A 115,343-nucleotide genomic window follows, 5' to 3' on the forward strand; every position below is an offset into this window, starting at 1 on the left:
TGAAAAAAATCGATCGTTCAATTAATGATATCGACATGCTTTTTGTTTCACATGAACATTCTGATCATGCGAAGGGGGTCGGGGTCCTAGCCAGACGTTGCCCGAAGCTGAAAGTTTTTGCTAACCAAGAGACTTGGGATGCCTTCCCAAATTCAATAGGTGTAATTGCAGAAAAACAACGGGTCGTTTTTCCAGTGGGCACGATTCAAGAATTCGATGATGTTAAAGTGCAAAGTTTTGGGGTTTCCCATGATGCAGCACTGGAACAATGTTATATGTTTCAAAGTGGGACTAAGAAATTTGTTCTAATTACTGATACTGGATATATTTCAGAAACGATTCAGAAATACATTAATGATTCGAGTGCATTCGCATTAGAATGTAATTACGATGTTGAGATGTTAATGAACGGATCTTATCCTTGGCCTTTGAAGCAACGGATTATAAATGATACTGGACATATGTCTAATGAAGATGAGGCTGTTGTTTTGGCGAACGTAATTGGCGATGATACCAAGGCGATTTTTATTACCCATCGAAGCCATCATAACAACACTAAACTAGTTGCTCATCAAACAGTCGCTGATATATTGACGGCCAAGGGGTTCGATGTTGAGAATGATTTTTCAATTTATGATACAGATGTATGTGAACCGACAAAATTAATTAATTTATAAAATGGTAAAAATAAGTTAAAACATTACCATTTCTAATTTAAAATTAGGTATGATATGTTAAAAGAAATAAGGGAGGAAGCGTTTTATTAACGCGCTGTCTATGAAATCAAAATCGCTACTTTTTAAGGTCGGATTGACTTCTCTTGTTACGGGGCTCCTTGGTGGAGGGATTGCATATGGTGGCATTTCCTATCTCCAAAACGATAATCCAATTACTGGAGAAGTAGCTGTTCCTAATGGATCCAATTCTGGCGGAACTGCTCAAAATAGTAATTTAAAAGTAAATGTTCAAACTCAGGCTGAATCGGTTTATAAAAACGTCAAAAATTCAGTTGTATCAGTTATTAATCTCCAAAAGGTTAGCTCATCTAGCGACTCCTTTGCATCATTATTCGGTAATTCTTCTAAGTCATCTGGTTCTACTTTGCAAACCACTAGTGAAGGTTCTGGGGTGATTTATAAAACGAGTGGTGATAGTGCTTATATTGTTACTAATAACCATGTGGTTGCTGGTTCTTCAGCTTTGCAGGTTATTTTGAGCAATGGGCAAAAAATGCAAGCTAAAATTGTGGGGAAGGATTCAGTTACTGACCTAGCAGTTATTAAAATTAGCTCTAGCAAGGTGACTCAAGTCGCTTCATTTGGTGATTCCGATAATATTAAGGTCGGTGAAACTGCGCTTGCAATTGGTTCTCCATTGGGAACGAATTACGCTTCATCTCTTACCCAAGGGATCGTTTCGGCTAAGAATCGTCAGGTGCCACTTACGACAGAAAGTGGGCAAGCCACCGGTAACTACGCTTCTGTAATTCAAACCGATGCCGCCATCAATCCTGGTAATTCAGGTGGCCCATTGATTAACCTAGCTGGCCAAGTGATTGGAATCAATTCGATGAAGTTATCCTCTGATACCTCTGGGACTAGTGTTGAAGGAATTGGATTTGCAATTCCAAGTAACGAAGTTATTAAGATCATTAACCAGTTGATCAAGAGTGGAAAGATCGTGCGTCCTGCACTGGGGATTGAATATGTTGACCTATCGAATGTTTCAAGTAGCGATCGAAAGTCCATCTTAAAACTTCCTGATGATGTTACTTCTGGAGCTGCAGTTATGACTGTTACTGCAAATTCACCAGCAGCTAATGCTGGATTGAAGAAGTACGATGTAATTACCGAATTGGGTGGCAAGAAGATTACTAATCAAGATCAAATTAGAAATATCCTTTACTCCTATAAATTAGGCGATACTGTTTCATTGACTTACTACCGTGATGGTGAAAAGAAAACTACTAATGTTAAACTAACTGAGGAATCTTCTCAATTAAAGGTTAATAATAGCAGCAGTAGTAGTAGTTCTCAAAAATAAAATGTTTCACGTGAAACATATAAATAAGCGGCTTTCCAATTAATTGGGAAGCCGCTTATTTTTTACCATTGTGGTTGATCTGAATTATCAGAGATTTTTTTGATGTATTGCTTATTTTGATTTGACCTAAAGGCCTTAACAATTTTTTTATAGACCTTTTTATTTCGATCATTTTTATTCACTACGATTACATTTACATCAGCATTATTTATTAGTCGCTGTGGTTCTAAATAAAGTGCCTGTTTAGTAGTTAAATGGTTTGCCATTGCAAAGTTATTATTTACGACCGCAATTGTAGAATCACTCATATCACGGACGGTTTGGGATGCATCAACTGTGAAAAATCTAAATTTATGCCGATTTTTGGTTACATCGCTAACTTGGGGTGTTGGATCGTGATTGAGCTTTAATACCCCTGCATCCTGTAATAGGCGCAGTGCACGTGCTTTATTAGCATCATCACTTGGCAATGCAATCGTATCTCCACGCTTAAGCTCCGATAATTTTTTGATGGAGCGCGAATAAATCCCCATTGGTGACGTATAAGTTTTACCAATTGCCGTTAAGTTAGCCTTATTTTCATGATTCCAATCCTTTAGGTAGGCATTAGTTTGAAAGGCATTGATATCAATCTCATTGTGGAACAAAGAGCCATTGGGTTGATCATACGAACTGAACTGGGTTAGGACTAGGTCGATGCCCTGCTTTTTGAGTTTATCAACTGTTGGTTGCCATATTTTAACGTCAGTATCAATAATGCCGATTTTTACTCGCGTTGCTTTTTTACCACAACCCGCAAGGCTAATTGTTAAAAATAGGATTGCAATAATTGCACTCAATCCCTTAATTGATTTGTTCAAGTTGAATTCCCCTCAATGCTCATATTATTATTAACCGTATTTTAACATAAATTAAGCCACTAATATTGACAAATATTTTATTCCTTGTATACTTAATGTAACGTTTTATAACATATGGTTAATTTAAGGAGATGCATTTTGATGCGGATTGAAAAAGATTGTGTTGGCGAAATGAAAGTTCCAGACGATGCTTTATATGGGATTCATGCTTTGCGGGCAGCTGGTAACTTCCCAATAACAAAGGAAAAGAACGACCCCTTGTTAATTCAAAGTTACATTGAAATTAAAAAAGCAGCGGCTCAAATCAATGCTAATGCAGAAACTCTAGATCGAAAAAAAGCAAGTGCAATTGTGGATGCATGTGATAAGTTATTACATGAAAAGGACTTTTCAGCTTTTATCGTTCCATCAATTCAAGGTGGGGCTGGGACTTCTACTAATATGAATACGAATGAAGTTGTTGCCAACGTCGCAATGAAATTGCATCCAGATGTTAAAATTCATCCTAATGATGACGTTAACCAAAGTCAATCAACTAATGATACCTACCCAACTGCTGGTAAAATGGCAATGCTAAAGCTACTGCCACCTTTACGTGCACAGGTAAAACGATTGGTTGATCAATTTAAAAATTTAAGCAATCGCTATAGTGAAACCATTAAAGTAGGGCGGACTCAGTTACAGGATGCTGTTCCCACTACATATGGAAAGAGTTTTAATGCTTATGCAACTCTGTTTACACGCGATCTAAAACGAATCAGTGCGGCAACAAATGAATTAAAGACCGTCAGCCTTGGCGGAACTGCAATCGGAACGGGGATTAATGCGACTGATTATTACCAGAAACATGTAGTAGAAGCTTTGAACGTTGTTTCAGGACTAGAATTAGCGACTGATGAAGATTTAATTGACGCAATTCAAAACAGCGACCATTTTGTTACGTTTTCTGGGGTGTTAAAGACATTGGCACTTGACCTTTCAAAGGTAAGTAACGATTTGAGATTGTTAGCAAGTGGTCCTAAGGCAGGATTGAACGAATTGGCCCTGCCTAAGCGCCAGGCGGGTTCATCTATTATGCCAGATAAAATTAACCCGGTAATTCCTGAAGTAGTTAATCAAGTGGCGTTTGAGGTCGCTGGTTTTGATACGACAGTTTCGATGGCTGCAGAGGCTGGTCAACTAGAATTGAATGCCTTTGAACCAATCATGTTTAAGAGCATTTTGACTGCTGAAGAGCATTTAACAGGGGCGATTAAAACTTTGGTAGATAACTGTTTGAATGATCTTAAAGTAAATGAAGAACAGTGTGCTGCTGATGTTGATAATTCCGCAGTTACTGCAACCGTTCTAAGTCCTAAGATTGGTTATGAAAAAACAACTCGCCTAATTAAAAAGGGCTTAGCAGAAAATCGATCCGTTAAAAATGTTGCGATCGAAGAGAAGTTATTACCAATTGATGAAATTGAACATCTTTTTTCACCAGCTGTACTAACGAATGAAGAAAAATAATTATGTGAGACCTTGATTGATGATCAAGGTCTTTTTTATTCTTAAATATTCATTTTGGGAAACAAGCTGAATTGATTGTGAAAAATAATTTTTAAAATGTTAAAATATTCTAGTGTTTATAAGGAAGTTAATTTAGCATTTTGTGAAATATCAAAATAAACAACGTGAAACAATTGCGCTTCACGTTGTTTTAATAGTAATTATTCATTATTAGACTGTTATTGGATTAATCACTTATCAAAAATCAATATATGGGTAAAAAAATTGTCCCAAACACAAAATACAGGGGTAGTTATCCACAAGTTATCCACAGGTTTATGAAAAACTGTGGATAACTAATAAGGAGATGTATAAAAATGAACATAAAACTGGTAGTGGTTGGCAAATTAAAGGAGAAGTATTTTAAAGCGGGGATCCAAGAATATGCTAAACGCCTCTCGCGATTCTGCAAATTTAAAATCGTAGAAGTCCCCGATGAGCAAGCTCCCGAGTCCCTAAGTCAAGCCCAAATGAATGATGTGATCGAAAAAGAGGGGGCCCGAATTTTAGCAAAAGTTAGTGATCGGGAGTATGTATATGCACTTGCTATTTTAGGGAAGGAACGCTCTTCCGAAGAATTTGCTAAGGAAATCGATCAACTGGCGACTTATGGTCATTCCGACATTACGTTCGTGATTGGTGGATCGCTAGGACTATCAGAAGCGGTATTAAAACGTGCCGATACCCAGATTTCATTCGGGCGGTTTACGCTTCCCCACCAATTGATGCGTTTAGTCTTAACTGAACAAATTTACCGTGCATTTATGATCAATGCTGGATCACCATATCATAAGTAGTCAAATTGGATTATAATTAACCCAATTAGATGATAAAGGAGCTGAATTTATGGCTAGAAAAATTGGAATTATTGGATTGGGACACGTTGGTTCAACGGTAGCCCATCAAATTATCGTTGCTGGATTAGTTGATGACTTAGTATTGATTGATCCAAACGAAGAAAAGTTACAAGCGGATAGTTTGGACTACTTACAAGCAATGCCAAATCTAGCAACCAAAACGAATATTATAACGAATGATTACGATGCGTTACAAGATGCAGATATTGTGATTTCAGCACTAGGTAACATTGGCATTGAAGAAGATGGCAATCGCTTTGGTGAAATGGTGTTCAATATCCAACAGGCTAAGCAGGTTAGTGCAAAGCTCAAGGCAATTAATTATCAAGGGGTTTTAATTGTCATTACCAATCCATGTGATGTGATTACCCAAGTTTATCAACAGTTTACTGGTTTTGATAAAAAGCGGGTGTTTGGGAGTGGAACGATGCTCGACTCAGCACGGATGAAGACGATTGTCGGCAAACAGTTTAACGTTGACCCCCGTTCAGTTAATGGCTTTAACTTGGGTGAACATGGTAATTCACAGTTTACAGCATGGTCAACAGTTTCAGTTCGTGGTCATTCTATGGCTGAGTTGAATCAAGATGGCCACTTGGATCTAGATGCATTATCACAACAATCAATTAGCGATGGTGATAAGGTCTTTTTCGGTAAAAAGTATACTAATTATGCCATTGCAGCAGCTGTTACTAGGTTAGCAACGATTGTGTTAAATGATGGGAAGACCGAAGTGGTGGTCTCCAATTACCGTCCTGATTTCAATAACTACATGTCATATCCAGTCATTGTTGGACGGCATGGAATCATTGAAGATGTGCCAATTAATTTAACTGATGACGAAAAAGAGAAGTTAGCTAAGTCCGCTCAATTTATTACCGATAATTTTAATCAATATAAGGATGAATAATAACAAAGCCACCAGGGGAAATCCCCATGGTGGCTATTTTAGTTTGATTTAATTGATTAATTTGCTGGTCAAAATGGTTTATTCGTTATGCCGCCAAAGCCAATACCCATAGATTGAGTTGATTAACTTCATAATTTGCAACGCTAGCATGGTTGTGGATGCTGGACTAAGCGCTTGAAACTGGTTGAACCAAATGACAAGACTAATAACGTTTAAAATGATCCAGGCAACCCACTGCGAGCTATATCCGTAGGTCATTAATATCTGGCCTACGATACCAAGCGGGAGTAAGGCGGCATCGAGGTAGATCTGTGTGCCGTTTAACGCCTTGCTGAAATGTAACACGACTAAGTAACTAATGATACATACAATTGTCCAACAAAGGCCCTGTAAGAGTGTCATCTTCCGAGCATTCAATTCGCGGTGGTCAGCTTGGCGATTGATTTCTGCATTCCAAACCGATAGGCCCACGAATTGCATGACCCAGTAAAATAACTGGGAAGCGATATCACCAATGAGGCGATTCTCGGCTGCGATAATTAACCACACACTGACGCTGATCAAGCCCCAAAAGTAGTTGGTAATTCGTCCTTGGTCAACCAAGATGAGGTTGAAGACGGTTGAAATCGTGGTAGCTAACCCAATCCAACCGAGCCAGGAAAAATCCTTAGCAAATATGAATACGATAATGTTTGTAATGGTCATTAACACCATTAAGATCATTGTAAATGGTTTTAATGAAATTAACTCATTTACGATTCGCTTCGGATTAAAAATAACTCTTAAATCATTAGGGATGCGGATTAGGCTGTTCCAAAATGATGTGATACTAATTGTTTTCATTTAAAAATCTCCTTGTTGTTTTTAGCCAGCCGTGTTCGGAAGCAACGCTGGTTGTGTAATTTAAAATTACAGCAAATTAATCATTTTTAATTATACATGATTATGGTAATAAAAAAAGTCGCTCAATGAGCGGCTTTTTTAAAACTAATCTACGTATGCATGGGCAAAATCCCAAATTGGACCGTTAGGGAAGTACTTAATCCCCTTGATATTGGACTTAATTACTTCAGGCATACTCTTTTGGTAAAGTGGAATTACCCCTTGATCTTTCATTAAGATCTTTTCAGCAGATACTAAATCATCCCACCGTTTTGCTGGATCATTGGCATCTTGATCCTTTGAACGTGCAACTAGTTCGTCGTATTGTTTGTTCGACCACTTAGAAGTGTTAATCGCGTTACCGGTCACCTTAGTTTGAAGTGGTGAAACGGGGTCTGTGATGGATGGGTTCCAACCAGAAACACTGATTTGGTAATCAGACTTAAGTGTCTTACCTGTAACTGTGGTGTGTGGTAATAATTCGTTCGTAACCTTTAAGCCAGGTAGTTTCTGGAATTGGCTTTGAACAAATTCATTTACCTGTTTACTTGAATCATCATCACTATTTAGGATTGATACATTAAGGCTCTTGATACCAACTTCGCTTAGGCCTTGCTTCCATAGTTGTTTAGCCTTTGTTAGGTTGTAGCTAGAAGAATCTGGGACGTAAGCGGCATCAGCGAAGTCCTGCCCATTTCTAGAGGCGAGCTTCTCCTGAACAAATCCTTTAGCAGCAAGCGATCCATCACCTAAGATATCATTTACTAATTGGTTTCGGTTGATCGAAAGTGAAAGGGCCCGTCTAATTTTCCAATTCTTGAATGCGGGAACTGTCGTTTGGTTAACAGAAAGGTAAACCATTGAAAGGGTGTTTCGGTTAACTAATTGCTTGCTATTTTTAAAGTTTTTAACTTGTTCTTTTCCAGAAAGTTGTAATTCATCCAATTTACCAGTTTGGTATTGGTTTAAACCAGTTTGTGGATCTTTAATAACGTGGTAGTTAATATTATTTAGCTTAGTGGCGCTAGCATTCCAGTAGTAAGGATTTTTCTTAAGCGACCATTTATCATTGCTACCAGTCCATTTGGTAACCGTGAATGGTCCATTGGAAACGATCTTTTGGCTGGTGGTTCCGTAACTGGATCCATATTGCTTAACCACGGCTTCGCTTTGGGCGTAGAAGATTGGCAGCGTAACTAACGTCTTGAAGTAAGTTTGTGGTTTTACCAAATTAAAGACGAGCTTGTATTTACCCTCTGCCTTAACCCCTAGGGTCGTTGGCTTTGCCTTGCCACTTTGAATTGCATCGTATCCAGTAATGTTACCAAGGTAATAGGCCATTTGAGAAGCGGTCTTAGGATTGGCACTTCTTTGGATCCCATATACGAAATCTTGGGCAGTCAACGGTTTACCATTACTCCATTTAGAGTGACGTAGGTTGAAAGTATATGTTTTACCATCCTTAGATACTGAATAACTTTTAGCGATTCCAGGCGAAACCTTATTTTCACCTGCAAGGACCAATAATCCCTGGTTACTATTATAAAGGGTCTGATCACTAATTTGATCAACGGCTTTGGATGGATCTAGAGTGGCAATTGATGCAGGACTCATCCATTCCAAAGTCTTCTTGGAACTAGCATTAGAATCTGAAGAATTCTTGGTGTTGCTACACCCAGCTAACACCAATACTGCTAGTGCAGCTGTTAATCCAAATTGACTTAATTTTTTAAAACGGGTTGCCATAAAACTTCACTCCAATATATATAAATTAATTTTAACAAACAAAAAAGCCCCGTTAGGTGTCGACTAGCGACATCTAACGAGGCTTTTCTAAATTTTTCATGCTATTAATTAAGTGTGTTCAATTAATCTACTTATCTAGCACAAAAAGATTCTAGAAACATTGCAATCGTCAATGTCGACTAAAATTGAACACATACAAAATTCAGTTTTTGGGTCTACAAATAACATAGCAATATTTCCTCCGTTCGTTTTAAATTAATATTAATATATCATTAAGAAAATATTAAAGCAAGTGTAAATTTTAATTAGATTAAATTTTTCCAACCTTCATGCATGATCGAAGGGAATAGTGGCGCCAGTTGTTCCCTTTGTTCACGGTTGAGCTTCAGTGCGATTGCTGGTAAAACTCCATTAATGAAATCTTCGGCCTCTTCACTTACTTCAGTAGCACCAACTAGATGGTCATCATGATCAAAAATTAATGCTTGATCAGCAATCTGATCTTGAGTAATTTGTCGGAACCATGCTCCCGTAACGTCGCTTTCAACTAATTTGTATTGTTCGGGATGGGCCTTTGCTTCCTTAACTGATACCCCAGCTTCAGCGATGCGAGGTGATGTAAATGTCACGGTCGGAACCACGTAGGGCTGCATGTCCTTGTCAGTATCGCCCATGATAAAGTGGGCGATGTAATTAGAATGATGAGTTGCGGTCGGGGTCAACTTAGGTTGGTCGGTATCAGCAACATCACCTGCGGCAAAGATATTCGCAATGTTGGTCTGCATCTTACCATTAACCTGAATCCCATGGTCACTATAATTAATTCCTAGTTCATCTAGTCCATAACCAGTAAGGTTGGGATTCCGTCCGGTAGCATCTAAAATCCAATCGGTAGCTAATTTTTGGCCATCTCGATATTCAACAACGAGTTGGTCATTCTCCTGAGTAATACCAGTTACGTTTGCGTTGGGGATGAATTTAACGCCACGCTTAGTGAGGTCATCGACTACCTTTTGAACGTATGGTTCATGAAATTTACGTAACGCGCGGTTACCGTGCATCATGATGGTGACTTCGCTACCGAATGCATTGGCAATCGTTGCAAATTCCATGCTGATGTAGCCAGAGCCGATGATCGTCATTCGTTTGGGGAGCGGTTCAAGGTCTAAGAAATCCTTACTATCATGAGTCAATTCAATTCCTGGTACGTTTAATTTATTTGGGTGCAGCCCAGTTGCAATTACGAATTGATCCGAAGTGAATTTGTGCCCATCAATGTCGACAGTATGGGAATCCAATAACTTAGCCCAGCCCCGAATGACATCGATGCCCGCATTGACGAATCGTTTTTCCATATTCTTATCTAGCGGTCTAATCACTTGATGCTTATGTGCCATGTTAGCATCCCAGCTCATTTTTAAATCGCCCCGTGCGATCTTAGCCAATCGTTCCTGGGTTCTAGCTAGTTCAACGGCACCATCTAAAACGACCTTAGCGTTACAAGCCCAGTTCGCACAGGTGCCACCGACGCGTTCAGCTTCGATTTTAGCAACTTTGTAGCCATTTCGAACTAGTAGTGACGCCCCGTCCGAAGCATGCCCTGCGCCAATGAACATTACATCGTAATCGTATTGTGGATTCTTCATGCTGCTTCCTCCTTAATATATCTACCTACAAAAAAGGAGCGTTATAATAGCGCTTCTTTTTGGTTATTCGCTGAATCATTTCAACTGAATAATATTGGGGGTTAATAAATATCAATTAACATCTTTCATGATATCACAAAATAGATTGTGTACAAGGTATTTGTTTGCTTTCGTCCCATTAACCTACGATACCATTCCACTAAACATTTAGATAATTAACTTTGCACACTTACTAGTCTTATAATAAAATTATATTAAGTTAAATTATATATGGGAGTGGTTGTTTATGGGTGATAAGCCAAGATTTGGCACTTATTCTGATAATGATGATGATCAAAATAAATCGCGATTACATAGAAAAGTTAATAATAGTTCTAGGCTTAACAATCGGAACAAAAATGGTCATATAGCAGTCCTTGAATGGATAATCAATGTTTTTAAAATGCAACCACTAAGCTTTTGGTTGGTTCAATATGGTTTCGGAATCATTGGTTTTATTATTTATGGCTGGTTTTTTATTAATTCAGGAATATATAATTTATTGAATTTGGTATTATATCCATTTACAGTTACGATTTTAAGAGAAATTGGCAGCAAAGTTGGTGATAGTAGCACTTTTAGCCAAATGTTTTTTGCATCATCGCTCTCGTTATCAGTTAATGGTCTGGGCTCCCGTGCCGTTATTATCTGGATTTTGATAAAACTATTTATCTTTATGTTGAGATATGCCTTTAGTTTTTTGACGGGGCTATTTGGATTAATTTATATCGTTGTGCAAGCAAGGAGATTTTATAAGTAATTGGGGGGAGTGATATTAATGAAACATGTAATTTTAGTGGGTGATGGTTTTGGGAAGTGCCATAACCTTAAGGATGCAATTAATCAAGCTAAAAGTGGTGACCGCATTATTTTAGATCCAGGTGAATACAAGATTGATAACTTGGAGATTCCGCATAAAGGTTATGTTGAACTTTGTGGTAATGGTAATTCTCCAGATGATGTTATTTTGCATACGCACTTGATTATCAATGGTGGTGGTACAGCAAAGCTGGAAAAAATAAGCTTAATTAACGAAGGCGCACAATATAATCTATGTAATATTAAAAATGATAGTAAGCTAATCGCAGATAATGTTGCCTTTGAAAGCAACGCTGATAGTAACTATCCGCTGCTTTGGCTTGAGAACAGCAGCTGCATTCTAACTTCCTGTAATGTAAAACATAAAAATAATGGTAATGGAATTTGTGCCATCAATGATAGTTATGCGTTAATCTCTAATTGTGATATTACTAAACCACACGTTGCTAGTTCTAAATTGGAAATACAATCTAGTAAAGTTCATGGAAGAATTAATGTTAAAGATAATGGATTATTAGAATCGGACCACTTGTATTTAGGCGACGGTCCTAAGGAAAGTGAAGGTTCTGAAAATAATGATATAATTTTAATCAAGAATCACTCAGTTGTTAATATTAAGACATTGGAGCTATTTGATGATTTTTCAGAAGGATTGATTTTTGACAGTGATTTAAATATTAATGTTACTAAGCCTGAGAATTCCTTTGGCACTATTAGTAATAATAACTGTAATGTTAATGTTCCAGGATCAATTAATTTAAAATTAAATCAACCGACCCCCCTAAATGATGAAAAAATTAATGTTCCTGAAGATAATCTAGACGAACTAGATGCCACTGATGAACCAGCAATTGATCAATTACATCAAATGATTGGATTGCCAAATCTGAAAAAGCAAGTTGATGCATTTATAAAAGTTACCAAGTTCAATCAAAAAAGAGCAGCTCAAGGGGCGAAAACGACTAATCAATCTTTACATTCAGTATTCCTTGGTAACCCTGGAACTGGTAAGACCACCGTTGCTAGGTTAGTAGCGAAGGTAATGTTTGAAGAGGGTGTATTGCCAAAAGCAAACTACGTTGAAGTAAGTCGTCAGGATTTAGTGGGCCAAACGGTAGGTTCAACTGCTCCTAAGACCCAAGCAGTATTAGAAAAAGCCAACGGGGGCGTATTATTTGTTGATGAAGCCTATACCCTTTTTAAAAGTGGGGGGAGTGATTTTGGGCAAGAAGCGGTTGATACGATCCTTAAGTACATGGAAGACCATCGTGATACGATTATGATTATTTTTGCCGGGTACATGAAAGAAATGAATGATTTCTTGAACATGAACCCTGGCTTATCTTCTCGGATACCAAATAAATTTTATTTTGATGATTATAAGCCAGATGAAATTGCCAAAATTGGAATCTTATATCTTCATGACAATGATTTTAATGTTGATGAAGAATACTATGCCAATGCAATTAAGGAAGCATTCAAATCTAATAATGATAATAGTAACGGAAGATGGGTTCGTAATTTTAATGAAAAATTGATTTCAACCTTTATTTCTAATCAAACCAATGATGAATCTGAAGATGTTCCGACAATTAAAAATTCCGATATTGATGAATTGACAGGTGGTAATAAACAACAGAAGGGGCAAGAAGTAGACGCCTTGTTGGATGAATTGAACTCAATGATCGGATTACAAAAGGTTAAGGATTTTGTGAACAATTTAGTCAATCAAGTTAAATTGGAGCAAAAACTAAAGGGTAAAATCCCCGAAGATAATGCTACTTATCACATGATTTTTTCTGGGGCACCTGGAACTGGAAAGACCACCGTTGCTAGAATAATTGCTAAGTTATTCTACAATTTAGGGATTTTACCTAAGGATACCGTGACCGAAGTATCACGTCCTGATTTGGTTGGAGGATATATTGGACAAACCGAGTTAAAGACTAAAAAGGTAATTAGAGATGCAATGGGTGGAGTTTTGTTCGTTGATGAAGCTTATCAATTAACGAATAGTGGTTACTCTAGTGACTACGGGAAGGAAGCCATAGAAACGTTTATTACTGAATTAGAAAATAATCGTGATAAATTCATTGCAATTTTTGCCGGCTATACTGACGATATGAACAAATTTCTCGATGCTAATGAGGGACTCCGTTCTAGAATTCCATTAACGTTGGAATTTGATGACTACACACCTGAAGAAGTGGCGCAGATCGTTAAAGCCATTATTGATAAAGACTGGCAAGTAAACGATAAATTATTAACATCGATCGTTGCTAATAGGTATGAACAGCTGCCCCAAAACGAACGTTCAAACGGTCGTTGGGCCCGTAACTTTGCGCAAAAATTGGTCAAAGAGCAAAAGGTTTGGTTGGGTGAGCACCTAGATGAAGTTGGGGATGACTATCTCCATATTCAAGATAGCCTGTTAATTGAAAGTATTAGGTGGTAATATTCATTGTCTCATGTTATATGGAAATAAATTGAAACTGATCTGGAGGGAATTATAATGAAAAAATGTCCTAGATGTGGCGATTTAGTAAGTGAAGATACGCGCTTTTGTCCCAATTGCGGTTATCAATTTAACGAATCAGCAACAAGCAGTGCGGAACATCATATTTATGATTCTGCTGAGCAAAATGATAACCTTGCCGAAGGGGCTAGAAACGTGAACGTTTCCAATGGCGAAGAACAAAAGCAACCAAAAAGCAAAGCGAATAAATTGGTGATTACATTAATCACAGTGATCGTCATCTTGGTCCTGATTGGAATTGGTGCTGCTTACATCTTCATATTTAGTCCAGGTAACAATAATTCAGCAACACAAAATAGTGCTAGTTCCAGTAGTTCATCTAGTAGCGCTTCTGCTAGCAGTAGTTCTTCAGTTAGTACCAGTTCTGCTGATAATAGCCAATCGAACAGTACCTCTAACGTTACGATCTCTGCTGATGATGCCAATGACGTTTTAGGGAACTTATTTAGTTCAGTTAGTGAAGATGTTTCTGACAGTGGGAATGCAAGTGATATTGCCGATAGCTTTGTTGATGGAACTGCCAATAGTAGCTACCAAGATATGAATAGTTGGGTCAAATTACAAAGTGGAAACTCTAACGTAGCCTCCGTTAATATTGAAGTGCAGAATTTAACTACTCGTGGCAACGTGGCAAGTTTCCAGGCTAAGTATGATTTTGAACAAACTGGTGGTCAGCCAGACCATATTCAAATCTATGATTTTACTGCCAAGATGATTGATAATGGTGGTGAATTAAAGATTCAAACCTTAGCGGGAGCCTCTAAACCAACATCCGATTATGATGAAAACAACTAATGAAAAAAGCTGCTTACGGTTAAATACCGATGCAGCTTTTTTATTTGTGGTAATTTTGAACGGATTTGGCATCTCATGTGATGAAGCATTTAACATCTTAAATTATAATCGTTATTTTTAAATAAAAATTTGATATAATTATAAGGATAGTGAAAAACAAGGAGATGTTTAATATCGAGGCTTCAATCGAACAATGTACCGTAAATGATGTTCGCCAACTACAATCAATTAGTCGCAATACCTTTGCTGACACTTTTGGCGCAGATAATACCCCGAAGGACATGGCTAGATATTTAGAAGCAGCATATAATATCGACAAGTTAACGAAAGAAATTCAAAATCCTGATTCATTCTTTTACTTTATTAGGGTGGATCAAGAAGTTGCCGGATACCTGAAATTAAATATGGGCCCTGCCCAAACCGAAGCAATGGGGCCTGATACCTTAGAAATCGAACGAATCTACGTTGAATCCGCATATAAGCACCAAGGACTGGGGAGTCAATTGTTTACTAAGGCGCTCTCGGAAGCAAAACAACACCATAAGACTGAAATTTGGTTGGGCGTTTGGGAACATAATGAAAATGCGAAGGGTTTTTATGCGCACAAGGGCTTTGTGCCATTTGGTGACCATGTCTTTATGGTCGGATCTGATAAGCAACGTGATATTTTAATGAAAAAGACACTTTAAACGAAGCCTTTTTATTTGCTCTATAGTTAACTATAAGGTTTATGATATTGATAAATATAAAGGAGGTTATTGAATATGACTTTAAAAGATAAGGTAATTGTAATCACGGGAGCTAGTTCTGGAATGGGTGCTGCAACGACCAAGTTAGCCGTTGATCAGGGAGCCAAGCTAGTAATTGGTGCACGAAACGCTGACAAGTTAAACGCTTTAAAGCAAAGTACTAGTCATCCAGAAAATGTGATTGCTAAGGTAACCGATGTTTATCAATTAGACCAAGTTGAGGCATTAGTCAAAACTGCTGTTGATGAATTTGGTAAATTAGATATTATTTACAACAATGCTGGGATTATGCCCCAAGATACAATTGCCGATAGTGACCCTAAGAGCTGGCAACAAATGGTTGATACCAATATCATTGGGGTCTTGAATGGAATCAAGGCCAGTCTTCCCCAAATGCATAAGCAGGGACATGGGTTAATTATGGCCACTGATTCAGTTGCTGGACATGTGTTATACCCAGGTTCTGCAACTTATAATGGGACTAAGTTCGCTGTTCGTGCAATTATGGAAGGCCTGCGCCAAGAAGAACATGGCAATGGTATCAAGACGGGGATCATCTCACCAGGGGCCGTGAACACGAATCTGTTCGATAGTGTGGGGAACGAAAAAATCGCAGCGAACTTAAGAAAAATGGTTGCGAATAAGAACATGGCATTAAGTCCTGAAGACGTTGCAAATGCAGCAATTTTCATGATGAGTCAACCAGACACGGTAGATGTTAATGAAATCCTTGTTAGACCAACTGGACAAAGCGTTTAATGCGAATCAATCAAGTTGCTAAGCAATTTAACGTGTCACCACAAACCCTTCGATATTGGGAACGCATCGGGTTATTAACCGATGTCAATAAGGATCGGAGTGGCTATCGTGATTATAATAAGGTTAACTTAGAACAATTAAATTTTGTAATTTGCATGCGTGGCACGGGGATGCCAATTGTAATGCTTCAAGAATATTTAAGGTTGTTTCAGCAGGGACAATCAACAATTGATGATCGAAAAGCCATTTTAACCGCACAATTGAAAAATATTGATCACCAGATGGTATCTTTGCGTAAGGCTAAGCAACTCCTAAAATATAAAATTGAACATTACGATGAACTATTTAAAAAATAAAAAGATAACGATTAATTTAATCGTTATCTTTTCTTATTTATAGGGTTCATTTCTTAAATAGTTGTAGTGGGTATGCTTGTTTAGCAAATCGTAAAATTGAATTCCACAGATTTCTTTGAACAGTAACTGGAAATTTTGATAGTACATTGGAATTTCACTGTCTAACCAAACGGTAAGGATATCAATAATGTTGCTAACAACCAATTTTAACTGATAATGATTAACGTTTGGCATTAGTGTTGTCACTAAATAAATTGCCCGTTCCCTAACGAATGATAGCCAAATTTCTTTCGCATCGCAGGTCTGGAGAATCTTTAAGCGATCACGTTCCTCATAAATAATTGGAATTACTATTTCCACAAAAATGTCTAAGAGATTGCGCGGGGTGATTTTCTGAATCCCCATTGAATTAATTTTATGATAGTAATTTTTAACAATAAGGTTTAAAAAATCTTTTTCAAACCTTTTGAGAATGTCAATTTTATTATTAAAATGTTTATAAAACGTACTTCGCGAAACATTAGCAGTATAAATAATTTCACTATCTGTAATTTCAGTCAATGACTTTTGATTGATTAAAATTAAGAAAGCATCAATGATTTTGCCCTCGTTACCTTGCATTTAAAAATTCAGCTCCTTCCACAATTCCATTAATTGAAGAGTTAATTAATTTATTTAACTTTAAATTGATCGTGTCATAATCTGAGGCGGATTTTTCTTGAATCCAGATTTCAATTGCAGAAGTGGTAAACATTGTAACCAGTTGCATAATTAAATTACTTACTTGGTGTTTGATCATGGTCGTAAGCAACGCGTCGTACAACTCCTTTTGTAGCGGATCCTTCCAGAGGTAATTTAATTTAGATCGATCGAGGTCATAAAGTAATTCCAGATTTTCATTGAAGACGGGTAATAAAATTTCAAGCAACAGTTTAGTATATTGATTAACATTCTCAATTTTATCAAAAACACTATCCTCAATTTTCTGGTTGATAGGGATGATCATTTTAGTTTCAATTGTTTTACTGATTGCATTGATTATATCTTCACGATAGGTAAAGTAATTATAGAAGGTTCTTTTTGAAATTTTAGCTTTTTTAATAATATCATCGTTGCTAATTTCAAAAATGGACTTTTCTTGAATTAAATCAAAAAAAGATTTGATAATTTTAGTTTTGGTTTCCAATTTAACAAACGCTCCCTAAATAATATTGTTAATATTATAATCTCAATTAGATAGTGGTCAACTAAAATTATAAAATAAAAAAATTACAAAAAAAAGAAGCGATTCAATTACTAACAACAAATTTAACATTTGACTGTGCTAGTGATTGAGCGCTTCTTTTTATTATACTTCCCAGCTGCCACCAAAAAGATATTCTTTTAAGTCCTCTGCAGATGGATTATCTTCAAACCCACGGAATGGCTTTAGTGCTTGGAGGGCACCATCTTGGTATTCACGGCCGAGCTTAACAGCATATTCAACTAATGAATTATCCTTGATCTTTTCTTGAAGTTGACCACTAGGGGTAAGGCGTGGATATTTAACCCGTAGTTCCATATCTTGAATAATTTCTTGATATTCAGGGCCAGCTTGAATTGAATTAACAAAAAATTTTAATTGCCGAATCAATGATGCAGCATGTAATTTATACGTACATTCATCTGGCTTTTCTAGTGCCACATTATCATTCATTTCATTAGCTCGGTCAAGCGTTTTAACAACTTCGCTCGGCTTTAGTGATGGACTCATGATAAAGTAAGTGGCCATTAATCTTAGGAATCGGATGGTACCCGTTCTGATACCGACTGAGCTACTTGGATCCAAATCTAACATTCTGAGTTCGATATATTGAATCCCAGACTTTTTCATCTTATCCAAATCATTATCACCACGGAGTCTTACGGGTCCTTGACCTTCTGCGGTGGTTAATAAAGTCTTATTTTTAACGGCTTCATTCATTGAATCAACATAGGTATCTAAGTTAGTGTAGTCAGCAAAGAACTTAGCCCCAAATCCGAAACTGGTGCTTTGCCGTAAACTACGGACGGGATGTTTAGGACGATTATCACTGTCAAAGTAGTTTTCTTCAGCGATTGGACTAGCACCGAATAGATATGTAATTAACCACCGATATCTAATGAATCCTTGCGCCATCGTCATGTACAAGTAGTTCTTAACTTCTTGTTCAGACTTAAACCGATTTGGAAAGTTCTTATAGATAATGCTAATAATGTGTGGACGAATACTTAAATTAATGTGGGTACCACAAGGAGCCCCTTCAGAAATACTGTGTTTTTTTAACCATGTTTCGAAGTATTTTTGTTTCTTAGGAGTGGTGTGGGCAATGAGGGTCTTATCCTTAACCTTAGGCATGATTGGTGGCATCGATAATGGCCATAAAATTTCACCAGGAGAAAGGGCAGTCCGTAATGAAGTATTGATCCCGTATAAGTAGTGAACCGCATCAATGGCGTTTTTAGCAGGAGGGGTAACGACCTCAGACATTGCCTCTAGAAAATCGTTAGTTATCCATGGGTTGGTGGTTTCATCACCAATGGTGTTTGGATATGGTTCTGTACTTAGGTGGCCAGTTTCATCGGCACGATCCATTTCAACTTCCAGACCCATTTTAAAGTCTGATGTTTTTGAAACGGCTTCGTTTTCAAATATAACTTGTCCAATTTTACTAAACATAATAATTCCTCCCTTGACTGACTATAGTTATGGATAATGATATTACTAAAATAATTATAAGTAAAATTAATTTTTATGATTGTTAGATTAAATTAAGTAATTTGATTAAAAGAACACTGATATATCAATTTTATTATGAACTATAATTTAATCATTAGTTTTTTTAATGTATCTTTACTGTAAATTAGATTGACTTATTAATGATTGGTAGATAGAATATTAGACATTATTAAGATAATAAAGATGTAAATTAATTATATGGATTCAGTTATTAGTTCTACTCAGCGAGCACTGTTGGATGGAAGGGTGTTAGAGCTAATGACTTAAAGATTGATTATTATTGTTTATTTTACGAGATGAACTGGTGGTGCCCATTATCGCACGACAGAATTTACTGTTTCTGTATGAGATGGCATCTGTGAAGATGACTTAAAATTGGGTGGTAACGCGTTCGAACGTCCCTTAGCTAAATGCTAAGGGGCGTTTTTGATTCGAAGGGAGTTTGGATAAATGAGTAAGATAGGATTTAAGAATGCAAACATTTTTGATGGGGTGAATAATAAGATTCAAAGGGCAGCTTGGATGGTCGTTGATGATCAAAGTGGGCGAATCGAACAAATTGGTTCGGGGACGATGCCAACGACTGATCAAGTAATTGATGTGGGCGCCAAGTACATAATGCCTGGAATGATCAATGCCCATACTCATATTACGGATGACCCATCAGAGAGTGACGGTGGGGTGAAAAACATTACTGAGACGATCGTTGATGCAATTCATTTCATGCATCAGTTTTTAAAGTCTGGTTGTACTTATATTCGGCAGTGCGGGAGTACTTATGGAGTCGATATTCAAATTAACGACTTAATTAAAAAGGGAAAAATCAAACACGTTCCCAATATGATGGCTTCTGGTCGAGCATTTACCATGACTGGTGGTCATGGTGATTATCCGCATGGTGGCTACATTGTTGACTCTGAAGATGAAATGCGCAAAAAGGTACGGGAAAATTTCAAATTAGGTGCTGACAGCATTAAAGTTATGGCTAGTGGTGGTGTAATGTCACCGTGGGATGCGATGGATGAAGCTCAATTGACCGTTGATGAAATTAAAGTGGCCGTTTATGAGGCTCATAACAAACATGCGATCATTGCTGCACATGCAGAAGGGACTTCATCGATTCAAAATGTAATTGATGCGGGTGTTGATTCGATTGAGCATGGCTTTTATGTAACTGAAAAGCAAGTTGAAGAAATCAAGCAACGAGGCATCTACATCGTCCCAACGATTACTGCCGCTTGGTCAGTGGTTACGTATGGTGCAGATGAATTACCGAAGTGGGAACATAAGAAGATGAATGATGCAATTGAAGATGTTTATTCTAATATTCGGATGGCATATGAACATGGTGCCAAGATTGCATTGGGAACTGATGCTGGGACGCCATATAATGATTTTACAATTACGACACCAAAGGAATTAGAGTTATTAGTTGAAAAGGAAGGCTTCACGAACTTTGATGCTTTGTATACTTCCTATCGTGCCGCTGAATTGATGAAAATCGATAAGGACTATGGCTCGATTGAAATCGGTAAGGTTGCTGATTTTCTAATTATTGATAACGATCCACTTACTGATATAAAGGCGGTTCAACAAGTTGATAAGGCCGTCTATAAAAATGGAATTAGGGAATTTTAGGGTTAAAAGCTTTTAAATTATAACTTTGCCAATGCAGAAAAAAGGCATCCATTTCTGGATGCCTTTTAATTTTGCAATGTGAATAATTTATTCGCTATATGAGTCTGATTCTGAATAATAAGCACGTTTGGCTAATGAAAGATTTCCAATAATCGATAACTTCCGATTCGAATTGGAAGGAGCGACGATGTAATCATCGATCGAACCAACGTCAACGTAGTTATTTAACACCTTAGCGAATTGTTTTTTGATTTTTTCGAGCTCAACTTCGTTAACGATGTCGCCGCCGATAATAATTTTTTGTGGACGGACCATTAACGTTGCTTGGACCGCCGATTGTGCAATGTAATAAGCACAAATATCCCAAATTGGGTTGAACATCGAAATTTCCCGATAACTTTTTCCAAAGCGGGCTTCAAATGCTGGCTCAGAGACTAAGCCCTCTAAGCAATCGCCCTGGTAGGGACATGTTCCTGGAAAGGTTTGATCATCTGGATGGCGTTCTGGATAAATATGGCCAATTTCAGGACTACCTTGATAGCCAATTAATTCGCCATCGTTCACGATTCCAGCACCAACCCCCTTACTAATGGTAATATATACTAGTGATAAGACGGGGTCGTTTTTTAAAATTGAAATAATGTATTCACCATAGGCAGTACTATTTACATCGGTGGTGAATGACATTGGTAACTTGAGATACTGTTTGAGGGTTCCTAATAGGTTCACATTGGACCAGTTCTTGCGCGATGAGTCCATAATGTAGCCATACTTGGAAGAATAATTTCTTAATTCGAGGGGGCCAAATGATGAAACCCCGATTGCTTTAATTTGATCGAAGCCCTGAAAATAGTTCACGACTTTTCTCAACGTCTCTTTGGGATCTAATAGTGGAAAATCAACTTTGTCTTTGATGTCGACATGTCCATCACCAACGGCACAGGTTACTTCATTATCGCGAAATTCAATACTGCCTAATAGCATGAGACGATTCCTCTTTTCACAGGTTAATTTAAAACATTTGATAGTTTAAAAATAGCACATTAAGAAAGCGCTTTCAATTATTTTGCCCTAAAAAAAGAAAAAATAAAAAAAGAAGGTGCTTTTTATTGAAAACGCTTTCAAGTAATGCTATCTTTTACTTGTAGAAAAGAAAAATTCTATTGATTGAAATAAAAATAAGTAAAATAATTTGAACCAATTAGAGGTGGTTACAATGTTATTTGGAAGTATTGAAGCCGGTGGAACTAAGTTCGTTTGTGCAGTCGGCAATGAAGATTTTGAAATTAAAGATAGCATCCATATTCCTACAACGACCCCATCAGAAACGATCGGTCAATGTGTTGAATATTTTAAAAAATTTCCAGAAATTAAGGCGATTGGGATTGCATCATTTGGCCCAATCGAAGTGCGGGTAGATAACCCAAAGTATGGCTATATTACTGATACGCCTAAAAAGCACTGGTCAAATACCAACTTTTTAGGAACCATGAAGAAGTACTTTGACGTCCCAATGTATTGGACGACTGATGTTAACGGTTCTGCATACGGTGAATACATCACCTCGATTAAAAATCATAATCCAGTGCATTCATTAGTTTACTACACCATTGGGACTGGAGTTGGGGCTGGGATTGTTAATAACGGTCACTTCTTAGGCTACATTGGGCACCCCGAAGCTGGGCACGTTAAAATGAAGCGTGCAGAAGGTGACAAGGACTTCAAGGGAATTTGTCCTTACCATGGTGATTGTTTGGAAGGGCTTGCCGCAGGGCCTACTTTCGAAGCACGGACTGGTAAGAAGGGCCAATTCGTACCATTGACTGATCCTGCCTGGGATTACGTTGCTTACTACGTTGCTCAAGCTGCAGTTCAAGCAACGCTGTTCATCCGTCCTGAACGCATCATCTTTGGTGGGGGAGTCGTAAGTGAAGAGTTCTTGGATATGGTACGGGTTCACTTCAAGAACATCTTTAACGACTATGTTGCCGTGGGTGACTTGAATGAATACATTCAAATGCCTAAGGTAGCCCACAATGGTTCGGCCACCGTTGGGAACTTTTCGTTAGCACTCAAGCAATACTACAAGGAAAATATCGTTAAAATTTAATATAATCTGTATGAGGTGATTGTAATGACAAATGTATCATTTGATGAATCAGCATTAACAAACTTTGTAGCACCAAACGAACTTAAAGAAATTAAGCCAATGTTAGACACTGCTCGTGATGAATTAGTCAACGGGACGGGAGTGGAAAGCCAAATGCGTGAATGGCTTACCCTTCCAAAGGACTATGATAAGGAAGAATTTGCGCGGATTCAAAAGGCTGCTAAACAAATTCAATCCGACTCAAAGGTCCTCGTCGTAATTGGAATTGGTGGTTCATACCTTGGTGCAAAGATGGCATTAGATTTCCTTCACGATAATTTCTATGAAGCAACTCCTGATGACCAACGTGAATTTCCACAAGTGATTTTTGCAGGGAACTCAATTAGTGGCTCATACGTTAACGACCTTGTGAAGTTGATCGGCGACCGTGATTTTTCAGTGAACGTCATTTCAAAGTCTGGGACCACCACTGAACCTGCAATCGCATTTCGGGTGTTTAGAAAGTTATTAGTTGAAAAGTATGGTGAAGCTGCTGCTAAGCAACGGATCTACGTTACCACTGATGCTAAGAACGGTGCGTTGAGACAAGAAGTTAAGGCCAACGGTTACGAATCATTCATTATTCCAGATGGAATTGGTGGTCGTTACTCAGTCCTTTGTCCAGTTGGTTTATTACCAATCGCAGCTTCTGGTGTGGATATTAAAGAATTAATGCAAGGGGCTGCTGATGCACAAGACTACTACAATGCTAAGCCACTTGCTGAAAACGGGGCACTCCAATACGCTGCATACCGTAACATTCTTTATCGGAAGGGTTACACTAACGAAATCTTGGAAAACTATGAACCAAACCTACGTTACCTTTCAGAATGGTGGAAGCAACTTGCTGGTGAAACAGAAGGAAAGGACAATAAGGGGATCTACCCAAGTTCTGCTAACTTCTCTACTGACCTGCATTCATTAGGTCAATACATTCAACAAGGGGTTAGAAACCTAATGGAAACCGTTGTGATGGTCGACCAACCAGCTTCTGACGTTGACGTGCCAAAGACTGGTGATAACGGTGATGGAATCGAATACCTTGAAGGAAGAACGATGAACTACGTTAACAAGAAGGCCTTTGAAAGTGTGATTCTAGCCCACACTAACGGTGGCGTACCTAACATGGTCGTATCCGTTAAGGACCAAAGTGCTTATAGCTTAGGTGAATTGATCTACTTCTTTGAATTCGCGATTGCTGTTTCAGCTTACTTGAACGGCATTAACCCATTCAATCAACCAGGAGTGGAAGACTACAAGCAAAACATGTTTGCATTGCTCGGCAAGCCTGGTTACGAAGATTTGAAGCACCAAATTGAAATTAATGCGGCTGCTAAGAACCAAAAGCAAGCCATTAATAGTCAAGAATCAAAAGACGCTGCTAAGTAGTGTGATTAGAATTAAAAAAGCCCAGCTAATGTTAGCTGGGCTTTTTGTATGCAATGGTAGTTGAACAGCGCTATAATATTAATAATTATTTTAAAGGGAGGGTTGGTCAATGCATTCAAATCTTTTGAAGTTATTGCTACTTGCTAAAAAAATGAAAATTATTGTGATTGTAATTGACCGCCTTCGAGCGGTGTTAAAACCGATTTCTGTTGAATTTGGAATCGAATAAGATAGAAAGAGGTTTTAACGATGAAATGGATTTGTAAACGTTTTGATGAATTAACGAACCACCAGATTTGGGAAATGTACCACATTCGTGCTGAAACGTTCTGTGTGGAACAAAACCGCACGACCGTTGATGCAGATGAACAAGACCTGACTGCCTATCACGTGATGGGATTTGATGATCAAGGCAAGTTGGTTGCGTATGCCCGCTTTTATGAAGTCGATGGTGTACTAGACTTTGGAAGGGTATTGACCGTGCCCAGCGTTCGTGGAACGGGAATGGGCAAGCAACTCATGGATTACTTGCTAACTCAAATTGAGCGGGTTTACCCTGGTCATCGTAAAATTGTGATTACCGCCCAGGCGGACAAACAGGGCTTCTATGAAAAATTTGGATTTAAGACCCAGGGGGATGTCTTTATTCATGCCCAGACCCCTCACATTACAATGGTTAAAGAAGCACGGGAGGAATAATGAATGGCTGATGTTTATATTCGGAAGGGCACACTAGCTGACTTGCCAGCAATTATGCAGGTCATTAATGATGCTAAGCAGTTATTAAAGGAAAGTGGGAGCACCCAGTGGCAAGCTGGCTATCCATACGAATCGACTTTACAAGCAGATATTGAAAATGGGATTAACTACGTCTTAATTGATGCTGGAGAGATTGCGGGAACGGCATCGTTACTATTTGATGTTGAACCCACTTACCATGATATTGACGGAGCTTGGCAAAAGCCGACCGATCGCTATTCAACGATTCATCGGATTGCAATTGCCAGTAATTTTCGTGGTCAGCACCTTAGTTCCTACTTTTTATCCAACTTAATTACGGTGACTGCCATTAATGGGATTCAAAATGTTCGTTTTGATACCCATCGACTGAATAAGGCAATGCAAGCTGCTGGAGAGCGTTTTGATTTTAAATACCGCGGGATTGTTGAAGTTAATAATACTGATGATCCAAAGCGCTTAGCTTACGAATTGAATCTATAAGATTTAATAATTGGTTGAACATAATTAATAAGAAAATCAAGATAACTTTATGATTCAATGTTTCACGTGTAACAATAAAATCTAGTTAATCAATCAAGTTGCTTTGCAATTCTATTACTTTCCGTGGCCAACCCCACGCATAACATGATCAGAATGTTCAACTGCTTCATTAATAATGTCAAAAATATGCGGATCATCAACTTTGTATTCTTTGGACTTGCCGACTTGCTTGACGCTGACCAGTTGGAAGTCACGCAAAATTTTTAATTGATGCGAAACGGCTGATTGCTCAAGTCCTAGGGCAACCACCAATTGGTTCACCGTTTTAGCCTCGTTATCTAATAGGTATAAGATTTTTAAACGGTTAACGTTACTAAGCATTTTAAAGATAGATTGAACTTCTAATAAATGTTGTTCGTCAATTTTAAATTTCGAGTTCAAATGAATCACCCCTCATATTAATAATATATTATCAAAAGTTGCAATTACAAAACAACTTCTTAAAGAATGTTAAAAGAAATTTACATTGCCTTAATTCCTTTCGTTTATGGCAAAAATATAGTATCATTATTGATATACCAGTATGTTAATACAGGACAATATTAATTCATGGTATATCTAAGGTCGATTCTCCATCAGGGAATTAGGCCTTTTTTCGTGCCTTCAAATATTCCAAACTATTTTCATCCTTGATCTAGCACACTGGATCTAACTTTGATAAAATTTATTTAGATAGAATGAATACAGTTGATCCAAAAAAATATATACATATGGGGTGTAAGAATGGATTTTAGAGAAAAGTTTAATCCAAGTGTGCAGAGTATTTCCGATGTTTTTAGTATGAATCGTTATCGGATTCCTAGTTATCAACGGGGTTATTCATGGGAAGATGACCAAGTTTTAGATCTGTGGGAAGATTTGATGGAAGTCGTAGATGGGGCTCGTGATTCTCACTTCTTTGGTCAGTTAGTAACTTTTGATACGGAAGATAGTCGTCAAGAGATTATAGATGGACAACAAAGAATCACTACCAGCCAATTATTACTTGCCGTGATCAGTAAGCATGCCAATCAAATTCAAAACGAATTATTTGATAATAATAATGATACAAATCGAAACTTGATTGGTTTAATTACTACCATTACATCAGCTTTGAATAATGCTTTAGATAGTGGGAACCGATTAACGATTAGTAAGTCTAGCGATGAAAGCGGCGTCCAGGATGCTTTCAATAATTTGTTGCGCAATGGACTTGTTATTAATAATCCTTCATCTAATAAGGCCATTAATAACATGAAGAATACCTATCAAAAATTTGATACTAAAATTAGTGGCGAATTGAAAAAGATGAACTTAATGGAGCAAGCTAAACGCTTGAGTGCCATTTATGATGCATTTTACAATCGCTTTTACGTTGTGAAGGTCCTAGCACCCAATAGACAGGATGCGTTTACGATTTTCCAAACTTTAAATAGTCGCGGAGCTGACTTAACTGCGTCTGATATTATCAAGAGTCACATTATTTCCCTAATGAGTGTTAATAATGGCGAACCCAACCAATCAAGTGGCTCTGAATCGGCAAGTTCCGAATGGAATATTGTTGATAGAACCCTGGGCAGTGATAGTAAAAAAATCAATAATTTTATTCGCTCCTATTGGGGAGCAAAGGTTGCCCATGTAACTGAAAATAAATTGTATCGGAAGGTCATTAAAGCAATAAACACGCAAGCGGATGCGCAAGAATTTCTAAAAGAAACCTCTGACTTAGTACATCTATACAAGTTGTTGAAGGACTATGGCAATCGGAAGGAATATAAAAATCCGCGAATTAATTACATCTTAAGTATTTTAAGTAAGGCTAATTTTACCCTTTACTATCCAATCATGCTCTCACTAGCACATAATAAATTTTCTGAAGATACGATCCTGAGGGTGCTATATAAGATAATTTCGATATTTGTAAGGTATCGTTTAATTTGCAACAAGACGACGAATTCATTGGAAAATGGCTTTTCAAATGTAGCAATTAAAATCTGGAACGGTGAGTTGAATAATTCGGATGCAATCGTAGCAGATTTGAATCGATATAACGTTAGCGACAATGAAGTTAATTCTTCATTTACTAACTGTCATAAGGAGGGTTCTTCAACTGGTCAAAAACGTTGGGTTTTAGATTATTTGTTGGCTAGTATTTATGAATTCACTTTTGAAGATGTTTTTAAATCAGACATTGAAATGTATGATACTGTTTTTGCCAAAAATGATTATGTTCCAATGCATATTAATGAAGAAATTGAACCTGAGGATCTGAGAAACTATCTGGGGAATTGGGTAATTATAGAAAATACGATTTATTCTAATCCATCTAAAAAATATAATATTCAAGAAACGGTGGCAATGCTTGAAAAATCTAGTTTGAAATCTAATAAAAGACTAGCTGATCAAATTAAGAACAATGATTACCAATGGAACTTATCAGATATTGAAAATATGCAAAAAGAATTAGGTAAAAATGTAACCAGTATCTGGTATTAAAGTGGGGAGATATTAAATGAGTAATTATGATTATAAAAACTTATCTTATTCTAAGGACTTAAGAGATATTCAAATTCCCAAGTTTCAACGTTCATTAGTTTGGAAAAAGCATCAAAAAATTGATTTATTGACTACTTTGCATCGTGATTTTCCATTCGGCTCTCTGCTTATTACCCCGATTCAGGGAAGTGATAAGAAGTATAATTTGCTCGATGGTCAACAACGCCTATCTACAATTAAGGATTATGATAATAATAAAATCAAGTATTGGAAGGAACTGGATAAGCAACATTATTTAGACTTATTTAATCGATTCAACCAAATTCTAAAGGAAACTGATGTTAAACCGCTTAAGCAAAAGGACTTTGACTCATTAATTGATAATGAATCAGAGGTTAGTCATTGGCGGAAAGACATGATTGAAAAGGTTAAACTAGAAGATAATGACGAAAAGCGGATTAAACTTTATGAGGCGTTCGATGAAACCATTTTGCCCTTTATTAATCTGGTAAGTAATGAAGTGAGGGACTATATTGACTTAGACCATTTAGATATTCCAGTCCTAGAATTTACTGGCGATGAGGTTGACCTACCAGAAGTATATGAGAATCTAAATAAGGGTGGGGTCCCATTAAACAAGTATGAAATATTGAGTGCTTCTTGGTTTGATGAAAAGATTGTTATTCCTAAAAATAGTTTACATGGAAATGAAATATTGAACTTAGTCAAAAATTACTATAATGAATTAATTCAAGATGGTACTTTTGCAATTTCTGATTTTTCGGAAGATGATATCACAAGGACTCGGGAGATAAACCTAGCTGAATTCGCCAAGGCGTTGGGGGCGTTGGTCGTAAACAACTTGCCAGCACTGATTAAATCCACTTCTTCGGTGATTGATGAAATTGGCTTTGGCTTAATGGGCATTATTACAAATGTTGATAATAAGCGGATCGCAATCATTCATAATAAAAAGGGCTTCATTCAAAAAAACATTAATCCCATTGTTGATAAAGCGTATGTATTTGCAAAGCGAATTAATGCGATGTTCGAGAGAATCCTAAATAAAAATATTTTTTACTCCGATGATGGGCATGCTAAAAAAGATGAGTATGCATATGGTTTATCATCAACATTTAAAGTTCTTTCCTATTTTGCTAGTATGTGGGATTTAGATGAAAGCGATGTTAAGAAAACGCTAGACAATATTCCGGCGTATTATGTATATGATAGTATTGCTAAGGTATGGAACGGGCATGGTGATACGCGGTTATTTGATTATTATAGTAGTAATATGCGTAGGAACTACCTTGAGCCGATTGATACCGAAACATTTCAGACTGCATTTAAAGCATGGATTATAGACAATCCCAATGTTCATGTTAAATTTAACGATGAAGTGAGAGCGCTAATTACGATTCACGCTAACTTAACGTACCTTAAATCTGGGGTGCCAACATCTGAAGACTACGAATTTGAGCACGTAATTCCAAGGGCACGGATTCTTAAATATGATGCAAAGCCAAATTTTACGCATATTGCTAGTTTAGGGAATGGGATGTTTTTACCCAAAAAATTAAATAATAAAAAAAGTTCTAATACGCTATATGAATATAATATTAAAAATCCAGACTTTGACTACAGTTCTTTAATTAAGGAATCTGATTACTTTTCAAAGAATCAATTTAATAAAATTTTTCTGGAACTTGAGAATAAACAGTTTAATCAAGTTAACGAATTAATTGACAAGCGTTCTGAAGAAATGGCGAAAAGCATTATTGAGGGATTGGATGCACGGAATAATGTATTTCATCGGACTGCTCCTAAACAGGATTCTAACAAGTTAAGCCGCTATTAGGATTGAAAAAATTTATAAGTGTAATTCCCGACATTTTGCCTGAACTCGTGTATAATAAAAAACAGTCGCGCTTCTAAGGATTTTGTGAAGGAGAATGATTATATATGGCAAACTTATCAGATTCCCAGATTTTACAGTCACTTTTGCATTTAAGCGATCAGCAGGTTGAAACTGCATTTAAGCATAATCCGAACCTGCTGCAGCTAATTGCCACAAAACATTTAGACCGTTCATATTTAAATGATGAACAGCTTGAACAGTGGAAACTGATCCGTCAGCTATATTACCGTTGTAATGACGAATCACTTAACTTTGGTCGAAAACTAATTGACATTGATGACTTCACTGATCGATTAAAGCAATATTATCACGGGAAACGTTATGAAGAAGCCATTGTATACGGCATTCAGGGTGATGGTAAATTAGTCGATTATGTATCCGTTGGAAACGGGAGAGGTGAAAAGGCGGTCATTAACGTCCAAGCAATTGTTGAATTTGCTGCTGAATCACGTTCTGATGCGATTATTTTTGTTCACAATCACCCATCACCAGTAGATAGCGCTGAGCCTTCTAAAGAGGATATTGAGACCATGAAACTTATAAAGCAACTCCTTGATATCTGTGGCGTTCCATTAATTGATAGTATTATCTTTTCTGGGAATGATAGCTACTCCTTTGCGCTTGAAACTGACCTTCTTGGTAAGAACTTTAAGGGACATTCAAGACATTCAAAGGGGGACGCCTAGTTTGCTCACGCACCTAAAAAATGTATTTGGCAGACCGGTTATTATCATCTATGCATTAATGGCTGGAATCATTCACTTTATTTTATTACAAATTCCGTTTAACTTCGGTGGCAAACTAATGCCTAGTAATATGATGTTGATGGTTAATATGATTTGCTTTCCATTCTGTTATATGGATCTTAAAGTAATCCCAAATTTAAAGCTTGAAGAAATGTGGCATGATTTCAGATTATGTTTGAAAGATCCCGATAAATATGGGACATTTTTTAAGTGGTACCTGATATGCATACTATCAATTCCAGTTTATCTGTGTTCATTCTTCTTAGGACCACTAGTAGTCATCCTAGAGATTATTAATTACTTAATTATACGTCGAGAATCTAATCAAGGTAAGTAAGGGAGCGGACTATATTGAGAAAAAATGACAATATCTATATTTTGGTTGTAACTGATGATGATGGATCAATTTCGATGCCAATGGAACTTACCGTTGGAGCTGATGGGGTTAACATCCCACCCTACGTTGTATCTGCATTTGCAGTTAAAGCTAAAGACGGCATAATTAGAATTCCATTGAGCGAAGTTGGTGAAATCAAGACTGCTGAATTGAACGAAGATGCTATGATTAAGCGCCGACTTGATGGATATCGGCCATTTTTTGCAAGTACATCCACTGAAGTTGCCCGCTTCTTTTTGAGTAAGGACAGATTAGATCACCGTAAGTTAAACTATTTGGTATACCTTGCCTTTGTTGAATATCTAATGGTCCATAATCACAGCAAGGACAATATTAAAAAACTTTTGTTCAGCCGCAGCATTTCAGTTGAAGGGTATGGCCCTAATTGCCTGCGTCAATTGTCTGTCTCCAAAGATATTCATGGAAATTATCGGCAGCTTGATCCAAATCATGCTGATGATGGGCTAGATAGCGACATCATTAACATATTGAATCGGGTTTGGCATCGGTATCAAAATGCCAGCGCCGATAAGTTGGAGAAGTTGATTGCGGGGACCTATGCAATGACATTTGCATGGTTTAGCCAGGGTGAATTAGATATTAATACCATGAATCCGAATGACATCTACCAATGTTATGAAGAAGATAAACGATAATTTACTGTTTGGCTATATCCATATATAATATAGATAAATGGGGGGAGATTTTTAATGCTATACGCAATTATAATTATTTTAGCAATTCTCTTCGGAATTTATATTTGGAGAGCTAGTAAGCATCAACAACGGCAAGCTGAAAAGGTTCAGCACCGAGTTGATGTGATTCAAGATAGTGATGACAATGACGTTCAGTTAAAGCACTTGAAGCAACTGCTTGATTCGGGTGCAATTGATCGTGAAGACTATCAACAATCAAAACAAAAAATCTTAAAAAATAAAATTTAATAATTAGAAGATCGGCTGATGAGTATTGCTCGTCAGTCGATTTTTATTTACGGATATAGTTGTAAAAAAATCATTTTGCAATTTAATACATTACTTTTACAATCTATTTACTTTAAATTTAAAATGGTTGGCTATAATGAAGACATCATAAACTTAGGAGTGAAAGAGAAAATGATAAAGCCATTCAAAAAATTTGTGTTTGTTTCTGCAACCTCGTTGACCTTATTCGCCAGTGTTACTCCCTCACTAATTAACGCCGTTACCACTACTGCTAATGCTAGTTCAATTAGCACCCTTAAAAAGCAAGCTGGAAAGCAAATTAAGCTTTCTGGAGCTGTTAACGTTCGTGATCTTGGTGGTTACACTAATAGTAAGGGTCAAACCATCAAGGCCAAGAAGTTGATTAGAAGTGCCCAATTGAACAACTTAACTAAGGGCGATATTAAGAAGTTAACAGATACATACCATGTTGGCGTCGATGTCGACTTTAGAACTCCCAAGGAAGTTGCTAAAGCCAAAGATCCTAAAATCAAGGGCGTTAAGTACGTTAAGGCCCCAGTAGTTTCCGACAAGGAAAACGAAGAAGACATCAAGGTTTATAATAAGGATGGGGAAAAGGGAATGATTCTCTACTACACCTACTTTATTAATAAAACTGGACGGACTGAATATCGAAAATTATTTGATGAATTATTAAGTGCTCCTGATAATAAAGCCGTTCTTTACCACTGTAGTTACGGAAAGGATCGGACTGGTTTCGCTACTGCATTAATTTTAACTGCATTAGGTTTTGATAAGAAGACCATCTACAAGGACTACCTTCTTTCCAACAAGTACCGTGCAGCTGCTACTAAGGCTGATTTAGCTGAAATGAAGAAGAACGGTTCATCCGCTAAGGATATTAAGAATGAATACTACAACGATATCGTTGAAAAGCCATATCTTGATAAGGCTTATTCACTTGCTGAAAAGAAATATGGTTCAATGATGGGCTACTTGAAGAAGGGGCTCGGTCTTACGAACGCTGATATTCAAAAGCTACAAAGCAAATATTTAACTAAGTAATTATTAACTAATCCATTTAAAAAAGCATTGCAGGATTTTATTCCTTGCAATGCTTTTTATTATCCAATTGCTTTTTTAATTTTCGCAACTGCATCTGCTAATGCAGCTTCGTCAATAATTAATGGTGGTAATAATCTTAACGTGTTGCCCCGTGCAGAGAGGGTTAATACTCCATCATCTTGGAGTTTCTTGATTACATCGCCGACCTTAACATCATCAGTCAAATGAATTCCGATCATTAAACCAGTGCCAGAAATACTTTTAACGTGGTCGAGTGGTTTGATTTCATTATTTAGCATTTCAGCTAATTTAGCACCCTTAGCTTGAACCGTTGCTAAAAAGTCTGGAGTTAGTTGGTCTAAAACAGCGTTGGCTGATGCCATAACGACCTTGTTACCACCAAATGTATTTCCGTGGTCACCAGGTTGAAAGGCCTTTGCAACGGATTCCTTAGCCAACATTGCACCAACGGGGAGCCCATTGGCAAGTCCCTTAGCAACCGTAATGATGTCTGGTTGTAAGTCGAATTGTTCGAATGCGAATTTGTATCCAGTCCGTCCCATCCCTGATTGCACTTCATCAATGATCAAGAGGGTGTTGGTTTCATGACACTTAGCTTGAACGGCTTGTAGCCATTTTTTATTACCAACGTTAACGCCACCTTCACCTTGAACGACTTCTAAGATGACTGCGGCAGTTTCTTCAGTAATCGCTGCTAATGAAGCATCGTCATTGTATTCTTCGAACTTAATGTCTGGAACCAATGCAGCGAAGCCATCCTTAATGTGAGGGTAGCCAGTCATGGAAAGTGATCCGTAGGTCCGACCATGGAATCCAAAGTTGAAGGCAACGATTTGGGATTTGCCAGTGGCTTTCCGTGCTAACTTCATTGCAGCTTCGTTGGCTTCGGTCCCAGAGTTACAGAAGAATGCTTGATAACCTTTTGGACAAAGCTTTTCAGCTACTTGTTCGGCCTTGCTATTGACATATAGATTAGAGATATGCCAAATGTGGTCAACTTGTTTTTTAACGGCATCCTTAACCTGTTGGTTACTGTAACCGAGGTTACAGACCCCGATTCCAGAAGTTAAATCAATGTATTCCTTGCCGTTTTGATCGATTAAATGGTAGTCATGACCATCAACTGGTTCGATCGGAAATTGTGCGTATGTGTTAATTAAACTTGTCATTAAATATTTCCTCCTAATTTACGATTGCGGTGCCGACTTTACTTAAGTCGTTCGTGATTGAGACGTGCTTGATGCCATTATCAACGGCCTTGAATGCAGCATTGACCTTTGGAATCATTCCGTTGACTAACTTTTGGCTTTCAACGAGTTTAACTGCGGTTTGGTGGTCGAGTTGACTTAACACCTCGTCATCTAGCATTACCCCAGGAACGTCAGTTAATAGGATCAATTGGTCGGCGTTGACCATGCTAGCAATTGCTTCGGCAGCCATGTCGGCGTTCACATTGAGCTTTTGGCCTTCCGGACCAATGGCGATGGATGAGCAAAGACCAACTGATTGGTATGTCATCACATCGATGTAGTTCGCCTTGACCTGATTGATTGCACCAACTTCACCATAGGTAGCCTTATCAATGTAGTCACCCAATAAAAATGGGTAGTTATCAGAATTCATCATGGTACTTTTAATGCCGTGGGCGCTAAACTGTTTGTGGAGTTCTGGTTGAATGATGCGGTTTAAAACGTTGCTCGTAATGTCCATCATCTGTTCATTAGTGACCCGAATCCCGTTGATTTTATGGGCTGGTTGACCGATGAATTTACCACATTCAGAAATGAGGTTACCCCCACCGTGAACGATTAAGACCTGTTCGCCTTGTTCTTGAAGGGTCTTAATTGAGTTGAAAAAGTCTGTGGTTAAGTTCTTAACCATGTTACCACCAATTTTAATTACGATCATAATCATTACTCCTCGTATGCTGCGTTGATTTCAACGTATTTATAAGTTAAATCACAGCCCCATGCAACGCCACTGTAATTACCAGCAGCTAGATCTACTGTGATGTTGATTTCATCATTTGCAAGTTGTTTTCTAAGTGCATCCATGTCGATATCTTGAAGTTGACTGTTCTTAACGACTTCAGTGCCTTCAATGCTAATTGCTAATTGGTCCAGGCTGATCTTAGCTTCGGTCTGGCCGAGGGCTTGAACAATTCTTCCCCAGTTAGCATCTTCACCGAAAATCATCGCCTTGATTAAGTTGGAGCCAACGATTGCTCTTGCAACGTGGTTGGCATCTAATTGACTAGCAGCATGGTTAACGTCTGCTTCGATTAGTTTGGATGATCCTTCACCGTCACGGGCAACTAACTTTGCGAGACCAGTGAGGACGTAGTTGAATGCGTTCACGAATTCATGGAATTCTGGATGGGTAGCATTGAGGGGGTGATTACCCGCTTCACCATTAGCAAGGGCGATTACCATGTCATTGGTGGACATACAACCGTCAACTGTAATTTGGTTGAATGAATTTACGATCTTAGCACTGAGGATCGATTGGAGGACTGATCCTTCAATGTTTGCATCGGTCGAAATAAAGCTAAGGGTGGTTCCCATGTTCGGATGGATCATCCCAGACCCCTTGGCAAACCCAGTGACGGTTACGGTTTGACCATCAATTTCAGTTTCGACACAAATCTTCTTGGAAGTGGTATCTGTGGTAATGATTGCTTCTGGAGCGTCCGTGCTATCAGAGAGGGTGAGATGATTTAAGCCATTTTCGATAACGTCCATTTGCAGTTGCTTGCCAATGATTCCAGTGGAGGCAATTCCGATTTCATCTGGTTTTACGTTGAGCTTATCTGCAACCCACTTGGCTTCGGTGTTCACGTTTTGAATTCCCTGTTCGCCAGTAAATGAGTTTGCGTTCCCACTGTTGACCACGACGGCCTTTAGCTGATGCTTAGCATTAATGTGTTGCTTAGTTACTTGAACGGGGGCTGCTTGAAATTGATTCTTGGTGTAGACCCCAGCTGCAGCACATGGTTGATCAGAAACGAGCCAACACATGTCTAATTTCTGATCAGCTTTAAAACCAGCGTGAACGGCACCAGATTGGAAGCCCTTAGGCCATTTAAATGCGATGATTTTCATATTGGATCCTCCTATGGTAATACTGGGGTTAATTTAAGCCCGTAGTCAGCGTCAAATGCAAAGAGTTGATTGAAGTTTTGGATGGCTTGGCCCGCAGCACCTTTGATCATGTTATCGATCACACTGTCGACCAATAGGTACTTAGTAACGGGGTTGTAACTAAGTCCGATGTGGCATTCATTGGTACCAACGACACTCTTAACGGTTGGTAATTCGGTTGTAGAAACCTTTACGAATGGATGATCTTTGTACAACTTAGCAAATTGTTCTTGAATCGTTTCTTCGCTTATTCCATCTTTAATCTTTACATAGATCGAACTCATAATCCCGCGGTTGAACGGTGCTAGGGTGGTCATGAATTGGATGTGGTCAATCTTTGGATTCCATTGCTTGAGCATTGCCATAATTTCTGGGATGTGCTTATGTTCATTTGGCTTGTAAATTTGCAGGTTATCATGGGCTTGTACGAAGTGGCTTGATTCAGTCAATTTCTTACCAGCTCCCGATAAGCCAGATTTTGCATCGATGACGATGTTATCAAGATCGGCGATATCCGCCTTGATCAGTGGAGCGAGCCCTAATAGCACTGAAGTAGCGTAACAACCTGGGTTAGCGACGTAATTCTTACCAGGGTTGTTAGTAATATCTGCGAGACCATAATAAGCGTTGTCTAATTCGGTTTGTGGAGCAGCTGGTTTTTGGTACCACTTTTCGTATTCCTTTGGATCCTTTAGCCGAAAGTCGCCTGATAGATCAATTACTGGAAAGTCGGCAGCAAAGAATGGTTCAGCTAGCTTAGAAGTAATGCCAGCTGGTGTTGCAAAGAAAACGGCATCGTTTTCAGTGATGATTTGCTTCGCATCATATGGTTTAACCGCTTTAGTGTAGTAAGCGTATTGTGGGGCTAGTGTTTTCAATGGAACGGATTCCTTAAGATCATGTTGATAAATATTGATTTTAATGATGCCGGGATGCTTTTGAAGGAGTCCGAACAATACCATTCCTGCATAACCTGTGATTCCAATAATTGCAACGTTCATTTTAAAACAACCTTTCGATTTCTAAATTTTGGGAATATACATATTACCGAGCGTAGCGGCGATGATGGCCTTGATTCCATGTTTTCTGTTTTCTGCTTCGTCGAATTGGCGAGCGTATTTACTGTTGAAGACTTCATCGGTAATTTCTAATTCACTGAGGTGGTATTTTTCGAAGACTTCTTGGCCCACTTCAGTATTTAAGTCGTGGAATGCTGGGAGACAGTGCATTACGATTAATTTTTCATTATATCCATATATGTTACCGGTCTTTTTGAGGGCACTCATGTTAACTTGGTATGGTTTTAACAGATTGATTCGTTCTTGCCAGTTATCTTCACCCATTGATACCCAAACGTCAGTAGTTACTACGTTGGCACCCTTTAAACCACTGTCAAGATCAGCAGTGATTTCAATCTTAGCACCACTTTCATCGGCATACTTCTGTGCGATTTTGATTACATCGTAGGCAGGGGTTAATTCTTTAGGGCTAACGATGGCAACGTCAATACCGACCATTGCACAACCAACGAGGAGGCTGTGGGCAACGTTGTTACGACCATCACCGAGGTAGGCGAGCTTCACACCCTTGAACGAACCGAAGTTTTCCTTGATCGTGATCAAATCAGGAATCGTTTGGGTAGGGTGCCATTCATCAGTTAGACCGTTCCAAACAGGAACGCCCGAATACTTAGCCAGTGTTTCAACGTCTGATTGCTTGTAACCACGGAATTCAATTCCGTCATACATACTACCCAATACCTTAGCAGTATCGGCAACTGATTCTTTGTGTGAAAGGTGGATATCATCCTTCCCCAAGAAAACGGGGTTAGCACCAAGCTCAAATGCAGCAGTGGTGAATGCAGATCTAGTTCGTGTTGAATTCTTTTCAAAGATGAGGGCGAGGTTCTTACCTTCAAGGTACTTAGTGTAGTTATTTTGCTTTGCTTCTGCTTTTAAGTGGAGCCCGAAGTCAACTAAGTAGTTCATTTCGCTTGGGGTAAGGTCAGTTTCAGCAAGAATGCTTCTGCCATGGAATTGATTTGAAAAGAAATTGAATTGATTTTGCATAATGATTCCTCCGTTAAATTTAATATACAAGCTATATGTATATAATGTGCTTATTTAGAATTTATATTCATTATATTATCACTAATCATAACATTATTCAACTTTTTTGTGTATTTTTATGCCGTTTTATTTTAATTAATTGTATATATATACTAATAATATTCATTTTAACGGCTAAAAAGCCTTTATTATGCATACATCTTTATTCATTCAAATCAATTGTGTTGATTTTTGAATGGGCGTAAGTTAGGTGATGAGGTGAATAATAATGAATATTTTAGTTGCAATTGCAAATGATAATTTTAAAATCGATCAAATTAAGCAGTTGTTTGATAAGGATCAAGCTTTTGCTAATGACCATCTTTACTATGATTTTGAAAACCCATCTGTTGATCTAGATCAAATTAACGTTATGATCGGCTATGGTCATGATGAATTGAATTACATGTTGGAAAGTGCCAACTCGCACTTAAAGTGGGTTCAAGCCCTTTCCGCCGGGGTTGATTACTACCCACTAAAGAAGATGCAGGCTAAGGGGGTGATTTTGACCACGGTCAATGGTATCCATGCTGAACCAATTGCCGAATCAGCAATTGGCATGATCTTAGGTCAATATCGCTTCCTATTAGAATCAGCTCGCAAGCAGGGATGGCTAAAGCCGACCCATAGTTTGAAGATGATTCATGGTAAGCATGCTGTCATCTTCGGCACGGGCCACATTGGACAACGGATTGCAGAATTACTGGATGCCTTTGGGGCGCAGGTGACGGGGGTGAACCACGATGGTCATTCCGTCGCTGGATTCGCCAACACCGTTAGTAATACTAACTTGCAAAATCCCTCCATTACCGCGGCTGACATCATTGTAAACGCGCTGCCACTAACCAGTGCAACTGAGGGAATATATAATGAAGCGTTTTTCAATTCTTTAACGAATCAACCGATCTTCATCACCATTGGACGCGGGCCTAGCACCAATACCGATGATTTATTGGCGGCGATCGATAATCGTCAATTAGGGGCGGCGGGACTAGATGTGACCGATCCAGAACCACTGCCTGCTGATCATCCGCTCTGGCAACGGGAGAATGTTTTGATCACTTCGCATATCTCAGGAATCCATGCTGAATATTTAGAAGAATCATTGCAGATTTTGAACCAAAACCTGGCGCAGTTTAAGCAGGATGGGACAGTGGCAGTTAATGAAGTAAATTATAATAAGGGGTATTAAAAACCATAAAAAATAAGCTCCATCAGGAATTTCCTGATGGAGCTTATTTTAATTTAGCGAATCGCTAATTATGATCGACTACTTAGTAGAAGCGCTGTTCAATTGAAGGTTACTCCAGAAGTAGTTGTTAGCAGGGGAAGTAGTGTAGTTCACAACCCGCTTGTTAACTGGTGACCATGAAAGTGAGAATGCGTTAGGAGCGTAAGCTGTTTGATCATTCATGAATTCTTGCCAATCCTTGAATTGTTTTACTCTGTAACTTTCGTTCCAAGCCTTGTCATTGTTCATGTTAGCCAAGAGTTGGTCGTTTTGCTTGTTTGCAAAGTGTCCCATGTTAAATGCTGCTGAGGTACCGAAGATTCCAGTAGGGGTTGGTTCACTATTAGTAGTGAAGGCACCGGTATAGAAATCAATCTTGTTTTGTTGTGGCTTTTGTAGGATTGCGTAGAAGCTGTTCATTTCCATTGGCTTACCACCAGCGAATTGAACGTTCAAGCCTAGCTTGTGCCATTGTTGCAATTCGTATTGTTGAATTGCAAGGGTAGTGCTAGTTCCTTGCATTGCACCGTAGTAGATCGTAAGTGGTTTCCCATTTGGTTGGGTTCTCCACTTGCCCTTCTTCTTGTAACCAGCTTCATCAAGGAGCTTTTCAGCCTTCTTGAAGTCGTATGGGAATCCGGCAGCTTTACTGTCGTAGTACTTCTTAAATGCTGGAGGAAGGAGCGTGTTAGCGTGCCAGCTAAGTCCGTAACCGAACTTTTTGTAAACTTGATCAAGGTTAAGTGAGTACATCAATGCTTGACGAAGGTTCTTGTTACCCATCTTAGCGTTCTTGTCGGTAACACTAACGCCTTCCTTGTTCGCATGACCAAGGACGAAACCGAAGTAACTAAATGAAAGGGCAGGGGAACCAACGGCAGTGTAATCACTCAACTTCTTGACTTGAGGATATTGACTACTTACACCACCAAATGCGAAGTCGTACTTCTTAGCCTTAAATGCAGCGGCGAAGTTACTTTGTGAAACAACTTGGATCGTGATGTTCTTGATCTTAGGAGTTGGGCCGAAGTAGTACTTGTTAGGAACCCAAGTAGTTGATTCACCTTGTACTTGTTTAGAAAGTTTGTAAGGACCAACGAAGATTGGGTTCTTCCGAACTTGAGCACTGGAAGCAAGCTTGTCAATTGGAACGTTCTTAAAGTATTCGTATGGTTCAGCAGCTTGCCACATCGTAGAATTACCTAAGTACTTCAACGAAGGTGGGAAACTATTGAACTTAATCTTAAGGACATTGCCGTTTTGGCCATCTGGGTATGTAAATCCGGAAATTGTCTTAGCCTTACCAGCGTGATATTCAGCTAACCCATCAATCTTGTTCATATCAGCTGAGTATTGTTGGGAAGTCGTCTTAGGGTTCGCAATGATTTCGTAGGCGTATTCAACGTCCTTTGCGGTAACCTTCATCCCGTTTGACCACTTAGCATCTTTACGAACGGTAACGGTCGCGGTCTTGGTAGCCTTATCAAGCTTCAAGTTAGCTAAACCACCATCAACAATCTTATAGTTCGCATCAACATTGAACAGTGCTTGTTGACCTGGTGAGTATACATCGCCATCTTCAGCATTAACTTGTAATGTAGGAGATGTAATTCCGGCGAATGGTGAATTATTAACTTCAGCAACTTTTAATGTGCTGTTGTTCCCACTAGTGGTTCCCTTTCCTGAGGTATTATAAGAAGTGGGTAAATCGGCATGCTTTGAGCTGCCGCTATTATTGCTGCTGTTTGAACACGCAGCTAACGTAAGTGCTGATAGCATCGCAATTCCTGCTGTCAGCCATTTTTTATGTTTAATCATAAACAATTCCTCCAATAGTGAAACGATATTTTTTTGAAACTAACTCATAAACAATGTTCACCACCTGTTATGTAAATCTATTAATTATTTTTTAATAAAAATATTATAGATAACATTCTAATCATTTTTTAATTAAAATTCAAGTGTTTTATTAAGATTATTTTTAATAAAGTTAAAAATAACTAAAAAATCGGGCGTTTGCCCGATTTTAGTGTGTTATAAAATTAAAAAAAGATTAGTTACCACGTCTTTGCATAACGCTAGTTGATCTTCTAACTGCTTGCCCGATGTAACTGATGGCAAGACACATGATCACCACTTCTGCAGCAGCTGGCAACCAGTTCCACCAGTATTGCGTAATGTTAGTAGGGTCACTGGCGTTTCCAATTAACGTCCCTAGTGAAGGAGTGTTCAATGGGAGCCCAAACCCAAGGTATGATAGTCCGGTTTCAACCCCGATATTTTCGGCGAAGGAAAGGGTCGTATCAACAATGATGAGTGATGAAATATTAGGCATAATTTCGCTAAAGATAATTTTTAGATTGCTAGCGCCAGAAGTTTTAGCCGCAAATACATAGTCGCGGTGCGCTTCTGAAGATGTTCTCGAACGAATTAGCCGAGACGTCCCCATCCAGTAGAAAATCGAAAGAATTAACGTCAACGTAATGGCATTGTAATGGGGAATGATGGTTACCAAAACAATGATGAACATTAGCATTGGAATGATCATCATAAAATCATAGAGTCTTTGCATTGCTAAATCGACAAACCCACCAAAGTAACCTGAAATCAGCCCGTAGGCAATCCCAAAGGTGGACGAAATAATGGTCAAACCAATTGCGATACCGATTGAATTTCTAGAACCAACGATCAGTTGCTTGGCGATCGAACGCCCAGAAGCATCTGCTCCTAACCAATATTCTGGAGTGAATGGTTTGCTGAAACTATCCATGATGTTAGTTTGCATCATGGCACTTTGGTTGATGAAAAACGATGCGATCACCGTAAATAAAATAAATGATACTAATGCAATAAGTGAAATTAAGGCGAGTTTGTCGGCCTTAAATTCGTTCCAAATCACCCTCAGTTGGGAGGGCGAGGCATTTTCCTCAGCTTCCTTAGTGAGGCGTGCTAAATCATCAGCACTTAAGTTGTTAATGTTTAAAGTTTTGTTCTTCATTTTTACCCCTCCTATTCAACTCGGATTCTTGGATCAACGACACTTAAGATGATGTCAGATAACAACGTCCCAAGGAGGTTCAAGAATCCATATAGTAGCACAAGAGCGGTAATAACAGTGTAATCACGATAGCTAATTGCATTTAGGAATAAGAGCCCCATTCCAGGGTATGAGAAGATTTGTTCCGTAAAGATGGAACCGCCTAATAGTCCTGTGATCGAATAACCCGCAAATGCGGTAATTGGCAACAGCGAATTTCTAAAGATATGGTGTTTGTAGATGTCCTTTACTGGCACCCCTTTAGAACGGGCCGTCTTAACGTAGTCGGAACGCTTAGCATCGATCACTTCAGAACGAAGGTATTGCACGATTCCAGTGGTCCCAAAGAATGCTCCTAAAAGGGCGGGCAAAATGATGTGCCCAATTCTGGAAAGTAAGGTACCACCAAGTCCGCTGGCGGTTGGGGAAACGGAGCCACTAGTTGGGAACCAGCCAAGTCCGTATCCAAAAATCCAAACTCCAAGCACCAAAATAACGAAGAATGGAACTGACATGGTTACGTATGAGTAGATTCGTACCAATGAATCTTGCCACTTACCTTCATGCTTCCCGGCATAAATCCCGAGTGGCAACCCAATTGCGTATGTAAGGACCATGGTAGCAAGTGCTAACCAAAGGGTGTTACCACCCCGTTGCGCAATCAATGTTGTAACTGGTTCTTGGTATTCATAACTCATCCCTAAGTTACCGTGGAATAAGTGAACTAACCAATTCCAGTATTGTTGATACCATGGATCATATAGTCCGTTGATCTTCATCAAGTGATGCATCTGAACGGCATTTAATTTAGGGTTAATGGCTCCTGTAAATGGATCACCAGGCATGGCCTTTGCTAATAGGAACACAAGGATGCTAAGGATAAATAGTTCTGGGATCATAATTAAGACCCGTCTTAAAATTGTTTTCCACATTAGTCTGCCACCTCCTGATCATTGGATTTTTTAAGTTCAGCAATGGCTGTTGCTGGTAATGCCACCCAGTGAGTAGGCGATAGTTGTTGAAGGGGCAAGGCCAATCCTTCGTCATCGTAGTACTGATCGCTTTCTTCACGGTATTTTTGTTCAATTGCAAGGCGGTGCTTGCGGTGGGCTTCGCGTTCATCGACGTTGGTACTTGGAATCGCAGCAAGAAGGCGCTTCGTGTAGATGTGTTGGGGGTGGTTGTAAATTTCATCACGGGTCCCAATTTCCACTAACCGCCCCCGATTCATGATCGCAATATTGGTACACATGTGCCGAATAACCCCTAGATCATGGGAAATGAATAGGTATGAAACGTTGAATTCCCGTTGAATTTTCTTCATGAAATTCAAGACCTGCGCCTGAACTGATAGATCCAAGGCAGAAACTGGTTCATCCGCCACGATCAACTTAGGGTTAGTGGCAACGGCCCGAGCGATATCAATTCGTTGTCGTTGTCCACCTGAGAATTGGTGGGGGTACTTATAAATTGATTCAGCACTGATCCCAACAATATCGAGGAGTTCGATCACCCGTAGTTTGATCTCTTCCTTATTTAGATCGGTAAAATTATGCAGTGGCTCAGCAATGATATCGTAAATCCGTTTTTCAGGATTCAAACTGGACATTGCATCTTGGAAAATCATTTGGACATCCTTATTATATTGCATTTTATTGCGGACGCTTTTTTTGGTAATATCTTGCCCGTCGTAAATGACTTCTCCAGATGTCGCTTGTTCCAGACCAACGATCGTTTTACCAGTTGTTGATTTTCCAGAACCGGATTCGCCAACGAGGCCAAACGTTTGGCCAGTTTCAATCTTAAAGCTGACCCCGTCAACGGCCTTGACGTTGTTTACGATACGGTTCCAAAAACCACCCCGCACTGGGTAGTACACTTTTAAGTCTTTAACTTCTACTAAACTCATACAGCACGGCCTCCTTTAGCTTCATCTGGGAACGCAAAGTTCTTATAGCAGATACATCTGACGAAGTGACCGGCCTCTACTTCATGCATCGTTGGGTGTTCTTCGTGTTGATCCGCTGGGACCCATGGAATCCGCGGCGCAAACTTATCACCAGTCTTAGGCATCTTCTTAAGTGATGGCACCATTCCGTTGATCACGTATAGTTCATCGTTTTCAGAATCTGCTTGCGGAATCGAGCGGATCAACGAACGGGTGTAGGGATGTTCGGGGTGCGTGAAAACCTGCTTAGTGCTCCCCAGTTCAACAATCTCACCAGCGTACATAACCGCCACTCTGTCTGCTGATTCAGCAACAACCCCTAAATCATGGGTGATCAAGATGATCCCGATGTGGTTTTCCTTTTGAATTTTACGAAGCAGGTCCAAAATTTGGGCTTGAATCGTAACGTCAAGGGCCGTCGTGGGTTCATCGGCAATGATCAAGTCGGGCTTACATGCGATCGCAATTGCAATCATCACCCGTTGTCGCATCCCGCCGGAAAGTTGATGGGGGAATTGATGCCCCACTAATTTTGGATCATGGATTCCAACTTGGTCGAGTAACTCGATCGCACGGTCGTAACGTTGCTTAGCGTTTAAATCGGTATGGTAAAAGAGGGTCTCACCAATTTGATCACTAATCCGTTTGAGCGGATTCAATGCTGACAATGGATCTTGGAAGATCATTCCAATCTTGCCACCCCGAATTCGATTGTACTGTGCTTCGTTTAATGAAAGTAAGTCTGTTTTACCTTCAAAAATAATTTTCCCCGAAGTTTTGGAATCATTGGGATTTTGTAATCCCATGATGGTCGTGGCAAGGGTACTCTTCCCACAACCAGATTCACCAACAAGTGCTAAAATTTCATCTCTGTTAACCGTAAGATTAATCCCTGAGATGGCGGGATAATACTTGCCATCGATTTTAAAGGACGTCCCAACATTTTGGATATCTAGAATTTGTTGATGAGCTTTACTTGCATCTGTCATTTTAAACCTCACCCTTCAATTGTTATTACCTTTAATGATTATTTCATTAATGCACTATATTCTAATGATAATTTAATCAAAAAGCAAGGATGATTTGAAAATGATAACAATCTTATATTAAATGATTATTTTTATCTAAATTGAATGATTAAAATTAAATTAGATTGGTCGATTTGAATCCAAACAGGAATATTTTGATGAGTAATTTAATCATAATTGGAGTTTAAATCCAATTTGAATTTAATTAATTGAAAATATTTTAAATCCCGTTAATAGTTTGTATATCAACGTTGAAAGGGGATTCTGGTTAACCTATTTGGGACTAAATTAAAAAAGAATTAGAAAAACTGTTGACATTCCCAACTAAACTTCGTAGAATGTAATCAATTAATTAAATCGAATTCAAATAAACAAGATGATCAGGAGAGTAACGATTAAAGATGGTTCAGAAAGTCTACGGTTGCTGTGAGTAGACCGATTCGATATTCGTGAAGATGGCCTGTAATTTGGCGGCGTTGATATTTAAACGTCGATGGGGTGGCAACCATTATTCACTGCACACGTTGTTAGACGTTAGTGAGGATATTTGTGTAAACAATTATCGAAATAGAATGGTACCGCGGAAATCCGCTTCTAGTATATACACTAGGAGCGGATTTTTTTTATTTGAATTATGAATCGAAGGGAAGTAACAATATGCCAAAATTTAACGGACAACCATTGCACTACGATATTGTCGGAAGTTTCTTAAGACCAAAAGAATTAAAGGATGCTAGAAAAGACTTTGAAAACCATGCTATTGACCATGATCAACTCACTAAGGTCGAAAACGAAGAAATCACCAAGTTAGTTGCCAAGGAAAAAGAAGTCGGCTTAAAGATCGTGACCGACGGAGAATTCCGCCGCAGCTACTGGCACTTGGATACCTTCTGGGGCTTTGATGGAATCAAGCATACCAAGCAAGAACACGGGTACATCTTCCATGATGTTGAAACCAGAAATGATTCGGCCCAAGTCGAAGGGAAGATTAAATTTAACCCGAACCATCCGGACCTAGTTGCTTACAAGTTCCTCTACAACTTGACGAAGGATGATGACTCGATCGTAGCGCGCCAAAGCATTCCTTCTCCAGCGCAACTATATGCAGAACTAGTGCGGGGCCCTGAAAATATCGCTGCCTTGGAAAAGTTCTATGGTAAGGATACCGATGCATTGGTTCATGATATTGGTCAAGCATACCATGATTTGATCATCGCCCTTTATGAAGTTGGTTGTCGTGATGTGAAGTTTGACGACTGTACTTGGGGGATGCTTGCTGACAAGGACTTCTGGAAGACGATGACCGATAACTATAACGACATCGAAGATTTACAGAAGCTCTACTTACGCTTTAACAACGAAGCACTCAAGGACTTGCCTGATGACTTGCGGGTCAGCACCCATGTTTGTCGCGGGAACTACGCTTCGACTTGGGCTGCGAGCGGCGGGTACCAACCAGTTGCCCACACGTTGTTTTCCGAAGAAAACGTTTCAGCCTACTACTTGGAATTTGACGACAGCCGTTCCGGTGATTTCACACCATTAAAGGAAGTTACCCCTGGCAAAGAAGTCGTGTTAGGGTTAGTGACTAGCAAGAAACCAGAATTAGAAGAACCAGCTAACTTGGTTAACCGGATTCATGAAGCAGCTCAATATGTCCCATTGGAAAACTTATCATTAAGTACCCAATGTGGTTTTGCTTCAACCGAAGAGGGAAACCATTTAACCGAAAAACAACAATGGAAGAAAATTAAATTAGTAATCGATACTGCGAATGAAGTTTGGCAAACGGTGCAAAACTAATTCGCATTCACTGAAGGGATGAGTAACTAATTGCCCCCGTCACAGAAAGCTGCGGTTGATGGAAAGCAGTACGGAGGGGTTAGTGAAAATGGTCCTGGATCAACAATCGTTAACGAGCGACTAAGCAAGTTAACGGCGCGTCGAACGCGTTACCAACGAAGAGATGGTGGTCGAACGGCCACTAAGTAGGGTGGTACCGCGTATGAATTACGCCCCTAGGTTCATTAAGTGTGAATCTGGGGGCGTTTTTTAATTGCTAGTAAACGAGGGTGATAAGAATGGCAACAGATGTAATTAATTTCAAAAAAGTTAATAAGTCTTTCGACACCGATGATGGTGTTAACCACGTATTGAAAGACATTGACCTCTCAATTCCGAAGGGCAAAATCTTCGGGGTGATTGGTTACAGTGGAGCTGGAAAGTCCACTTTGATCCGTTGTATCAACGGCTTAGAAAAACCAACCGATGGAACGGTAACGTTCAATGATCAAACGGTCAACGAACTAGACCACAAATCATTGTTGAACCTGCGCAGTAAGATCAGCATGATCTTCCAACAATTCAACTTGATGCCTGGTAGAACGATTGCTGAGAACATCGCATTACCGATCAAGTACCGCGGCTTCTCCAAAGAAGAAGTGGCCAGCAAAGTCCGTAAACTCTTGGACTTAGTCGGGTTACCAGATAAGTATTCCGCATATCCTTCTTCATTGTCAGGGGGACAAAAGCAACGAATCGCAATTGCGCGGGCGTTGATCAACGACCCAGAAGTATTGCTCTGTGATGAAGCAACGAGTGCTTTGGATCCTGAAACGACTGATTCGATCTTGGATTTATTAAAGCAGTTGAATCGCGACTACGGGATTACGATCATCATTGTGACCCATGAAATGCACGTGATCGAATCGATCTGTGATGACATTGCGGTGTTGGACAAGGGGAGCATCGTTGAACAAGGAAATGTTTACTCGGTTTTCTCTGATCCGAAGGAAGCGTTGACGAAGAAGTTCATCAACACCACTTCGAACCTGAAAATTTCACAAGAACTGGTCGACACGATCAACTTGAGACCTGGACAGAAATTGATCAGATTGAGTTATCGAGATGGTGAGACGGTTACCCCATTGATTTCCGATATTTCACGGAAATTCAATGTGAACGCAAATATCATCATTGGGGATATCAAATTGATTCAAAAGCAACTATTGGGTGGTTTGATTATCGTCTTAGATGGTAAGCAGGCGGATGTTGATTCTTCTGAACAATATTTACAACAACAAAAAGACGTTGAAGTGGAGGTGATTGATAATGCTAGATAAGTATTTTCCAAACGTTGGTGCGAACTGGCAAGCATTTACAGAATCAATCCTAGAAACGATTGAAATGGTGATCATCGCTGGTTTGATATCCTTCGTCGTGAGTTTAGTGTTAGGGATTATCTTAGTGGTTACCCAGTCTGATGGGATTGCACCCAATCGGGTCGTCTGGAACATTGTGGATAAGTTGATCAACCTCTTCCGATCGATTCCATTCATCATTTTGATCGTTGCGTTGATTCCACTTACGACCGCGATTTCTGGAACTGCGATTGGGGTACGAGGGACCATTTTCCCACTGGTAATTGGGATCACGCCCTTCTTTTCCAGACAGATTGAATCAGCATTGAACGATACCGATTCTGGTTTGGTCGAAACTGGTGAAGCAATCGGGTTGACCAATTTCCAAATCATTAAGTCGATCTACCTGCACGAAAGTATTTCGAGTTTAACCAGAATGACCACCACGACCATCGTGAGTCTGGTCGGGTTGACCGCCATTGTCGGAGTTGTTGGTGGTGGGGGCTTAGGAAACTTTGCCATCCAATATGGTTATCAACAAAACCAATTCGACGTAACTTTGGCATGTATCATCGTGTTATTGATTATCGTAACGATCGTCCAAATTTTAGGAACATTAATATCTGAAACATTAAAACATTAGGAGATGGCATAAATGAGTAAGAAGAAAAAATTACAATGGACATCCTTAGGGATTGTCGGAGTATTAGTCGTTATTTTAGGATTCGTGATTTTCTCAGGAAAGGGAAATTCCAATTCAACTAGTTCTAGTTCTGATGGTGGCAAGACCAAGGTCGTGAATGTCGGGGTTACTGGTTCGACCGATATTCCAATCTGGAAGGAAATCAACAAGGAATTGGCCAAGGAACATATTTACGCCAAGGTCAAGGTCTTTAGTGATGGGGATGCGTTGAACCAAGCAACTGCCAACGGGCAAATTGATATTAACTCATTCCAACACTATGCATTTCTAAAGCAAGAAGAACAACAAAAGCATTATAAGTTTGCTGTAATTGGACAAACATACATCCAACCATTGAACATCTACTCCAAGAAGATCAAGAGCGTTAAGGACCTCAAAGATGGCGATAAGATCGCAATTCCAAACAACCCAACCAACGCTGGACGGGCTTTGAAGGTGCTTGAAAAGGCCGGTTTGATCAAGACTAATCCTAAGAAGGGTTACTCCCCAACTTTGACTGACATCACTAGCAACCCTAAGCACCTTAACATTATTGAAGTTGACCCTGCTGCCATCTTGAAGTTATTACCAAACTTTGCAGCTGGAATTACGAATGCTAACTACGTTCAAGCTAACCACATGAATCCAGCTAAGGATTCCATTTTTCAAATCGCACCTGATATTAAAGATCCATACAACAAGCCTTGGATTAACATTTTGGTAACACGGGAATCAGAAAAGAACAACGCTACATTTAAGAAGGTGGTTAAAGCATACAATTCTAAGGCAGTTTATGATTTAATCAAGAAGGAATACCAAGGCGTTGATGTTCCAGCATTTAATTACTAATTCGATAAACTTAAATTTTAAAAACAGGAAGGTTGATTATTTATGGCTAAAGTAGAAAGTTTCACACTCGATCACACAAAGGTTCATGCTCCATACGTTCGTTTAATTACTGAAGAAAAGGGTGAACATGGCGACGTAATTTCAAATTACGACCTCCGCTTAGTTCAACCAAATGAAGAAGCAATCCCAACCGCTGGGTTGCACACCATCGAACACCTCTTGGCAGGCTTGCTTCGTGACCGCCTTACTGGCGTGATCGACTGTTCACCATTTGGTTGTCGGACTGGTTTTCATTTAATCACTTGGGGTTCACATTCAACTGAAGACGTTGCCAAGGCATTGAAGAGCTCCCTAGAAGAAATTGCTAACAACGTTGAATGGAAGGACGTTCAAGGAACAACTGCTGAAAGTTGTGGAAACTGGCGTGACCATTCACTCTTCTCCGCTAAGGCATGGGCTAATACGATCTTGGATCAAAAGATTAGCACCGACCCATACGTTCGGAAAACGATTTAATTAGGCTAATTTAACTGAGGAGGGATCGGCATGGCACTTTTTGACAACTACATCGTTCGCGCAATCTTACTGGTGGGTTTTTGGGTGGCATACCTGGCCCTCGTTAAGTTCGCGTTTCGCAAGAAACCATCGGATCAAAAATATAAGCATAAGTAAAAAAGATGAACTCGTCACGAGATGGCGGGTTCATCTTTTTTTGGTTTGAAAGCAGATTGATTGAAATTAATGAATTTGAACGCATATAATATGGGCATCAAATAAATTAAAGAGGGCGTTCAAATGAAAATTGGATTTATTGGGACCGGAGTGATGGGAACTGGAATGGTTCTTAACTTACTCAAGCATGATTATGACGTAACCGTTTATAATCGGACGAAAGCACATGCTGAAACCGTTATGAATGCAGGCGCTAAGTGGGCAGATACCCCCAAGGCATTAGCAGCTGAAGTCGACGTAGTGTTGACGATCGTTGGGTTCCCACAGGATGTTGAGGAAGTATACTATGGCGAAGACGGGTTATTTCAATCTGCCAAGGCGGGCCAAACGTTGATTGAAATGACCACCAGTAAGCCGAGTTTGGAAGTTAAAATTGCTCAAACTGCTGATTCCAAGGGAATTAAGACCCTGGATGCACCAGTTTCTGGTGGTGATGTTGGTGCTAAGAACGGGACGCTGACCATCATGGTGGGTGGCGAGCAGGCCGTCTTTGACGAAATGAAGCCAGTTCTAAGCGCAATGGGCAGCAACGTCAACTTATTCGGTGGCCACGGCAAGGGGCAACACACTAAGATGGCCAACCAAATCATGATTGCGGGGACCATGACCGGGCTTTCTGAAATGTTGGCCTACGGAAAGGCGGCTGGGTTGGACCTGACCGCGTTGGTCAAGACCGTTTCCCAAGGTAGTGGGGACAACTGGAGCCTGGATAACTACGGGCCACGGATTTTAGAAGGCGACTTCAAGCCTGGGTTTGCGGCGAAGCACTTCTTGAAGGACCTTCGGATTGCTCTGCAGGAATCCGAAAAGATGGATGTGCCACTTCCAGCAACTGAGCAGGCCAAGTCACTCTACGAAAAGATGGTCGATCAAATGAACCTGGGCAACGATGGAACCCAGGGGTTGGTGAAGTTGTATGAGAAGTAAGATGAATTAATAAAACGCAGAAGGATATAAATTGACTTTCTAATCAACGAAACTATATCATATAGAGAAATAAAGAGCCCTGATTGTAGTCAGGACTACTTAATTAGCAAGCTGCTTTAAAAGCAGTGGCTCAGTTAGATATTAAACAGCATTAGCCGCTCACATCACTTCGCCAAAAGCTTGGGGCGGCTTTTTTGTTACTTTCGATCGTTGAAATACACGAATATATTATTGTTTTGATTGTAACTTGCTAGTGATTGGTTTAATTAACGCTTACTAATTAATAGTGTAACTGTTAATTTTTATTAAATTAATTATCACCAAACATTTCATCATGAGTACCAATATTGATAGCAGTTACAATTAAATCACCATAGTTAATAGAATAAGTTACTATAATATCATTTAATGGATTTGATTTACCTCCCTTAGGAGTATCTCTAATGTGAAATTCTCTGTAATCGCTTAGTTGGTAAGATAACTGATGATCATTGAATTCCTTTGGCAAACTATTCATATCTAAAAGTACATCAATGGCCTCACGAACTTCGCTAACTATTGATCTATCAAGTTTAGCCAACTTTTTAAGGTTTCGGTTAAACTCGGGGCTAGGTCTAAATCTTAATTTTGCCATTAAAACTGATTCCAGTACTCATCATTAGATTTAACAATCGGATCAGGAGCAATGATTCCCTGGCGAATTAATTGGTCACGCGCAATGGCATGCATTTTTGTATCTGGTTCTGATTGAGCAAACTTTTCAAGCCAATTTAATTTTTCCTGACTTACCACTGCAATCGATTTATTATTACTTCTAGTTACATAAATAGTTTCATTTTCATTATTAATTTGATCTAAATATTTTTTTAGTTCATTTCTAAAGTTGCTTTGGGTAATAGCTAGCGTCATTTTACCAGTCCTCCTTGTGGATTGTTTATAGTAATTGTACGTTATTTAGTACATTGATTCAATTGATAGTTATTTTATTTGCTATTTAAAATCGAAACATTTAAATTGACTTTCTACTCAGCGAAGCTATATCATATAGATAAATAAAAGAGCCCTGAGTGCAATCAGGACTCCTTAATTAGCAAGCTGCTTTAAGAGCAGTGGCTCATTTTACAAACAACTATAACAATTAGTCGCCCGTATCACTTCGCCAAAAGCTTGGGGCGGCTTTTTTGTTACTTTCGATCGTTGAAATACACAAACATCGTAAATAATAACGATAGTTCTTGCATCAACAATGATAACGCTTGGTAATCGTTCATCGTAACTGACTCGTTGCCTTCCATTAGATTTATGATGCATAAGCATCACCTCCAATCAAAGTCCGAGCCACCGCCCTCAAAATTAAATGCTAATTGAAAATAATTATACCATATGTAAATATTGAGTTAGATCTAAACATTTAAGTTGACTTTCTACTCAGCGAAGCTATATCATATAGATAAATAAAGAGCCCTGATTGCAGTCAGTACTCCTTAATTAGCAAACTGCTTTAAGAGCAGTGGATCAGTTAGATATTAAATAGAATTAGTCGCCCGCTTCACTTCGTCAAAAGTCTGGGGCGTCTTTTTTGTTTCACCTAAAATTATACGATCTATATAAAAATACTTATCATCATTACACTACAAAGGAATGATTAATAATCAACTATTTTAAAAGCATTGCCATCATCATTTCATACCTCATCCTATTGGTTGGAGTGATTATGGTTAGCGTTGGCTGGTCACTATTTAAATTCCGCGCCCTTAGAAATAAGCCAGCCTGGGATGGATGGGGTGGCAAGGTACTGAAAGCTGGAATTTGGGTATTGATTCTCGGTTTGATATTAACTGGGGCATCGTTATATTTACTAGGCAATTAAAATTAAAAAGCGTCCACAAGTTTTTAAACATAACTTGTGGGCGCTTTTTGGATTCACTTAAAATTTAGATGATTACATAGATATTATTTAGCCGGGGAGGCTTAGACAATAATTTAAACGTTATTTTGCTTCCTTATGATTTCCTTTAATTCATTGATTTCATTACTCATTTTATCAAGTTTATCATTAATTTCTCCAATGGAAGCAAGTTGAACTTGATTAATCTTAAAGCTATTAGGAATTGAATTATTATTAAGTTGATCAATCTTAGCATGCAAAATTCTAAGTTCACTTTCAGATTTGAGATTAACATGATAGTCATTATCTGAAGATAGGTGATCGCGATGACCAGCTCGATTTTGACTCATCATGATAACTGGAGATTGAAGCGCCGCCAGACAACTTAGTGCTAAGTTTAAAAGGATGAACGGGTAGGGGTCGAATTTTGCGCCAAATAAATGAACCACGTTAATAAACATCCATGCTAACAGAACCAGTGTAAATACGATAATGAAGCTCCAACTACCACCAAACTTAGCAACCATATCAGCTACTTTTTCACCAAAGGTGGCATCTTGATTGAGTTGATTATTAATATTTTCAATTTTATAATCACTAGCATTTAATGATTCGGTTAACTTGCGGTTAATTTTATTATTCTTGGTCTCATTATTATCAATTAATTGATTGATCATTTGAATTTGGTAGTGCAGCGCATGGTGTTTACATATGAAATCATCTCCGCGTACTTTAGGATAATCTGCCCTAATGTGTCCTAGTACAGTTGATCCAACGTCCTTTATTAAATAACCATCCTTAATATTAAATTCTTTTCCATCCACTAAACATTTCTTTTTTTCCATAATAATTATCATCTTCTTTATAACAATTAATTAGATATAATTTTTAGGGTATAAAAGAAACATTATCACCAAAAATTAATGATAATACTTCTTTTTTACTAAATACTTGGTGCGTTATCTTCCTTATGCTTCAATAGACTTGAAAGGTAGATTAAACCTGCAGCCACGATTCCAATGATCAAAATTACCCATACGGCAGGGGCCATTGTTGCAGATCCACTTTGGTAGTAAAGGGAATTGTTGAACATTTGGAGACTGAAGCGCAGTGGTAACCAACTGTAGATGAAGGTTCTGTAGAATGAACCCAGCATTTCTGGAGCATAACTCATCATTGAAGTGGAGAAGATCCAAACCACAATTAGAATTGGCCAACCACCTAACCCGGTCCAGTCTAGAACTGTGGTTTGAATTAGGTAGAATACGAACATGTTGAAGAATAGCAATAGAATTGCCTGGCTAACATTCGGGAACGGAACGCCGTATGCGCTGAGCAAGAAGTAAATGGTAAATGATAGTACAACCGACATAATTGCACCAGATAACATTTGACTGTTAATTTCAGAAACTGAGAAGTGGCCATCTGGACTAGCCTTCTTGTGTTCACGCCATAATAGGATGGCTGGTAGCATTGAACCGAACCAAGCGAGCACTACGAGCAGCATTGGAGCAACACCATGGGCACTTTTACTTGGAATCTTATGAACAGTAGTCGTTTTGACGTTGATCGAGTTGTTGACGGCAGCCCATTGAGCGGCAGTTAATGAAACGTTCTGCTTGGCAAGTGCAGCTTGCTTTTGTTTGGTCACCCGTTGGTTCAATGCTTGTCCCATGTTTGTAAGGGCAGTGGTTAAAGTGTTAGCAGCAGTTGCGTTCATCCCTTGGTTAATGATGACGTTAATTTCAGCAGCTGCAGGCTTGTTACTTAATTCAGCAGTAGCAACTTTCAGTTGAGCTTGCATTTGTGCTGGGAGGGTCGTCTTTTGTTGAGCGGCGGTGAGTTTTTGACTGATGACCGTTGCCTTCAAGTAATTTTGTTGACTGGTTAAGTTATCATCAAAATGCTTCTTAATGACCACGGCCCCGTAGTACTTCTTATTCTTAAAGCCATCGGTTAACTCTGATTCATTTTTGACCTTGACCCACTTGATTGCAGCGGACTTTTTATCAAATTTTTTCTCCAACTGACTTTTAATTTTATTACTGGTCGTGCCGTTTGAACTATCTACCAATGCGACTGGAAGTTGTTTCATCTTCATGGTGGTATTGGTACCAACCTGTGCGACTGAGAATAGTCCAAGGACTACGATCATTAAAATGACGTATAGCCAGAATGCTTTACTCTTAATAACTTTGAACATATTAATGATCCCCTTTGAATTAATTTAAGATTCTATATACTATCTTAAATTATTCTAAAGGTGATTCAATCATCAATTTACGATAAATGTCTTATTTTAAAAACAAATTAAAAACGCCTTTGTTGGTCACAATGTTAATAAAGGATAAAATTTGTTCTTCACTATACTGGGGCTTACTTAACCAAAGTTTAATGATCCCAACTAATCCCGTAGCGTGATAGCTACAAATTAAATCAATTTCTGAATCAGAACGATTGGGATTGATTTCTCTTATGGAATTTTTAACCATATCAAATAGCTTATTTTCAAGACGGTCGTGAAAGCCGCTTTGTGATCTGGGGCTAATTAAAATGCTAAGGTTATGCTGATCATTTGCAAAAATATCGAAAATACCACGGATGTTATCTTCATCAAATAGTGAATGGGTGGCTTGAAAATGATCAATTATTCGATAACGTTGCTGTTCTAATTTTTCAATCATTTGATCTTCATAGGATTCAATTAACGCTTCCTTATCAACAAAGTAACGATAAAAGGTACTGCGGTTAACGTCGGCTTGTTCAACAATATCATTGACAGAAATTCGATTTAGCGGGCGCTTGGTCAGTAATTTTAAGGTTACATCAATTAGTTTAGTTCTAGTTTGGTTGGCCTTTTTTTCGTAAACTCCGATAGTGATCACATCCTTAAATTTAAATTATACACAAAAAGACCACCGCATTAAAAATGTGATGGTCTTTATCGATTTAACTATTTAACTTCTTCGCTAGTTTCTTGATCCCGTTGATCAGGAATTGCTGAATTAGCATGGGAGATACTGTAAGTGAAGTAAATGATTACCCCGATGATGAACCAAACGACGGAGTAAACCTTAGCTTCGTAATCAAGTCCTAAGAAGATGGCGAGTGAACCCAAGAAACCAAGGGCAGGGAAGATTGGGTAAAATGGTGCCTTGAATGGAGCAACTGGCAAGTCCTTACCTTCACGTCTTCTAAGTGGGTACATTGCAAGGGATACGAACATGAATGCAATCAAAGTACCAGTTGAAATCAATTCAGCCAAGAATGTGAATGGGAAAACCCCACCCATGACGATTCCAACGATTGTGATAACCCAAAGGGCAACGCTTGGCAAGTGGTTCTTGTTAAGCTTACCAGCAACCTTAGGAAGCATCTTGTCACGACCAAATGAGTAGATCAAACGTGAACCAGCCATCATCATGGCGATCAATGCAGTGAACATTCCAAGAACGGCAACTGCAGTAACAACTGAAGAAATGATTACGTGACCTTGTTGTCTCAATGCCCAACCAACTGGTTCAGCATTGTTAGCGTAGTTAGTGTATTTGAACATTCCAACCAATACTAATGAAACAAAGACGAAGAAAATCGTACCGATGATCAATGAACCAATGATACCACGAGGCATTGTCTTCTTAGGGTTCTTAGCTTCAGCAGAGTTAGAAGCAATTGAATCAAACCCAATGTAGGATAGGAAGATGGTTGAAGCACCAGCGTAGATTCCTTGCCAACCACCAAAGTCAGTTCCTGGCTTATGAGCAGGAATAAATGGAACGTAGTTTTGCGCCTTAATGGCAGTAGCACCAACCACAATAAACGTAACGATGGCAAGTAACTTAAGTACAACCAATAGGTTAGCAACCTTAGAACTCTTATCATCACCTAAGAATAGGATGAAAGAAACGATTGCAACGGTTAGGACGGCAATAATATCAACGACCCCACCGTTAGTTCCTAGTCCATATGCGAGGGAGTTAGGTAATTTCCAACCTAATGGTGAAATTAATCCCTTCACATTGGCGGAGAGCCCAGATGCCACGAAGGCAACGGCAATTAAGTATTCAGCTAGCAACGCCCAACCGACGATCCAGCCCCAGAACTTTCCAAACACCACGCTGACCCATGAATAAGCGGATCCGGCAAATGGTAATGATGACGCCATTTCAGCATAGTTTAGGGCAACTAAACCAGCAACGATGGCAGCAACTAAATATGAGAACACAACCGCTGGACCAGTATGTAGCGCAGCCACAATTCCTGGAAGCGTAAAGATTGAAGTGGAAAGGATGGTCCCAAGTCCTAATGCCAAGAAATCCTTAACGGTTAGCTTCTTTTCGAGGGCCTGATCCTTCTTTTGATAAAAGCGGAAGTCCACTTTTTCATTCATTTTTTTCCAAACAGACATACACAAAACTCCTTTTATTTTTACCAGCCAATGCCTTTCAAGGCCGCTGAATCTTTAATTATACCATTCTTTAAATCATTCATGGCATGTTTTATAATTTCTAATCCTTCGTATAGTTCTTCCTTAGTAATGACTAACGGAGGTTGGAACCTTAAAATATTACCGCGAACGGTAATCATTAACGCTCCTAGTTCAAAAATGCGATAAATTAACTTAGTTGCTGCTTTATCATCTGCCTTTCCAGTATTAGGGTCAACGATGTTAATTCCACCATTTAAACCGTATAATCGTACGTCCCCGATGAAATTGAATTGCTTTTTTAAGTCTTGGAAGTACTGTTCGGCATATTGACCGAGTTCATGACTTCTTTCAACGAGGTGCTCTTCTTCAATAACATCTAAAGTAGCAAGAGCTGCTGCTGCTGAAACCGGATTTCCAGCAGTCGTATAAACATTCCCAGGGGTTCCTAATGAATCCATAATTTCCTTCCGTCCCACTACGGCACTGAGTGGTAATCCCGAAGCAATTGACTTACCAACTGCAATTAGATCGGGATGGATATCTGGGAAGTGATCAATTGACCACATTTTACCAGTTCGTCCTAACCCTTGGTTAACTTCATCGATTGCTAATAAGATGCCATTTTCATGGGCGAACTCAGCTACCTGTCTCATGTATCTTTCTGGGACCTTAGCAAATCCACCATCACCTTGAATGGCTTCGATTTCAATTAACGCTGTTTCATCAGCGGGTAAGTAAGTGTCAAATGGTAATTTAAAGGCTTCGAACATTCGATCGATAAATTCGTCTTCAGTCTCACCTTCGTGTTTGTACCAAGGACTAGGGAAGGGGACCTTTACAACACCAGGTAACAATGGCCCGATTTTTCTAGTCATGTTTAAGCTCACGCCTGATGTTGTAATGGAACCATAAGTAGAACCGTGATAAGCACCGGTGAAGCTAACTATGTATTGACGTCCTGTATAGGCTCTCGCAAACTTAATGATTGCGTCGTTAGCATCTGAACCTGAATTTCCCCAGGTAACCTTAGCAGCCCCCTTGATCGGCGCAATTTCAGCTAATCTTTTTGCAAGCCTAGTTTCCGGTTCGGTCGCAAAGTAAGCGGGGGTATACTGAATTAGCTTAGCAGCTTGATCTTGAATGGCTTTTACAACTTTGGGATGGGAATGACCAGTATTAGTGGATGATGCGCTGGATAATAAATCAATGTATTTATTACCGTCAGCATCCGTTAAAATGGCTCCCTGACCAGATTTGATAACGATGTCAAAGTATTTAATTCTGGAAGCTTTTGCGTAATATTTACGCTCCTCTTTTGTTAAATGCTTATTTTCGTTTGCCATGTGAACAACTCCTTCATTAGTTTTATCAATTTAGATGTGATTAAAATTAAAATTGATAATTGATTCTAATTAGTTTTTAATTATATATGGATTTATTAAAATGTCAAATCGAGATTGAGTGATGGACCTTGATAACTTACTAAAATAAAAGGGCTGAAGCGCAATTGCTTGCGACTCAGCCCGTTTTTTATATTTAATCATATTTAATTGTAGTAATTACCAAATTCCATTGCCATATATAAATCATTAGTGCCAGCAGCATGATAAAAACTAATCCCGACTTGCTTATTATTTGAATCCATGTCATTGACGTAGTGACCATGTTCATTACCGTCACCATTTTCAGGCCCCTCAGCTTGGAAGGCAGTGATAATTTTATTGCTAACAGAAGCGGGGGTATCACCGCCAACGTAGAAGGACTTCCCTAGATTTTCAGCAAGGAAAGTAGAATGCTTATTAATATCAAGGCCTAGTTGTTGTGCATCATCATATGCAATTAGGTTGTTGTTCGCATCCCGATGATTGAAGTTAGATGCAATTTGTTGTGCCCGCATTTGAGCAATCTTAGTTAATTGGTCATTGATCGTTAGTGAAGCAATCCCTGAAGCATTTCTAATTGAGTTAAGTTGGTTAAGTGCTGATTGAGAAATTGCGGAAAGGGTATTAGGATCGTCCCAGTTAACGCCACTTTGATTCATTAAACTTAAAACGGTGCTACTTGGGTTATTGCTAGCGGCGTTACTGTAATCCATGTTAGGGATTGCAGTGGATGCATTCGGATCGGTATTGGTTGTCTGATTTGTATCCGTTGATGGATTGCTATTCGTGTTTTGAACCGCGGTAGATGTTTTTGTTGTATTAGTGCTTGGGTTTGTTTTTTTCTTAACGGTAGTTGTCTTAGTTGTGATCTTATTAAGAGTACTTAATTTGAACCAGCCGACTTTATTACCATTTTTAGTGAGGAGTGCGTATTTGACCCCATGAACCGAAGCAATCGATGCTGATGAAAATGACCCAGAGAGCTTGTAATTGCTTTTTCCCTTTACCTTTTTAGAAGTGGGTAAACTATTGTACATGGTTGTTTTTTTAACTTTTGATTGGTATGTAATCGTTTCTTTTGCTTGAGCACTTTCAGTTACTTTAAAGCTGGACAAAGTTACAAATGCTAAAATGCTGGTAATTAAAAATTTATGATTGCTCATACAAAGGACCCCTTAATTATGAAAGATTATATTGGATTAACAAACTTAGTATAACGTATTTTAAATCTAATTTCGAAATTTTTTATAACATAAAAAAAACGAAGCCATTTAATTGGCTTCGTTTTTATCGATATATCCAAACGTCCTTGTCAATATCTATCCTAACCCTTTTTTATTAAACATCAAGTAAAAGCAACTTATTTTTCGATATGCAGGGTCATTGCATTGATGGCAACGATCACCGTACTCATTGACATTAAAATTGCTCCAACCATTGGGCTTAGAATGATTCCAGCAAATGCTAAGATACCAGCGGCTAATGGGAGGGCGATAATGTTATATCCAGCTCCCCACCAGAGGTTTTGGACCATCTTATCTTCAGATGATCTAGCGAGTTTCAACAGGGCGATGACATCCTTTGGATCGCTATTAACTAAAACAACATCGGCTGAATCAATCGCAACGTCAGTCCCAGAACCGATCGCAACTCCTAAGTTAGCCTTAGCCAAACTGGGGGCATCGTTGACCCCATCACCAATGAACATGACGGCACCAGCTTGTTGATACTTGGTAACTAATTTTTGCTTGTCTTCTGGCTTCAAATTAGCTTCCACCTTAGTGATACCAAGCGTTTTGGCAACCTTATTCGCAGTTTGCGCATTATCACCAGTCAACATTACAGGTTGGATATTTTGGGAAATCAAGTACTTGACCATCTTATCTGAATCAGGCTTGATTTGATCACCTTCAGCAACTAGGGCAAGAGCTTTACCATTAGCAACTAAATAACTAACCGTATTCCCCTGTGAAGCAACTTGGTTGAATTGTTGTTCATCAAATTGAATCTTTTGTTCAGTGAGGTATTTACTAGAAACCACTTGGTAATCCTGGCCATTAATGGTTGCTGATAATCCAGCACCAGTAATTTGCTTAACGTTCTCGGCACTTTCTAGCTGCAACTTCCGTTCCTTAGCAGCTGCTAAGATCCCACTGGCTAACGGATGGCTAGAAGTTTGTTCGGCACTAGCAATCAACTTAAGGGCATCGTCATCTGAAAGTGAATCAGAAAGACTCTTTACCACGTTGACCTTGAATTGCCCCTGGGTTAGTGTCCCAGTCTTATCCATTAGTGCATATTTTAACTTCTTGGTTCCTTCCAATGCATCCCGATTTCTAATCAATAATCCATTGGTAGCCGCAAGGGCTGTCGTCCGTGAAACGACCAGTGGAATTGCCAGCCCCAATGCATGGGGGCATGCAATAATTAAAACGGTAACGGCAGTGGTAGTGGCAAATGAAACACCACTTACGAAGCTCCAAATCAGCCATGCAACAATGGCGATGGATAATGAAGCGTAAAAGAGGTAGCCAGACACCTTATCAGCAAGGTTTTGATTCTTCGACTTACTGTTTTGGGCGCTGGAAACTAAGTCCTTTACCTTGGAAAGGTATCCAGAATCACCAGTCCCTGTAACCTTGAATTGAATACTACCATCATCATTGGTAGAACCACCAATCACTTTATCATTGACATTCTTGTCAACACTTCTGGATTCACCAGTAACTAGCGATTCGTTGACCTTACCACTACCATCGATAATCACACCATCGGCTGGAATCTTTTCACCAGCTTTGACTAACACGATGTCGTTATTTTTTAAGTCATTTAATGAAATCGCCTTAAAGCTACCATCAGGTTGCTTCACACTGGCGGTGTTAGGCAATAAATTAGAAAGTTTATCAACGGCGGAGCCAGCATTCATGATCGTATTCATTTCGATCCAGTGCCCCAATAACATGATGACGATCAGGGTAGCTAATTCCCAAAAGAAATTGCTGACCATCGTGCCACTATTAGATAAATTATTGTGAATCACTGAATAAAGGCTGTAAACATACGCAACCGAAATCCCCATTGAAATTAATGACATCATGGCGGGTTGTTTCGATTCTAATTCACCCTTAGCACCACTAAAGAATGGCTTGCCACCATAGAAGAATAAGATGGTCCCTAAAATGGCAACGACCCAATCCGATCCCTTAAAGAAGAATTGGAAGGGCAGCTTCATGCCCATCATTGGTGACATGATCAAAATTGGAATCATTAAGACAAAGGAGACCCAGAACTTTTGTTTTAGATTTCCCATGTTCATCATGTGGCCACCATGCATCATCATCATTCCGCCACCGCTCATGTCCATGCCTTTCATATCATGGTGACCATGACCCATGTCCATGCCTTTCATATCATGATCACCATGATCCATGTTCATGCCCTTCATATCATGATCACCATGACCCATGTCCATGCCCTTCATATCATGATCACCATGACCCATGTCCATGCCTTTCATATCATGATCATCGTGATTCATTTTCATACCGTGGTGGTCTTGATCGTCATTACCGCTGTCTTCTGAATCCTTGTCATCATGGTGTTGATGGTCGTGGCTGCAGTGCTTATGACCATTTTCATCAACCGTACAGCAGCTATCATGCTTATCATCATGGTGCATCTTTTGCATATCCTTATCATTCATTTTCATACCATTCATCTTATCGTCTTTCATTCCATGTCATCTCCACATCTCATGTATTGATCATCTAAACAGTTACATTGAACCTTATCGGGAGCCGTTTTCTTCTTTTCGTTCAATTTATCGATTAACATTTGGATATCATCCTTGCTGATCGAAAAATTATCGATAATCGTCCCGACTTCTTTGCCCACTTTCATCTCACACATGTTATTGAATAAGTCGACTGAAACAGCATTCATGGCATCCTTTTCACTAATGTTTGGTGAGTAGATGTATCCACTGCCGTTCTTTTTAGTGTTCAGATAGTTTTTATTCTTGAGCCGAGTGATTAACGTTTTGGTAGTTGACGGCTTCCAGCGGTTCTGTTTTTCCATTTCATCAATGATGCTTCTGCTCGTACACTGCTTTAGCGTCCAAACGATTCGCATTACGCACCATTCAGAATTAGTAATACTAACTGTATCATTCACCATATCACTTCCTTTATCGAACTGCTCTACGGGTATAATATACCATTTCGGTTTACATGTGTAAACAAAAACGCTCAATCAGCAATTTGAATCAATTTATGATTAAATTGAATTAACGAAATTAATAATTACGCAGGAGGAATTTTAATGGCAAAGTTTATTTTTAACCCCAATCCGATCGCAGAACTTGCTAATGAGTACGATTTGATCGTGATTGGTTCTGGATCAACTGGGTTGGTCGCTGCATTACAAGCATATGAGTTGGGGTTACATCCAGTGATTTTAGAAAAGATGGGTCAACTCGGCGGGAATACCAATCGGGCATCATCAGGGATGAATGCTGCCGAAACTGAGGTGCAGTTAAATCATCACATCGTGGATAGTTTTGATGCTTTTTACAACGATACTTTTATTGGCGGGGACAAGCAGAACAACCAAGCGATGCTGCATTACTTTACAACGCACGCGGCATTGGCAATTGACTGGCTCGCCGACCATGGAATTAAATTGGATGATGTTACGATCACTGGCGGGATGAATACCAAGCGGACGCACCGTCCTAGCAGTATGGCTCCAATTGGTAATTTCTTAGTCACTTCGCTTTTAAAGTTGATTGAAAAAGCCCAAATTCCAGTTTTTAATCAAGTCACCGTTCAAAAATTGATTAAAGATGCTGATAAGGTGACTGGGGTGGTTGCAGAGCTAACCGATGGAGCTCAAAAGCAGATCAACGGAGATGCCGTGATTCTGGCAACGGGGGGCTTTGGCGCTAGCAAGTCCGTTATTGCAAAGTATCGGCCCGACCTCGTTCACTACCGCACCACGAATCAACCTGGGGCGACTGGCGATGGGCTCAAATTAGCAACCGATATCGGAGCGTCCCTTGTTGACATGGATAAAATTCAAGTCCATCCCACCGTTCAGCAGGATAACGACCATGCCTTTTTAATCGGTGAGGCGGTGCGCGGAGAGGGAGCAATTTTAGTTGATGCGAACGGGAAACGGTTCGTAAATGAGCTAGCGACCCGAAAGAAAGTTACCGCTGCGATCAATGGACTGGCGGATAAGAGTGTCTATCTAATTTTTGATCAGGGCGTTCGTGAACAGGTAAAGGCAATTGAATTTTACGACTCAATTGGGCTGGTGGAACATGGCCCTAGTTTAGCCGAACTAGCCTCAAATATCGGCGTTGCTCCAGAAACGCTGCAAGCAACCGTTGAACAATGGAACCAGGCGGTCGCAAATCATTCCGATGAATCATTCGGGAGAAAGACGGGAATGGAATGGCAATTGAGCCACGCCCCATTCTTTGCGATTCACGTTGCCCCAGCGGTTCACTACACGATGGGGGGATTAAAGGTCAATCAACTGACCCAGGTACTTAATCGCGAGGGACAGCCAATTGCAGGATTATTTGCTGGTGGCGAAGTAGCCGGTGGTTTACACGGCGATAACCGGATTGGTGGGAACTCGATTGCAGAAACCGTCATTTTTGGGCGTCAGGCGGGGCAACAGGCTTATCGATATCTGCAACATGATTAAACAAAAAACCATTTCCGAATTTCCGGAAATGGTTTTTAAATTAGTCTAAACCGTTTAAGTTATTAGTGTATTGACTGAGTCGTAAGACCGTCTTGGGATCGGTATGGTCAGCTGAGACCCCGTCCTTTCTGTCAAGTCCATCGATTTGTTTCATTTCATCATCGGAAAGGCTGAAATCAAAGATATCAACGTTTTCCTTGATTCTTTCTGGTTTGGCACTTTTGGCAATTGAAACGATGCCGCGTTGGAACAACCATCTGAGCATTACTTGACCCACGCCCTTACCGTGAGTTTCGGCAATTTGTGAAAGGGTCGGGTTAGTAAAGATATGGTCGTACCCCTGCGCAAATGGAGCCCAGGCTTCTGGTTGGATGCCATAACTCTTAAGGTAATCGACCGTGGCCTTTTCTTGGTTCCAAGGGTTGATTTCGATTTGGTTAATCGCTGGTTTAACCTTGTTGAATTGAGCTAGATCGGTAATTTGATAATCAGGGAAATTAGAAACCCCGATCGATTTGATCTTACCAGCAGTTTGCGCTTCTTCCATTGCCCGCCAGGAACCATAGTTATCACCATAAGGTTGGTGAATGAGGTAGAGATCGAGGTAGTCTAATTGTAATTTTTCAAGGGAACTATCAATCGCTTTCTTGGTCTTATCGTACCCGTTATCGCTGATCCAAACCTTGGAAGTAACGAACAACTGGTCACGTGGAATCCCATTTTGTTTGATTCCCTGGCCAACTAAAGCTTCATTAGTATATACCCGTGCAGTATCGATCAATCTGTAACCAGCACTAATTGCATCATCAACGATGTCAGCAGTGTTAGCGGGATCAGTTAATTTGTAAGTCCCAAAACCAACCGCTGGCATCTTGTTACCATCATTTAATTCAAAGAATTCCATTCTAAATTTCCTCCATTATTTATTCCCAGGAATCAGTATCGTCTGGGTTATTAAAATTTTGTTCATCAGAATCGTCAGGATCGTCGTCAACTGGATTGTCATAGTCATCGCGATCTTCGGCAGTATCTTCGCCAATGTCATCCGTGATGTCACGATCATCATCATCGGCAGTGTCAGTGTCAAAGTCATCGGTCGTATCATCGTCGTTATCGTCCCAATTGTCGTTGTTATCATCGGGAGCGTTATCATTAACAACGCGGTTTCCATCACCACTCAAATCTTCTAGTGGATCTGCGTCTTCATCACTGTAATTATCTTCATCAAAAATATCATTTAAATCATCGATGTTATCCACATCGTCATCATCATTTTTGTATGACATACTTATCACCTTACTATTTAAGATTTTGATTTTAGTTTAGCACAACCCCATTCAAGATTATATTAATATGAATTTGATTCTGGAATAATTAAATAAATTTCAGGTTAGCTTGACATTTTGTTAGGTTGCGGTATTATATAAGTAGAAACAAACGAATCGAGAATATCGGCTAAGAATGATAACAGGTAAACGGTGTTAAGTCACTATTACCTGTTATTTTTTTATCATAAGATGGGATGGTGACTTACTTGGAACAATGGCAAAAAGATTGGGCCTACAATAAATATTGGGTAATGGCGCATTCTCAACAGGCGTATAATCACATTCGCCAACTGGCTAAGAATAATGATTGGACGGCTGCCAAGCGCAGTGAATATCAACAGCTTCTTTTGGATTTAGAGCGTCTCCAGCCAACGAAGGCGACGCTTACGACTGCCTATCAGCATGTTTGGGGCTACTTTAAGAAGGTGGCGACTCCTGAAGAACGGAACCAATACGTTCAGTTGTTGGACCAATTAACCCCAGATGATGATCGATTGGGACCATTTTTAGTGACACTGACTGATAAATATCAAGTGGATTATCTGTTGGATTCCAGAATAATTCAAGAACTAAGGAGGGATACTTAGATGCGACTTTGGCACCAGAGTTTGATTACTAAATTGCCCCGCCAACAATTATTAGGGCAGCACCGTGAAGCGTGTGCACTACGCGGAAATGGATGGGGAAAGAAGCATGCGACCGTTGATTATGTATTTAACTATTCGCCGTATAAGCTATTTCAATTTCATGAATTGGTAATGGCTGAAATGCATCGGCGTGGTTACCACCCAGACGAACGGTGGGTAGATCCGAATTACCGTGGTAGTACCTGTGAGCCATATCATGACCTGCCACCAGTTGATCTAACAACGCCGATCTATCCCGAACACGATGCAGCGTACCTGGCAGAGTGTTTAGCCAATTTAAGAACGAAGGGGATTGAAATTGAATAGATAGGTTGTGTGCTAATTAATTGCTAAAAGTTCATTTCTATTTATAATATTAACAAGATAGTTATGAAAGGGGATTTTATGATGGATCAAGCAAGACAAACAGAGGTTTTAACGTCATTACGGAGAACCCGTTCTCACATTATCAACGCTTTGGATGGGACGAATGAAAAAAGTAATGTGATTAAAGATATTGACCGCTTCGTTAACTTTTTGAATACGACCCCACTAGATCAAATTACTGAAAAAGATGTTGATTATAATTACTCAATTATCAAGGCTGAAATCAACTGTTCACTAAACTGCTTTACCCATGCTTTGAACGCAATTAAATAGTTCTAAACAAAAATCCCATGCCTGAGATCAACAGCATGGGATTTCTTACTGCCCCGGTTGGACTCGAACCAACAACCTACGCATTAACAGTGCGGTATTCTACCATTGAACTACGGGGCAAGAAAGTGATATTTAATTACGCTCCCAAGGGGAGACAACTGCTCAAGTTGGACTCGAACCAACAACCTACGCATTAACAGTGCGGTATTCTACCATTGAACTATTGAGCAATGAAGTAATCTAATTATGCTCCCGAAGTGGGAAGCAACTGCCCCGGTTGGACTCGAACCAACAACCTACGCATTAACAGTGCGGTATTCTACCATTGAACTACGGGGCAAGAAAGTGCTATTTAATTATGCTCCCAAAGCGGGAGACAACTGCTCAAGTTGGACTCGAACCAACAACCTACGCATTAACAGTGCGGTATTCTACCATTGAACTATTGAGCAATGAAGTAATCTAATTATGCTCCCCAAAGTGGGAAGCAACTGCCCCGGTTGGACTCGAACCAACAACCTACGCATTAACAGTGCGGTATTCTACCATTGAACTACGGGGCAAGAAAGTAAGATTTAATTATGCTCCCAAAGCGGGAGACAACTGCTCAAGTTGGACTCGAACCAACAACCTACGCATTAACAGTGCGGTATTCTACCATTGAACTATTGAGCAATGAAGTGATCTAATTATGCTCCCAAAGTGGGAAGCAACTGCCCCGGTTGGACTCGAACCAACAACCTACGCATTAACAGTGCGGTATTCTACCATTGAACTACGGGGCAATAATAACTTGATTGAAATAAAAAGGACTCGCATCTTTTAAGTGAAATGCGGGTCCTTTTGGTATTACAGAATTTAAAAGGGTATCCACACTTCCGATTAAGTATGGATACAAGTTAGTTTTAGGCGGTTACCACGCTAAAGAAATACCCATACGAATTACAATTATTATTATTACTATTTCGATTATTATTATTGTAATTTGAATTGGTATTATTATTAAATGACTTATTTGCTACAATCATCTTTTTCGTTAGCATGGTTTCGCCTCCTTATATTTCGATTTAATTGATGTTTTTATAATAATATGATTAGAAAAGAATGTCAAGGTTTATTTTTATTTAAGTTATTTTTCATATATGAGAATTTAATGATAATTCATCTCAAACCGTGCCCTTAGTTAATGAGACGGTTTCAAAGCCGCTGTTACATTTAGATTACATTTTATGATTAATCTTTATAACGGAATATTTAATATTATATAATTATGATGTTGTTTTTTCGGAAAGTACGGGAGTGATCAAAAATCTTAAATTATAAAATAAAACGCGGCATCTATACGCTTTCAATTACAACTGCGACCTTTATTGGCGCATTGACAATTGGTAGTAGCCGTGTGTTAGCGGATACGAATGCTAGTGCTGCTAGTAATGCAGCTGTTACATCTACGCAAAGCAGTAATGCTAATGTTAATAGTAGTAGCGCAAGCTCAGCCGCTAGTGGGCAGAGTGAACCCGTTTCAAATAGTACAAATTCAACTAAATCCAATAGTAGTAATGCAAGTTCGGCTGATAATCGGCAACAAACTAGTGCTAGTTATGCAAAGTCATATAAGTTAAGTTCAGCTGCAAGTAAGGCCGTCAACAGTAGCACTTTGAAAGCTAATAATGTCAGTAAGTTAAGTGCAGACAAGCAATATGTTAAAGAACAAGGCAGCATGAGTGCAAAAATGAAAGTTACGAATGCAGATGCTAATGTTTATTCTGCGCCAGCTAAAACTAAAGATGCTGAAAAACTGGGGACTGCAAGTAGCTTAGGGTTAACTGATCAATGGTTGACCGTTAATTACCGTAAGTACACCAACAAAAAAGAAGGCTATTTCCGAGTAACTAAGGATGGCACTGATTATTATATTGATGGCAAAGACATGGAATTTGACCTTAGTGGGTTAGACAGTGGGAATGCTAAAATTGAAACTGCAATTAAAGCTGGTGAAGCATTGGTTGGCAAATCACCTTACTCATGGGGTGGAGGTAGAAATGCAGCCAGTATTGCTGGGCATCATTTTGATTGCTCCTCATTCATTAGATATATTTACGCTAAAGCAGGGGTCAACGTTGGTCCAGTAGCATCTACTACTACTTATACTTTAGCTAGGCAAGGACGTTCGGTAAACTACAATAGTATGAAACGTGGTGACATCTTCTTCTTTAACGATAAGAAGGAGGGGGCATTTTGTCACGTTGGAATTTATCTTGGTCGGGGGCTGTTCCTAAATGACTCCCCATCGACCGATACGCACGGGGTTGGCATCTCTAGCTTATCAGATCCACACTGGTCAAGAAGGGTCAATCACGTAGTTAGACGGATCGTTTAAATTGATTGAAAGCATTGCTATGATGGCAATGTTTTTTTATTTGTCAGGTTTTAAATTTTTGTATAATACCATAAATTATGAAACAATATTAAAGTAACGTAGCTACTACGTGTTAAATTAGGAGGATTTGAAATGAAAGATACCAAAACATTATTTCAACACGGAACATTAGCCCTTCTAGTTCCTGGTCTTTTTGATGGAACTATTAAAATGGACGAATTTATGAAACATGGTGATACTGGAATCGGAACGGGAGAGGGCCTTGATGGCGAATTGATCGTTGTCGATGGCACTCCTTACCAAATCGATGGGGCAGGTAATGTCAACAAGCTAGACAGCAGCTTTACACTGCCATTCGGGAACATGCACTTTGCTGATTACAAGCCTTTTAAGCAGTTTACTGATTTGGACTTTGCTAAGTTTCCAGAAGCAATCCTTAGTGCAGGGGGCTTGGAAAACAGCTTCTTTTCAATTCAGCTTCATGGCACTTTCAAGACCATGAAGACCCGTTCAATCTACAAGCAAGAAAAGCCATACCCAACCTTAGCTGAATGTGCTGGGAAGCAACACGTCTTTGATGGAGCCGATAAAACTGGGACCGTGGTTGCCTACTATTCTCCTCAATTGTTCAACGGGGTTGCCGTAGGGGGCTTTCATAGCCATTTCTTAGCTGACGACCTCTCACAAGGTGGACACATCCTTGATTTCACTGGCTTTAATGGTGCAGCTGAAATTCAAGTGTTTGAAAATCTAGACCAATCTCTACCAGTGAACAATGCCGAATTTAAGAATCATGATTTCTCAAAGGATGACATTGCTGGTGCGATCGAAGCGTCTGAATAAAAATATGTATAAAAAAAGAGGTGCTGATTTTAAATCAGAGCCTCTTTTAATTTTGCTTATTTGTAGTCGTAAACAATTTGACCGTTACTTACGCTTTGCTTAACCCATTTGTTTTGGTCAGAGATGAAAACGTAAATGTTAGTAGGAGTTTTATCTGAAGCATTCTTTACTACATACCATAAAGTACCATTCGATGCTTTGAATGTGCTAGATACCTTTGCATCTGATGAATCAGGAGCATACTTAGAAAGATAGTAAGTAGTTGATGAGCTTGAGCTTGAGCTATTGCTTGAAGATGTACTAGTATATGGGAAAACATTAATGTTAGTGAATTGGAGATCATTTGATTCAGGAACAGTTACCGTTTGACCACCCATTTGGAGTTGGTATAGAAGGGAACTTCCAGTATTAATAGCCTTAACTTGGTATTGATCACCAGGATTAATGGTAACACCATTAGCGGTGTATGCCTTGGAATTAAATGCTAGGTATGCATTACCATAGTCAGTTGCTTGGTAAAAGTCAGGAGTAACGGTTTGGTAATTACTACTTACTGTAACGACTTGTTTGTTGTTGGTGCTGTTAGTGTTATTTGATGAATTATTACTAGTGTTTTTACTACTATTGTTACTACTACTATTATTATTGGTAGTAGAACTAGTAGCTTGTTTAGTTACCTTCAACCAACTTGAGCTATTTGTTAGTTTAGAATCATTTATGATGTAGTAGGTAGGGACATTCTTTTTATCAACCTTAACAAACATCCAAACGTTATTACTTCTTATAATAAAGGATTTGTATCCCTTTTTGATTGTTTTAGTTTTTTTGGTCAAAACAACCCCTTGTGTTTTTTGGCCATTAACTTTTTGGGTAACAAGTTTACCAACGTATCCTTTGACATCCTTAGTTGTTTCAACATATCTAGCAGTTTTTGTCCAATATGATGAAGATGCCTTTGGAGTAGTTGTACTAGTCTTTTTACTAGTTTTCTTACTAGTAGTCTTGCTAGTCTTCTTACTATTTTTTTGGGTGCTAGCTGCATTTGCATTTACACCTGCTAATGCAGGAGTTATTCCCAATGTGACAGTAGCAGCTAATGCTACTAGTGCATTTTTGTAATTCATAAATTAATTCCTCCATTAATATTTAATTCTGGTTCATTTTAACATGGATATAGACATTCGTCTAAGGTTAGAACTATCCTTAAAGATTGTGTACAACATATTTGCAACTGAAATTTCAATAGTCTACAATGGTAAACGTAAATTAATTTAATAGCATGGGAGTTGATCTTAATGAACAGTAAAAAGATGGTTGTTGGAATCGCAGCTGTAGCATTATCAGCATTATTAGTTGTTCCAGCAGGGGCTAATGCAATGAGTGGTCATTCCAGTTCAAAGATGAGCAGTTCATCAATGAATATGAGCTCAATGAAGAGCAGCTCAAGTAGCATGAGCGGAATGGATATGAGCTCAATGACAATGAAAACGAATGGTGGCAAGGCTCCAAAGGGACTTAAAACCGCCAAAAATGCCAAGTACCCAAAGGGCACTAAGGTAAGGATTAAGGCTAGCCATATGCCTGGAATGAAGGGAGCCACTGCCACAGTTACGGGTGCATACAATACTGATCTTTATACCATTGACTTCACCCCTACGAACGGTGGATCTGAAGTTAAGAACCATCAGTACGTAGTTGATAAAGAAATTAAGACAGCTAAAAAGGGTCAACTAAAGGTTGGCACCAAAATTACCGTTGAAGCCGATCACATGAGTGGAATGAAGGGTGCCAAGGGTAAGATTGTTTCAATCAAGAAGGGCCCTGCCTACATGGTTGATTTCAAGGCGACGAATAGTAGTACCGTTTATAAGAACCACAAATGGCTTGCTCAATCTGATTTAACTAGTATTAAATAACATTATTAAAAATCATGGTCACTACATTTTAGTAGTGGCTTTTTTGGTGCAATGGAAAATAATTTGTTATCATAGAATAATAATAGTATAAATGAGAGTGATTAAAAATGATAAAAAAACTATATATGTATGGGCTAGATGATCCGTACTGGTTCTATACAGGAGTTATTTCTGCAATTGTATTATCGGCTTCTGATTTTAAGAAGTTATGGTGGCTAGTAATAATCTTTTTATTGATTTCGGGATTAGCGGTAATTAAAACATTTCGGAAGTTTCAAATCATTAACAGCCTTTTGACCGACCAAGAATTATTGTCAGTAAGGACGGGGCTTGATTTAAGTGTAGGGACTGGTTATTCAACAATTCGTTTAGCCAAGGCCGCTTTAAATGGTAAAATTACTGGGATCGAAGATGCCTATCAAGGCACTGCTAACCATGCGCGTGATAATGTTTATAAGCGTCGGGTTGGCGATCGGGTTAATGTTATGCGAGGAGACATTACCTCGCTACCATTTCCAGATGATAGCTTTGATGTGATTACTGGTAATTATAGTAAGCAAACCGAGCTTTATATTACTAACCATAAGCGTAGAATTGCGATTTGTAATGAAGTGGCGAGGTTGATCCAAAAGGATGGTAGTGGCAAGATTCTAATGGTGAACTCCAGACGGCAAATTCATAAGTTAGCGGTGGAATTCAGTAAAAAGCCAGGTTTTCAAGTTTACATTGCTGATCCAGAATTAAAATTTAAATTTGGGTATGCTGCTTTGAAAATTGAGGTCAAATAAAAAAGATGATTAACCTTGGGGGAGGAAAATCATCTTTTTTATTATAGATAGAACGAACATATGTTTGTCTTCGCTTATTATAATACTATTGATTACAAATTTAGTCAAACGTTTTTCGTTATCATTTTATGCTTTTGGTTCATAGAAGATTAGGATGGTCATTGCGTATGATAGGAATATCGCAAAACAGCCTAAGCCGATTAGATAGCCAATTTCAAATTCTTGTGTTTGGTTACCTAACGTAGATATCATCGTATTGTTCAATAAATTAATTGCAAAATTTAGGATACAAAGAATCGCCCAAGTGAATAAAAAGGTGCCAGACATTTTGTTACCAGTAATCGTAAGGTGTTGACGATGGATGATTCCAAACGTGGCAACGGTGAGGAATAATACGATTGAGATCAGTGGAAAATTCATTCCACCAACATGGAGAAATTCGAGATAACTAGGAACGATCCAAATGGCAATAAAATAATATAAAAAATGTAAAATCTTATTTTTGCGGTTGTTTTTAGCATGATACTGCTCGATATTTTTGTCGGGTTGAATAATAATTAAACACTCCTTAATATATTACAAAAAAGAATTATACAAGAAAAGTGCGACCATATCAATGCTTTATGAACATTTTACGAAACTAATGGCTCATTTTTTGAGCGCGTTGGAAAAAGTCTTTAAATAATTGGTTTTCTTCGGGCATGTGTTTCCAGATGTTTTCGGGATGCCATTGGACACATTGGACTGAAGCATCATCGTTCTCTAACCCTTCGATGACCCCATCAGGAGCGGTTGCTGTGATGTGAAGGTCAGGGGCGACTTGCTTAGCTGCTTGATGATGAAATGTGTTAACGAGGGGATGGGCGCCAATACTTTTGGCTAATTGACTGTTTTTATCAACGTTAATGTGATGGGTTGGCATGAAGCCGATTGATTTTTGGGTATGCTGAATTAATGGATGGTCAGTTGCTTGAAACTGGCTGTTTAGGTCTTGGTATAGGGTTCCACCAAGGGTAACGTTGACAATTTGTAGTCCCCGACAAATTGCTAAAATCGGTTTGCCCATTTCAATGGCGGATTTAACTAACTGCATTTCAAAATAATCACGGGGTAAATATGAAACCCCGCTATTGACGGCTGGTTCTTCATTATATAAGATCGGTGATACATCGGCGCCCCCGGTAAAGATAACGCCATCGACAGTTTCGAGTAATTCTGGCGCCATTTCTGGTTTAACGACTGGGAATACAACTGGCACGATGCCATTTTCGGTTAGGGCGTTGACCAAGGTCCGTTGAGCAATGTGGGACCTAGTCATTCTAAAATTCGGGGTAACATCCATATTGATGTCTGCAGTAATTCCAATTCTCATACTTAGCTTCCTTTCAATTACAAAAAATACTTAACAACTAATTATAAATCCGTCTTAATGAAAGTAAAGACAACTAGCGGTATTTTAGATTATAATAAGGTTGATATTTAAAATTTGGAGATTTGAATTAATGAAACGACAATACACAGGGCTGAACTGGCCAACTTTACTTGGGACGTTATTGGTGAGTTTCTTCCTAATGCTTTTTTTATCTACTTCTTCACCACTCTATGCCACGAACCCATCTCCAGACGCCAACATAATGATGACCGTTGGAAAGGGGTCCTTGCATGGTTTAATGCCATACCAAAATTTATTTGATAATCGGGGCCCGCTAATTTATCTGTTATATTCATTGAACGCATTAATTAGTTATCGTTCGTTTATTTTAATCTACGGACTAGAATCGCTTTTGCTGTGCCTTGATTTAGTTTTATCCTATTGCATCTTGAATCATTTCATGCGTCGCCGCTTAGCATATCCATTGAGTTTGTTTATAATCCCACTGATGTTCAATGAATATTTCTTCCAACATGGTGATACTCCAGAGAGCATTGTGATTCCATTTTTACTATTGATGATTTATCAGTTGCTCAAACATCAAGACCTAAAATTTACTAAGTCCACTTTGTTTATTCAGGGATGCTTTGTAGGGGTCGCATTTTGGATCAAGTACACCTTTTTATTTCCATGGTTTGGGATTGGATTGGTGCTAATGATTGCCTACCTATTGCAAAAACGATATCGAGATCTGTTGAAACTAATGGGATGGGGATTCCTGGGGTATGCAGTCGTTACGTTACCAATACTTATTTTGTATCAATTGCACGGTAGTTTACTTACGATGCTGAAGGTCTACTTTTGGTTCAACGTAAAATACTATCAACACAGTAATTTTGATCTAACCCAATTGATTAAATTACCGCAAACTGATGTGGTCGCCCGATGGGTCGAAATAATCGTATTGGCAACGATGCTAGCAATTTTAATTTTACCAAAGGTGAACTGGACGATTAAAAGTGCATTATTGACCAGTTTAGTTTTGGAAACATTATCGATTATTACCGTAAAGGTAACGGCCACTTATTATTACACTTTAATTTCTGTTTTTAGCATTTTGATTGTGGTGATTATCGGAAGTTTGTTGCAAAGGGGACTTCCTAAGATGGTAATTGAAAATCCATTTTTGATTTGCCTATTAGTGATACTTTCAGCGTGTGGTTTATTGGCTACCAACCATAATTATCGTTATTCAAAACTATATCCGCATAATGAAATTTATAGTGTTGATCATCAAGCAACGGTGCCATATCAGCAACGCTTCGCTAAGCTGATTAACCGTAGTAGTGACCGTTCATTGCTGGCGTATCGGACGATTGACGTGAGCTTATATACAACTTTGGGAACGCTTCCGCAGTCAAAGTACTTTGTGCAAAATAATTTGGACTATCCACCAATGAAACACTCACAGGGCCAACAGCTCCGTTCATTAAAAAATAAATTTGTGTTGACGATCTCATTACCGCCTGATCAACCTGGCAGCGCCACGAAACGCTCGTTAAAGAAATTATCCAATAAAACGTTGCGACGTCACTACCACCTAGTTGATACTGCGACGGTTTTAAAATATACGTCTTCTGTTCAACAATACGTTCTAAAGTACTACTTATACGAACGGAACAATTGATTTAAAGCCACTTCGAATGAAGCGGCTTTTTTTAGTCCTTTATCCTTGACTTAAAGTTAACTATAAGTGGTAAATTAAAACTAATCAATTGATTAAAGGAAGTTTTGCAATGCAAAGATATTCAATTGGCGAATTCGCTAACTTAGTTGGCCTGACTACCTATACACTGAGATATTACGAAAGAGAGCATTTGATCGTACCAGATCGCGATGAGCGTGACCGCCGCTACTATACTGAACAAGATGTTAAGTGGATCGGCTTTTTACTGCACCTCAAGGGGACTGGGATGTCGATGGAAGAAATCAAACGCTATGTCCAGTTACGGGCACAGGGGGATGGGACGATTTCGGAACGACGTAAACTATTGGCATCAGTCAAAGCCCGTAGTTTATCTCAAATCCGTGAGATGCAAGCCAATCTGGCCGTGTTATCGCATAAGATCGATTGGTATGATGGTAAGCTCAATCATACTGTCTCAGAGGATTTTGAACACTACTTACAACGATTTAATAATTAGGGAGATGTTGAATAATGGCAAAAAATGAAGATGTTAAACAAAACGGTGGCCTATTCGGTTTAGGGGCCAAAAATGATGCATACGCAAAATATTTTACGGGCCAAAGTTACTTAAATGGATTGGTGAGCCCCGAAAAAGAAGTTAATGTAGGCGTTGGAAATGTTACTTTTGAACCAGGTTGTCGGAATAACTGGCATATTCACCACGATGGCTACCAAATCTTGTTGGTCACAGGTGGCGAGGGCCTTTATCAAGAAGCTGGTAAGCCTGCACGACTACTTCATCCAGGCGACGTTGTTGTTACTCACGATGGTGTTAAGCACTGGCACGGCGCTACCCCAGATAGTTGGTTTGCCCACGTTGCGATCACCACTGGGACCCCAGAATGGCTCGAAGCCGTTTCAGACGAACAATTTGAAGCTGCATTTAAGCAGGGAAAGGAGAATGCGTAATGGCTAAACAAACTGCTGGACACGATAACTTAGGTGATTTTGCCCCTAAGTTCGCTGAATTGAACGATGATGTTTTATTTGGGGAAGTTTGGTCCAGAACGGATAAACTCTCCGCGCATGATCGGAGCATGATCACGATTTCCGCTTTGATTTCAGGTGGTAACTTCGCTCAGTTGAAGCCCCACATGACGATTGGTAAAAACAACGGCATTACCCAAGAGGAAATTTCTGAAATGATCACCCACCTCTCCTTTTACGTTGGTTGGCCTAAAGCATGGTCAGCATTCGGAATTGCAAAGGAAGTATACGGAGCTACCAAATAGCAACGAACGTTAAATGATATTAATTTAATGGTAGAATAAAAAATAAAAGCACGTTATCCGAAAAATCAGATGACGTGCTTTTATATTTAAAAATAGCTAGGGAACGAGTCGAACGTTCCTAAATTGCCGAAACTAGCTGCCGTAATCAAATAGTAATTGCTATGAAATAGGAGTCTAATTATAGGTGGGAGTTCACACCTAATAGCTAGGGAACGAGTCGAACGTTCCTGAATTTGCCGAAACTAGCTGCCATAATCAAATAGTAATTGCTATGAAATAGGAGTCTAATTATAGGTGGGAGTTCACACCTAATAGCTAGGGAACGAGTCGAACGCTCCTAAATTTGCCGAAACTAGCTGCCGTAACCAAATAATAAACTATGTCCAAAAGAAAGGAATCTGATCATAGGTGGGATGAACACACCTAATAGCTAGGAAGCGAGTCGAACGCTTCTGAATTTGCCGAAACTAGCTGCCGTAATCAAACAATAGACTATATCAAACTTGAAAGGAGTTGATGATAGGTGGGATGAACACACCTAATAGCTAGGAAGCGAGTCGAACGCTCCTAAGTTTACCGAAACTAGCTGCCGTAACCAAATAATAAACTATGTCCAAAAGAAAGGAATCTGATCATAGGTGGGATGAACACACCTAATAGCTAGGGAACGAGTCGAACGCTCCTAAATTTGCCGAAACTAGCTGCCGTAATCAAACAATAGACTATATCAAATTGGAAAGGAGTTGATGATAGGTGGGATGAACACACCTAATAGCTAGGGAACGAGTCGAACGCTCCTGGATTTGCCGAAACTAGCTGCCGTAACCAAATAATAAACTATGTCCAAAAGAAAGGAATCTGATCATAGGTGGGATGAACACACCTAATAGCTAGGAAGCGAGTCGAACGCTCCTGGATTTGCCGAAACTAGCTGCCGTAACCAAATAATAGACTATATCAAATTGGAAAGGAGTTGATGATAGGTGGGATGAACACACCTAATAGCTAGGGAACGAGTCGAACGCTCCTGGATTTGCCGAAACTAGCTGTTAATAACCTAGCCTTGAATTCTAGATTATTGTTGAACAAGTTGACTCAATGCATTAAATCGATTTACAAACTCTTTGTATGTGATTGCCTTAGGATAGCTATTAAACTTCATCTTAATGATTTCATCTTTATCAAAAAATGAGATTAATGATTTAATCTGACTGGTATAGTGGCGAACTGAAGAGTATCCTCTATATGAATTCAATAAATACTTATCTTTAATACAATAACCATCTCGACTAGAATTGATTTTAATATTAACTTCATTTGAATGGTCAATCTTAGTTTCAAATAACTCTAATAATCTTTTTTTATATCTATCCTTTAAAATATTAGTTGCTGAACCAGAATAATTACTAGTGCTGGGCAGAATGTTCATTTTAGTTAACAGTTGATGCCAAGCTGGACTGTTATCTGAATTAGGGGAACAGAGTAGCTTCTTATCTAGTTGATTATCATTTTTAATTTTTTCAACTGCATTTACAATAGTTTGTAGTTCATTAGGGTTAGATGTAATGTTAATATTATTCAATACTTCTTTAGTGTTCATTTATAAAACTTCCTTTCTATTAATAACTTTCATAACTTTCATAATTGGTTTTAGTGCGGCTGCCTTTCTAGCCGCACTTCAGTTAATTCAAAAAAGCAATGGTTCATAATTATTACCACTGCTTTCTAAAATATTTATGTTTCAATCCTTACAGATTTGATTTTAGACTGTGGGCGCACCTAACCCACAGTCCCATTTGAAGATTGATCTTTTTAATGGTGGCTAAGGGCTTGATTGAAATCAACTAACTCAAGTTTCCATGAATTAGCACTAGCTAACATTTTAACGATGCTTGCCCACTGTTTAGCGTTTTGAATACCATTGAAGTTATTCTTTAACCACTTGTTTAACCATGAATTTGTTGCATTATAGACAAACTTTGAATTAGTGGTTACGTATAAATTATTATTACTGAGATTAAAATCTTGCCTGGCTTTAATCAATGCATAATAAAGTGCATAAACCGCCATTTGATTTCGATTTGAGTTTCTAATCGGATGCTTACTACTTTGACGTAAGCGATTACTACCACTTGCTGTATCAAATTCAATTACATAGTCATAGGTAAAAGACTTTCCCTTTGGTTTATTTACTGTCTTGGAATTTGATCTAGTATATATTTTTATTTCTCCCATGTTATCACTCCTTTTGATTTATAAATTTTAACAGCTAGGGAACGAATCGAACGCTCCTAAATTCACCAGAACTAGTTACTCAATGCTATTCTTCTGAATAATGAAGAGTGTTATTCAACTTGTTGAGCCGATTTACGAATTCGCTATAAGTAATTGATTTTGGATATTTATCAAAACTATTATTTAAGATTTCATCTTTATCATAGAATACAATTTTATGATTAATGGCTTCAAAATGATTGTAAAGCGCTCGATAACCACGAAAAGCTTTATTAAATGCAGTATTCTTCATACAATACATTTGATCTTTTGGCATCCATTTAACATATACTCGATTCGGTGCAATCAATTTGGTCGAGAAAGTTTTGAGTAGCAGTGTTTCATATTGAAATTTTAAAACTCTTGTTGCTGATTGAGAATGATTGCTTGTGATTGCAAGAAGGTTCATTTTAATCATTAACCTTTTCCAATCCTTATTTTGATCAATATTATTTGAAAGCTGGAATTCCTTATTAGGACTTTCACTGTTTATTAAAATGATATTATCTAATAGGGATTTTATTTTGTTAAAGGCAATTGGGTCATTAGTACATTGAAGCTCGATTAAGAAATCTTCAGTTTTCATATTAGAAGCATCCTTTCTAAAATTGATATCAAAAAAAGCAGTTGCAAACACATTACAGCTACTTTTTAATAGTTACATATTAAATTTTTGTATTCATTATCCTTGATTGTGCATATTGATGAATAGCTATTGCGAATCCACTTGTACTTAAGTGGAATAAACATAAGATATTATTAGTAATAAACTTAAATATAAAACATATAACATTTATTACAAATATGGTCATAAGACTCCGCGTACTTAAGCGGAGTCCACTTATCAATTCAATATTATTTTTTTAAATAGTAAAACTTAATTATGTATAATATTTCTCCTATAATTTATAGTAAAAACGTCCTTACAAGCAGCCAGCCCCACCTGGTTTCTGCTCATCAGCCAACATAACTTTCGATTAACGATCATTATGGAACTACTTATTTTTACCCTCATAGCTCGTGATTTTTCAATCAATGGCATTGCCCTAACAGAGATTTTGTTTATTGTGCTGTATTTGTCGTTCGCATGTCCAGCACTTACGGAATGAAATTACTTTCACTCACGAAACATTTTATGGTTAGGCTGCTTTAACCTCTCACGCAGAAATCTACGGGTAGCTATATAGTGCCACCAAACCTAGTATTGTTTCAATTTTACACCTAAACAAATGTGCTTGTCAAACTAGCTGTTGATAAAAAAACCCGCCACGTTCATGGCGGGTTTTGATTATTTGAAAGGATCAACCTTGTAGGTAAATTCATCCTTAACTAATTTAAAAGTTCCTAAGAATTTCCATTGTTTAGTATTTTTCAACCAAATCTTTAAATGCTTGCCACTTTTAGTGACTTTCATCATATCTTTAGCATCTGATGTAGATTGAGTGTGAGTTGCTTTTAATTGGTAGGTGCTCTTACCTGTTTTCTTATAATATGGAACCCCTAAGATTGGGTAAGCAGAGTGCAGAGTTTTATAACCCTTTCCGTTATTTTTGAAAACGCTAGCATCAGAAGCCACAGTCCCATAGTTAAAGCTTATATTCGTACGATAATAAAGATTATTCTTTCCTTTAATCTTCTTATTGCTCAACCAAGTGTGCTTTTCATCATTAGTGATTGCACTAGGGACGCCCTTATGCCACGTACTAGCATTTGCAGATGTAAATGATGCTCCAGTTGTGAATAAAGCTATTCCTACGATTGATGCTGTTACTAGATTGTTTATTTTCATGTGGCTTCCTCCGATATTTTAATTAACTTTTACAATTAATAGTATATTACGATGTATAAAAATTTTAAAATAAAAAATAAGTACAATTTTTCCAGCTTTTCCTTGGTTCCAGTCTCATAGTCAACAATTGTATAACTACATATTCTATCCTTAATTCTCGTCTAAATGCACAACTGTTTGTCAAAAGATTTCTTAACAACATCTCTGATGTGATTTTAATGGATTGAAGTAGATTGATTAAAATTATTTTATAATATATTATCACAAATATTTATTTGAATTTTATAACATATTTAAGTTAGATGATATAATTAAAAATATAGCAGATGCTTTGAAACATTGATACATAAACGTTTATATAACTGCATAAACAAGGGAGATTTTTACAATGAAAATTAAAAACACACTTGTAAGCTTTATGACTGTTATGATTACCGTCTTGACCTTTAGTACTGTCGCGAAGACCGCCCATGCCGATAGCAATCCATTAGCAGGTGGAGATCCAAAAGTTATTAATACCATCTTAAATAACTTTAATGTCAATTTACCAAACCGTTATTTAATGTATGATCCTAATCCATACATGTCTAATGCAAATTATAAAAAGGGTACTAAAATAATTTATGGTCGATCAAACACCAGTTTACAATTCACTCAATTCCCTGAAAGTGAAACAGATACACAATACGGAACTCGTAACGTTGGTGGAATTGCAACTGGTAAAATTATTAAAAAGAAAATGAGCGACTGGGGAATTGTTTATTATCAAGTTAAATTCAATAACCCTAAAAAAACATATTGGGTTCTAGCAGCAGATTTACATTTACCAAAAAATCCTAATAAAAACAATACTACGATTACTGACGCTGATAATCAAAACGTCGGACTCAACTATGTTAATTACGTACGTGATCAACACGGACAAGCCCCATTAACTTGGAATGATCATCTTTATACCTTAGCACAAGAACGCAACCAAGAAAATATCCAAACTTTTAAAGATAATCGCAGTATTGATCATTTTAATTCTGATGGCAGTTGGAAAGTAGACAACTTAGTTCAACAACACGGATGGAATGATTATGTAGCAGGAGAAAACATTTCAGATGCTGTTTCCTCTGACACACCAAGAACAACAATAATTAATATGGTAAACGAATTCATGTATAACGATGCAGTCGGTGAAAATTGGGGGCATCGTTACAATATTCTAAGATCTGACGTTACTCAAATGGCTATGGCAACCACTTACAGTAACGGCGTGTACTTCCAAACCATGTTATTCAAATAGAATAAACAAGGAGATTTTTAAAATGAAAATTAAAAACACGCTTTTAAGCTTTTTGACGGTGATAATCACCGTCTTGACCTTTAGTACCGTAGCGACGAATGTCCATGCTGATAGCAATCCATTAGCAGGTGGCGATCCAAAAGTTATTAACACAATTTTAAATAACTTTAGTACCGATTTACCAAATCGTTATTTAATGTATGACCCTAATCCATATATGCCTAACGCTAACTATAAAAAAGGCACTAAAGTCATTTATAATCTTTCAACAACAAGTTTACAATTTACTCAATTACCAACAAATGAAACTGATACACAATATGGAACCCGTAAAATTAAAGATAATGCTAAAGGAACCGTAGTAAAAAAATACATGACAGATTGGGGTATTATGTATTACAAAGTTAAATTTAACAATCCTAGAAAAACTTATTGGGTTCTAGCCTCTGATTTAATGCTACAAAAAAATAATAATAAATATAATACAACAGTTACGGATGCCGATAACCAAAACGTAGGACTTAACTATGTCAATTACATTCGTTATCAACATGGACAATCAGCATTAACTTGGAATAACCATCTTTATACGTTAGCTCAAGAACGGAATCAAGAAAATATCCAAACATGGCAAAACAATAATGAAATGTCACACTTTAACGCTGATGGAAGCTGGAAAGTAGACACTTTAATTCAACAAAATGGATGGAATGATTATGTATTAGGTGAAAACATTGCAGCTACTACTTCATCTGATACACCCACCGATACTATGATCAATATGATCAACGAATTTACGTATAACGATGCCTTTGTTGAAAACTGGGGTCATCGTAACAATATTTTAAGAACAGACGCTACTCAAATGGCAATGGCCACAACTTACAGTCACGGCATGTATTACCAAACCATGTTATTTGAATAGCATCGAACTATAAAACAGTGACTCTTCACTGCTTTTTGTACATAAACGTTTATATAAATGTATAAACAAGGGAGATTTTTACCATGAAAATTAAAAATACACTTGTAAGCTTTATGACTGTTCTGATCACCGTCTTGACCTTTAACACCGTCGCGACGAACGTACATGCTGATAGCAATCCATTAGCAGGGGGCGATCCAAAAGTTATTAATACCATCTTAAATAACTTTAATGCCAATTTACCAAACCGTTATTTAATGTATGATCCTAATCCATATATGGCTAATGCCAATTATAAAAAGGGCACTAAAATCTTTTATAATCGTTCAGATACTAGTTTACAATTCAGCCAATTACCTACAAGTGAAATGGATACACAATATGGAACTCGTAAAATTGCGTCTAACACAAAAGGAACAATTATTAAAAAACAAATGAGTGATTGGGGTATTATGTATTACCAAGTTAAGTTCAATAACTCTAGAAAAAACTATTGGGTTTTGGCTGCCGATTTACACTTACAAAAAAATAAAAATAAAAATAATACCATTATCACTGATGCAGATAATCAAAATGTCGGACTTAACTATGTGAACTACATTCGTAATCAACACGGACAATCCACATTAACTTGGAATAATCATCTTTATGAATTAGCTAAAGAACGGAATCAAGAAAATATCCAAACTTGGGAAGAAACTGAAACTGCTTCACATTACAATGCTGATGGTAGCTGGAAGGTTGATAGCTTAATTCAAAAACATGGTTGGAACGATTATGTAATAGGCGAAAATATTTCTAACACAGCTTCATCTGATACACCCACCGATACTATGATCAACATGATAAACGAATTCACATACAACGATGCGTTTAGTGAAAACTGGGGACATCGTTACAATATTTTAAGATCTGACGTGACACAAATGGCTATGGCAACAACTTATAGTAATGGCTTATATTACCAAACCATGTTATTCGAATAGCATCGAACTATAAAACAGTGACTCTTCACTGCTTTTTGTACATAAACGTTTATATAAATGCATAAACAAGGGAGATTTTTACAATGAAAATTAAAAACACACTTTTAAGCTTTTTGACGGTGATGATCACCGTCTTGACCTTTAGTACCATCGTGACGAACGTACATGCTGATAGCAATCCATTAGCTGGTGGTGATCCAAAAGTTATCAACACGATTTTAAATAACTTTAATGTCAATTTACCAAATCGTTATTTAATGTATGACCCCAATCCATACATGAGTAACGCAAATTATAAAAAAGGAACTAAAGTAATTTATACTTGTGGAAATACAACTTTACAATTCACACAATTCCCAACAAATGAAACAGATACCCAATACGGAACTCGTGTCATTACAGAAATAGCAAATTGTACAATTATTAAAAAGAAATTAAGTAATTGGGGAATTGTATATTATCAAGTCAAATTTAATAATCATAAAAAAGCTTACTGGGTTCTAGCCGCTGATTTACACCTACAAAAGAACCCCAATAAAAAGAATACTAACGTTACTGACTCAGATAATCAAAACGTTGGACTAAACTATATTAATTACGTACGTGATCAACACGGACAAAACCCATTAACTTGGAATGATCATCTTTATACTTTAGCAAAAGAACGTAACCAAGAAAATATTAATACTTGGAAAACAAATGGAACTCAATCACATTATAATTCCGATGGTAGTTGGAAAGTAGACCAACTAATTCAACAACATGGATGGAATGATTACATTATCGGTGAAAATATCTCTAATACCTACTCTTCAGATACACCACGAACAACCATTGTTAATATGATTAATGAATTAACATACAATGACTCTGTTGAAGAAAATTGGGGTCACAGATATAATATTTTAAGAAGTGATGCCACTCAAATGGCAACAGCAACAACATATGCTAACGGAAAATATTTCCAAACAACATTATTCGAATAGAATAGCTAAGGAGATTTTTACAATGAAAATTAAAAACACACTTGTAAGCTTTATGACTGTTCTGATCACCGTCTTGACCTTTAACACCGTCGCTACTAACGTCCATGCTGATAGCAATCCATTAGCAGGTGGCGACCCCCGTGTCATCAACACGATTTTAAATAACTTTAATGTCAATTTACCAAATCGTTATTTAATGTATGACCCCAATCCATACATGGCTAACGCAAATTATAAAAAAGGAACTAAAGTAATTTATAATCTTTCTAATACCAGTTTGCAATTTACTCAATTACCAACAAATGAAACTGATACTCAATATGGAACAAGAAAAATTACAAATCAAACTAAAGGAACAGTAATTAAAAAATTCATGAGTAATTGGGGCATTATGTATTACCAAGTTAAATTCAATAATCCTAGAAAAAAATATTGGGTTTTAGCATCAGATTTAATGCTCCAAAAGAATCCTAATAAAAATAATACCACTATTACTGACGCTGATAATCAAAACGTCGGACTTAATTATGTAAATTATATTCGCAATCAACATGATCAAAAAACATTAACCTGGAATGATCACCTTTACATTTTAGCTCAAGAAAGAAATCAAGAAAATATTCAAAGTGTTAAAAAAACAAATAATATGAGCCATTTTAATAGTGATGGAACCTGGAAAGTAGATAATTTAGTTCAACAACACGGATGGAATGATTATGTAATGGGAGAAAATATTGCTGATAATGGATCAACTGATAATCCTAGAGATAGCATAATTAACATAATTAACGAATTCATGTATAACGATGCCGTTGGTGAAAACTGGGGACATCGTGAAAATATTTTAAGAAGTGACGCTACACAAATGGCCATAGCAACCACTTACCATGACGGTCTATATTACCAAACTATTTTATTCGAATAGAATCAATATTACAAATCTAAAAGCGAGTGATAATCATCACTCGCTTTTTTATACATTTAACCATTTTGCGTTTTTTGTTGCTGAATTAATATATCACAAACATCCTTATTAGTAATGACCTTATTATTATAATAGGCTAGAGAATGTCTAAATTTCCTTTGCTTCCGTTTTACCCCGTTAATTAGTGATTCTTTTGAATGTATTAAATACTCAAACTCTCCCGCCTCAAAAGCTTCGGTTTGTTTAGGAGATAAAAATTGGCGCACGATTGGGTCACCGTCCATTAAATAGTCGATTAATTGCGAACATAACTTAATTTCTTCGTCACTAGTAAGAATATTCTTTGCTTTAATAAAATCATACTCTCTACCATATTCGTCGGTAATTAAATTAGCGTTAAAAAAAAGATCTGGATTCTCATCACGAAACTTCTTCATGGTTTCCCATATTTCACGCTTACCCCTATTTGCTAAGGGGACATCAAAAAAGTCTGATTTATACATATTTATTTTGATTCTTTTAGCTTTGGGATATTGATTTAGTTCATCCATATTTACAATTAAGGGATAATTGCTATCTAGAAAATAACCCGGTAGAAAATATTCATCCATTAGGATATTGTTCCTAGATCCGCTTTTACCATTTTTGGTTGCATTATAAGGGGCAGCAACATGATAATCGCTTCTGTCATTGATTTTATATGATTGTAGAGAACTATAATTCATCGGGGCAACTTTAGCTTGGAAACTGATTGCATCACCCTCGTTGAGATTACCCAACTCTTGAATTGAACTACTGTATGGAACGCATCCAATTTGATTGAACAAAAACACTTGATTGTTTACTGTAATGTTTAAATCCTTTAAAAGGATTCGGGTGTTAATATAATGCTCATTTGAATCCTTTGGTGAACTTACAGGTAGATAAACTCCTGCATAAGTCCCACTAAATTGATACCTTTTATTTCCATCTAATTGTTCAACTTGCTCAGTAGTGATAACGTCCACATAAATCATCCCTTTAAAAGTATTCTAAATGTATTTTAACACCTTAGTTGCAAATTTTGATTTTATTTATCCTTATTTACCACTCGTTTGCTGATTTTAACCACTTGCCAATAATCAACGATTTTAGATTATTTTGTAGCTATAATGATAATAATCATAAATCGAAATGAGGGAATCGTAATGGCATTATTACAAGTAAATGGTTTAACCCAACAATATGGCAATAAAATAGCTGTTAACAATATTGATTTAAAAATTGAAGCTGGTCAATTGGTGGCATTCTTAGGGCCAAATGGGGCTGGTAAGTCAACGACGATTAATATGCTGACGGGTATCAAAAAGCCCAAGGCAGGTACGATTAGCTTAGATGGCTTAAAACCTAATCAACATGAATATCGTCATCAAATTGGTGTCGTGTTCCAAGACAGTGTTTTAGATCGCGACTTGACTGTGAAACAGAACTTAATGTGGCGGGCTGGGATGTATAAGCACATCGACTATGATTTTGTTGATCGCCTAATGAAGGCGTTCGATATTACTTCGATTGCCAAGCAAAAGTACGGGTCACTTTCTGGTGGGCAACGGCGGCGGGTCGATATCACACGGGCATTGTTACATAGACCACGCTTGTTGTTCTTAGATGAACCCTCAACGGGATTGGATATCCAGACGCGTAATAAAATTTGGGAAGTCTTAAACCAACTCAGAGCGCAATATCAGCTCACGATCATTTTGACGACCCACTACCTGGAAGAGGCTAACATCGCCGATTACGTTTACGTCATTGACCACGGTCAAATCATTGCGGATGATACCGTTGCTGATCTAAAGGCAAAGTACGCTAAGGACGTTTTGACGATTACGACTGATTCCGTTGACCAAGTGGTTGCACTAGTCAATCAGAATTGGCCAACGAAGGTCGATGGGCATCAGGTAAAAATAATGGTACCAAATGTCGATGCAACGATTCAATTCTTGAACACCGCGCGGCCTTTGATCAAAGAAATGGAACTCAAACGTGGCGATATGAACGACATCTTTGTCGCCCTAACTGGAAAGGAGATCAGATAATGATTAATTTGATTAAACGGAACTTAACGATCTATTTTGCCAACCGCAGCGTGGTTTTCTTCTCCATCTTTGCGGCATTGATTTCATTTGTTCTATACCTACTATTCTTAAAGAACGGGATGCAACAATCATGGCAGTCGGTTCCAGGAACCAGCAAGCTTTTGGATCCCTGGTTGATTGGGGGAACTTTATCGGTCACTGGATTGACTTCAATTGGGGCGGCCATTAGTCAAATGGTCAAGGACCGTGAAGATAATCATTTAAACGACCTTGAAATGACCGATCTATCAACTAACCAGATTCAAATGGGCTATTTGGTTGGGGCGGTCGTCATCGGGACCTTGAACCAAATCGTGGCCTTTTTGATCATGAGTATCTACTTCCAATTTGTCGATGGCATCAAGATTGCCTGGGACCAAAGTGCCGCCATCTTTTTGATTGCGTTGTTCAGTAGCTTTGTCTGGACGGCATTTAACCTATTGATCTACTCGTTTATTAATAAACAACAGATGGTCCCAACCGTATCTTCGATCATCGGAACCATTTCTGGTTTCATGGCAGGGGTGTACGTGCCAATCAGTACGATGCCTAGTATTGCACAAACGATTATGAAGTTTACCCCATCACCATACGTTTCAGCTGCATATCGGGATGTTTTAATGAAGGAACAACTACATGCTTCATTTAAGCATCTACCCGCATCCGTGCTTAAAAACTTCCGTCTTTCGATGGGCGTCGACTTAAAAATTAAGAGTACCCTACTAACATTTACAGATGTTCTGCTCGTTTTGGGTGGTTTCTTACTGCTATTTATTGTATCTTTATTAGTAGCAAACTATCTCAGAACGAAAGAAGTTGGGGTCCATGCAAGTTGATTTTCACCAAGATGATCAACTATCACCAGATGAAATCAAACTATTAGTTAGTGCCAAGCAGCTAACACCAAAAGTCGTGGAATTGATCAATCGATTGGCCGAAATACCAACCAATTCAGCTTCGGTCCTGCCGTTATCCATTGATGACCGAGTCGAAATGGTCAATTTAAATGATATTATTTCGATCGAAGTCTTCGGCAGTGACCTAACGATTGCAACTACGAACCATCAATATTCATTTCACGGCCAGTTGAAGAATATTTTAGCAAAGATTAATGACCAGCGGTTCATCCAGATTGCTAGGGGGACCGCAATTAATATTGACCATCTCAATTCATTGGAAGCCGGCTTTTCTGGTAATATGACGGCGTTTTTAGACCATGAAGTGAAGTTGAACGTTAGTCGAAAATACCTACCAGATTTGAAAGCGAGGTTGCGAATGTGAAAAAAATAGTGAAAGAGTGTGTTCGATTTGGGTTAATTGGAATGTGTATTGGCTCTTTCATTTTTATGTTAAGTGCCGCCGTTTATCGCCAATCGCTAATTACCCGCTCGGATATCCTTACCACCTTATTAATGAGCTTTTTGATCGGTGAGTTATCAATGATTTTTCGCTATAGCCACTTACCGTATCTAGCTAAATTAGTGATTCATTACCTCGGAACGAACGTTTTAGTGATCGTGACCGGAATTTATAATCACTGGATCGATAACTGGATTTCGTTTATTATTATGTTGGCAATCGTATATGTGATAATCGTAGTTGTTCAGTATAAAATCTATGCGCGCGATGCCAGTGATGTTAACCGTCTGATTCAAAAGCGGAAGCAAAACCAGCGTTAATCAATTTAATAAATATTTAGCAGTCACGCCATAATTGGGGTGACTGTTGTGTTATATTAGTAAATAATATAACACAAGGAGTTTAGTATGATTTTATTGTTATTGGTTATCATTGGATTTATTATTGGCGGATTTATCATCTCAATGGGGGGCGGTGGAGCTGCATTTTACCTGGGCGTGTTGACCGGTTTAATGCACATTTCACCAGCCAGTGCAACAGCAACGTCATTGTTCACGGCTTTACCGTCATTATGTATCGGTGCATACAGCCACTACCGAACCGGGAATATGAAGTTCAAATTTGGCAATCGCATGTTGATTACCGCTGTTCCGGCTACCGTGATTGGTAGTATTTTAGCGGGTTATTTATCTGAAACCGTTTATAAAGTTTTGTTGTTCCTCTTGTTCCTTTGCTTAGGTGCTCAGATTCTATGGCAATCTTTCCGACCTCGTTCAGCTGATCAACAAGCAATTGGGCCAGCATTAAGTCTAGGAAAAGCCCTCTTTTTTGGGGCCCTCAGTGGACTGATGGTAGGAATCGCCGGATTAAGTGGTGGTAGTCCGCTAGTAGCGGGGATGTTATTGATGGGCTTATCAATGCAGCAAGCAGCAGCCACCTCTTCATATGTATTGATCATTACGTCGATCGTGGGCATTGTAATGCACTCTACTGCTGGGCGGATCGCATGGTTGCCAGGTTCAGCATTAATGATTGGGGCAATTGCCGGAGCTGCACTAATGCCATTTGTTTTAAATCACTTCGATCCGCTTAAGGTCACCAAAACGCTGCGGCCGATTATGGGGATTGTTATGATTATTATGGCAATCACGACGATTATTTAAGGAGGAGTTTGAATTGCACAAAAAACTTAGCATCGGGGAATACGGCAATCGGATTTTGTTAATGATCATCATGGTACTATTGATTGAATTTATTCAAGTGCCGATTGCACTGGTTAATAGCTATCATCAACCAGTGGCACAGCTCTTATTGGTGGTTGGCTATTTCATTTTTTATGCGGTAATGATTGCAGTTGCTTGGCATTATTACAGAAAATACCATCCCGCACCCATTGGTAAAATGAATGGTAACGCATTTTGGACGGTGATTGCAGTATTTCTAATTGTGAGGGTATTTAGTGTCGCAATGGTTTTATTCTCGCAAAAGTTTTTCAATCAAGAACAATCCAGTAACCAAAATGCAATTAATAGTTTACTGTCTTCTAATAAAATTGTTCTGTACTCAATGTTATTAGGGATTATCGTCCTTTCGCCAGTACTTGAAGAACTAGTATTTCGGGGGATGCTTATTGATGGATTATTAAGTAATGTTTCTACGCTTTGGGCAATGGTGATCAGTGGGGCAGCATTTGCGACCGCCCATGCATTTAGTAATCCGTTTTTATTTATGGTTTACGCCTCAATGGGTGCTGGAATGGCGTTTATCTACCGTAAAACGGGGACGATTAAAGCGAATATTACATTCCACATGCTAAATAACCTTCTAGCATCAATTTCCTTCTTACCATTACTATTTAAATAAAGCAGGGGGTAGATTAGAATGAATCGGAAATTATACCGTTCAAACCAACGGATTTTGACAGGCGTGCTTGGTGGGATTGCCGAATACTTTGGTTGGGATGCAACATGGGTGCGGCTTTTATATGCGGCAATTACGATTTTTAGTGTTTTCTTTCCAGGCATCTTTTTTTACATTGTTGCGACATTGATAATCCCTGATCAGCCTAACCGTCGGAATATCGATGCTGATGAATATGATTCCAAAAATTAAATCTTTAAGACTAACTCTGGATGAAACATCCGGAGTTTTTTTGTTTATTAAATTTTTTTGTAACTTGAATGTAACAATATTGAAATCAGTCTGTATTAGTTTTGTTTTAATTTAGTATTATTTTTTTCCTATAATGACAATAGTTAAAGATTTATGAATAATAAACTAATCAAAATATCATTTATTTGGGGATGAAGATATTGAATTATAAAAAAATAATCAAATTGATTTTAGTACCATTGGCTTCAGTTACCATTTTTGCAGGTGCGACTACAGTACATCAACCAGCCGCTAATGCTGCTAGCAAGAAAGCGGTCAAAGTAGCATACAAAGTTGCTTTATCAAAGCTAGGTTCACCATACGTTTACGGTGCTGTTGGACCCACTTCATTTGATTGTTCAGGATTTACTCAATACATATATCAAAAAGCGAACGTTTCAATTGCTCGGACAGCTCAGGGACAATACAATACGACTAAGCCAGTATTAAGAAGTAACCTTAAGAAAGGTGACTTGGTATACTTCGGCGATGATTCAAGTTCAATTAGCCACGTTGGTTTCTATATCGGAAATGGGCAAATGATCGATGCCCAAAATAATGGGGTAATTACCGAAAGCATTGATGCTCCATGGTGGAGTATCGTTGGATATTCAAGACCTTAATTGATCAATAAATAAGGCGGAATCGTAAATAAACGGTTCCGCCTTTTTGAAACCAAAAAAATAAAGCCGCTGATTATTTTATAATCAACGGCTTTATTTTTATTTGATGTTTACAATTTCGATTAGGTTCTTGTTAGCAGAGAAGTAAGTCCCATTAGCAGTCTTAATTCTGTAAGTGTTACCAAACTTGACTGGGGTTCCCTTAACTGTATCACCCTTATGGAGTGTTACTGATGCCCGATTTGTTAATTTAACATCTGTATATTCATTTAAGTTATTACTCAAAACCTTAAATTCGGTTCCAGTGGAGATGTAATTACTTGATGAAATTTGGACAACGTGTGGATTCTGCACGGTCTTATTAACAGTTGTGCTTACCTTCGAAGCGGAATCAGATTGGCTAGCAGTAGCAGAGGTAGTGCTACCACCGATCCAAAATGAAAGTGGCTTTCCATTAGCAGGGATTTTACTTGCATCCACGCGCTTGCCTAATGCAGAACTATAATACTTATCGGTATATTGCCATAAGTCATACTTGTAACTAGTGGATGGCGCAACCGAAGTGTAACTTGCCAACCAAATGGCATCGTAAGCACTTTTAGCAGAGGTGAAGTTCCCCATGAATGATTGGTAACTGTAAAGCACGATTGGTCGATCAGTTAATTGACGAGCCCGATTTGCCCATGCGACCGTTGCACCATTCATCGTCCCAGATGTAACGTTATTTGATTCTGCATCATTAACGTAGAACAATGCTTTCGGTGCGGCTTTAATTAAGGTAGATGCTTCGTTAGCCGCTGAGTTAGCGTTCTTATAAAGGCTGTAACTGTAAACACCATATTTAACGCCATACTTAGAAAGTTTTTTAACGTTATTTTGGAACACACGATCACTATAACTAGAACCGTATTGCACCCGTAAGATTAAAAATTCAGTTTCTGATTTTAACCTCTTAGCTTGACTATCGCTTAGATTACCTTGCCACTCAGATAAATCGTAGATCGGTTTACTTGCAGCGCTAGCAGTAGCGCTGAATATCGGTGCAACAATGGCGAGCCCTAAAACTACGACCAAGCTGCAAAGCATTTTTAACTTTTTATTCATTATTTCTTTCACTCCATATTATTTTAATTACTATGGACTAGTTTAACATTAAAGAATGGATAAAAAGGCCTTGCAATCGTTTTAAAACCAGATTGTAACTTTATGGTAATAGTTTTATTTTGATTGAAAATTATTAAGAGAGGGGAATTAACCATTTTAACGGTTAATTCCCCTTTCTTAATCAATATATCGCCATAAAAATAAGATGGCAGTTACCAGTGCAGCCCAGCCAAAACATTTGATACGTTCCTTAGCATTGACCTTATTGGCACGGTGTTCCTGATTTTTACCTGTAAAATATTTCATGATAATAATTCGCTTTCTATCTTAATTTCGCTTAACGTTAGTCATGGCCTTAGCGTTGACCCATTGATTAAATTCCGTTTCTGTGACCTCACTTGCTAATGCAGCAGCCTTAAGCGTAGAACCATCTTTTTGCGCCTTTTGGGCAATTTTGGCACTGCGTTCATACCCAATGTGTGGACTAAGGGCAGTAACTAGCATTAGTGAATTATCGACAAGTTCAGTCATGCGAGATTGGTTGATCGATAATCCCTGGACCAAGTGTTCGTTAAATGAGTTGATGGCCTCAGTTAATAAATTACTACTATCTAAAAAGTCGTAAATGATAACGGGTTTATAAACGTTCATTTCGAAGTTTCCCTGACTATTTGCAATGTTAATGGTTGTATCATGGCCAATCACTTGAGCACTCACCATCGTTAATGCCTCGACTTGAGTTGGATTGACCTTTCCAGGCATAATCGATGAACCGGGTTCGTTGCTTGGGATGTTCAATTCGTTATAGCCTGCACGTGGCCCACTAGCTAGGAATCGAATATCGTTACCAATTTTAATCAAGTCGGTTGCAAGCGTTTTAAGGATTCCATGCACCATTGTAATCCCCGTGTGGTTAGCCAGCCCTTGAAATTTATTAGGGGCCACTATAAATTGAATTGCCGTTTGTTTGCTTAGTTGTTCTACCATTGCCTGATCGAAACCAGCGGGGGTGTTCAAACCGGTCCCAACTGCCGTAGCACCTATCGGTAGTTCTAATAGGGTATCGCGGTTGTCCCTAAGGTAGTCTAAATCATGTTGTAGTGCACTGACCCAACCGCTGATTTCTTGCCCAAAGGTGATCGGGGTCGCATCTTGTAGGTGGGTGCGGCCAATTTTAACCACTTCGGCAAACTCAGATTGTTTCTTTTGAAATGCATCGATTAAATCAGCGAGGGCGGGAATTAATTGATCAATGGATTGGGTTGCTGCCATCATCATTGCAGTTGGAAAAGTATCATTCGAACTTTGTGATCGGTTCACATCATCATTTGGATGAATGGCCGCAGTGCCTGCCTTTTGATTGGCAATGTGGGCAATCACTTCATTTACGTTCATGTTGGTTTGAGTCCCACTACCAGTTTGGAAGACCACGAGTGGGAATGCATCTTGATGCGGTTGACTTAGGATTTGATCAACCGTAGTACTAATTAAATCTTGCTTTTCTGCATCCAAGTTCCCAATTTGATGGTTGACGATTGCTGCAGCCTTTTTAATTTGCAGGAGGTTATCAATCACCTCGTCTGGCATCTTTTGGCCAATCTTAAAGTTATTATGACTGCGTTCGGTTTGGGGCCCCCAGAGGACATTTTTAGGGACCTTTACTTCACCAAGTGAATCTTTTTCAATTCGATATTCCAACTTAAACAACTCCTTAACTAATTTACTTCTAATTATAATTAGGGAATTAAAAACATGTCAAAGCTTAAGCAGATTTATAAAAATATTTAGATTGTTAATCGATTTTGCTTCAATCGTTAACTAATGTTAACTAAAAAATTAAAAAATTTAGACTTACCTAAAAAAGACTTTAAAAATTATTAAAATAGTGTACAATATTCATTGGTTAAGAAATTTTTATATATTTAGATTGTATCAATCAGAAAATGATACCTTACAGAAAGGTGGAGTTTCACGTGAGTGAAAAACACAGTATGATTCACTACGCTAACGGTCCTTCCTTGGAAGAAATTAACCATACCGTTACCGTACCTAGAGATTGGGGCTTTTGGAAGACCTTGTTTGCTTATTCAGGTCCTGGGGCATTAGTTGCCGTTGGATACATGGATCCAGGTAACTGGTCGACTTCAATCACTGGTGGACAAGATTTTGGGTACCTCTTGATGTCGATTATCTTAATCTCAAGTTTGATTGCGATGTTACTACAATACATGGCGGCTAAACTTGGGATTGTGACGCAGATGGATTTGGCGCAAGCCATTCGGACGCGGACTTCAAAGTCGCTTGGAATTGTTTTATGGATCATGACGGAATTTGCCATTATGGCAACCGATATCGCAGAAGTTATCGGGGGTGCGATTGCATTGAACCTGTTATTCCACATTCCACTTGTGGTTTCAGTGTTCATCACCGTATTCGATGTTTTACTACTGCTTTTACTTACCAAGATTGGGTTCAGAAAGATCGAAGCAATCGTTGTTTGTTTGATCATTGTGATTTTAGTAGTGTTCGCCTACCAAGTGGCATTATCAAATGCTGACTGGGGTGGCGTATTCAAGGGATTAATCCCAACTGCAGATACCCTTTCACAATCAAGAAAGGCTTCCGATGGATTAACTCCTTATGCTGGAGCATTAGGGATCATCGGGGCAACTGTTATGCCACATAACCTTTACTTACATTCAGCTATTTCACAAACTCGTGATTACGATCCAAAGGATAAGAAGGACGTTGCTAGAGCGATCAAGTTTACGACTTGGGATTCTAACATCCAATTAACCTTCGCATTCTTCGTTAACGCATTGCTATTGATCATGGGGGTTGCCGTATTTAAGACTGGTGCCGTTAAGGATTCATCATTCTTCGGATTGTTTGATGCCTTGAACAACACTTCAACTTTAAGTAACCCAGTTCTAATTAGCGTTGCTAAATCTGGTATTTTATCAACATTGTTTGCCGTTGCTTTATTAGCTTCTGGACAAAACTCCACGATTACTGGGACCTTAACTGGACAAGTAATCATGGAAGGATTCATTCACATGAAGATGCCACTATGGTTACGGCGTTTGGTTACTCGGATGCTTTCCGTTGTTCCCGTTTTAATCTGTGTATCGCTTACTAGTGGTGAATCAGAATTACAAGAACATACCGCATTGAATAACCTAATGGAAAACTCACAAATCTTCTTGGCATTGGCATTACCATTCTCAATGTTACCATTGATCTTAATGACTGATAACAAGAGTCAAATGGGTGAAGAATTTAAGAACACCCTCTGGGTTAAAATTTTAGGTTGGATTTCCGTCCTTGGTTTGATTTACTTGAACTTAAATGGACTTCCATCAGCAGTTGCTGGTTTCTTCAGTGATAACCCAACCGCAGCTCAAACTAGCATGGCAAATACGATTGCCTACATCTTAGATTTCCTTATCTTAGCATTATTAGTTTGGACGATGGTTGAATTCTACTTTGGTAACAAGCGGATCGAAGCTGAACGCCAGGCAGAACAATCACAATCACAATCAAAGGGTAACGCATAATCAACCAATTTTAAATAAGAGGTGTAAGTTATGGATCAATTTCAACGGATTTTAGTGGGAGTCGACGACTCCGACGACGCGATTTTAGCCTTTCGCTACGCAATCGAACGTGCTAAGGCTGATAATGCTCAATTAATCTTAGTTTCCGTTTTGGAAACCGAAGAAATTAACGTTTACGAAGCTTTATCTAGGGATTACGTACACGGTGAAAAGAAGGACTTGGAAGAACATATGCAAAAGTATGTTGAACAAGCCAAAAATGCTGGGGTCAAGGATGTTCAAGCAATCGTTGCCTCTGGTGATGCCGGAGAAACCATCGTTAAGGACGTGATTCCGCATGTTGAACCAGACTTATTAGTGATCGGATCACATTCCAAAAAGGGAATTGCGCGTCACTTTGGAAGCCAAGCTTCTTACATGGCTAAGTATTCACCAACTTCAGTAATGGTGATTAGATAGTTTAAATTAATATGAAGCCCCGTCATTCTATTATGGAATGGCGGGGCTTTTTGTTTATAATGTGGTAAAGGGATTTGATATGATGATTAAAACGAATACTTGGCAATATCGGGGAATACAAATACTGTGTGGTTGCTACTTATTGGTGGTAGCCTGGCTATGTTTTACCCCGCGGTTCCCCGTCAACGTGCAACTAGGTAGCTATCCAGAATTAGCGTCGTTCACTTATGGGCACGCCCAGGTTGTTTATATGCCATTTCAGGAGTTATTTACGGAGGGATTTTGGCTCAATGTAATCATGACCATTCCATTAGGTGGTTTTGTGTGGTTGCTAAACCCACGGCCAATGGGGATCAAGCAAGTGTGTGGACTGGGCATATTAACTGGATTGTTCATCGAATTTGGTCAGTTATTCTTAGATAACCTAGCTAATTTTCAACGCACCGTTGATATCAATGATGTGATTTCAAATTGGTTCGGGGTGGTAGCGGGGTACTATCTTTTACGATTTATAATGAGGAAGTGGATTCAATGGCGGAATTAATGCGAGTCTTAGAACGGCACCATAATTTGATTAAAGTGAAGTATCGCGGGGAGTTCGGCTACTTTTGGCCTTCGACGAATCTGACTGGTGATGCGCGTATTCAATCATTTGATGATGCTGATAACCATTTATTAACTAAATTAAAGTTAACTGCTGATGCCACCATCTTGGTCCCGCTTGCTTTTGATCCAGAACGGTTGATCTTTATCATCCAGGTTCTCGACAAGCAACTCATTCAAGCCGGTGGCGACGGGGAAGTCGGCACCTTCCAAGTGAGTGCAAATGGAGATGTAAATAAAAACGATGTTGATTAATTTCAACATCGTTTTTATTATGAATTGCTTAATTGGTGATAGTAATTCATCATTGTGATTTGGAAGTAGGGGTAAACGAAAATTCCTAAAATTGGAATCACCGTGTACGAAGTAGAAATGTTCAATAGGATCCACCAGCCAATGAAGCTTAACTGGAGCCATAGTAATTCAGCCTTGTGCCCAACCATCATCTGACGACTCTTGGTGATTGCTTGAAGTGGCGAGATTTTATTACCACTCACGTAGGCATCACGGTAAATATAGATTGCCTGTGAGTAGGAATAGGACTTAATAATTCCTGGAATGATAAGTAGGCAGGTCCAAAGGATGATAAAGATAAATTGAATCAAAATCGTAATGATTACACCAAATACCATTGGTGTGCTAAAGAGCTTGGTCGACTTATCTAGTGGATGCTCCCTAGTGGCATTATTTCTAATGATATCTAAAATTTGAAATGAGATCCCGACTAATACAATTGTGGTGATGATCGAAATCAGGTATAAAAAGTTAATTTGGACTCGAAATTGACTGTAGTATGATGCAACGGCACTACTACCAAGGTTAATGTTAGTTAAAATGTCCCTAGAAATCTGACTAGAAAGGATTCCACCAATTGATTCTAGAATCAAATACGGTAAAAATAAAATAAAGTAGAAACGAAAATGCTTTAGAAATTCTTGATTAGCATCTTGTTTCAACGTTGAGAAGTTCATTGCGGGCCTCCATAAATTTGATTTATTAGTATTTTAACACAAAAACGCCGGGAAGCGTTGAAGCCTCCTGGCGTTAGTTTGATTAGTCGATTTTAAAGCGTTTAGAAACCCACTTATCTAATTCTGAAAGCGTTAATACCACGATCCCAGCGGCAATTGAGATTAGCCAACCTGACAACGGAATTCCATCAGTCTTGAATAGTTCTTGCATGAATGGAACGTAGGTTAGGATAATTTGGAGGCCAATCATTGCGCCAATGATCCAGAAAGCAGCTGGATTACTGAACAGGGCCTTGGAGAAGAGTGGATCACTCGTTCTGATGTAGAACAGGTAGAAGATCTTCCCAAACACGATTACGTTGACGACGACGGTACTTGCGACCTCAATGCTCCAACCACTAGCGATTAGGGTATCGAAGACCACAATTCCACAGATTGCCATGATTGAAGAAATATAGGCCATTCGAATCATATCAGCCTTACTTAACAGCGAGCTATTGTTATCGCGCGGTTTCTTCAGCATGATGTTCTTTTCAGCTGGTTCGAAGATGAACACGAATTGAATCGTGATTGCAGACACCATGTTAATCCATAGTAACTGTGTAGCGTTCAACGGCATATCGTTCTTAGTCAAAATCGTAAATGCAATGATTAACCCTTCGGCAAACGAGGTCGGCAGTAAGAATCGGATACTCTTTTTGATGTTATCGTAGATTCTGCGTCCTTCCTTGATGGCGGTCGAAAGCGTCCCGAAGTTATCATCGGTCAAGACCATGTCAGCGGAATCCTTGGCAACGTCGGTTCCCTTGATTCCCATTGCCACCCCGATATCAGCCCGTTTTAAAGCGGGGGCGTCGTTGATCCCGTCCCCAGTCATTGCAGTCACCTTACCTGCAGCTTGGAGTGCTTTAATAATCTGCAGCTTGTTTTGTGGCGTAGTCCGAGCGAACACTTGGTTCTCTAAGACGGCCTTAGTGAATTCGGCATCATCTAGTTGATCCAATTCAGCACCTGTAATCGCGTGAATTTCAGGAGCCAATCCGAGCTTTTCACCAATTGCCTTAGCAGTTACGGGGTTATCACCAGTAATCATCTTCACTTCTACCCCAGCCGCGTTCATTTCCTTTAGTGCTTGCACCACTTCTTCGCGCGGTGGATCGATGATTCCAGCCAACCCGAGGAATTGAATTCCAGAGTTGATCAATTCATGGTTAATTTCATTTGTGTTCTTGTCAACTGGCTTGTAACCAACGGCAATCACCCGTTTTCCAGTCTTGGAAAGCGCATGGACCTTTGTTTCCCAACTTTCAACGTCAAAGTCTGGATCGGCCTTTTTAGCTAAGGCTAAAACCTTATCTGGTGATCCCTTTACGAAGAGTTGTTTATTTCCCTTTGGATCAACCACGACCTTCCCCATGTAACGGAAAGCAGAATCGAACGGCAGTAGGTCGACTTCTTGGTAGTTAGGAGCATCCATTGATTGCATCCCCTTGTGATAAAGGGTCAAGAAGGCTCCATCGGTGGGTTCACCATTAATCTCCCAAGCACCAGCTTCTTGATTTAAGGTCGTATCATTAGCCTCAAAACCAGCGGTCAGGAATAACGAAAGCGCCTTGCTATGCACTGGTTGATCGTTGGCATCTAAAATAAGGCCCTTGGGTTGATAACCAGTCCCAGTAACGTGGTAAGTCCCGCTCGGTAGTAACACGTCAGTGGCGGTCATTTCGTTTTGGGTTAACGTCCCCGTCTTATCGGTTGCAACGACATCGACAGAACCCAGCGTTTCAACGGCTGGTAAGCTTTTGACGATCGTGTGTTTATTTTTGGCCATGTCGCTAACCCCACGTGATAACACTACCGAAGTCGTAGCGGGTAATCCTTCAGGAATTGAACCCACGACCATGGCAACTACGGCTAGGGCTAATACCGAAACGGAGTAGGTCTCAAAGTATAGGCCGATTAGGAATAGCAGTACCGAAACGCCCATGATGACGTATGAGACCCACTTCCCGAGTTGATCTAATTCCTTCATCAACGGGGTCTTTCTTTCGGTCGCGTTATTTACTTCTTGTGAGATTTGACCAATTTCAGTCTCGTTCCCAGTGGCGATAACCACCCCAGTCCCACTTCCAGAAGTAACGGAAGTGTATGAAAAGGCGATATTAGCCTGTTCAGCAAGCGAAGGGTGGGCAGCAGTAATGACGGCTGCATCTTTTTCGATCGAATCGGATTCACCAGTCAAGGCCGATTCTTGAATCCTTAAGTTATCAGTATCAACTAGCCGTAAGTCAGCGGGAACACGGTCTCCGGCTTCAAGGAACACAACATCGCCGACCACAATGTCTTTGGTGGGGATGTCGATTCGCTTGCCGTCGCGATAAACCGTGGAATTCGTGGCTAGAATCGATCTGATTTTTTCTAATGCGTTGGAAGCGTTGGCTTCTTGATAATAACCAATAATTGCATTTGCTAACACCACCAATGCAATGATTAGTGAGTCTGAGTAGTGACGCATCAATAGGGTTATGACAGCAGAAATGATTAGTACATAGATAATGACTTCATTAAATTGGCGTAGGAATAGCTTTAGTTTGGAATCCTTCTTGAACTGGAGTTCATTCGGTCCATTTTGGGCTAATCGTTCACTTGCTTGTGAGCTTGTCAGTCCGCTTTCAAAATCTTTAATCTGATACTTATTCTGAATTTCCTGGTCAGTTAATTGATAATCCTTCATAATATAATCTCCTTTAAGTCTAAATCAAAACGTTAAAATCATGATTTAATTACTCAATTAGAAAATAATGAAGGGCAATGATGAACCTTGGTCTTAAAAGATCAGGGCCACTATCCATGTGCTACACCTCCTTGTATATTGATAATTATTTTACCAGAATCAATGAACTTTTTGTATATATTTTAAGTTTTTTTAATAAATTGATGGAAAGTCGCTATAAATACTGCTAAAATAAAGTTATTAAAAATATAGAGGAGCTTCGCATATGAAATCAAAAAAACTATTAATTGGATTATCCATCGCAACCGTTTTAGTTGCCGCACCCGTTGTTTCTGGTGTTGTTAATGTTAATGCTGCTACTAATGCGCCTGCTGGCCAATTTAGTAGAATGAGACGGAATAGTCGCCCTCAACGAATGAGCCACTTTAACATGTCAAAGAAATTAGCAGGCTTGAGTAAATTTAAGCATCTTAAATCAAACCATTCAGTTCCAACTCAAGGAACACCAAAACCAAACACTAAATAATTATTAATGTTAAAAAGCTAGCCAGGAAATTTCCTGACTAGCTTTTTGTTTTAAAACTATTTAGCTGATTGTGATAATTTAACGTAGTAGTTAGCATAGGTTAGCTTAGTGTATGGAGTCACGAAGAAAATCCCCGCGATTCCCGCAGTAATATAGCTTAATAGGTACCAAGGAATGAAGCTTAACACCAAGAGGAAGAACTCAAGTTTGTGGCCATTCATCAATTTGCGACTAATAGTAACCGCTTGGTTATAACCAACTGGGTTCTCAGCATCTAATGAATCCCGAAAGATATATTGGGCCTGAGAGTAGGCGATTCCCTTAGCTGTAACAAAGGCCGTACAAGCAATTGAAACGAGGGCCATGATAATTACGATGGTGATAAAGATAGTGCTGTTATTACCTCCAAATTTAACTGCAGCACTATATGTTATGATAGTAACTATCAACGAGAGGATTGTCCAAGCGAACATATAAGCATACTTAACGACCCCGACCACGAAGGCGCCAAAGAAATAATCCCCACGGGTAAAGATGTTAAGGGCCTTCTTAAAACCACCAGTAAATTCGGTTTCTTGGCCCCGCATGACTTTGATCATTACGAACATTGCACTGAGTAGTAGTGCATTGTTAATGTAGAAAGTAATGCTAGATAATTGATTACTGTTTTGTGTAATGTTACTAAAATTCCCAATGATCACATTATGAAAAGATGTATAAATATATACAAATAAAGCTCCAGAGCAGATTATGCCAAAAAGGTATGTTGGAACCAACAGCATTAATAAGAACCCATAGTGATGAACTAATTGTTGCTTCGCTTCAGATTTTAAATCAGAAAATTTCAAAAATACCACTCCTTATAATGATATTTTTATTATACATAATTACTGCTGTAGTTTAAAGCAATCTTAATATTTAAGGGTTCATGGTCGTTACTGCTGAATTAAATTTAGAATGTTTTTCTTTAATTCCATTAATTCGTGAAACGGATAGCTTTCGCGATTCAAAAAGAAGAATTGCCGTTCAAAGTTGCTGCTCAATGGCTCAAAGGGAATGCCAACTGGCAATACATCCCTAGAAATAATCGATTGCCCGATCCCTGCGGCCAACAAACGCACGATTAAATCGTTATTATCAATGAGGATGCGTTTGGTAGGGTTAACATTCCGTTGTTTAAAAAATTCTTCGGTATAGTGGTACACCCCAGAGCCATTTTCACGTTCCAACCAAGTATCGCTAGCGAAGTTTCCAGCATGAACTAATACGTCGGTATGAAAAGCCGTTCGTTCAATCGCGGGGGTAACGATCGCCTTTTCGATCAACCCGAACTCAAGTTGATGGTTCTCCATTTGCTCGGCAATCTTAGTTGAGTTAGTCACCGTTATCTTGAGACTGACCGATTGAGGCAGGGTGAGCTGCTTTAAAACGTTCGTAATCACTACATCGGCGGTGGTGTTGGAAATCCCCATGCGGCATTGGATCTTATGGGGATGGTGGTTGGTCAATTGACGTTGAAGGGCCTGTTCTTTTTCGAAGATTCTGACGCCGTCGTTATAAAGTTGATCAGCTAAGCCGGTCGGGGTGACCTGACTGCGTGAATTACGGGTGAACAACTTGGCGCCTAAGAGCTCCTCTAGTTTTTTGATCTGTTGGGAGACTGATGATTGAGATACGAAGATTTGTTTAGCTGCGAGTGAAAAGTTGCGATTTTCATACACGGCGCGAAAGGCTAAGAAATATTTGAAGATGGTTGATCATCCTTTCTATTCGATTTTATAACAGTAACTATTATAATTATTAACTTCTCTTATCAAAAGTCAATTGTTATAATTTAATTATTAATTACATAGGAGCTGATTTAAATGGTAAATACGCTGAAAGAACGGACGCCAGGTTTTGCGGTGGCCTTATTAGTCGCAATCGTGAGCCAACTGCTAACGCTGTTCATTCCAGATGTGGGAGCGGCCACAATTTCAATTATCCTAGGGATTATCCTGGGCAATACCTTTGTGAAGCAAAAGGTGTTAGGCGCTGGAACTAAATTTGCTGAGAAACGATTGCTGGAATATTCAGTAATGCTATTAGGACTGACGATTACGTTCCAAACGATTATTCAACTGCATTGGACGGGCTTATTATTCGTGGTCTTGCAAATGAGCATTACGATTACCGCGGCAATCATGATCGGTAAGTGGCTGCAATTCGACGATGGGATCTACCTTTCAATGGCTGGGGGGAATGCAGTTTGTGGGTCTTCTGCAATCGCTTCGATTAAGCCGGTCATCAACGCAAGTGACGAAGATGCTGGAATGGCGATCACGTTGGTCAACCTCATGGGGACCGTCTTGATGATCTTACTGCCAATCCTAGGGACGGTAGTGTTTGGCAACGTTGATCTGACCCGCGGGGCGTTGATTGGGGGGACCGTTCAATCGGTCGGGCAAGTAATCGCGAGTGCAACGATGGTCAATCAACCCACGGTCGAATTTGCGACGCTGTTCAAGATCATGCGGATCATCATGTTGGTAGTGATTGTAGTGGTCTTTGCCAGAATTCACAAGCACAACGTCAGTGAAAAACAAACGATGGAAGCAGTGGAGCAAGATGTCAAGAAGCATAAGATTGATTTTCTCCCTTGGTACGTACTCTGGTTCTTGATTTTCTGTATTGCCAATAGTTTGATCCATTTGCCTAATTTTGTGGGGGCGTTTGCTCACTTCCTCAGTAGCTGGTGTGAGATCATTGCCTTAGCCGCAATTGGACTACGGTTGAACTTGCAAGCCTTTTTGAAGGCCGGCAAGCGGTTTGCGATTTATAGTCTCGGGGTCGGGGCGGTGCAAGTCGTGGCTGCGTTACTCCTAATTAAATTGTTAATTCATGGTTAATATACTTTTATTATAAAAAAAAGCAACTTTTTTGTTAAAAAGGGTTGCTTTTTGATTTTAGATTGTGTATTCTTATATCAACAAATAAAGATATCATTATATGAAAATATGGAGGAAGTTATTATGGAACATAAAATCGCAGAACAAAATGGAACCCACGTTCACTCAATGAAGTGTGGACACACGAAGTTATTACACAACGGCCACGTTGATTTTGTAGAAGCTAACGGTCACTTACACCACGCTGATGGCGATCACTTTGACGAATGTGAAATTGCGGTTGATAGCGTGCACCCAGATCAAGAAGTCCACGTTGTCGATGCTGAATTACACGATGATAACTGTGGCCACCAAAAGGTTGACCATGGCGACCACGTTGACTACCTAGTTAACGGCCGTCTTCAACACGTTCACGGCGATCATGTTGATGATCACGGTGCCGTTGATCCAGTTAAATAATTTTAAAATCTAAATTAAAAACCAGTTTAGTTAGGGGGTATCCTAACTAAGCTGGTTTTTTGTTGTGAATTTAAATTAGAAGAGGTAAACCTTACTTTCAAATGGTCTGAGTTCAGTTCCTTGATCATCTGCGTAGTTCCCAATCAATAATTGGGCCCCTTGTGGGACTTGATAATCACGGGAAACATCTTCAGCCGTAAAGTTATTGATCGAAATTAACGTTAAATCATTGTAGTGGCGCTTGTAGGCAAAGACTGCATCGTCTGTTGGGTCTAATTTTTCAAATCGACCGTAGCGAATGATGTCGTTGTCCTTACGGAGTTGAATTAATTTTTGGTAATAGTAGAAAACGGAATCCTGATCGACTAATTCATCCGCTGCGTTGATTTCAGGGTAGTTAGCGTTGAGGCGGTACCAAGGTTTAGCAGCGGTGGTAAAGCCAGCGTACTTACTATTATCCCATTGCATTGGGGTTCTGGCGTTGTCACGAGAACGGGAGGCCAAGAAGCTAAGCATCTTATCCGAGCTGATCAAGTGTTCTTGGTCAACGAGTTGTTTGTAGGCGTTGATCGATTCAATATCTTCGTATTGATCGATGCTAGTGAAATGGCCGTTAGTCATCCCTAGTTCTTCACCTTCATAGACGTATGGGGTTCCTTGCAACATGTGTAGCGTCGTGCCAAGCATTTTCGCAGCCCGCACTCTGAATTCTGGTTCGTCGTTGGCAAATCTAGAAACCGCCCGTGGTTGATCATGGTTGTTCCAGTAAAGACTGTTCCAACTTTTACCGTCGAGGCCTTCTTGCCATCTGGACAGCGAGTGCTTTAATTCGGTCAATTTAACAGGCGCATCGTTCCATTTTCCGAGGGCTTTGGTCGTCCCAAATGATAAGCTGACGTGTTCGAATTGGAAGATCATGTTCAAGCCACTGCCGTCCAAGTTCGCATATCTAACGGCATCTTCGGGGTTCGTAGAAGGCATTTCGCCGACCGTCATGACGTCGTATTTAGATAATACCTTATCGTTCATTTCATTCAGGTATTCCAATAGATGGGGACCGTTAGTCGTCATTGGTTCACATGGCGCAAATTCTGACCCCTTTGGTACGGGACCGTTAGGCAGACCCTCAGGTTTTGAGATGTAGTTGATAACGTCCATTCGAAAACCGTCAACGCCCTTGTCGAGCCAAAAACGCATCAGACTGTAAACCGCTTCGCGCACTTCAGGATTTTCCCAGTTTAAATCGGGTTGACCTTCCGCAAAACAGTGGAGGTAGTATTGGCCCCGTTCTGGAACGAACGTCCATACGGAACCAGAGAAATTGGATCCCCAGTTATTTGGTTCGTGGCCGTCAACGGGGTCACGCCAAATGTAGAAATCAGCGTACTTATTATCACGGGACTTCTTACTTTCTTGGAACCATTCATGTTGATCAGAAGTATGGTTGACCACGAGATCCATTAATAACTTAATGCCCTTTTCATGCATCGCACTTAGCAGCGAGTCGAAGTCAGCCATTGATCCATAAGCTGGTTGGATTGCTTGGTAGTCTGCAATGTCGTAACCATTGTCCTTGTTAGGTGATTTATAAATGGGGTTTAACCAAATCGTGTTGGCCCCTAATTTTTTAATGTAATCAAGGCGGTTTTCGATTCCCTTCAAGTCACCGATTCCATCGCCGTTACTATCTTGAAAACTCATTGGGTAAATTTGATAAACAACTGAATCCTTGAACCAATCGTTTTTTGACATATTCCAAACTCCTCCTTGGTAATTAAGTATTGACTATATTTTAGCATAGTTCAAAAGAACGCCTTAACTAAATGAATTGGCTTAAAGTAAAAATAATGAACAGCTGCTATAGCTTTTTCCAGACTTCATGGGTGATGGATGGGAATAGCGGGATGATCGATTGAATCTGCTTTGGATTCATCTTGAGTGCAATCGCTGGCAAGAGCGAATTGATGGCGTTATCTGCTTGTTCACTCATTTCAGTGACCCCGACTAAGTGTTTGGCTTTATCGAATACCAATGCTTGTTTAGCAAGGTGTTGATGGTCAACTTGACGGAACCAGTCCTTCGTTAAATCGGCATGAATGACCTGATATTGATCACTAGCCTCTGCTTGTGCAATTGACACGCCTGCTTCCGCAATTCGTGGCGATGTAAAAGTGACCGATGGAATGACGGGGTCTTCGATTGGTTGATTGGTTTCACCACTAATGAAGCGAGCGATGTATTTAGATTGAAAGGTTGCCGATGGAGTGAGGTTAGGGTACTTGGTATCCGTAATGTCACCAGCGGCGAAGATATTTGCTATGTTGGTCTGTAGGTGTTCATTGACCTTAATACCATGTTGATCATATTCGATCCCCAATTCGTCCAGTCCGTATCCAGCAACGTTTGGGACCCGTCCCGTTGCATCTAAGATCCAATCGGTAGTTTGAATCTGATGCTCTCCATATTCAACGGAGAAACGGTCGCCATCCTTAGTAAAGCCGCTGACGTTAGCGTTTGGGATAAATTGCACCCCCCGTTTACTCAAATCAGCTACCACTGCTTGAGCATAGGGTTGGTAGAACTTGCGCAACGCCTTGTCACCGTGCATCATCACGGTCACGTGGGCACCGAACTGGTTAGCAATCGTCGCGAATTCCATGGCGATGTAGCCGCTGCCGATAATCACAATGTCTTTGGGAAGTTCATCCAGTGCTAGGAAATCCTTGCTATTATGTGCTAACTCGGTGCCTGGGACTGCAAGTTGATGCGGGTGTAATCCCGTTGCAATCACGATTTTATCAGCAGTCTTGATTTTTCCATCGATATCAACGGTGTGTGGATCGCGCAGTGTCGCCCAGCCATGGAGCATGTCGATGCCCAAGTTGGTAAACTTATTTTCCAATCCATCAGCGAGTGGATCGATGACCGCATGCTTATAGCGCATGTTAGCAGCCCAATCCAATGTTAATTTTCCGTTCACGACGGCTTGCATCCGTTCTTGCTGGCGGGTTAGTTCGACTGGTCCATCTAATACGAGTTTGGCATTACAACCCCAGTTAGTGCAGGTGCCGCCGACTCTTTGCGCTTCGACCTTTGCAACGCGGTAGCCAGCTTTAGCTAGTTGCGGGGCCCCATCGGAACCATGGCCAGCACCAATGAATAGGACGTCATAATCATACTTTGTCATTCGCAATTCCTCCTTAATGTAACAAAAAAGCGAAGCACTAATTGTACTTCGTTTTTTCGTTAGTTATTGATTAGTTAATTTTAAATTAGATGGTTGCCCATACATCACTAGCAACTGATGGGAAGATTTGGATAATCCGCCCGATTTGTTCCTTCGTTAACTTAAATTCAATTGCTGGCAACAAGGTATTGATTGATTCAACAGCATGGGAACTAACTTCAGAAGCACCAACTAAGTGGCCTTCCTTATCGAATACCAATGCCCGTTCTGCAACGGTGTCGTTATCAACTTGGTAGTACCAGTCATCCTTTAAGTCAGTCTTAACAACCTTGTAGTTATCATCCTTTTCGGCTTCAGCAACTGAAACTCCAGCTTCTGAGATCCGTGGGGAAGTAAAGGCGTTAGTACCAACGGCAGGGAAGTCGATTGGAGCATCGCTTTGTCCTGATAGTAATCCAGTGAGGTAAGTGGATTCGAAAATAGCAGTAGGGGTCAACTTAGGTTGCTTGCTGTTAATCACGTCTCCTGAAGCGTAGATGTTTTCAACGCTAGTTTGGAGATGGTCATTAACATCGATTCCGTGACGTTCGTCAAACTTAACGCCAACTTCTTCAAGGCCAAAGCCATGAACGTTAGGAACCCGACCAGTAGCATCTAAGATCCAGTCAGTAGCTAAGGTGTCGTTTTCACCGTATTCAACGGCAAATGCGTCGCCATCCTTCTTGAATCCACGAACGTTACTGTTCTTGACGAAGTGCACACCACGTCTTTGTAAGTCAACTAAGACCTTCTTAACGAATGGTTGGTAGAATGGACGTAATGCTACGTCGCTGTGGAGCATAACGGTAACGTCAGCACCAGCGGCATTAGCAATGGTAGCAAATTCCATGGCAATGTAACCACCACCGACAATCGTAATCCGCTTTGGAAGGTGAGTTAATGCAAGGAAGTCCTTACTATTATGGGTTAATTCAGTTCCAGGAAGATTTAGCTTGTGGGGAGTGAGTCCAGTAGCAATTACGATCTTATCAGCAGTCTTCTTTTCGCCGTCAACTTCAACAGTGTGAGGATCTGTTAATTTACCGTAACCCTTGATAACATCGATGCTAGCACTAGTCATCAAACCTTCGATGGCACCAGGTAAAACATCAATAATGGAATGCTTGCGTGACATATTAGCAGTCCAGTTAATGGTTAATTGTTCACCATTCAATTGATCTTTAATTCTTTCTTGTTCACGAGTTAAAGCAACGGGTGCATCCAAAGCGATCTTAGCGTTACATCCCCAGTTAGGGCAAGTCCCACCAATTGCTTCAGCTTCAACAACAGCAACCTTTTTACCAGTGCCTGCTAAAGGAATCGCACCATCAAAAGTACCATGACCGGCACCTAAATAAAGAACATCATAATCGTAATTTGTAGCCATAAAAAATGCCTCCAATTAAGTTATTTTTTATCCATTTTTATTCTACATTTTTACTACATTGTTATTCTAGCATTTACTTTGTTTGTGTACAAAGCATTTGCTCATTGAAAATCAAAAGGCGCCAAGTGTTGATACACCAGCGCCTAATTGGCAATTAATATTTAGGTTCCCATTTTGTATCTTGAATGGCTTGGTCAACGTCTTGAATCTTTTCACGGGTCAATCCTTGTTGCACAGCACTATTGGCAACGGCCTTAGCAACCGTTTCCGAGAATGCATAGAGCTTAGAAACAGGTGGTAAAACAGCAGCACCAGGTTTTTTAGGATCGACGATGCCGCTTAATGAATGGGCGGCTGCAGAAATCATTTCATCGTTTAATACGCTTGCGGTCGAAGCAATTGCCCCGAGCCCTAATCCAGGATAAACCAATGCGTTGTTAGCTTGGCCAATTTGGTAGGTAACCCCGTTATATTCAATATCATCAACTGGGATACCAGTACCGATCAATGCCTTACCGTCGGTCCACTTCAAGAGGTCTTCAGCCTTTGCTTCCGCTAACTTAGTTGGGTTGGAGATTGGGAAGATGATTGGCCGATCAGCATGGGCGGCCATTTCCTTGATGATGTCTTCGGTGAATGAACCCGGTTGAGTCGAAGTTCCGACCATGATGGTAGGGTGGACAGCTTTGACAACTGCGGATAGGTCGGTGAGTGCATCTGGATTATCAAATTCAGACCGTGAGCGGGCGAATGGTCTTTGTTCTGGAGTGAGTGAATCATCATCATCGAACAAAAGCCCCTGTTTATCAACGAGGTAGAAGTGTTTTTTAGCTTCTGCTTCACTCAACCCCTGTTGAACGAATTCTGCACATACCCGTGAAACGATTCCAGCCCCAGCAGTTCCAGCTCCGAAGCAGAGGTATTTTTGGTCTGTGAGCTTTTCACCCGAGATGTTAAGAGCACCTAGGATTCCTGCCAATACGATGATCCCAGTTCCTTGGATATCATCATTAAAGACGGTGTATTGTTCCTTATATTTGTTTAAGATGTTAGCAGCATTGGAACGCCCGAAGTCTTCGAAGTGTAGGTACATGTCAGGAAATAGCTTTTCGGCAGTTTCTACGAATTGGTCAACGAATGCGTAGTATTTTTCACCGTAAACTCTTTTTTGGTGGTTCCCAAGGTATAACGGGTCGTTCAACAACGCTTCATTATTAGTGCCAGCATCTAAGATGACGGGAAGGACTTGCGATGGATCAATCCCAGCAGCGGCAGTATAAACCATCAGTTTTCCAACGGCGATATCGACACCGTTCGTGCCCCAATCACCAATCCCTAAGATTCCTTCGGCATCGGAAACTACGATCAGGCGAATGTCACGCCCGTCAGCAGCGTTTCTTAGTGATTGTTCGATCGAATCTTGATCATTAATCGATAGGAAGGTAGCGTTTTGTGGTTGAACGAATAATTCGCTGTAGTTTTCAATTGATTCGGCAATCGTTGGATCGTAGACGATCGGCATGAATTCAACGACGTGTTGACTAAATAACTTGTAGAATAGCACCCGATTTTCGTTGAAGAGCGTCATTAAGAAAACGCGCTTTTCAATCGCTGATGGCTTGGACTGAAATTGTCCATATGCTTGGGTAGCTTGATCATCTAGTGATTGAACGAATGGTGGCAGCAATCCTTGTAAGCCAAGGGCCTTTCTTTCCGCCATCGTGAAAGCAGTGCCCTTATTTTTGAATGGATCATTTAAAATGTTATATCCCATTGCAAGTCCTCCTAGTAAAGATGCTAAAGTATTTATAATAAATTAATATTAATCCTTACATTATTTAATAGTCAAAGATTAGATTTGTGATAAAATATTTTTATAAGGAGTCGTTGAACACTGGTGAAAGGGGTATTGAATGAATACACGCGATTTAGAATATTTTATTGCCTTGACAGAAATTAAAAATTTTTCTAAAGTAGCTCATGAATTTAAGGTTAGTCAACCGACGATTACATTTGCCTTGCAACGACTCGAACGTGAGATGGATAGTAAATTAATTATTAGATACCGCAGTCAAGAGCTGACGATCACTGATAGCGGAAACCAATTATTGCTCCATGCTAAATCGATCATTAAGAACGTTCAGTTAGCTAAGGCTGAAATTGCCAATTTTAAGCGTGCAAAGTTAATATTGGGGCTTCCACCGACAATCGAAAACCATTACTTTGCTAAGGTCGCAGCGCGCTTGAAGCAGCATCACTTATTAGATAAAATTGAGACCGTTGAATTGGGTTCTGCTGCTACTTTGAATGCGCTTAAAAGCGGTCAGATTGATTTAGCATTGCTGGGCTCGGTTAATCCGTTGGAAGAAGCGACGATTATTTCAGAGGAATTTGATCGGCGTCCGTTCGCAATTTATGTCTCGAAAGACAATCCTTTGGCACAACAGCAGGGGGTGTTCTTTCAGGATTTAAAACGCGAGGCCTTTATTCTTTTTAAAAGCGGTTTTATTCATAATAATGTTATTAACGCGATGGCAAAACGCAACCACTTTCGGCCACAAATTATTTTTCGTTCCAGTGGGATTCATAGTATCTTGAACATGATTCGGGAAAACGTCGGAATTGGGTGTTTCACCACCCTTGTTTCTGATCGGAATCCAGATGTGGTCAAGGTCGACCTATTGGATCAAGATGTGCCTAGTTTCGTTACCAGCATTGTCTATCGACGTTCCCATCTTTTTAATCAGCTGCAATCTGAAATTTTAAATCAGATTAGGGCTGCTTTGATTAATAAATAGGAGGTGAAAAAATGAAGGGAGTAGTATCTACTAAATCAGGGCGTTTAGCAGACCTAAAAATTGAATCGGTACATCGCCCCGAACCAGCTCCTGATCAGGTGTTGGTCAGGGTAAAAAATTCATCCATTAACTACCTAGATTATTTTCGTTACGCTAAGCCTGAACGAGCTAGTCGAAAGGCACTTAATTTTAGAATGTTCGACCGCTTCGTGAACCCCGCGATCAATAAGATCATGGGTTGCGATTTTGCTGGCATCGTTGAGGGAGTCGGCACCGACGTTCGTGATATCCAAGTTGGTGATAAGGTGTTCGGAATCACCGATGACTTTCAATACGGAGCGTGGGCTGATTATGTTTGTGCGAACGAAAATAACGTTGCTTTTACGCCCTCAAATTTAAACTTTAGGGATTGTGCAGCCTTACCAATGGCTGCTGGGACTGCTGTTACCGCTGTGAACGGGGCCAAAATTGATTTTAATAAACGGGTCTTGATTATTGGAATCAGTGGTGGGGTTGGACAATTCGCACTGCAATACGCCAGCTCACTGGGTGGCGAGGTCACTGGAGTTTGTGCCACCGAAAATTTAAACGTGGCTGCCAATTTTTATTTAGCAGATTTGATCGAGGCGAAACCGAACTGGCAAAAGCAATTGAAGGGTAAATTTGATAGCATCATTGTGGTCAATGGGCATCGTTCGCCTAGCTACATTCGGCGCTTCTTAAATCCGAATGGGTACTACGTTGAAATCCA

Annotated in this window: 115 protein-coding genes, 7 tRNA genes and 2 other annotated features (2 of these 124 cut by a window edge); of the genes, 64 read left to right on the forward strand and 58 right to left on the reverse strand. The window is 39.1% G+C overall.

Going from position 1 to position 115,343, the window contains the following annotated elements:
* On the forward strand, positions 1–677 hold the 3' portion of the coding sequence (locus tag ACSYTE_RS01330; protein ID WP_491716928.1) for an MBL fold metallo-hydrolase. 136 nt of this gene lie to the left of the window's left edge; only the last 677 of its 813 coding nucleotides appear in the window; its start codon lies beyond the left edge, outside the window; its stop codon occupies positions 675–677.
* Between the two features lie 100 nt (positions 678–777).
* Positions 778–2,043 (forward strand): S1C family serine protease, encoded by a 1,266-nt coding sequence (locus tag ACSYTE_RS01335; protein WP_491716929.1) that lies wholly within the window; start codon positions 778–780, stop codon positions 2,041–2,043.
* A 62-nt stretch (positions 2,044–2,105) separates the two neighbouring features.
* On the opposite strand, the gene ACSYTE_RS01340 is transcribed toward ACSYTE_RS01335, so the two are convergent.
* Positions 2,106–2,903: a MetQ/NlpA family ABC transporter substrate-binding protein gene (locus ACSYTE_RS01340; protein WP_491716930.1), complete on the reverse strand. Its 798-nt coding sequence runs from the start codon at positions 2,901–2,903 to the stop codon at positions 2,106–2,108.
* A 141-nt stretch (positions 2,904–3,044) separates the two neighbouring features.
* On the opposite strand from ACSYTE_RS01340, the gene ACSYTE_RS01345 reads away from it, so the two are divergent.
* The 3 genes from ACSYTE_RS01345 (at position 3,045) to ACSYTE_RS01355 (ending at position 6,218) form a co-directional block, all read left to right on the forward strand.
* Entirely contained in the window at positions 3,045–4,412 is a 1,368-nt protein-coding gene (locus ACSYTE_RS01345; protein ID WP_491716931.1) for an aspartate ammonia-lyase, read from the forward strand.
* A 356-nt stretch (positions 4,413–4,768) separates the two neighbouring features.
* Complete coding sequence (gene rlmH / locus ACSYTE_RS01350; RefSeq protein ID WP_491716932.1) at positions 4,769–5,248, forward strand: 23S rRNA (pseudouridine(1915)-N(3))-methyltransferase RlmH; 480 nt, start codon at positions 4,769–4,771, stop codon at positions 5,246–5,248.
* A 49-nt stretch (positions 5,249–5,297) separates the two neighbouring features.
* Positions 5,298–6,218, forward strand: coding sequence for a lactate/malate family dehydrogenase (locus ACSYTE_RS01355; protein WP_491716933.1), 921 nt, complete (start codon positions 5,298–5,300; stop codon positions 6,216–6,218).
* Between the two features lie 78 nt (positions 6,219–6,296).
* Here the strand turns inward: ACSYTE_RS01355 and pnuC are convergent, their stop codons facing one another.
* The 3 genes from pnuC to ACSYTE_RS01370 form a co-directional block, all read right to left on the reverse strand.
* Entirely contained in the window at positions 6,297–7,061 is a 765-nt protein-coding gene (gene pnuC, locus ACSYTE_RS01360) for a nicotinamide riboside transporter PnuC (protein ID WP_491716934.1), read from the reverse strand.
* Positions 7,062–7,205: 144 nt separating this feature from the next.
* The gene (locus ACSYTE_RS01365) at positions 7,206–8,846 is read right to left on the reverse strand and encodes a peptide ABC transporter substrate-binding protein (RefSeq protein WP_491716935.1); all 1,641 of its coding nucleotides are present in this window, start codon (positions 8,844–8,846) and stop codon (positions 7,206–7,208) included.
* Positions 8,847–9,151: 305 nt separating this feature from the next.
* Positions 9,152–10,492 carry a dihydrolipoyl dehydrogenase family protein gene (locus ACSYTE_RS01370; RefSeq protein WP_491716936.1) on the reverse strand — a complete coding sequence of 447 codons (1,341 nt, stop codon included), beginning with the start codon at positions 10,490–10,492 and terminating at the stop codon, positions 9,152–9,154.
* 286 nt (positions 10,493–10,778) lie between these two features.
* On the opposite strand from ACSYTE_RS01370, the gene ACSYTE_RS01375 reads away from it, so the two are divergent.
* The 6 genes from ACSYTE_RS01375 (at position 10,779) to ACSYTE_RS01400 (ending at position 16,545) form a co-directional block, all read left to right on the forward strand.
* Positions 10,779–11,291, forward strand: a complete 513-nt coding sequence (locus tag ACSYTE_RS01375; protein ID WP_491716937.1) for a hypothetical protein — start codon at positions 10,779–10,781, stop codon at positions 11,289–11,291.
* 18 nt (positions 11,292–11,309) lie between these two features.
* A complete protein-coding gene (locus ACSYTE_RS01380; RefSeq protein ID WP_491716938.1) occupies positions 11,310–13,805 on the forward strand; it encodes an AAA family ATPase in 2,496 nt (831 codons plus the stop codon).
* Positions 13,806–13,862: 57 nt separating this feature from the next.
* Complete coding sequence (locus tag ACSYTE_RS01385) at positions 13,863–14,681, forward strand: zinc ribbon domain-containing protein (RefSeq protein ID WP_491716939.1); 819 nt, start codon at positions 13,863–13,865, stop codon at positions 14,679–14,681.
* A gap of 164 nt (positions 14,682–14,845) precedes the next feature.
* Positions 14,846–15,370: a GNAT family N-acetyltransferase gene (locus ACSYTE_RS01390; protein WP_491716940.1), complete on the forward strand. Its 525-nt coding sequence runs from the start codon at positions 14,846–14,848 to the stop codon at positions 15,368–15,370.
* A gap of 75 nt (positions 15,371–15,445) precedes the next feature.
* The gene (locus ACSYTE_RS01395) at positions 15,446–16,189 is read left to right on the forward strand and encodes an SDR family oxidoreductase (RefSeq protein ID WP_491716941.1); all 744 of its coding nucleotides are present in this window, start codon (positions 15,446–15,448) and stop codon (positions 16,187–16,189) included.
* On the forward strand, positions 16,189–16,545 hold the full coding sequence (locus ACSYTE_RS01400; RefSeq protein WP_491716942.1) for a MerR family transcriptional regulator: 357 nt from the start codon (positions 16,189–16,191) through the stop codon (positions 16,543–16,545). Before ACSYTE_RS01395 ends, ACSYTE_RS01400 begins: the two co-directional genes overlap by 1 nt.
* A 33-nt stretch (positions 16,546–16,578) precedes the next feature.
* Here the strand turns inward: ACSYTE_RS01400 and ACSYTE_RS01405 are convergent, their stop codons facing one another.
* The 3 genes from ACSYTE_RS01405 to ACSYTE_RS01415 all read right to left on the reverse strand — a co-directional run bounded on the left by ACSYTE_RS01405 (position 16,579) and on the right by ACSYTE_RS01415 (position 19,243).
* A complete protein-coding gene (locus ACSYTE_RS01405; RefSeq protein WP_491716943.1) occupies positions 16,579–17,166 on the reverse strand; it encodes a TetR/AcrR family transcriptional regulator in 588 nt (195 codons plus the stop codon).
* Complete coding sequence (locus tag ACSYTE_RS01410) at positions 17,156–17,731, reverse strand: TetR/AcrR family transcriptional regulator (protein ID WP_491716944.1); 576 nt, start codon at positions 17,729–17,731, stop codon at positions 17,156–17,158. The genes ACSYTE_RS01405 and ACSYTE_RS01410 overlap by 11 nt, the downstream gene beginning before the upstream one ends.
* Before the next feature lie 162 nt (positions 17,732–17,893).
* Entirely contained in the window at positions 17,894–19,243 is a 1,350-nt protein-coding gene (locus tag ACSYTE_RS01415) for a glutamate--cysteine ligase (RefSeq protein WP_491716945.1), read from the reverse strand.
* 510 nt (positions 19,244–19,753) lie between these two features.
* Here ACSYTE_RS01415 and ACSYTE_RS01420 point away from each other — a divergent pair.
* Complete coding sequence (locus tag ACSYTE_RS01420) at positions 19,754–20,941, forward strand: metal-dependent hydrolase family protein (protein ID WP_491716946.1); 1,188 nt, start codon at positions 19,754–19,756, stop codon at positions 20,939–20,941.
* An 87-nt stretch (positions 20,942–21,028) separates the two neighbouring features.
* Here ACSYTE_RS01420 and ACSYTE_RS01425 read toward each other — a convergent pair whose 3' ends face one another.
* Positions 21,029–21,925 (reverse strand): ROK family protein, encoded by an 897-nt coding sequence (locus ACSYTE_RS01425; RefSeq protein WP_491716947.1) that lies wholly within the window; start codon positions 21,923–21,925, stop codon positions 21,029–21,031.
* A gap of 232 nt (positions 21,926–22,157) precedes the next feature.
* Here ACSYTE_RS01425 and ACSYTE_RS01430 point away from each other — a divergent pair, with 232 nt between their 5' ends.
* The 4 genes from ACSYTE_RS01430 (at position 22,158) to ACSYTE_RS01445 (ending at position 25,700) form a co-directional block, all read left to right on the forward strand.
* A complete protein-coding gene (locus tag ACSYTE_RS01430; RefSeq protein ID WP_491716948.1) occupies positions 22,158–23,051 on the forward strand; it encodes an ROK family protein in 894 nt (297 codons plus the stop codon).
* Positions 23,052–23,075: 24 nt separating this feature from the next.
* On the forward strand, positions 23,076–24,479 hold the full coding sequence (locus ACSYTE_RS01435; protein WP_491716949.1) for a glucose-6-phosphate isomerase: 1,404 nt from the start codon (positions 23,076–23,078) through the stop codon (positions 24,477–24,479).
* 249 nt (positions 24,480–24,728) lie between these two features.
* Complete coding sequence (locus tag ACSYTE_RS01440; RefSeq protein WP_491716950.1) at positions 24,729–25,178, forward strand: GNAT family N-acetyltransferase; 450 nt, start codon at positions 24,729–24,731, stop codon at positions 25,176–25,178.
* 3 nt (positions 25,179–25,181) lie between these two features.
* Positions 25,182–25,700, forward strand: coding sequence for a GNAT family N-acetyltransferase (locus tag ACSYTE_RS01445; protein WP_491716951.1), 519 nt, complete (start codon positions 25,182–25,184; stop codon positions 25,698–25,700).
* A 114-nt stretch (positions 25,701–25,814) separates the two neighbouring features.
* Here the strand turns inward: ACSYTE_RS01445 and ACSYTE_RS01450 are convergent, their stop codons facing one another.
* The gene (locus ACSYTE_RS01450) at positions 25,815–26,150 is read right to left on the reverse strand and encodes an ArsR/SmtB family transcription factor (RefSeq protein WP_491716952.1); all 336 of its coding nucleotides are present in this window, start codon (positions 26,148–26,150) and stop codon (positions 25,815–25,817) included.
* 333 nt (positions 26,151–26,483) lie between these two features.
* On the opposite strand from ACSYTE_RS01450, the gene ACSYTE_RS01455 reads away from it, so the two are divergent.
* From ACSYTE_RS01455 to ACSYTE_RS01480, 6 genes are all read left to right on the forward strand, one after another.
* Positions 26,484–28,235: a DUF262 domain-containing protein gene (locus ACSYTE_RS01455; RefSeq protein ID WP_491716953.1), complete on the forward strand. Its 1,752-nt coding sequence runs from the start codon at positions 26,484–26,486 to the stop codon at positions 28,233–28,235.
* A 16-nt stretch (positions 28,236–28,251) separates the two neighbouring features.
* Positions 28,252–30,093: a DUF262 domain-containing protein gene (locus ACSYTE_RS01460; RefSeq protein ID WP_491716954.1), complete on the forward strand. Its 1,842-nt coding sequence runs from the start codon at positions 28,252–28,254 to the stop codon at positions 30,091–30,093.
* A 104-nt stretch (positions 30,094–30,197) separates the two neighbouring features.
* Positions 30,198–30,839, forward strand: a complete 642-nt coding sequence (locus ACSYTE_RS01465) for a JAB domain-containing protein (protein ID WP_491716955.1) — start codon at positions 30,198–30,200, stop codon at positions 30,837–30,839.
* A gap of 411 nt (positions 30,840–31,250) precedes the next feature.
* Positions 31,251–31,952, forward strand: a complete 702-nt coding sequence (locus ACSYTE_RS01470; RefSeq protein ID WP_491716956.1) for a hypothetical protein — start codon at positions 31,251–31,253, stop codon at positions 31,950–31,952.
* 54 nt (positions 31,953–32,006) lie between these two features.
* Positions 32,007–32,240: an SHOCT domain-containing protein gene (locus ACSYTE_RS01475; RefSeq protein ID WP_491716957.1), complete on the forward strand. Its 234-nt coding sequence runs from the start codon at positions 32,007–32,009 to the stop codon at positions 32,238–32,240.
* Between the two features lie 171 nt (positions 32,241–32,411).
* A complete protein-coding gene (locus ACSYTE_RS01480; RefSeq protein WP_491716958.1) occupies positions 32,412–33,305 on the forward strand; it encodes a tyrosine-protein phosphatase in 894 nt (297 codons plus the stop codon).
* 59 nt (positions 33,306–33,364) lie between these two features.
* Here ACSYTE_RS01480 and argD read toward each other — a convergent pair whose 3' ends face one another.
* From argD to argF, 5 genes are read right to left on the reverse strand one after another with little or no spacing between them, the layout of a single operon-like run.
* A complete protein-coding gene (gene argD / locus ACSYTE_RS01485; protein WP_491716959.1) occupies positions 33,365–34,495 on the reverse strand; it encodes an acetylornithine transaminase in 1,131 nt (376 codons plus the stop codon).
* Between the two features lie 13 nt (positions 34,496–34,508).
* On the reverse strand, positions 34,509–35,234 hold the full coding sequence (gene argB, locus ACSYTE_RS01490) for an acetylglutamate kinase (RefSeq protein WP_491716960.1): 726 nt from the start codon (positions 35,232–35,234) through the stop codon (positions 34,509–34,511).
* A gap of 5 nt (positions 35,235–35,239) precedes the next feature.
* Positions 35,240–36,427 (reverse strand): bifunctional glutamate N-acetyltransferase/amino-acid acetyltransferase ArgJ, encoded by a 1,188-nt coding sequence (gene argJ, locus ACSYTE_RS01495; protein WP_491716961.1) that lies wholly within the window; start codon positions 36,425–36,427, stop codon positions 35,240–35,242.
* Positions 36,428–36,438: 11 nt separating this feature from the next.
* Positions 36,439–37,467: an N-acetyl-gamma-glutamyl-phosphate reductase gene (gene argC / locus ACSYTE_RS01500; RefSeq protein WP_491716962.1), complete on the reverse strand. Its 1,029-nt coding sequence runs from the start codon at positions 37,465–37,467 to the stop codon at positions 36,439–36,441.
* Between the two features lie 21 nt (positions 37,468–37,488).
* Positions 37,489–38,535 (reverse strand): ornithine carbamoyltransferase, encoded by a 1,047-nt coding sequence (gene argF, locus ACSYTE_RS01505; protein WP_491716963.1) that lies wholly within the window; start codon positions 38,533–38,535, stop codon positions 37,489–37,491.
* A 268-nt stretch (positions 38,536–38,803) separates the two neighbouring features.
* Here argF and ACSYTE_RS01510 point away from each other — a divergent pair, with 268 nt between their 5' ends.
* A complete protein-coding gene (locus ACSYTE_RS01510) occupies positions 38,804–39,766 on the forward strand; it encodes an NAD(P)-dependent oxidoreductase (protein WP_491716964.1) in 963 nt (320 codons plus the stop codon).
* Positions 39,767–39,844: 78 nt separating this feature from the next.
* Here the strand turns inward: ACSYTE_RS01510 and ACSYTE_RS01515 are convergent, their stop codons facing one another.
* The 5 genes from ACSYTE_RS01515 to ACSYTE_RS01535 all read right to left on the reverse strand — a co-directional run bounded on the left by ACSYTE_RS01515 (position 39,845) and on the right by ACSYTE_RS01535 (position 45,779).
* Positions 39,845–41,623: an oligopeptide ABC transporter substrate-binding protein gene (locus tag ACSYTE_RS01515; protein WP_491716965.1), complete on the reverse strand. Its 1,779-nt coding sequence runs from the start codon at positions 41,621–41,623 to the stop codon at positions 39,845–39,847.
* Between the two features lie 235 nt (positions 41,624–41,858).
* A complete protein-coding gene (locus tag ACSYTE_RS01520; protein WP_491716966.1) occupies positions 41,859–42,803 on the reverse strand; it encodes an ABC transporter permease in 945 nt (314 codons plus the stop codon).
* Positions 42,804–42,814: 11 nt separating this feature from the next.
* Positions 42,815–43,774, reverse strand: a complete 960-nt coding sequence (locus ACSYTE_RS01525) for an ABC transporter permease (protein WP_491716967.1) — start codon at positions 43,772–43,774, stop codon at positions 42,815–42,817.
* Entirely contained in the window at positions 43,774–44,751 is a 978-nt protein-coding gene (locus ACSYTE_RS01530; RefSeq protein ID WP_491716968.1) for an ABC transporter ATP-binding protein, read from the reverse strand. The genes ACSYTE_RS01525 and ACSYTE_RS01530 overlap by 1 nt, the downstream gene beginning before the upstream one ends.
* On the reverse strand, positions 44,748–45,779 hold the full coding sequence (locus ACSYTE_RS01535; RefSeq protein ID WP_491716969.1) for an ABC transporter ATP-binding protein: 1,032 nt from the start codon (positions 45,777–45,779) through the stop codon (positions 44,748–44,750). Before ACSYTE_RS01535 ends, ACSYTE_RS01530 begins: the two co-directional genes overlap by 4 nt.
* A gap of 406 nt (positions 45,780–46,185) precedes the next feature.
* Positions 46,186–46,417 (forward strand) — a binding site (T-box leader).
* A gap of 58 nt (positions 46,418–46,475) precedes the next feature.
* On the opposite strand from ACSYTE_RS01535, the gene ACSYTE_RS01540 reads away from it, so the two are divergent.
* The 7 genes from ACSYTE_RS01540 (at position 46,476) to ACSYTE_RS01570 (ending at position 52,148) form a co-directional block, all read left to right on the forward strand.
* Complete coding sequence (locus tag ACSYTE_RS01540) at positions 46,476–47,621, forward strand: 5-methyltetrahydropteroyltriglutamate--homocysteine S-methyltransferase (RefSeq protein WP_491716970.1); 1,146 nt, start codon at positions 46,476–46,478, stop codon at positions 47,619–47,621.
* 6 nt (positions 47,622–47,627) lie between these two features.
* Positions 47,628–47,841: a binding site (T-box leader), on the forward strand.
* 58 nt (positions 47,842–47,899) lie between these two features.
* Entirely contained in the window at positions 47,900–48,940 is a 1,041-nt protein-coding gene (locus ACSYTE_RS01545) for a methionine ABC transporter ATP-binding protein (RefSeq protein ID WP_491716971.1), read from the forward strand.
* Positions 48,930–49,601, forward strand: a complete 672-nt coding sequence (locus ACSYTE_RS01550; protein ID WP_491716972.1) for a methionine ABC transporter permease — start codon at positions 48,930–48,932, stop codon at positions 49,599–49,601. The genes ACSYTE_RS01545 and ACSYTE_RS01550 overlap by 11 nt, the downstream gene beginning before the upstream one ends.
* A gap of 12 nt (positions 49,602–49,613) precedes the next feature.
* On the forward strand, positions 49,614–50,489 hold the full coding sequence (locus ACSYTE_RS01555) for a MetQ/NlpA family ABC transporter substrate-binding protein (RefSeq protein WP_491716973.1): 876 nt from the start codon (positions 49,614–49,616) through the stop codon (positions 50,487–50,489).
* Between the two features lie 42 nt (positions 50,490–50,531).
* Positions 50,532–51,005 carry an S-ribosylhomocysteine lyase gene (locus ACSYTE_RS01560; RefSeq protein ID WP_491716974.1) on the forward strand — a complete coding sequence of 158 codons (474 nt, stop codon included), beginning with the start codon at positions 50,532–50,534 and terminating at the stop codon, positions 51,003–51,005.
* A gap of 30 nt (positions 51,006–51,035) precedes the next feature.
* The gene (locus ACSYTE_RS01565) at positions 51,036–51,161 is read left to right on the forward strand and encodes a hypothetical protein (protein WP_491716975.1); all 126 of its coding nucleotides are present in this window, start codon (positions 51,036–51,038) and stop codon (positions 51,159–51,161) included.
* Between the two features lie 123 nt (positions 51,162–51,284).
* On the forward strand, positions 51,285–52,148 hold the full coding sequence (locus ACSYTE_RS01570; RefSeq protein ID WP_491716976.1) for an NAD(P)-dependent oxidoreductase: 864 nt from the start codon (positions 51,285–51,287) through the stop codon (positions 52,146–52,148).
* A 310-nt stretch (positions 52,149–52,458) separates the two neighbouring features.
* On the opposite strand, the gene ACSYTE_RS01575 is transcribed toward ACSYTE_RS01570, so the two are convergent.
* The 10 genes from ACSYTE_RS01575 to ACSYTE_RS01620 all read right to left on the reverse strand — a co-directional run bounded on the left by ACSYTE_RS01575 (position 52,459) and on the right by ACSYTE_RS01620 (position 64,020).
* A complete protein-coding gene (locus ACSYTE_RS01575) occupies positions 52,459–52,782 on the reverse strand; it encodes a type II toxin-antitoxin system mRNA interferase toxin, RelE/StbE family (RefSeq protein ID WP_491716977.1) in 324 nt (107 codons plus the stop codon).
* A complete protein-coding gene (locus ACSYTE_RS01580) occupies positions 52,782–53,057 on the reverse strand; it encodes a type II toxin-antitoxin system Phd/YefM family antitoxin (RefSeq protein ID WP_491716978.1) in 276 nt (91 codons plus the stop codon). Before ACSYTE_RS01580 ends, ACSYTE_RS01575 begins: the two co-directional genes overlap by 1 nt.
* 1,074 nt (positions 53,058–54,131) lie before the next feature.
* Positions 54,132–54,881: a DUF1003 domain-containing protein gene (locus tag ACSYTE_RS01585; RefSeq protein WP_491716979.1), complete on the reverse strand. Its 750-nt coding sequence runs from the start codon at positions 54,879–54,881 to the stop codon at positions 54,132–54,134.
* Positions 54,882–54,979: 98 nt separating this feature from the next.
* Positions 54,980–56,239 carry a YhgE/Pip domain-containing protein gene (locus ACSYTE_RS01590; protein WP_491716980.1) on the reverse strand — a complete coding sequence of 420 codons (1,260 nt, stop codon included), beginning with the start codon at positions 56,237–56,239 and terminating at the stop codon, positions 54,980–54,982.
* Positions 56,240–56,330: 91 nt separating this feature from the next.
* On the reverse strand, positions 56,331–56,921 hold the full coding sequence (locus ACSYTE_RS01595) for a TetR/AcrR family transcriptional regulator (protein WP_491716981.1): 591 nt from the start codon (positions 56,919–56,921) through the stop codon (positions 56,331–56,333).
* Between the two features lie 68 nt (positions 56,922–56,989).
* Positions 56,990–58,444 carry an APC family permease gene (locus ACSYTE_RS01600; RefSeq protein WP_491716982.1) on the reverse strand — a complete coding sequence of 485 codons (1,455 nt, stop codon included), beginning with the start codon at positions 58,442–58,444 and terminating at the stop codon, positions 56,990–56,992.
* A gap of 20 nt (positions 58,445–58,464) precedes the next feature.
* Entirely contained in the window at positions 58,465–59,808 is a 1,344-nt protein-coding gene (locus ACSYTE_RS01605; RefSeq protein WP_491716983.1) for an aspartate aminotransferase family protein, read from the reverse strand.
* A gap of 203 nt (positions 59,809–60,011) precedes the next feature.
* Complete coding sequence (locus tag ACSYTE_RS01610; protein ID WP_491716984.1) at positions 60,012–61,010, reverse strand: CAP domain-containing protein; 999 nt, start codon at positions 61,008–61,010, stop codon at positions 60,012–60,014.
* 197 nt (positions 61,011–61,207) lie between these two features.
* Positions 61,208–63,256, reverse strand: coding sequence for a heavy metal translocating P-type ATPase (locus tag ACSYTE_RS01615; protein ID WP_491717270.1), 2,049 nt, complete (start codon positions 63,254–63,256; stop codon positions 61,208–61,210).
* A gap of 320 nt (positions 63,257–63,576) precedes the next feature.
* A complete protein-coding gene (locus tag ACSYTE_RS01620; RefSeq protein ID WP_491716985.1) occupies positions 63,577–64,020 on the reverse strand; it encodes a CopY/TcrY family copper transport repressor in 444 nt (147 codons plus the stop codon).
* 147 nt (positions 64,021–64,167) lie between these two features.
* On the opposite strand from ACSYTE_RS01620, the gene ACSYTE_RS01625 reads away from it, so the two are divergent.
* On the forward strand, positions 64,168–65,562 hold the full coding sequence (locus ACSYTE_RS01625) for a flavocytochrome c (protein WP_491716986.1): 1,395 nt from the start codon (positions 64,168–64,170) through the stop codon (positions 65,560–65,562).
* Positions 65,563–65,602: 40 nt separating this feature from the next.
* Here ACSYTE_RS01625 and ACSYTE_RS01630 read toward each other — a convergent pair whose 3' ends face one another.
* Positions 65,603–66,466, reverse strand: a complete 864-nt coding sequence (locus ACSYTE_RS01630) for an aldo/keto reductase (protein WP_491716987.1) — start codon at positions 66,464–66,466, stop codon at positions 65,603–65,605.
* 19 nt (positions 66,467–66,485) lie between these two features.
* Positions 66,486–66,848, reverse strand: a complete 363-nt coding sequence (locus ACSYTE_RS01635; RefSeq protein ID WP_491716988.1) for a hypothetical protein — start codon at positions 66,846–66,848, stop codon at positions 66,486–66,488.
* Positions 66,849–67,096: 248 nt separating this feature from the next.
* Here ACSYTE_RS01635 and ACSYTE_RS01640 point away from each other — a divergent pair, with 248 nt between their 5' ends.
* From ACSYTE_RS01640 to ACSYTE_RS01650, 3 genes are all read left to right on the forward strand, one after another.
* Positions 67,097–67,477 carry a YbgA family protein gene (locus ACSYTE_RS01640; RefSeq protein ID WP_491716989.1) on the forward strand — a complete coding sequence of 127 codons (381 nt, stop codon included), beginning with the start codon at positions 67,097–67,099 and terminating at the stop codon, positions 67,475–67,477.
* A complete protein-coding gene (locus ACSYTE_RS01645; protein WP_491716990.1) occupies positions 67,478–67,843 on the forward strand; it encodes a TIGR02328 family protein in 366 nt (121 codons plus the stop codon).
* Positions 67,844–67,924: 81 nt separating this feature from the next.
* Positions 67,925–68,176 carry a hypothetical protein gene (locus ACSYTE_RS01650; RefSeq protein WP_491716991.1) on the forward strand — a complete coding sequence of 84 codons (252 nt, stop codon included), beginning with the start codon at positions 67,925–67,927 and terminating at the stop codon, positions 68,174–68,176.
* A 48-nt stretch (positions 68,177–68,224) separates the two neighbouring features.
* Here ACSYTE_RS01650 and ACSYTE_RS01655 read toward each other — a convergent pair.
* The 8 genes from ACSYTE_RS01655 to ACSYTE_RS01690 form a co-directional block, all read right to left on the reverse strand.
* Positions 68,225–68,296, reverse strand: a tRNA-Asn gene (locus tag ACSYTE_RS01655).
* A 38-nt stretch (positions 68,297–68,334) separates the two neighbouring features.
* Positions 68,335–68,406, reverse strand: a tRNA-Asn gene (locus tag ACSYTE_RS01660).
* A gap of 38 nt (positions 68,407–68,444) precedes the next feature.
* Positions 68,445–68,516, reverse strand: a tRNA-Asn gene (locus tag ACSYTE_RS01665).
* 40 nt (positions 68,517–68,556) lie between these two features.
* Positions 68,557–68,628, reverse strand: a tRNA-Asn gene (locus ACSYTE_RS01670).
* 39 nt (positions 68,629–68,667) lie between these two features.
* Positions 68,668–68,739: transfer RNA gene (locus tag ACSYTE_RS01675), tRNA-Asn, on the reverse strand.
* 40 nt (positions 68,740–68,779) lie between these two features.
* Positions 68,780–68,851 (reverse strand) — tRNA-Asn (locus ACSYTE_RS01680).
* A 38-nt stretch (positions 68,852–68,889) separates the two neighbouring features.
* Positions 68,890–68,961: transfer RNA gene (locus ACSYTE_RS01685), tRNA-Asn, on the reverse strand.
* A gap of 120 nt (positions 68,962–69,081) precedes the next feature.
* Entirely contained in the window at positions 69,082–69,219 is a 138-nt protein-coding gene (locus ACSYTE_RS01690) for a hypothetical protein (RefSeq protein WP_491716992.1), read from the reverse strand.
* A 335-nt stretch (positions 69,220–69,554) separates the two neighbouring features.
* Here ACSYTE_RS01690 and ACSYTE_RS01695 point away from each other — a divergent pair, with 335 nt between their 5' ends.
* Both ACSYTE_RS01695 and budA read left to right on the forward strand, forming a co-directional pair.
* Positions 69,555–70,556: a C40 family peptidase gene (locus ACSYTE_RS01695; protein WP_491716993.1), complete on the forward strand. Its 1,002-nt coding sequence runs from the start codon at positions 69,555–69,557 to the stop codon at positions 70,554–70,556.
* 132 nt (positions 70,557–70,688) lie between these two features.
* A complete protein-coding gene (gene budA / locus ACSYTE_RS01700; RefSeq protein WP_491716994.1) occupies positions 70,689–71,399 on the forward strand; it encodes an acetolactate decarboxylase in 711 nt (236 codons plus the stop codon).
* 56 nt (positions 71,400–71,455) lie between these two features.
* Here budA and ACSYTE_RS01705 read toward each other — a convergent pair whose 3' ends face one another.
* Positions 71,456–72,523 carry a hypothetical protein gene (locus ACSYTE_RS01705; protein ID WP_491716995.1) on the reverse strand — a complete coding sequence of 356 codons (1,068 nt, stop codon included), beginning with the start codon at positions 72,521–72,523 and terminating at the stop codon, positions 71,456–71,458.
* 171 nt (positions 72,524–72,694) lie between these two features.
* On the opposite strand from ACSYTE_RS01705, the gene ACSYTE_RS01710 reads away from it, so the two are divergent.
* On the forward strand, positions 72,695–73,315 hold the full coding sequence (locus ACSYTE_RS01710) for a YdhK family protein (RefSeq protein WP_491716996.1): 621 nt from the start codon (positions 72,695–72,697) through the stop codon (positions 73,313–73,315).
* A gap of 107 nt (positions 73,316–73,422) precedes the next feature.
* Entirely contained in the window at positions 73,423–74,103 is a 681-nt protein-coding gene (locus ACSYTE_RS01715; protein WP_491716997.1) for a class I SAM-dependent methyltransferase, read from the forward strand.
* 126 nt (positions 74,104–74,229) lie between these two features.
* On the opposite strand, the gene ACSYTE_RS01720 is transcribed toward ACSYTE_RS01715, so the two are convergent.
* Both ACSYTE_RS01720 and ACSYTE_RS01725 read right to left on the reverse strand, forming a co-directional pair.
* Complete coding sequence (locus tag ACSYTE_RS01720; RefSeq protein WP_491716998.1) at positions 74,230–74,523, reverse strand: hypothetical protein; 294 nt, start codon at positions 74,521–74,523, stop codon at positions 74,230–74,232.
* A 220-nt stretch (positions 74,524–74,743) separates the two neighbouring features.
* Positions 74,744–75,475, reverse strand: a complete 732-nt coding sequence (locus ACSYTE_RS01725; protein WP_491716999.1) for a gamma-glutamyl-gamma-aminobutyrate hydrolase family protein — start codon at positions 75,473–75,475, stop codon at positions 74,744–74,746.
* 130 nt (positions 75,476–75,605) lie between these two features.
* On the opposite strand from ACSYTE_RS01725, the gene ACSYTE_RS01730 reads away from it, so the two are divergent.
* The 4 genes from ACSYTE_RS01730 to ACSYTE_RS01745 all read left to right on the forward strand — a co-directional run bounded on the left by ACSYTE_RS01730 (position 75,606) and on the right by ACSYTE_RS01745 (position 78,454).
* Positions 75,606–77,162 (forward strand): hypothetical protein, encoded by a 1,557-nt coding sequence (locus ACSYTE_RS01730; protein WP_491717000.1) that lies wholly within the window; start codon positions 75,606–75,608, stop codon positions 77,160–77,162.
* A 109-nt stretch (positions 77,163–77,271) separates the two neighbouring features.
* Positions 77,272–77,679: a MerR family transcriptional regulator gene (locus tag ACSYTE_RS01735; protein WP_491717001.1), complete on the forward strand. Its 408-nt coding sequence runs from the start codon at positions 77,272–77,274 to the stop codon at positions 77,677–77,679.
* A 14-nt stretch (positions 77,680–77,693) separates the two neighbouring features.
* Positions 77,694–78,131 (forward strand): cupin domain-containing protein, encoded by a 438-nt coding sequence (locus ACSYTE_RS01740; RefSeq protein ID WP_491717002.1) that lies wholly within the window; start codon positions 77,694–77,696, stop codon positions 78,129–78,131.
* Complete coding sequence (locus ACSYTE_RS01745) at positions 78,131–78,454, forward strand: carboxymuconolactone decarboxylase family protein (RefSeq protein WP_491717003.1); 324 nt, start codon at positions 78,131–78,133, stop codon at positions 78,452–78,454. The genes ACSYTE_RS01740 and ACSYTE_RS01745 overlap by 1 nt, the downstream gene beginning before the upstream one ends.
* A gap of 1,075 nt (positions 78,455–79,529) precedes the next feature.
* Here the strand turns inward: ACSYTE_RS01745 and ACSYTE_RS01750 are convergent.
* The 4 genes from ACSYTE_RS01750 to ACSYTE_RS01765 all read right to left on the reverse strand — a co-directional run bounded on the left by ACSYTE_RS01750 (position 79,530) and on the right by ACSYTE_RS01765 (position 82,517).
* The gene (locus tag ACSYTE_RS01750) at positions 79,530–80,054 is read right to left on the reverse strand and encodes a hypothetical protein (protein ID WP_491717004.1); all 525 of its coding nucleotides are present in this window, start codon (positions 80,052–80,054) and stop codon (positions 79,530–79,532) included.
* Between the two features lie 212 nt (positions 80,055–80,266).
* Positions 80,267–80,689 (reverse strand): ribonuclease H family protein, encoded by a 423-nt coding sequence (locus ACSYTE_RS01755; RefSeq protein ID WP_491717005.1) that lies wholly within the window; start codon positions 80,687–80,689, stop codon positions 80,267–80,269.
* 85 nt (positions 80,690–80,774) lie between these two features.
* Entirely contained in the window at positions 80,775–81,314 is a 540-nt protein-coding gene (locus tag ACSYTE_RS01760) for a hypothetical protein (RefSeq protein WP_491717006.1), read from the reverse strand.
* 702 nt (positions 81,315–82,016) lie between these two features.
* The gene (locus tag ACSYTE_RS01765) at positions 82,017–82,517 is read right to left on the reverse strand and encodes a hypothetical protein (protein WP_491717007.1); all 501 of its coding nucleotides are present in this window, start codon (positions 82,515–82,517) and stop codon (positions 82,017–82,019) included.
* 388 nt (positions 82,518–82,905) lie between these two features.
* On the opposite strand from ACSYTE_RS01765, the gene ACSYTE_RS01770 reads away from it, so the two are divergent.
* The 5 genes from ACSYTE_RS01770 (at position 82,906) to ACSYTE_RS01790 (ending at position 87,630) form a co-directional block, all read left to right on the forward strand.
* Positions 82,906–83,808 (forward strand): CAP domain-containing protein, encoded by a 903-nt coding sequence (locus ACSYTE_RS01770; RefSeq protein WP_491717008.1) that lies wholly within the window; start codon positions 82,906–82,908, stop codon positions 83,806–83,808.
* 22 nt (positions 83,809–83,830) lie between these two features.
* Entirely contained in the window at positions 83,831–84,733 is a 903-nt protein-coding gene (locus tag ACSYTE_RS01775) for a CAP domain-containing protein (protein WP_491717009.1), read from the forward strand.
* Between the two features lie 83 nt (positions 84,734–84,816).
* Positions 84,817–85,719, forward strand: coding sequence for a CAP domain-containing protein (locus ACSYTE_RS01780; protein WP_491717010.1), 903 nt, complete (start codon positions 84,817–84,819; stop codon positions 85,717–85,719).
* 83 nt (positions 85,720–85,802) lie between these two features.
* The gene (locus ACSYTE_RS01785; protein WP_491717011.1) at positions 85,803–86,705 is read left to right on the forward strand and encodes a CAP domain-containing protein; all 903 of its coding nucleotides are present in this window, start codon (positions 85,803–85,805) and stop codon (positions 86,703–86,705) included.
* A 22-nt stretch (positions 86,706–86,727) separates the two neighbouring features.
* On the forward strand, positions 86,728–87,630 hold the full coding sequence (locus tag ACSYTE_RS01790) for a CAP domain-containing protein (RefSeq protein WP_491717012.1): 903 nt from the start codon (positions 86,728–86,730) through the stop codon (positions 87,628–87,630).
* 56 nt (positions 87,631–87,686) lie between these two features.
* On the opposite strand, the gene ACSYTE_RS01795 is transcribed toward ACSYTE_RS01790, so the two are convergent.
* Positions 87,687–88,637: a hypothetical protein gene (locus tag ACSYTE_RS01795; protein ID WP_491717013.1), complete on the reverse strand. Its 951-nt coding sequence runs from the start codon at positions 88,635–88,637 to the stop codon at positions 87,687–87,689.
* A 180-nt stretch (positions 88,638–88,817) separates the two neighbouring features.
* On the opposite strand from ACSYTE_RS01795, the gene ACSYTE_RS01800 reads away from it, so the two are divergent.
* The 8 genes from ACSYTE_RS01800 (at position 88,818) to ACSYTE_RS01835 (ending at position 93,880) form a co-directional block, all read left to right on the forward strand.
* Positions 88,818–89,708: an ABC transporter ATP-binding protein gene (locus ACSYTE_RS01800; protein ID WP_491717014.1), complete on the forward strand. Its 891-nt coding sequence runs from the start codon at positions 88,818–88,820 to the stop codon at positions 89,706–89,708.
* Entirely contained in the window at positions 89,708–90,583 is an 876-nt protein-coding gene (locus ACSYTE_RS01805; RefSeq protein ID WP_491717015.1) for an ABC transporter permease, read from the forward strand. The genes ACSYTE_RS01800 and ACSYTE_RS01805 overlap by 1 nt, the downstream gene beginning before the upstream one ends.
* Positions 90,573–91,028, forward strand: a complete 456-nt coding sequence (locus ACSYTE_RS01810) for a LytTR family DNA-binding domain-containing protein (RefSeq protein ID WP_491717016.1) — start codon at positions 90,573–90,575, stop codon at positions 91,026–91,028. Before ACSYTE_RS01805 ends, ACSYTE_RS01810 begins: the two co-directional genes overlap by 11 nt.
* Complete coding sequence (locus ACSYTE_RS01815; protein WP_491717017.1) at positions 91,025–91,426, forward strand: DUF3021 domain-containing protein; 402 nt, start codon at positions 91,025–91,027, stop codon at positions 91,424–91,426. Before ACSYTE_RS01810 ends, ACSYTE_RS01815 begins: the two co-directional genes overlap by 4 nt.
* A 90-nt stretch (positions 91,427–91,516) precedes the next feature.
* On the forward strand, positions 91,517–92,269 hold the full coding sequence (locus ACSYTE_RS01820) for a sulfite exporter TauE/SafE family protein (protein ID WP_491717271.1): 753 nt from the start codon (positions 91,517–91,519) through the stop codon (positions 92,267–92,269).
* 13 nt (positions 92,270–92,282) lie between these two features.
* Positions 92,283–92,969: a CPBP family intramembrane glutamic endopeptidase gene (locus tag ACSYTE_RS01825; RefSeq protein WP_491717018.1), complete on the forward strand. Its 687-nt coding sequence runs from the start codon at positions 92,283–92,285 to the stop codon at positions 92,967–92,969.
* Between the two features lie 18 nt (positions 92,970–92,987).
* Positions 92,988–93,218 carry a PspC domain-containing protein gene (locus tag ACSYTE_RS01830; protein ID WP_491717019.1) on the forward strand — a complete coding sequence of 77 codons (231 nt, stop codon included), beginning with the start codon at positions 92,988–92,990 and terminating at the stop codon, positions 93,216–93,218.
* 191 nt (positions 93,219–93,409) lie between these two features.
* Positions 93,410–93,880, forward strand: coding sequence for a C40 family peptidase (locus tag ACSYTE_RS01835; protein WP_491717020.1), 471 nt, complete (start codon positions 93,410–93,412; stop codon positions 93,878–93,880).
* 99 nt (positions 93,881–93,979) lie between these two features.
* Here the strand turns inward: ACSYTE_RS01835 and ACSYTE_RS01840 are convergent, their stop codons facing one another.
* The 3 genes from ACSYTE_RS01840 to ACSYTE_RS01850 all read right to left on the reverse strand — a co-directional run bounded on the left by ACSYTE_RS01840 (position 93,980) and on the right by ACSYTE_RS01850 (position 96,682).
* Entirely contained in the window at positions 93,980–94,984 is a 1,005-nt protein-coding gene (locus tag ACSYTE_RS01840; protein ID WP_491717021.1) for a GH25 family lysozyme, read from the reverse strand.
* Positions 94,985–95,161: 177 nt separating this feature from the next.
* Complete coding sequence (locus ACSYTE_RS01845) at positions 95,162–95,290, reverse strand: hypothetical protein (protein ID WP_491717022.1); 129 nt, start codon at positions 95,288–95,290, stop codon at positions 95,162–95,164.
* A 21-nt stretch (positions 95,291–95,311) separates the two neighbouring features.
* Positions 95,312–96,682 carry a class II fumarate hydratase gene (locus tag ACSYTE_RS01850; RefSeq protein WP_491717023.1) on the reverse strand — a complete coding sequence of 457 codons (1,371 nt, stop codon included), beginning with the start codon at positions 96,680–96,682 and terminating at the stop codon, positions 95,312–95,314.
* A gap of 293 nt (positions 96,683–96,975) precedes the next feature.
* On the opposite strand from ACSYTE_RS01850, the gene ACSYTE_RS01855 reads away from it, so the two are divergent.
* From ACSYTE_RS01855 to ACSYTE_RS01870, 4 genes are read left to right on the forward strand one after another with little or no spacing between them, the layout of a single operon-like run.
* The gene (locus tag ACSYTE_RS01855; protein ID WP_491717272.1) at positions 96,976–98,541 is read left to right on the forward strand and encodes an Nramp family divalent metal transporter; all 1,566 of its coding nucleotides are present in this window, start codon (positions 96,976–96,978) and stop codon (positions 98,539–98,541) included.
* Between the two features lie 30 nt (positions 98,542–98,571).
* A complete protein-coding gene (locus tag ACSYTE_RS01860; protein ID WP_491717024.1) occupies positions 98,572–99,000 on the forward strand; it encodes a universal stress protein in 429 nt (142 codons plus the stop codon).
* 37 nt (positions 99,001–99,037) lie between these two features.
* Complete coding sequence (locus ACSYTE_RS01865) at positions 99,038–99,544, forward strand: VanZ family protein (RefSeq protein ID WP_491717025.1); 507 nt, start codon at positions 99,038–99,040, stop codon at positions 99,542–99,544.
* Positions 99,532–99,858: a hypothetical protein gene (locus ACSYTE_RS01870; protein ID WP_491717026.1), complete on the forward strand. Its 327-nt coding sequence runs from the start codon at positions 99,532–99,534 to the stop codon at positions 99,856–99,858. The genes ACSYTE_RS01865 and ACSYTE_RS01870 overlap by 13 nt, the downstream gene beginning before the upstream one ends.
* 17 nt (positions 99,859–99,875) lie before the next feature.
* Here the strand turns inward: ACSYTE_RS01870 and ACSYTE_RS01875 are convergent, their stop codons facing one another.
* Positions 99,876–100,574: a DUF975 family protein gene (locus ACSYTE_RS01875; RefSeq protein ID WP_491717027.1), complete on the reverse strand. Its 699-nt coding sequence runs from the start codon at positions 100,572–100,574 to the stop codon at positions 99,876–99,878.
* An 82-nt stretch (positions 100,575–100,656) separates the two neighbouring features.
* Entirely contained in the window at positions 100,657–103,308 is a 2,652-nt protein-coding gene (locus tag ACSYTE_RS01880) for an HAD-IC family P-type ATPase (RefSeq protein ID WP_491717028.1), read from the reverse strand.
* A gap of 265 nt (positions 103,309–103,573) precedes the next feature.
* On the opposite strand from ACSYTE_RS01880, the gene ACSYTE_RS01885 reads away from it, so the two are divergent.
* Positions 103,574–103,834 (forward strand): hypothetical protein, encoded by a 261-nt coding sequence (locus ACSYTE_RS01885; RefSeq protein WP_491717029.1) that lies wholly within the window; start codon positions 103,574–103,576, stop codon positions 103,832–103,834.
* A gap of 56 nt (positions 103,835–103,890) precedes the next feature.
* Here ACSYTE_RS01885 and ACSYTE_RS01890 read toward each other — a convergent pair whose 3' ends face one another.
* Positions 103,891–104,682, reverse strand: coding sequence for a DUF975 family protein (locus tag ACSYTE_RS01890; protein WP_491717030.1), 792 nt, complete (start codon positions 104,680–104,682; stop codon positions 103,891–103,893).
* Between the two features lie 87 nt (positions 104,683–104,769).
* Positions 104,770–105,585 (reverse strand): LysR family transcriptional regulator, encoded by an 816-nt coding sequence (locus ACSYTE_RS01895; protein WP_491717273.1) that lies wholly within the window; start codon positions 105,583–105,585, stop codon positions 104,770–104,772.
* 114 nt (positions 105,586–105,699) lie between these two features.
* Between ACSYTE_RS01895 and ACSYTE_RS01900 the strand changes: the two genes are divergently transcribed.
* Both ACSYTE_RS01900 and ACSYTE_RS01905 read left to right on the forward strand, forming a co-directional pair.
* A complete protein-coding gene (locus ACSYTE_RS01900) occupies positions 105,700–106,722 on the forward strand; it encodes a YeiH family protein (protein ID WP_491717031.1) in 1,023 nt (340 codons plus the stop codon).
* 123 nt (positions 106,723–106,845) lie between these two features.
* Positions 106,846–107,181, forward strand: coding sequence for a hypothetical protein (locus ACSYTE_RS01905; RefSeq protein ID WP_491717032.1), 336 nt, complete (start codon positions 106,846–106,848; stop codon positions 107,179–107,181).
* A gap of 75 nt (positions 107,182–107,256) precedes the next feature.
* Here ACSYTE_RS01905 and ACSYTE_RS01910 read toward each other — a convergent pair whose 3' ends face one another.
* From ACSYTE_RS01910 to ACSYTE_RS01925, 4 genes are all read right to left on the reverse strand, one after another.
* On the reverse strand, positions 107,257–108,933 hold the full coding sequence (locus ACSYTE_RS01910; RefSeq protein WP_491717033.1) for a glycoside hydrolase family 13 protein: 1,677 nt from the start codon (positions 108,931–108,933) through the stop codon (positions 107,257–107,259).
* Between the two features lie 106 nt (positions 108,934–109,039).
* Positions 109,040–110,368 carry a dihydrolipoyl dehydrogenase family protein gene (locus ACSYTE_RS01915; RefSeq protein WP_491717034.1) on the reverse strand — a complete coding sequence of 443 codons (1,329 nt, stop codon included), beginning with the start codon at positions 110,366–110,368 and terminating at the stop codon, positions 109,040–109,042.
* 85 nt (positions 110,369–110,453) lie between these two features.
* Entirely contained in the window at positions 110,454–111,794 is a 1,341-nt protein-coding gene (locus tag ACSYTE_RS01920) for a dihydrolipoyl dehydrogenase family protein (protein WP_491717035.1), read from the reverse strand.
* 154 nt (positions 111,795–111,948) lie between these two features.
* The gene (locus ACSYTE_RS01925) at positions 111,949–113,568 is read right to left on the reverse strand and encodes a malolactic enzyme (protein ID WP_491717036.1); all 1,620 of its coding nucleotides are present in this window, start codon (positions 113,566–113,568) and stop codon (positions 111,949–111,951) included.
* 139 nt (positions 113,569–113,707) lie between these two features.
* Here ACSYTE_RS01925 and ACSYTE_RS01930 point away from each other — a divergent pair, with 139 nt between their 5' ends.
* On the forward strand, positions 113,708–114,592 hold the full coding sequence (locus tag ACSYTE_RS01930; protein ID WP_491717037.1) for a LysR family transcriptional regulator: 885 nt from the start codon (positions 113,708–113,710) through the stop codon (positions 114,590–114,592).
* 11 nt (positions 114,593–114,603) lie between these two features.
* A protein-coding gene (locus tag ACSYTE_RS01935; RefSeq protein WP_491717038.1) for an NAD(P)-dependent alcohol dehydrogenase crosses the window boundary here: on the forward strand, positions 114,604–115,343 show its 5' portion. Its footprint extends 280 nt past the window's final position; 740 of the gene's 1,020 nt are visible here — the first part of the coding sequence; its start codon is at positions 114,604–114,606; the stop codon falls past the right edge of the window.

It is taken from the genome of Nicoliella sp. ESL1120 (assembly GCF_058508515.1).

Coding starts and splice junctions, on each gene's coding strand:
- ACSYTE_RS01335 (WP_491716929.1), top strand. CDS start 778: ATGAAATCAAAATCGCTACTTTTTAAGGTCGGATTGACTTCTCTTGTT.
- ACSYTE_RS01345 (WP_491716931.1), top strand. CDS start 3,045: ATGCGGATTGAAAAAGATTGTGTTGGCGAAATGAAAGTTCCAGACGAT.
- rlmH (WP_491716932.1), top strand. CDS start 4,769: ATGAACATAAAACTGGTAGTGGTTGGCAAATTAAAGGAGAAGTATTTT.
- ACSYTE_RS01355 (WP_491716933.1), top strand. CDS start 5,298: ATGGCTAGAAAAATTGGAATTATTGGATTGGGACACGTTGGTTCAACG.
- pnuC (WP_491716934.1), bottom strand. CDS start 7,061: ATGAAAACAATTAGTATCACATCATTTTGGAACAGCCTAATCCGCATC.
- ACSYTE_RS01365 (WP_491716935.1), bottom strand. CDS start 8,846: ATGGCAACCCGTTTTAAAAAATTAAGTCAATTTGGATTAACAGCTGCA.
- ACSYTE_RS01370 (WP_491716936.1), bottom strand. CDS start 10,492: ATGAAGAATCCACAATACGATTACGATGTAATGTTCATTGGCGCAGGG.
- ACSYTE_RS01375 (WP_491716937.1), top strand. CDS start 10,779: ATGGGTGATAAGCCAAGATTTGGCACTTATTCTGATAATGATGATGAT.
- ACSYTE_RS01380 (WP_491716938.1), top strand. CDS start 11,310: ATGAAACATGTAATTTTAGTGGGTGATGGTTTTGGGAAGTGCCATAAC.
- ACSYTE_RS01385 (WP_491716939.1), top strand. CDS start 13,863: ATGAAAAAATGTCCTAGATGTGGCGATTTAGTAAGTGAAGATACGCGC.
- ACSYTE_RS01390 (WP_491716940.1), top strand. CDS start 14,846: ATGTTTAATATCGAGGCTTCAATCGAACAATGTACCGTAAATGATGTT.
- ACSYTE_RS01395 (WP_491716941.1), top strand. CDS start 15,446: ATGACTTTAAAAGATAAGGTAATTGTAATCACGGGAGCTAGTTCTGGA.
- ACSYTE_RS01400 (WP_491716942.1), top strand. CDS start 16,189: ATGCGAATCAATCAAGTTGCTAAGCAATTTAACGTGTCACCACAAACC.
- ACSYTE_RS01405 (WP_491716943.1), bottom strand. CDS start 17,166: ATGCAAGGTAACGAGGGCAAAATCATTGATGCTTTCTTAATTTTAATC.
- ACSYTE_RS01415 (WP_491716945.1), bottom strand. CDS start 19,243: ATGTTTAGTAAAATTGGACAAGTTATATTTGAAAACGAAGCCGTTTCA.
- ACSYTE_RS01420 (WP_491716946.1), top strand. CDS start 19,754: ATGAGTAAGATAGGATTTAAGAATGCAAACATTTTTGATGGGGTGAAT.
- ACSYTE_RS01425 (WP_491716947.1), bottom strand. CDS start 21,925: ATGCTATTAGGCAGTATTGAATTTCGCGATAATGAAGTAACCTGTGCC.
- ACSYTE_RS01430 (WP_491716948.1), top strand. CDS start 22,158: ATGTTATTTGGAAGTATTGAAGCCGGTGGAACTAAGTTCGTTTGTGCA.
- ACSYTE_RS01435 (WP_491716949.1), top strand. CDS start 23,076: ATGACAAATGTATCATTTGATGAATCAGCATTAACAAACTTTGTAGCA.
- ACSYTE_RS01440 (WP_491716950.1), top strand. CDS start 24,729: ATGAAATGGATTTGTAAACGTTTTGATGAATTAACGAACCACCAGATT.
- ACSYTE_RS01445 (WP_491716951.1), top strand. CDS start 25,182: ATGGCTGATGTTTATATTCGGAAGGGCACACTAGCTGACTTGCCAGCA.
- ACSYTE_RS01455 (WP_491716953.1), top strand. CDS start 26,484: ATGGATTTTAGAGAAAAGTTTAATCCAAGTGTGCAGAGTATTTCCGAT.
- ACSYTE_RS01460 (WP_491716954.1), top strand. CDS start 28,252: ATGAGTAATTATGATTATAAAAACTTATCTTATTCTAAGGACTTAAGA.
- ACSYTE_RS01465 (WP_491716955.1), top strand. CDS start 30,198: ATGGCAAACTTATCAGATTCCCAGATTTTACAGTCACTTTTGCATTTA.
- ACSYTE_RS01475 (WP_491716957.1), top strand. CDS start 32,007: ATGCTATACGCAATTATAATTATTTTAGCAATTCTCTTCGGAATTTAT.
- ACSYTE_RS01480 (WP_491716958.1), top strand. CDS start 32,412: ATGATAAAGCCATTCAAAAAATTTGTGTTTGTTTCTGCAACCTCGTTG.
- argD (WP_491716959.1), bottom strand. CDS start 34,495: ATGACAAGTTTAATTAACACATACGCACAATTTCCGATCGAACCAGTT.
- argB (WP_491716960.1), bottom strand. CDS start 35,234: ATGATCGTAATTAAAATTGGTGGTAACATGGTTAAGAACTTAACCACA.
- argJ (WP_491716961.1), bottom strand. CDS start 36,427: ATGAAAATCATCGCATTTAAATGGCCTAAGGGCTTCCAATCTGGTGCC.
- argC (WP_491716962.1), bottom strand. CDS start 37,467: ATGAACGTTGCAATTATTGGAATCACAGGTTATGCAGGAATGGTATTG.
- argF (WP_491716963.1), bottom strand. CDS start 38,535: ATGCAAAATCAATTCAATTTCTTTTCAAATCAATTCCATGGCAGAAGC.
- ACSYTE_RS01510 (WP_491716964.1), top strand. CDS start 38,804: ATGAATATTTTAGTTGCAATTGCAAATGATAATTTTAAAATCGATCAA.
- ACSYTE_RS01515 (WP_491716965.1), bottom strand. CDS start 41,623: ATGATTAAACATAAAAAATGGCTGACAGCAGGAATTGCGATGCTATCA.
- ACSYTE_RS01520 (WP_491716966.1), bottom strand. CDS start 42,803: ATGAAGAACAAAACTTTAAACATTAACAACTTAAGTGCTGATGATTTA.
- ACSYTE_RS01525 (WP_491716967.1), bottom strand. CDS start 43,774: ATGTGGAAAACAATTTTAAGACGGGTCTTAATTATGATCCCAGAACTA.
- ACSYTE_RS01530 (WP_491716968.1), bottom strand. CDS start 44,751: ATGAGTTTAGTAGAAGTTAAAGACTTAAAAGTGTACTACCCAGTGCGG.
- ACSYTE_RS01535 (WP_491716969.1), bottom strand. CDS start 45,779: ATGACAGATGCAAGTAAAGCTCATCAACAAATTCTAGATATCCAAAAT.
- ACSYTE_RS01540 (WP_491716970.1), top strand. CDS start 46,476: ATGCCAAAATTTAACGGACAACCATTGCACTACGATATTGTCGGAAGT.
- ACSYTE_RS01545 (WP_491716971.1), top strand. CDS start 47,900: ATGGCAACAGATGTAATTAATTTCAAAAAAGTTAATAAGTCTTTCGAC.
- ACSYTE_RS01550 (WP_491716972.1), top strand. CDS start 48,930: ATGCTAGATAAGTATTTTCCAAACGTTGGTGCGAACTGGCAAGCATTT.
- ACSYTE_RS01555 (WP_491716973.1), top strand. CDS start 49,614: ATGAGTAAGAAGAAAAAATTACAATGGACATCCTTAGGGATTGTCGGA.
- ACSYTE_RS01560 (WP_491716974.1), top strand. CDS start 50,532: ATGGCTAAAGTAGAAAGTTTCACACTCGATCACACAAAGGTTCATGCT.
- ACSYTE_RS01565 (WP_491716975.1), top strand. CDS start 51,036: ATGGCACTTTTTGACAACTACATCGTTCGCGCAATCTTACTGGTGGGT.
- ACSYTE_RS01570 (WP_491716976.1), top strand. CDS start 51,285: ATGAAAATTGGATTTATTGGGACCGGAGTGATGGGAACTGGAATGGTT.
- ACSYTE_RS01575 (WP_491716977.1), bottom strand. CDS start 52,782: ATGGCAAAATTAAGATTTAGACCTAGCCCCGAGTTTAACCGAAACCTT.
- ACSYTE_RS01580 (WP_491716978.1), bottom strand. CDS start 53,057: ATGACGCTAGCTATTACCCAAAGCAACTTTAGAAATGAACTAAAAAAA.
- ACSYTE_RS01585 (WP_491716979.1), bottom strand. CDS start 54,881: ATGGAAAAAAAGAAATGTTTAGTGGATGGAAAAGAATTTAATATTAAG.
- ACSYTE_RS01590 (WP_491716980.1), bottom strand. CDS start 56,239: ATGTTCAAAGTTATTAAGAGTAAAGCATTCTGGCTATACGTCATTTTA.
- ACSYTE_RS01600 (WP_491716982.1), bottom strand. CDS start 58,444: ATGTCTGTTTGGAAAAAAATGAATGAAAAAGTGGACTTCCGCTTTTAT.
- ACSYTE_RS01605 (WP_491716983.1), bottom strand. CDS start 59,808: ATGGCAAACGAAAATAAGCATTTAACAAAAGAGGAGCGTAAATATTAC.
- ACSYTE_RS01610 (WP_491716984.1), bottom strand. CDS start 61,010: ATGAGCAATCATAAATTTTTAATTACCAGCATTTTAGCATTTGTAACT.
- ACSYTE_RS01615 (WP_491717270.1), bottom strand. CDS start 63,256: ATGAAAGGCATGGACATGGGTCATGGTCACCATGATATGAAAGGCATG.
- ACSYTE_RS01625 (WP_491716986.1), top strand. CDS start 64,168: ATGGCAAAGTTTATTTTTAACCCCAATCCGATCGCAGAACTTGCTAAT.
- ACSYTE_RS01630 (WP_491716987.1), bottom strand. CDS start 66,466: ATGGAATTCTTTGAATTAAATGATGGTAACAAGATGCCAGCGGTTGGT.
- ACSYTE_RS01635 (WP_491716988.1), bottom strand. CDS start 66,848: ATGTCATACAAAAATGATGATGACGATGTGGATAACATCGATGATTTA.
- ACSYTE_RS01645 (WP_491716990.1), top strand. CDS start 67,478: ATGCGACTTTGGCACCAGAGTTTGATTACTAAATTGCCCCGCCAACAA.
- ACSYTE_RS01650 (WP_491716991.1), top strand. CDS start 67,925: ATGGATCAAGCAAGACAAACAGAGGTTTTAACGTCATTACGGAGAACC.
- ACSYTE_RS01690 (WP_491716992.1), bottom strand. CDS start 69,219: ATGCTAACGAAAAAGATGATTGTAGCAAATAAGTCATTTAATAATAAT.
- budA (WP_491716994.1), top strand. CDS start 70,689: ATGAAAGATACCAAAACATTATTTCAACACGGAACATTAGCCCTTCTA.
- ACSYTE_RS01705 (WP_491716995.1), bottom strand. CDS start 72,523: ATGAATTACAAAAATGCACTAGTAGCATTAGCTGCTACTGTCACATTG.
- ACSYTE_RS01710 (WP_491716996.1), top strand. CDS start 72,695: ATGAACAGTAAAAAGATGGTTGTTGGAATCGCAGCTGTAGCATTATCA.
- ACSYTE_RS01715 (WP_491716997.1), top strand. CDS start 73,423: ATGATAAAAAAACTATATATGTATGGGCTAGATGATCCGTACTGGTTC.
- ACSYTE_RS01720 (WP_491716998.1), bottom strand. CDS start 74,523: ATGAATTTTCCACTGATCTCAATCGTATTATTCCTCACCGTTGCCACG.
- ACSYTE_RS01725 (WP_491716999.1), bottom strand. CDS start 75,475: ATGAGAATTGGAATTACTGCAGACATCAATATGGATGTTACCCCGAAT.
- ACSYTE_RS01730 (WP_491717000.1), top strand. CDS start 75,606: ATGAAACGACAATACACAGGGCTGAACTGGCCAACTTTACTTGGGACG.
- ACSYTE_RS01735 (WP_491717001.1), top strand. CDS start 77,272: ATGCAAAGATATTCAATTGGCGAATTCGCTAACTTAGTTGGCCTGACT.
- ACSYTE_RS01740 (WP_491717002.1), top strand. CDS start 77,694: ATGGCAAAAAATGAAGATGTTAAACAAAACGGTGGCCTATTCGGTTTA.
- ACSYTE_RS01745 (WP_491717003.1), top strand. CDS start 78,131: ATGGCTAAACAAACTGCTGGACACGATAACTTAGGTGATTTTGCCCCT.
- ACSYTE_RS01750 (WP_491717004.1), bottom strand. CDS start 80,054: ATGAACACTAAAGAAGTATTGAATAATATTAACATTACATCTAACCCT.
- ACSYTE_RS01755 (WP_491717005.1), bottom strand. CDS start 80,689: ATGGGAGAAATAAAAATATATACTAGATCAAATTCCAAGACAGTAAAT.
- ACSYTE_RS01760 (WP_491717006.1), bottom strand. CDS start 81,314: ATGAAAACTGAAGATTTCTTAATCGAGCTTCAATGTACTAATGACCCA.
- ACSYTE_RS01765 (WP_491717007.1), bottom strand. CDS start 82,517: ATGAAAATAAACAATCTAGTAACAGCATCAATCGTAGGAATAGCTTTA.
- ACSYTE_RS01770 (WP_491717008.1), top strand. CDS start 82,906: ATGAAAATTAAAAACACACTTGTAAGCTTTATGACTGTTATGATTACC.
- ACSYTE_RS01775 (WP_491717009.1), top strand. CDS start 83,831: ATGAAAATTAAAAACACGCTTTTAAGCTTTTTGACGGTGATAATCACC.
- ACSYTE_RS01780 (WP_491717010.1), top strand. CDS start 84,817: ATGAAAATTAAAAATACACTTGTAAGCTTTATGACTGTTCTGATCACC.
- ACSYTE_RS01785 (WP_491717011.1), top strand. CDS start 85,803: ATGAAAATTAAAAACACACTTTTAAGCTTTTTGACGGTGATGATCACC.
- ACSYTE_RS01790 (WP_491717012.1), top strand. CDS start 86,728: ATGAAAATTAAAAACACACTTGTAAGCTTTATGACTGTTCTGATCACC.
- ACSYTE_RS01800 (WP_491717014.1), top strand. CDS start 88,818: ATGGCATTATTACAAGTAAATGGTTTAACCCAACAATATGGCAATAAA.
- ACSYTE_RS01805 (WP_491717015.1), top strand. CDS start 89,708: ATGATTAATTTGATTAAACGGAACTTAACGATCTATTTTGCCAACCGC.
- ACSYTE_RS01810 (WP_491717016.1), top strand. CDS start 90,573: ATGCAAGTTGATTTTCACCAAGATGATCAACTATCACCAGATGAAATC.
- ACSYTE_RS01830 (WP_491717019.1), top strand. CDS start 92,988: ATGAATCGGAAATTATACCGTTCAAACCAACGGATTTTGACAGGCGTG.
- ACSYTE_RS01835 (WP_491717020.1), top strand. CDS start 93,410: ATGAAGATATTGAATTATAAAAAAATAATCAAATTGATTTTAGTACCA.
- ACSYTE_RS01840 (WP_491717021.1), bottom strand. CDS start 94,984: ATGAATAAAAAGTTAAAAATGCTTTGCAGCTTGGTCGTAGTTTTAGGG.
- ACSYTE_RS01845 (WP_491717022.1), bottom strand. CDS start 95,290: ATGAAATATTTTACAGGTAAAAATCAGGAACACCGTGCCAATAAGGTC.
- ACSYTE_RS01855 (WP_491717272.1), top strand. CDS start 96,976: ATGATTCACTACGCTAACGGTCCTTCCTTGGAAGAAATTAACCATACC.
- ACSYTE_RS01860 (WP_491717024.1), top strand. CDS start 98,572: ATGGATCAATTTCAACGGATTTTAGTGGGAGTCGACGACTCCGACGAC.
- ACSYTE_RS01865 (WP_491717025.1), top strand. CDS start 99,038: ATGGCGGGGCTTTTTGTTTATAATGTGGTAAAGGGATTTGATATGATG.
- ACSYTE_RS01870 (WP_491717026.1), top strand. CDS start 99,532: ATGGCGGAATTAATGCGAGTCTTAGAACGGCACCATAATTTGATTAAA.
- ACSYTE_RS01875 (WP_491717027.1), bottom strand. CDS start 100,574: ATGAACTTCTCAACGTTGAAACAAGATGCTAATCAAGAATTTCTAAAG.
- ACSYTE_RS01880 (WP_491717028.1), bottom strand. CDS start 103,308: ATGAAGGATTATCAATTAACTGACCAGGAAATTCAGAATAAGTATCAG.
- ACSYTE_RS01885 (WP_491717029.1), top strand. CDS start 103,574: ATGAAATCAAAAAAACTATTAATTGGATTATCCATCGCAACCGTTTTA.
- ACSYTE_RS01900 (WP_491717031.1), top strand. CDS start 105,700: ATGGTAAATACGCTGAAAGAACGGACGCCAGGTTTTGCGGTGGCCTTA.
- ACSYTE_RS01905 (WP_491717032.1), top strand. CDS start 106,846: ATGGAACATAAAATCGCAGAACAAAATGGAACCCACGTTCACTCAATG.
- ACSYTE_RS01910 (WP_491717033.1), bottom strand. CDS start 108,933: ATGTCAAAAAACGATTGGTTCAAGGATTCAGTTGTTTATCAAATTTAC.
- ACSYTE_RS01915 (WP_491717034.1), bottom strand. CDS start 110,368: ATGACAAAGTATGATTATGACGTCCTATTCATTGGTGCTGGCCATGGT.
- ACSYTE_RS01920 (WP_491717035.1), bottom strand. CDS start 111,794: ATGGCTACAAATTACGATTATGATGTTCTTTATTTAGGTGCCGGTCAT.
- ACSYTE_RS01925 (WP_491717036.1), bottom strand. CDS start 113,568: ATGGGATATAACATTTTAAATGATCCATTCAAAAATAAGGGCACTGCT.
- ACSYTE_RS01930 (WP_491717037.1), top strand. CDS start 113,708: ATGAATACACGCGATTTAGAATATTTTATTGCCTTGACAGAAATTAAA.